The 115343-nt window shown below is 70.8% G+C and carries 102 protein-coding genes, 3 tRNA genes and 2 pseudogenes (2 of these 107 running past the window's edge); 50 read left to right on the top strand and 57 right to left on the bottom strand.

Annotation, left to right across the window (positions count from 1 at the left end; genetic code table 11):
- A protein-coding gene (gene pdhA, locus ACODT5_RS38250; RefSeq protein ID WP_422523602.1) for a pyruvate dehydrogenase (acetyl-transferring) E1 component subunit alpha crosses the window boundary here: on the bottom strand, positions 1-323 show its beginning. It extends 883 nt beyond the left edge of the window; the window shows 323 of its 1206 coding nt (coding positions 1-323); its start codon is at positions 321-323; its stop codon lies beyond the left edge, outside the window.
- A 325-nt stretch (positions 324-648) separates the two neighbouring features.
- Between pdhA (ACODT5_RS38250) and ACODT5_RS38245 the strand changes: the two genes are divergently transcribed.
- Both ACODT5_RS38245 and ACODT5_RS38240 read left to right on the top strand, forming a co-directional pair.
- Positions 649-1311, top strand: coding sequence for a response regulator (locus tag ACODT5_RS38245; protein ID WP_422523601.1), 663 nt, complete (start codon positions 649-651; stop codon positions 1309-1311).
- A gap of 153 nt (positions 1312-1464) precedes the next feature.
- Positions 1465-1881 (top strand): pyridoxamine 5'-phosphate oxidase family protein, encoded by a 417-nt coding sequence (locus tag ACODT5_RS38240; RefSeq protein WP_327253906.1) that lies wholly within the window; start codon positions 1465-1467, stop codon positions 1879-1881.
- A gap of 104 nt (positions 1882-1985) precedes the next feature.
- Here ACODT5_RS38240 and ACODT5_RS38235 read toward each other — a convergent pair whose 3' ends face one another.
- The gene (locus ACODT5_RS38235; protein WP_422523600.1) at positions 1986-3548 is read right to left on the bottom strand and encodes a protein kinase domain-containing protein; all 1563 of its coding nucleotides are present in this window, start codon (positions 3546-3548) and stop codon (positions 1986-1988) included.
- 295 nt (positions 3549-3843) lie between these two features.
- Here ACODT5_RS38235 and ACODT5_RS38230 point away from each other — a divergent pair, with 295 nt between their 5' ends.
- The 10 genes from ACODT5_RS38230 to ACODT5_RS38185 all read left to right on the top strand — a co-directional run bounded on the left by ACODT5_RS38230 (position 3844) and on the right by ACODT5_RS38185 (position 16271).
- On the top strand, positions 3844-5529 hold the full coding sequence (locus ACODT5_RS38230) for a Stk1 family PASTA domain-containing Ser/Thr kinase (RefSeq protein WP_422523599.1): 1686 nt from the start codon (positions 3844-3846) through the stop codon (positions 5527-5529).
- A 327-nt stretch (positions 5530-5856) separates the two neighbouring features.
- Entirely contained in the window at positions 5857-6396 is a 540-nt protein-coding gene (locus tag ACODT5_RS38225) for a hypothetical protein (protein WP_422523598.1), read from the top strand.
- A 119-nt stretch (positions 6397-6515) separates the two neighbouring features.
- Positions 6516-7199 (top strand): PadR family transcriptional regulator, encoded by a 684-nt coding sequence (locus ACODT5_RS38220; RefSeq protein WP_422523597.1) that lies wholly within the window; start codon positions 6516-6518, stop codon positions 7197-7199.
- A gap of 33 nt (positions 7200-7232) precedes the next feature.
- Positions 7233-7964: an ABC transporter ATP-binding protein gene (locus ACODT5_RS38215; RefSeq protein ID WP_422523596.1), complete on the top strand. Its 732-nt coding sequence runs from the start codon at positions 7233-7235 to the stop codon at positions 7962-7964.
- Positions 7961-10810, top strand: a complete 2850-nt coding sequence (locus ACODT5_RS38210) for an FtsX-like permease family protein (RefSeq protein ID WP_422523595.1) — start codon at positions 7961-7963, stop codon at positions 10808-10810. Before ACODT5_RS38215 ends, ACODT5_RS38210 begins: the two co-directional genes overlap by 4 nt.
- 107 nt (positions 10811-10917) lie before the next feature.
- Positions 10918-11457 (top strand): bacterial proteasome activator family protein, encoded by a 540-nt coding sequence (locus ACODT5_RS38205; RefSeq protein WP_356506752.1) that lies wholly within the window; start codon positions 10918-10920, stop codon positions 11455-11457.
- Positions 11458-11939: 482 nt separating this feature from the next.
- A complete protein-coding gene (locus tag ACODT5_RS38200) occupies positions 11940-12839 on the top strand; it encodes an NTP transferase domain-containing protein (RefSeq protein ID WP_422523594.1) in 900 nt (299 codons plus the stop codon).
- Entirely contained in the window at positions 12836-14167 is a 1332-nt protein-coding gene (locus ACODT5_RS38195) for a molybdopterin molybdotransferase MoeA (protein ID WP_422523593.1), read from the top strand. The genes ACODT5_RS38200 and ACODT5_RS38195 overlap by 4 nt, the downstream gene beginning before the upstream one ends.
- Positions 14155-15255, top strand: coding sequence for a potassium channel family protein (locus ACODT5_RS38190; RefSeq protein WP_422523592.1), 1101 nt, complete (start codon positions 14155-14157; stop codon positions 15253-15255). Before ACODT5_RS38195 ends, ACODT5_RS38190 begins: the two co-directional genes overlap by 13 nt.
- A 38-nt stretch (positions 15256-15293) precedes the next feature.
- Positions 15294-16271 (top strand): NAD(P)H-quinone oxidoreductase, encoded by a 978-nt coding sequence (locus tag ACODT5_RS38185; RefSeq protein WP_422523591.1) that lies wholly within the window; start codon positions 15294-15296, stop codon positions 16269-16271.
- Positions 16272-16524: 253 nt separating this feature from the next.
- On the opposite strand, the gene ACODT5_RS38180 is transcribed toward ACODT5_RS38185, so the two are convergent.
- From ACODT5_RS38180 to pdhA (ACODT5_RS38170), 3 genes are read right to left on the bottom strand one after another with little or no spacing between them, the layout of a single operon-like run.
- Complete coding sequence (locus ACODT5_RS38180; protein WP_422523590.1) at positions 16525-17901, bottom strand: dihydrolipoamide acetyltransferase family protein; 1377 nt, start codon at positions 17899-17901, stop codon at positions 16525-16527.
- Positions 17901-18899, bottom strand: a complete 999-nt coding sequence (locus ACODT5_RS38175) for an alpha-ketoacid dehydrogenase subunit beta (protein WP_422523589.1) — start codon at positions 18897-18899, stop codon at positions 17901-17903. Before ACODT5_RS38175 ends, ACODT5_RS38180 begins: the two co-directional genes overlap by 1 nt.
- Positions 18896-20047: a pyruvate dehydrogenase (acetyl-transferring) E1 component subunit alpha gene (gene pdhA / locus ACODT5_RS38170; RefSeq protein WP_422523588.1), complete on the bottom strand. Its 1152-nt coding sequence runs from the start codon at positions 20045-20047 to the stop codon at positions 18896-18898. The genes ACODT5_RS38175 and pdhA (ACODT5_RS38170) overlap by 4 nt, the downstream gene beginning before the upstream one ends.
- A 178-nt stretch (positions 20048-20225) precedes the next feature.
- Here pdhA (ACODT5_RS38170) and ACODT5_RS38165 point away from each other — a divergent pair, with 178 nt between their 5' ends.
- Together ACODT5_RS38165 and ACODT5_RS38160 are read left to right on the top strand one after the other, a co-directional pair.
- Positions 20226-20798 (top strand): Lrp/AsnC family transcriptional regulator, encoded by a 573-nt coding sequence (locus ACODT5_RS38165; protein WP_422523587.1) that lies wholly within the window; start codon positions 20226-20228, stop codon positions 20796-20798.
- 93 nt (positions 20799-20891) lie between these two features.
- On the top strand, positions 20892-21332 hold the full coding sequence (locus ACODT5_RS38160) for a hypothetical protein (protein WP_422523586.1): 441 nt from the start codon (positions 20892-20894) through the stop codon (positions 21330-21332).
- A 4-nt stretch (positions 21333-21336) separates the two neighbouring features.
- On the opposite strand, the gene ACODT5_RS38155 is transcribed toward ACODT5_RS38160, so the two are convergent.
- Positions 21337-21924: a TetR/AcrR family transcriptional regulator gene (locus tag ACODT5_RS38155; protein ID WP_422523585.1), complete on the bottom strand. Its 588-nt coding sequence runs from the start codon at positions 21922-21924 to the stop codon at positions 21337-21339.
- The gene (locus tag ACODT5_RS38150; RefSeq protein WP_422523584.1) at positions 21921-23483 is read right to left on the bottom strand and encodes a 3-hydroxyacyl-CoA dehydrogenase; all 1563 of its coding nucleotides are present in this window, start codon (positions 23481-23483) and stop codon (positions 21921-21923) included. Before ACODT5_RS38150 ends, ACODT5_RS38155 begins: the two co-directional genes overlap by 4 nt.
- A gap of 156 nt (positions 23484-23639) precedes the next feature.
- Here ACODT5_RS38150 and paaN point away from each other — a divergent pair, with 156 nt between their 5' ends.
- Positions 23640-25322, top strand: a complete 1683-nt coding sequence (gene paaN / locus ACODT5_RS38145; RefSeq protein WP_422523583.1) for a phenylacetic acid degradation protein PaaN — start codon at positions 23640-23642, stop codon at positions 25320-25322.
- Between the two features lie 3 nt (positions 25323-25325).
- Here paaN and ACODT5_RS38140 read toward each other — a convergent pair whose 3' ends face one another.
- From ACODT5_RS38140 to ACODT5_RS38130, 3 genes are all read right to left on the bottom strand, one after another.
- Positions 25326-26099, bottom strand: a complete 774-nt coding sequence (locus tag ACODT5_RS38140) for a TrmH family RNA methyltransferase (protein ID WP_422523582.1) — start codon at positions 26097-26099, stop codon at positions 25326-25328.
- 195 nt (positions 26100-26294) lie between these two features.
- Positions 26295-27509: an HTTM domain-containing protein gene (locus ACODT5_RS38135; protein WP_422523581.1), complete on the bottom strand. Its 1215-nt coding sequence runs from the start codon at positions 27507-27509 to the stop codon at positions 26295-26297.
- A 26-nt stretch (positions 27510-27535) separates the two neighbouring features.
- A complete protein-coding gene (locus ACODT5_RS38130; protein WP_422523580.1) occupies positions 27536-28201 on the bottom strand; it encodes a DUF5819 family protein in 666 nt (221 codons plus the stop codon).
- A gap of 145 nt (positions 28202-28346) precedes the next feature.
- On the opposite strand from ACODT5_RS38130, the gene paaA reads away from it, so the two are divergent.
- The 6 genes from paaA (at position 28347) to ACODT5_RS38100 (ending at position 33349) form a co-directional block, all read left to right on the top strand.
- Complete coding sequence (gene paaA / locus ACODT5_RS38125; RefSeq protein ID WP_422523579.1) at positions 28347-29396, top strand: 1,2-phenylacetyl-CoA epoxidase subunit PaaA; 1050 nt, start codon at positions 28347-28349, stop codon at positions 29394-29396.
- A complete protein-coding gene (paaB, locus tag ACODT5_RS38120) occupies positions 29393-29677 on the top strand; it encodes a 1,2-phenylacetyl-CoA epoxidase subunit PaaB (protein ID WP_243331024.1) in 285 nt (94 codons plus the stop codon). The genes paaA and paaB overlap by 4 nt, the downstream gene beginning before the upstream one ends.
- A complete protein-coding gene (gene paaC, locus ACODT5_RS38115) occupies positions 29677-30420 on the top strand; it encodes a 1,2-phenylacetyl-CoA epoxidase subunit PaaC (RefSeq protein WP_422523578.1) in 744 nt (247 codons plus the stop codon). Before paaB ends, paaC begins: the two co-directional genes overlap by 1 nt.
- Positions 30417-30947, top strand: coding sequence for a 1,2-phenylacetyl-CoA epoxidase subunit PaaD (gene paaD, locus ACODT5_RS38110; protein ID WP_422523577.1), 531 nt, complete (start codon positions 30417-30419; stop codon positions 30945-30947). Before paaC ends, paaD begins: the two co-directional genes overlap by 4 nt.
- The gene (locus tag ACODT5_RS38105; RefSeq protein ID WP_422523576.1) at positions 30948-32108 is read left to right on the top strand and encodes a 2Fe-2S iron-sulfur cluster-binding protein; all 1161 of its coding nucleotides are present in this window, start codon (positions 30948-30950) and stop codon (positions 32106-32108) included.
- A gap of 98 nt (positions 32109-32206) precedes the next feature.
- Positions 32207-33349, top strand: coding sequence for an acyl-CoA dehydrogenase family protein (locus ACODT5_RS38100; protein ID WP_422523575.1), 1143 nt, complete (start codon positions 32207-32209; stop codon positions 33347-33349).
- Between the two features lie 161 nt (positions 33350-33510).
- Here the strand turns inward: ACODT5_RS38100 and ACODT5_RS38095 are convergent, their stop codons facing one another.
- The 7 genes from ACODT5_RS38095 to ACODT5_RS38065 all read right to left on the bottom strand — a co-directional run bounded on the left by ACODT5_RS38095 (position 33511) and on the right by ACODT5_RS38065 (position 40152).
- Positions 33511-34494, bottom strand: coding sequence for an IS481 family transposase (locus tag ACODT5_RS38095; RefSeq protein WP_422523574.1), 984 nt, complete (start codon positions 34492-34494; stop codon positions 33511-33513).
- Between the two features lie 129 nt (positions 34495-34623).
- Positions 34624-34968, bottom strand: a complete 345-nt coding sequence (locus ACODT5_RS38090) for a rhodanese-like domain-containing protein (protein WP_112446690.1) — start codon at positions 34966-34968, stop codon at positions 34624-34626.
- A gap of 76 nt (positions 34969-35044) precedes the next feature.
- Positions 35045-35890, bottom strand: coding sequence for a J domain-containing protein (locus ACODT5_RS38085; protein ID WP_422523573.1), 846 nt, complete (start codon positions 35888-35890; stop codon positions 35045-35047).
- A gap of 104 nt (positions 35891-35994) precedes the next feature.
- Entirely contained in the window at positions 35995-37443 is a 1449-nt protein-coding gene (locus tag ACODT5_RS38080; protein ID WP_422523572.1) for a DUF2252 domain-containing protein, read from the bottom strand.
- A 44-nt stretch (positions 37444-37487) separates the two neighbouring features.
- Positions 37488-38147, bottom strand: a complete 660-nt coding sequence (locus ACODT5_RS38075; protein WP_422523571.1) for a response regulator — start codon at positions 38145-38147, stop codon at positions 37488-37490.
- Positions 38148-38155: 8 nt separating this feature from the next.
- A complete protein-coding gene (locus tag ACODT5_RS38070) occupies positions 38156-39880 on the bottom strand; it encodes a sensor histidine kinase (protein ID WP_422523570.1) in 1725 nt (574 codons plus the stop codon).
- 189 nt (positions 39881-40069) lie between these two features.
- Positions 40070-40152: transfer RNA gene (locus ACODT5_RS38065), tRNA-Leu, on the bottom strand.
- 292 nt (positions 40153-40444) lie between these two features.
- Here ACODT5_RS38065 and ACODT5_RS38060 point away from each other — a divergent pair.
- The 6 genes from ACODT5_RS38060 (at position 40445) to pknB (ending at position 48596) form a co-directional block, all read left to right on the top strand.
- Entirely contained in the window at positions 40445-41299 is an 855-nt protein-coding gene (locus tag ACODT5_RS38060; RefSeq protein ID WP_422523569.1) for an FhaA domain-containing protein, read from the top strand.
- 9 nt (positions 41300-41308) lie between these two features.
- On the top strand, positions 41309-41812 hold the full coding sequence (locus ACODT5_RS38055; RefSeq protein WP_243331039.1) for an FHA domain-containing protein FhaB/FipA: 504 nt from the start codon (positions 41309-41311) through the stop codon (positions 41810-41812).
- A 141-nt stretch (positions 41813-41953) separates the two neighbouring features.
- Positions 41954-43429, top strand: a complete 1476-nt coding sequence (locus ACODT5_RS38050; protein WP_422523568.1) for a PP2C family protein-serine/threonine phosphatase — start codon at positions 41954-41956, stop codon at positions 43427-43429.
- Positions 43430-43460: 31 nt separating this feature from the next.
- A complete protein-coding gene (locus ACODT5_RS38045) occupies positions 43461-44897 on the top strand; it encodes an FtsW/RodA/SpoVE family cell cycle protein (RefSeq protein WP_422523567.1) in 1437 nt (478 codons plus the stop codon).
- Positions 44894-46360: a peptidoglycan D,D-transpeptidase FtsI family protein gene (locus ACODT5_RS38040; protein ID WP_422523566.1), complete on the top strand. Its 1467-nt coding sequence runs from the start codon at positions 44894-44896 to the stop codon at positions 46358-46360. The genes ACODT5_RS38045 and ACODT5_RS38040 overlap by 4 nt, the downstream gene beginning before the upstream one ends.
- A gap of 214 nt (positions 46361-46574) precedes the next feature.
- Positions 46575-48596, top strand: coding sequence for a Stk1 family PASTA domain-containing Ser/Thr kinase (gene pknB, locus ACODT5_RS38035; protein ID WP_422523565.1), 2022 nt, complete (start codon positions 46575-46577; stop codon positions 48594-48596).
- 218 nt (positions 48597-48814) lie between these two features.
- Here the strand turns inward: pknB and ACODT5_RS38030 are convergent, their stop codons facing one another.
- The 6 genes and pseudogenes from ACODT5_RS38030 to ACODT5_RS38005 form a co-directional block, all read right to left on the bottom strand.
- Positions 48815-49531: a class E sortase gene (locus ACODT5_RS38030; RefSeq protein ID WP_422523564.1), complete on the bottom strand. Its 717-nt coding sequence runs from the start codon at positions 49529-49531 to the stop codon at positions 48815-48817.
- A 10-nt stretch (positions 49532-49541) separates the two neighbouring features.
- Positions 49542-50372 (bottom strand): annotated as a pseudogene (locus ACODT5_RS38025) (class E sortase); the annotation flags it as partial.
- A complete protein-coding gene (locus tag ACODT5_RS38020) occupies positions 50354-50992 on the bottom strand; it encodes an aminodeoxychorismate/anthranilate synthase component II (protein ID WP_422523563.1) in 639 nt (212 codons plus the stop codon). The gene ACODT5_RS38020 and the pseudogene ACODT5_RS38025, both read right to left, overlap by 19 nt.
- A complete protein-coding gene (locus ACODT5_RS38015) occupies positions 50989-51189 on the bottom strand; it encodes a hypothetical protein (protein WP_266960486.1) in 201 nt (66 codons plus the stop codon). The genes ACODT5_RS38020 and ACODT5_RS38015 overlap by 4 nt, the downstream gene beginning before the upstream one ends.
- Positions 51190-51254: 65 nt before the next feature.
- Entirely contained in the window at positions 51255-51992 is a 738-nt protein-coding gene (locus ACODT5_RS38010) for a class E sortase (protein WP_422523562.1), read from the bottom strand.
- Positions 51961-52737 carry a DUF881 domain-containing protein gene (locus ACODT5_RS38005; RefSeq protein WP_422523561.1) on the bottom strand — a complete coding sequence of 259 codons (777 nt, stop codon included), beginning with the start codon at positions 52735-52737 and terminating at the stop codon, positions 51961-51963. The genes ACODT5_RS38010 and ACODT5_RS38005 overlap by 32 nt, the downstream gene beginning before the upstream one ends.
- A gap of 91 nt (positions 52738-52828) precedes the next feature.
- Here ACODT5_RS38005 and crgA point away from each other — a divergent pair, with 91 nt between their 5' ends.
- Positions 52829-53083, top strand: a complete 255-nt coding sequence (gene crgA, locus ACODT5_RS38000) for a cell division protein CrgA (RefSeq protein WP_250738676.1) — start codon at positions 52829-52831, stop codon at positions 53081-53083.
- A gap of 106 nt (positions 53084-53189) precedes the next feature.
- Here the strand turns inward: crgA and ACODT5_RS37995 are convergent, their stop codons facing one another.
- Entirely contained in the window at positions 53190-54059 is an 870-nt protein-coding gene (locus tag ACODT5_RS37995) for a rhomboid family intramembrane serine protease (RefSeq protein ID WP_422523560.1), read from the bottom strand.
- Between the two features lie 95 nt (positions 54060-54154).
- Positions 54155-54682: a peptidylprolyl isomerase gene (locus ACODT5_RS37990; RefSeq protein WP_422523559.1), complete on the bottom strand. Its 528-nt coding sequence runs from the start codon at positions 54680-54682 to the stop codon at positions 54155-54157.
- Between the two features lie 176 nt (positions 54683-54858).
- Between ACODT5_RS37990 and ACODT5_RS37985 the strand changes: the two genes are divergently transcribed.
- On the top strand, positions 54859-55617 hold the full coding sequence (locus ACODT5_RS37985) for a DUF5324 family protein (protein ID WP_422523558.1): 759 nt from the start codon (positions 54859-54861) through the stop codon (positions 55615-55617).
- A gap of 85 nt (positions 55618-55702) precedes the next feature.
- On the opposite strand, the gene ACODT5_RS37980 is transcribed toward ACODT5_RS37985, so the two are convergent.
- Both ACODT5_RS37980 and ACODT5_RS37975 read right to left on the bottom strand, forming a co-directional pair.
- A complete protein-coding gene (locus tag ACODT5_RS37980) occupies positions 55703-56209 on the bottom strand; it encodes a LysM peptidoglycan-binding domain-containing protein (RefSeq protein ID WP_422523557.1) in 507 nt (168 codons plus the stop codon).
- Between the two features lie 113 nt (positions 56210-56322).
- Positions 56323-56802: a MarR family winged helix-turn-helix transcriptional regulator gene (locus ACODT5_RS37975; protein WP_422523556.1), complete on the bottom strand. Its 480-nt coding sequence runs from the start codon at positions 56800-56802 to the stop codon at positions 56323-56325.
- Positions 56803-56903: 101 nt separating this feature from the next.
- Here ACODT5_RS37975 and ACODT5_RS37970 point away from each other — a divergent pair, with 101 nt between their 5' ends.
- Positions 56904-58403, top strand: coding sequence for an MFS transporter (locus tag ACODT5_RS37970; RefSeq protein ID WP_422523555.1), 1500 nt, complete (start codon positions 56904-56906; stop codon positions 58401-58403).
- Between the two features lie 120 nt (positions 58404-58523).
- Here ACODT5_RS37970 and ACODT5_RS37965 read toward each other — a convergent pair whose 3' ends face one another.
- The 3 genes from ACODT5_RS37965 to ACODT5_RS37955 form a co-directional block, all read right to left on the bottom strand.
- Positions 58524-59342: an isocitrate lyase/PEP mutase family protein gene (locus ACODT5_RS37965; RefSeq protein WP_422523554.1), complete on the bottom strand. Its 819-nt coding sequence runs from the start codon at positions 59340-59342 to the stop codon at positions 58524-58526.
- Positions 59343-59476: 134 nt separating this feature from the next.
- Positions 59477-62479 (bottom strand): glycine--tRNA ligase, encoded by a 3003-nt coding sequence (locus ACODT5_RS37960; protein ID WP_422523553.1) that lies wholly within the window; start codon positions 62477-62479, stop codon positions 59477-59479.
- Between the two features lie 112 nt (positions 62480-62591).
- A tRNA-Ala gene (locus ACODT5_RS37955) sits at positions 62592-62664 on the bottom strand.
- Between the two features lie 159 nt (positions 62665-62823).
- Here ACODT5_RS37955 and ACODT5_RS37950 point away from each other — a divergent pair.
- Positions 62824-63375, top strand: coding sequence for a helix-turn-helix domain-containing protein (locus tag ACODT5_RS37950; protein ID WP_422523552.1), 552 nt, complete (start codon positions 62824-62826; stop codon positions 63373-63375).
- 50 nt (positions 63376-63425) lie between these two features.
- On the top strand, positions 63426-64673 hold the full coding sequence (locus tag ACODT5_RS37945; RefSeq protein ID WP_422523551.1) for a serine/threonine-protein kinase: 1248 nt from the start codon (positions 63426-63428) through the stop codon (positions 64671-64673).
- A gap of 13 nt (positions 64674-64686) precedes the next feature.
- Here ACODT5_RS37945 and ACODT5_RS37940 read toward each other — a convergent pair whose 3' ends face one another.
- The 12 genes and pseudogenes from ACODT5_RS37940 to dnaA (ACODT5_RS37885) all read right to left on the bottom strand — a co-directional run.
- Positions 64687-65994, bottom strand: coding sequence for a hypothetical protein (locus tag ACODT5_RS37940; RefSeq protein ID WP_422523550.1), 1308 nt, complete (start codon positions 65992-65994; stop codon positions 64687-64689).
- Positions 65995-66118: 124 nt separating this feature from the next.
- Positions 66119-66253 carry a DLW-39 family protein gene (locus tag ACODT5_RS37935; RefSeq protein ID WP_208809277.1) on the bottom strand — a complete coding sequence of 45 codons (135 nt, stop codon included), beginning with the start codon at positions 66251-66253 and terminating at the stop codon, positions 66119-66121.
- A gap of 145 nt (positions 66254-66398) precedes the next feature.
- A tRNA-Ile gene (locus ACODT5_RS37930) sits at positions 66399-66472 on the bottom strand.
- A 106-nt stretch (positions 66473-66578) separates the two neighbouring features.
- The gene (locus tag ACODT5_RS37925; RefSeq protein WP_422523549.1) at positions 66579-67214 is read right to left on the bottom strand and encodes a DUF3566 domain-containing protein; all 636 of its coding nucleotides are present in this window, start codon (positions 67212-67214) and stop codon (positions 66579-66581) included.
- Positions 67215-67216: 2 nt separating this feature from the next.
- Complete coding sequence (gyrA, locus tag ACODT5_RS37920; protein WP_422523548.1) at positions 67217-69832, bottom strand: DNA gyrase subunit A; 2616 nt, start codon at positions 69830-69832, stop codon at positions 67217-67219.
- A 40-nt stretch (positions 69833-69872) separates the two neighbouring features.
- Entirely contained in the window at positions 69873-71930 is a 2058-nt protein-coding gene (gene gyrB / locus ACODT5_RS37915; protein ID WP_422523547.1) for a DNA topoisomerase (ATP-hydrolyzing) subunit B, read from the bottom strand.
- A gap of 533 nt (positions 71931-72463) precedes the next feature.
- The gene (locus ACODT5_RS37910; RefSeq protein WP_422523546.1) at positions 72464-73006 is read right to left on the bottom strand and encodes a DciA family protein; all 543 of its coding nucleotides are present in this window, start codon (positions 73004-73006) and stop codon (positions 72464-72466) included.
- Positions 73003-74139, bottom strand: coding sequence for a DNA replication/repair protein RecF (gene recF, locus ACODT5_RS37905; RefSeq protein WP_422523545.1), 1137 nt, complete (start codon positions 74137-74139; stop codon positions 73003-73005). Before recF ends, ACODT5_RS37910 begins: the two co-directional genes overlap by 4 nt.
- A 140-nt stretch (positions 74140-74279) precedes the next feature.
- Positions 74280-75155: a phosphogluconate dehydrogenase (NAD(+)-dependent, decarboxylating) gene (gene gnd, locus ACODT5_RS37900; RefSeq protein WP_243331108.1), complete on the bottom strand. Its 876-nt coding sequence runs from the start codon at positions 75153-75155 to the stop codon at positions 74280-74282.
- A 305-nt stretch (positions 75156-75460) separates the two neighbouring features.
- Entirely contained in the window at positions 75461-76591 is a 1131-nt protein-coding gene (dnaN, locus tag ACODT5_RS37895; RefSeq protein ID WP_422523544.1) for a DNA polymerase III subunit beta, read from the bottom strand.
- 879 nt (positions 76592-77470) lie between these two features.
- Positions 77471-78706 carry a chromosomal replication initiator protein DnaA gene (gene dnaA / locus ACODT5_RS37890; RefSeq protein WP_422525157.1) on the bottom strand — a complete coding sequence of 412 codons (1236 nt, stop codon included), beginning with the start codon at positions 78704-78706 and terminating at the stop codon, positions 77471-77473.
- Between the two features lie 11 nt (positions 78707-78717).
- Positions 78718-79261, bottom strand: a pseudogene (gene dnaA, locus ACODT5_RS37885) (chromosomal replication initiator protein DnaA); the annotation flags it as partial.
- 360 nt (positions 79262-79621) lie between these two features.
- Here dnaA (ACODT5_RS37885) and rpmH point away from each other — a divergent pair.
- The 9 genes from rpmH to ACODT5_RS37840 all read left to right on the top strand — a co-directional run bounded on the left by rpmH (position 79622) and on the right by ACODT5_RS37840 (position 86102).
- Positions 79622-79759 (top strand): 50S ribosomal protein L34, encoded by a 138-nt coding sequence (gene rpmH, locus ACODT5_RS37880; protein ID WP_100597229.1) that lies wholly within the window; start codon positions 79622-79624, stop codon positions 79757-79759.
- Positions 79760-79781: 22 nt separating this feature from the next.
- On the top strand, positions 79782-80156 hold the full coding sequence (gene rnpA, locus ACODT5_RS37875) for a ribonuclease P protein component (protein ID WP_267754555.1): 375 nt from the start codon (positions 79782-79784) through the stop codon (positions 80154-80156).
- Positions 80153-80434, top strand: a complete 282-nt coding sequence (gene yidD, locus ACODT5_RS37870) for a membrane protein insertion efficiency factor YidD (protein WP_076043740.1) — start codon at positions 80153-80155, stop codon at positions 80432-80434. Before rnpA ends, yidD begins: the two co-directional genes overlap by 4 nt.
- 3 nt (positions 80435-80437) lie before the next feature.
- Positions 80438-81547, top strand: a complete 1110-nt coding sequence (yidC, locus tag ACODT5_RS37865) for a membrane protein insertase YidC (protein ID WP_422523543.1) — start codon at positions 80438-80440, stop codon at positions 81545-81547.
- Between the two features lie 15 nt (positions 81548-81562).
- Positions 81563-82072 (top strand): Jag family protein, encoded by a 510-nt coding sequence (locus tag ACODT5_RS37860; protein ID WP_385368553.1) that lies wholly within the window; start codon positions 81563-81565, stop codon positions 82070-82072.
- A gap of 152 nt (positions 82073-82224) precedes the next feature.
- Complete coding sequence (rsmG, locus tag ACODT5_RS37855) at positions 82225-82935, top strand: 16S rRNA (guanine(527)-N(7))-methyltransferase RsmG (protein WP_327257575.1); 711 nt, start codon at positions 82225-82227, stop codon at positions 82933-82935.
- 264 nt (positions 82936-83199) lie between these two features.
- A complete protein-coding gene (locus ACODT5_RS37850) occupies positions 83200-84291 on the top strand; it encodes a ParA family protein (protein ID WP_385368557.1) in 1092 nt (363 codons plus the stop codon).
- A complete protein-coding gene (locus ACODT5_RS37845) occupies positions 84288-85382 on the top strand; it encodes a ParB/RepB/Spo0J family partition protein (protein WP_422523542.1) in 1095 nt (364 codons plus the stop codon). Before ACODT5_RS37850 ends, ACODT5_RS37845 begins: the two co-directional genes overlap by 4 nt.
- 102 nt (positions 85383-85484) lie before the next feature.
- Complete coding sequence (locus tag ACODT5_RS37840; RefSeq protein ID WP_422523541.1) at positions 85485-86102, top strand: GNAT family N-acetyltransferase; 618 nt, start codon at positions 85485-85487, stop codon at positions 86100-86102.
- A 111-nt stretch (positions 86103-86213) separates the two neighbouring features.
- Here ACODT5_RS37840 and trxA read toward each other — a convergent pair whose 3' ends face one another.
- The 7 genes from trxA to ACODT5_RS37805 all read right to left on the bottom strand — a co-directional run bounded on the left by trxA (position 86214) and on the right by ACODT5_RS37805 (position 95708).
- Positions 86214-86552 carry a thioredoxin gene (trxA, locus tag ACODT5_RS37835; RefSeq protein ID WP_266906852.1) on the bottom strand — a complete coding sequence of 113 codons (339 nt, stop codon included), beginning with the start codon at positions 86550-86552 and terminating at the stop codon, positions 86214-86216.
- A gap of 60 nt (positions 86553-86612) precedes the next feature.
- A complete protein-coding gene (gene trxB / locus ACODT5_RS37830) occupies positions 86613-87572 on the bottom strand; it encodes a thioredoxin-disulfide reductase (RefSeq protein WP_422523540.1) in 960 nt (319 codons plus the stop codon).
- A 125-nt stretch (positions 87573-87697) separates the two neighbouring features.
- Positions 87698-88651, bottom strand: coding sequence for an anti-sigma factor family protein (locus tag ACODT5_RS37825; RefSeq protein WP_422523539.1), 954 nt, complete (start codon positions 88649-88651; stop codon positions 87698-87700).
- Entirely contained in the window at positions 88648-89349 is a 702-nt protein-coding gene (gene sigM, locus ACODT5_RS37820; RefSeq protein ID WP_422523538.1) for an RNA polymerase sigma factor SigM, read from the bottom strand. Before sigM ends, ACODT5_RS37825 begins: the two co-directional genes overlap by 4 nt.
- 25 nt (positions 89350-89374) lie before the next feature.
- Positions 89375-91096, bottom strand: coding sequence for a protein kinase family protein (locus ACODT5_RS37815; RefSeq protein ID WP_422523537.1), 1722 nt, complete (start codon positions 91094-91096; stop codon positions 89375-89377).
- A gap of 117 nt (positions 91097-91213) precedes the next feature.
- Positions 91214-93391, bottom strand: a complete 2178-nt coding sequence (gene murJ / locus ACODT5_RS37810) for a murein biosynthesis integral membrane protein MurJ (protein WP_422523536.1) — start codon at positions 93389-93391, stop codon at positions 91214-91216.
- Positions 93392-93437: 46 nt separating this feature from the next.
- Positions 93438-95708: a DUF6049 family protein gene (locus tag ACODT5_RS37805; protein ID WP_422523535.1), complete on the bottom strand. Its 2271-nt coding sequence runs from the start codon at positions 95706-95708 to the stop codon at positions 93438-93440.
- Positions 95709-95895: 187 nt separating this feature from the next.
- Here ACODT5_RS37805 and ACODT5_RS37800 point away from each other — a divergent pair, with 187 nt between their 5' ends.
- The gene (locus ACODT5_RS37800; protein WP_422523534.1) at positions 95896-97362 is read left to right on the top strand and encodes a CCA tRNA nucleotidyltransferase; all 1467 of its coding nucleotides are present in this window, start codon (positions 95896-95898) and stop codon (positions 97360-97362) included.
- Positions 97363-97413: 51 nt separating this feature from the next.
- Here the strand turns inward: ACODT5_RS37800 and ACODT5_RS37795 are convergent, their stop codons facing one another.
- The 3 genes from ACODT5_RS37795 to ACODT5_RS37785 form a co-directional block, all read right to left on the bottom strand.
- Positions 97414-98694 (bottom strand): MFS transporter, encoded by a 1281-nt coding sequence (locus ACODT5_RS37795; protein WP_422523533.1) that lies wholly within the window; start codon positions 98692-98694, stop codon positions 97414-97416.
- A 106-nt stretch (positions 98695-98800) separates the two neighbouring features.
- Positions 98801-99883, bottom strand: coding sequence for an inositol-3-phosphate synthase (locus ACODT5_RS37790; protein WP_422523532.1), 1083 nt, complete (start codon positions 99881-99883; stop codon positions 98801-98803).
- Between the two features lie 49 nt (positions 99884-99932).
- Positions 99933-100535, bottom strand: a complete 603-nt coding sequence (locus ACODT5_RS37785; RefSeq protein WP_250738617.1) for a PadR family transcriptional regulator — start codon at positions 100533-100535, stop codon at positions 99933-99935.
- 274 nt (positions 100536-100809) lie between these two features.
- On the opposite strand from ACODT5_RS37785, the gene ACODT5_RS37780 reads away from it, so the two are divergent.
- Both ACODT5_RS37780 and ACODT5_RS37775 read left to right on the top strand, forming a co-directional pair.
- Positions 100810-103338: a transglycosylase domain-containing protein gene (locus ACODT5_RS37780; protein WP_422523531.1), complete on the top strand. Its 2529-nt coding sequence runs from the start codon at positions 100810-100812 to the stop codon at positions 103336-103338.
- 101 nt (positions 103339-103439) lie between these two features.
- Positions 103440-104900, top strand: a complete 1461-nt coding sequence (locus tag ACODT5_RS37775; RefSeq protein WP_422523530.1) for a glycosyltransferase family 87 protein — start codon at positions 103440-103442, stop codon at positions 104898-104900.
- Between the two features lies 1 nt (position 104901).
- Here the strand turns inward: ACODT5_RS37775 and ACODT5_RS37770 are convergent, their stop codons facing one another.
- From ACODT5_RS37770 to ACODT5_RS37760, 3 genes are all read right to left on the bottom strand, one after another.
- Complete coding sequence (locus ACODT5_RS37770; protein ID WP_385368583.1) at positions 104902-105933, bottom strand: alanine racemase; 1032 nt, start codon at positions 105931-105933, stop codon at positions 104902-104904.
- Positions 105934-106010: 77 nt separating this feature from the next.
- Positions 106011-107129 carry a lipid II:glycine glycyltransferase FemX gene (locus tag ACODT5_RS37765; protein ID WP_243331146.1) on the bottom strand — a complete coding sequence of 373 codons (1119 nt, stop codon included), beginning with the start codon at positions 107127-107129 and terminating at the stop codon, positions 106011-106013.
- 129 nt (positions 107130-107258) lie between these two features.
- Positions 107259-107573: a hypothetical protein gene (locus tag ACODT5_RS37760; RefSeq protein WP_422523529.1), complete on the bottom strand. Its 315-nt coding sequence runs from the start codon at positions 107571-107573 to the stop codon at positions 107259-107261.
- Between the two features lie 250 nt (positions 107574-107823).
- Here ACODT5_RS37760 and rpsF point away from each other — a divergent pair, with 250 nt between their 5' ends.
- The 4 genes from rpsF to rplI all read left to right on the top strand — a co-directional run bounded on the left by rpsF (position 107824) and on the right by rplI (position 109540).
- The gene (gene rpsF, locus ACODT5_RS37755) at positions 107824-108114 is read left to right on the top strand and encodes a 30S ribosomal protein S6 (protein WP_015034882.1); all 291 of its coding nucleotides are present in this window, start codon (positions 107824-107826) and stop codon (positions 108112-108114) included.
- Between the two features lie 72 nt (positions 108115-108186).
- Positions 108187-108795 (top strand): single-stranded DNA-binding protein, encoded by a 609-nt coding sequence (locus ACODT5_RS37750; protein ID WP_422523528.1) that lies wholly within the window; start codon positions 108187-108189, stop codon positions 108793-108795.
- A gap of 43 nt (positions 108796-108838) precedes the next feature.
- On the top strand, positions 108839-109075 hold the full coding sequence (gene rpsR / locus ACODT5_RS37745; protein ID WP_005315025.1) for a 30S ribosomal protein S18: 237 nt from the start codon (positions 108839-108841) through the stop codon (positions 109073-109075).
- A gap of 18 nt (positions 109076-109093) precedes the next feature.
- Positions 109094-109540, top strand: coding sequence for a 50S ribosomal protein L9 (gene rplI / locus ACODT5_RS37740; RefSeq protein ID WP_243331152.1), 447 nt, complete (start codon positions 109094-109096; stop codon positions 109538-109540).
- 152 nt (positions 109541-109692) lie between these two features.
- Here rplI and ACODT5_RS37735 read toward each other — a convergent pair whose 3' ends face one another.
- Positions 109693-111030, bottom strand: a complete 1338-nt coding sequence (locus ACODT5_RS37735) for an MATE family efflux transporter (protein WP_422523527.1) — start codon at positions 111028-111030, stop codon at positions 109693-109695.
- 452 nt (positions 111031-111482) lie between these two features.
- Here ACODT5_RS37735 and dnaB point away from each other — a divergent pair, with 452 nt between their 5' ends.
- The gene (gene dnaB / locus ACODT5_RS37730; RefSeq protein ID WP_422525156.1) at positions 111483-112946 is read left to right on the top strand and encodes a replicative DNA helicase; all 1464 of its coding nucleotides are present in this window, start codon (positions 111483-111485) and stop codon (positions 112944-112946) included.
- A gap of 10 nt (positions 112947-112956) precedes the next feature.
- The gene (locus ACODT5_RS37725; protein WP_422523526.1) at positions 112957-114342 is read left to right on the top strand and encodes a serine hydrolase domain-containing protein; all 1386 of its coding nucleotides are present in this window, start codon (positions 112957-112959) and stop codon (positions 114340-114342) included.
- A 10-nt stretch (positions 114343-114352) separates the two neighbouring features.
- On the opposite strand, the gene ACODT5_RS37720 is transcribed toward ACODT5_RS37725, so the two are convergent.
- Positions 114353-115343, bottom strand: partial view of a winged helix DNA-binding domain-containing protein gene (locus ACODT5_RS37720; RefSeq protein ID WP_422523525.1) — the 3' portion only. The gene runs 185 nt beyond the window's last position; only the last 991 of its 1176 coding nucleotides appear in the window; its start codon lies off the right edge, out of view; it ends in the stop codon at positions 114353-114355.

Genomic DNA, 115343 nt, shown 5'->3' with positions numbered 1-115343 from the left:
AGCGAGGCCCACAGGCCCAGCTCGCCCTGGCGCTGGAGGGCGGTCGCCTCGCCGTCGAAGCGGCGGGTCATGACCATGTCGCGGTACAGACCGCGCAGGTCATCGGTGGTGATGTCGGCGACGAAGGGCGCGAATTCCGCGACGTCGGGATTTTCCGAGACGTCGACGCGCACCCCCTCGGGCGTCAGCAGCTGTACGAGCTGGGGCTCGGCGTCATGCGTCTTCGCGGTGGCAGCGGCGGGCTTGGCGGCGCTTGCCGCGCCGGCCGGCCGCTTGGTGCCGCTGCGGCGCGGCTTGCGCGCGGCAGTGCTCTCCACGGTCACGATTGCTCCTCCGTCGGTCCGGCACCCGGGTTCTCCGGGGACCAGTGCGGCTCACCTGGATCTCTGCCCGCGCACGGGGTGGGTGCGCTTCGGGTCTGGGATTCAGGCGTGACAGGTGCCCCGGCGAGTGCCCTGCGCAATGCACGTTACCCAGTGCGTCGCATAACTGCGAAACCCCGTTTGACCTGCGATTTTGCTTGGATTTCCAAGTAAATCGGCGGAACCGGGAACAACCACTGGTCACAGCCTTGCAGGGGGCCGGAACAACGGCACGTTATCCCGCTCGTCTCCGGCAGGGAAGGGGTGAGTGTGTGAAACTGAGTTCGTGCGCGAAAACGGAAAAATCAAGGTATTCCTCCTGGACGACCACGAAGTGGTGCGTAGGGGTGTTCACGAGCTGTTGTCGATGGAATCGGACATCGAGGTCGTGGGTGAGGCCGGTACGGCCGCCGACGCGCTGGTCCGGATCCCCGCCACCCGCCCCGACGTGGCCGTTCTCGACGTCCGGCTGCCCGACGGCAGCGGCGTGGAGGTGTGCCGCGAGGTGCGCTCCCAGAACGAGGACATCAAGTGCCTGATGCTCACCTCGTTCGCCGACGACGAAGCGCTGTTCGACGCGATCATGGCGGGCGCCTCGGGCTACGTGCTCAAGGCCATCCGCGGGAACGAGCTGCTCAACGCGGTGCGTGACGTGGCGGCCGGCAAGTCCCTGCTGGACCCCGTCGCCACGGCCCGGGTGCTGGAGCGGCTGCGCGAGGGCAAGAACGGCAAGGGCGACGACCGCCTGTCGAACCTCACCGAGCAGGAACGCAAGATCCTCGACCTGATCGGCGAGGGCCTGACGAACCGCGTGATCGGCGAGCGGCTGCACCTGGCCGAGAAGACGATCAAGAACTACGTCTCCAGCCTGCTGTCCAAGCTCGGCATGGAGCGCCGGTCCCAGGCCGCGGCGTACGTCGCCCGCCTGCAGGCCGAGAAGGGCCGCTAGCCCCGGCCGGCATCCCCGCATTCGCTACACAGCGTTACGCCCCGTGGTCGCACGATTCCACGGGGCGCGCTGTTTAATTCGGGACCAACGTCCCCGATGTGCGGGGCGGGCTCCTCTTTTCCGGCAGGGTGTCGGTACCCGACAGTGGATGACATGTCCCCAGAGGAACTCCACGCCATCGAACTGCTGCGCCGCGTGCCGTACGGCCGAGCCGCCACCAGCATGCGCGCGCTGCCCTTCCTCGCCGTCGCGCGCCACATCGTGGTGAACGGCAAGGTCGTCCTGAGAATGCACGCCGGTTTCGGATATCACCACGCCTGCAACGGCAGTGTGGTCTCGTACGGAGCCGACAACTTCAATTCCGGCGAGTCCCAGCTGTGGTCGGTGCAGTTCACCGGCACCGCGAACCTCGTCGAACCCACCACCGCCGAACTGGAGCTGTTCGGCCCCGGTCCGCACTTCGTGGACGGCGCGGTCTTCGACCCCGTCTACATGCGGATCGAGCCGCACCTCGTCACCGTCCACACCCTCGCGGGCAACCTGGACCGGCAGTACCAGCACGCGCTCTGAGCACGCTCTGAGCACCACCGCGCGGGACTTTGGTCCCGACGCGGGAACGGCCCGGCGGCCATGTCATCGACATGGCCGCCGGGCCGTTCTCATGCCTCGTGCAACTACTCTCCGTCGACCGGGTTCGCGTCGCCGTCGGGGGTCTTCGACGGGGACGGCGTCGGCTCCGTCGGCTTCGACGGGCTCGGCGTGGGCGTCGGGGTCGGAGTGGGCGTCGGGGTCGGCGTCGGCGTGGGCGTCGACGACGGGGAGTACGACGGCGAGTACGAGTAGCTCGGCGTGGAGGACTTGCTGCGGCTCGGGCCCGGCGTGTACGAGCTCTCCGGCGCCGACTTCGACGTCGAGGTCTCCGGCGCCGGGGTGTCCTGCGTCGTGCCCGCCGGGGAGGACACGGAACTCGACGACGGGGTCCCGCCCGTGCCGGGGTCCTTCTTGCCGCCGAAGTTGTCGACCGCGTACGCCACGCCGCCCGCGACCGCGAGGACGGCGAGGACCGCGAACAGCCACATCTTCCACTTGCCGCCGCCGGAGCGGTCGTCGTACCCGCCGGAGCCGTTGTACCCGCCGTTCCCGCCGTGACCGTTGCCGCCCCCGCCGGGGTAGGCGGAGCCGTCGTCCGGGTTCAGCGGCGGCACCATCGGCTGCTGGAACTGCGAGGTGTTGGAGTGCGAGCCGTACGGGGGCTGGCCCTGGCCGGGCGCCGCCATCGCCGTGGTCTGCGCCGGGCCGCGCCCGTGCGGCAGCGCCATGGTGACCGGGCCGGTGTTCCAGGTACCGGTGTTGGGCCCCTGGTCGTGCAGCATCTGCAGGGCGTACTGGACCAGCCCGCGCATCTCCTCGGCGCTCTGGAACCGGTCGTCCGGGTCCTTGGCGAGGGAGCGCATGACGAGCCCGTCGAGCTCCTGCGGGATGTTGCCGCCCTCCGGCAGCTGCGAAGGCGGGATCGGCGCGTCCTGCACGTGCTGGTAGACCACCGACAGCGGGGTCTCCCCGGTGAACGGGGGCCGCAGCGAGAGGAGTTCGTAGAGCAGGCAGCCCGTCGCGTACAGGTCGGAGCGGTGGTCCACGGCCTTGCCGAGGGCCTGTTCGGGCGAGAGGTACTGCGGGGTGCCCATGACCATGCCGGTCTGGGTCATCGTCGACTGCGCGCCGTGCAGGGCGCGCGCGATGCCGAAGTCCATCACCTTGACCGCGCCGGTGTCCGTGATGATCACGTTGGCGGGCTTGATGTCCCGGTGCACGATGCCGTGCTGGTGCGAGTACGCGAGCGCTTCGAGCACGCCGGAGGTGATGATCAGCGCCTGGTCGGGGCCCGGGGCCTCGGCGCTGATCAGCAGGTCGCGGATGGTGCGGCCCTCGACCAGTTCCATGACGATGTAGGGGACGACGTTCGGGCCGACCCGGTCCTCGCCCGAGTCGTACACGGCGACCACGGCATGGTGGTTGAGGCCGGCGACCGACTGGGCCTCGCGCGTGAAGCGGGCCTTGGACACCGGGTCCTCGGCCAGGTCGGGGCGCAGCAGTTTGACGGCGACGGTCCGGCCCAGCCGGACGTCCTCGGCCGCGAAGACCTCGGCCATGCCGCCGCGGCCCAGACGGTGGGTCAGCCGGTAACGGCCGTCTCCCACCAGGCCGCCCGCGCCCCAGTGCTCAGGACCCTCTGCCATCCCGGCGCCGCTTCCCTCGGGTTCGGGTGCCATCAGTCCTCACCGTCGTCTGTCTCGGCCGCCGCTCGTGCGGTAGGTCCTCATCGTGTGCTCCGACGAACGCTACAGCCTCAGAACCGGTCGTTGTTCGGGTGAGGACGCCCTCGGCCGACGACACCGGCCGCCTGTGGACCCCCTGTGGCCTTGTGGTCACGGAACGGGAACCTGGCTTGACGTGTGCTTGCCCTCCGGCAGACTGAGGCCGACATGCGCTCAGCCAGAGGCGTAGGGACACACCCGAGGGGAAGCAACAGTCATGAGCCAGGACGGCACTCAGGGCCAGTACGCGGGCGGCTCTCTGGCCGGTGGCCGTTACCAGCTAAGGGACTTGCTCGGCGAGGGAGGCATGGCCTCCGTTTATCTCGCCTACGACTCGGCGCTCGACCGCCAGGTCGCCATCAAGACCCTGCACAGCGAGCTCGGGCGCGAGCAGTCCTTCCGCGAACGCTTCCGCCGCGAGGCCCAGGCTGTAGCGAAACTGTCGCACACCAACATCGTCTCGGTATTCGACACCGGTGAGGGCGTCGTCTCCTTCGCGAACCCCGCGGTGGCCGACGGCGCGGTCATGCCGTACATCGTCATGGAGTACGTCGAGGGGCAGCCGCTCGGCTCCGTCCTGGACGGCGACATCAGGCAGTACGGGGCCATGCCGGCCGACAAGGCGCTGAAGGTGACGGCCGACGTGCTGGCCGCTCTGGAGAGCAGCCACGAGATGGGGCTGGTCCACCGCGACATCAAGCCGGGCAACGTCATGATGACGCGGCGCGGAGTGGTCAAGGTCATGGACTTCGGCATCGCGCGGGCCATGCAGTCGGGGGTCACCTCGATGACGCAGACCGGCATGGTCGTCGGCACCCCGCAGTACCTCTCCCCCGAGCAGGCGCTCGGGCGGGCCGTGGACGCCCGCTCCGACCTGTACTCGGTGGGCATCATGCTCTTCGAGCTGCTGACCGGGCGGGTCCCCTTCGTCGCCGACTCGGCCCTGGGCATGGCGTACGCGCACGTCCAGGAGGAGCCGGTCGCGCCCTCCTCCATCAACCGCTCGGTCACCCCGGCGATGGACGCGCTGGTGGCGCGGGCCCTGAAGAAGAACCCGAACGAGCGTTTCCCCACCGCCGCCGCCATGCTCGACGAGGTCGCGCGGGTGGCGGGCGCCGGGCACACCGGGGCCCCGGTCATCGTCCCGGGCGCGCACCCGACGAACAGCGGCGCCGGGCTCGGCTCGGCCGTGTTCCCGCCGGTGGACTCCGCCCTGCAGGCGCCGCCGCACTCGGTGCAGCAGCCGTACCAGGCGCCGCACACCCCGGTGCCGTCCGCGTACGCGCCGACGCCGCAGCCCGGTCCGCAGTCCGGGGCGTACGGATACCCGCAGCAGCAGCCACTGCACCAGCAGGCGCCGACCCCCGCGCCGTACGGGGCGCCGACCCCGCCGCCGTACACGATGTCGCCGCAGGGCGGGCAGAGCGGGCAGGGTCCGGCCGCGATCTCCGGCAAGAAGAAGAACACCCCCGTCCTGGTGGGGGCCGTCGTGGTGGCGCTGGTGGCCATCGGCGGGCTGATCGCCGCGCTGGACCTGGGCGGCGACGACAAGGACAAGGCCGGGCCGACGGACCCGGGCTCCTCCTCTTCGGCGTCCGCCCCGGCGAAGGCCGGGCACAAGGGGCCGGACCTCTCGCGGACGATCGACGAGTCCAAGTGCAAGGAGCCCGAGAGGGACAACACCAAGGTCGGCAAGGTGGTCGCGCCGGACTTCCGGTACATGAACGAGATCTCGGTGAAGGCCTGCATCCGGGCCGGCGGCTGGAAGTACGACCCGAAGCCCAAGGACGAGGCGGTCTACGGCGAGGGAACCATCGTGGAGCAGACGCCCGCCGGCGGCGATGCGATCGACCCGAACGACACCACCTTCACCCTGTGGATCTCGACGGGCGACCCGGAGTGATCCGACGCTGAGGTGCGCCACTCAGGAGTGAATCGGGGTTCGCCCGCCGGGCACCGGCTCTGATACATACGCGCAGGTCACACCCGCCGCACCTCCGGGAGTCCTGATGCACCGCGCCGCCCCGGCAAGAGCCAGACCTGGGAGACCACCCTCCAGGACGAGCGCGGGATCAACCGGGTCGGCGTAGAGGCGGCGGCGTTCAACGACTCCGGCTACCGGAGCCTGTGCGGGTCCGCATCCGTGAAGAATCCGATCTTCTGAGCGAGCCTGCATCCCGTACGGCCCGTCCGGGATGCCGCTTTTGTCCCTTTATGTAAATCTGAGTCCGTGACCTACGCCCGCGCGCTGCGCTGGACCGCCGGGGCAGCGTTGGCGACCGCCACGCTGCTGATCACGACGCCCGCGCACGCCGCGGCGTCCGCGCCGGCCCCGGTCTTCGGCCGGGCCTTCTCACCCGCCCTCCCGTTCGCCTCGGCTCACGCCTTCGCCCCCGGTTCCGGTCCCGCTTCCGCCGCCGGTTCGGTCGCCGCCCCCGCGCCCGTGGCCGACACCGCGGACCGGGCCTTCGAGGACCTCGCCGGGAGCTCCGCCGGTGCCGGGCGGGAGCGGCCCGGGCGGCCGGTGGGCGAGCCCGCCAATCCCGAGACCGTGCTCGCCGCGCGCCCCGTCCCGGCGCACCCGCGCACCGAGCAGCTCCCGGCGGTTCCCGCGGCCCCCTCGGAACCCCCGCTGGTCGGCGCGCTCGGCACCGAGCCGAACGAGCGGGCCGCCGACCTGGCCGCGCACATACTGCCGCTCGGAACGGGATTCACCCTGATGGGACTGGGCCTCGGATTCATGGGAATGCGGCTGCGCCGGGGCATGTAGCCCCCCTGCCCCACCCGGGTCCGCCCCGGTCCCACGCCCGGCCCGACCCCCGGGTCCCCCTCAGGACGTAGGCCCCAGGATGGTTGCGGCGAGGTGCATACTCGGTATACATACTGAGTATGTCGATCCGCCACGGCCTTCTCGCCCTGCTGGAACGGGGCCCCCGGTACGGCTCCCAGCTGCGCACCGAATTCGAGTCCCGCACCGGTTCCACCTGGCCGCTCAACGTCGGGCAGGTCTACACCACGCTCGCCCGGCTGGAGCGCGACGGCCTCGTCGCCCCCGGCGGCGAGGACACCGCCGGGCACACCTTGTACGCCATCACCGAGACCGGCCGCCACGAACTGCGCGAGTGGTACGAGCGTCCCGTCGACCGGGCCAACCCGCCCCGGGACGAGCTCGCCATCAAACTCGCCATGGCCGTCGGCGCACCCGGCGTGGACATCCGCGCCGTCATCCAGGCCCAGCGGCACGCCACCGTCCAGGCCATGCAGGACTACACCCGGCTCAAGGCCCAGGCACTCGCCGCCATCGAGAACGGGCGCGGCAGCGAGCGCGACGACATCGCCTGGCTGCTGGTCCTGGAACAGCTGATCTTCCAGACCGAGGCCGAGGCCCGCTGGCTCGACCACTGCGAGTCCCGGCTCGTACGGCTGTCCGCGCGCGGGGAGCGCGCGCCGGCCGAGGCCGAACCGCCCGAGGGCCACGGGGCCCCCACGGCCGCCGAGGCCACCACCGTCCCGACCACACCCACGACCACCGACCGGTCTCTTTCCCGTACCGCCCGTACGCGGCGGGTCTGAACCACCGCTCCACGTCCCAGGGGGGAACCCTTCATGCCCGACCAGCCCGTATTGCAGCTGGACCAGCTCGTCCGCATCCACGGCAGCGGCGCCACCGAGGTGCACGCCCTGCGCGGGATCGACCTCTCCGTGTACCCCGGCGAACTCGTCGCCGTCATGGGCCCCTCCGGGTCCGGCAAGTCCACGCTGCTGACGCTCGCCGGCGGACTCGACACCCCGAGCAGCGGCAAGGTGATCGTCGAGGGCACCGACATCACCACCGCGAGCCGAAAGCAGCTGGCCGCCCTGCGCCGCCGCAGCATCGGGTACGTCTTCCAGGACTACAACCTGATCCCGGCGCTCACCGCCGCGGAGAACGTCGCCCTGCCCCTCGAACTCGACGGGGTCTCCGCCCGCAAGGCCCGCGTCTCCGCGCTGACGGCCCTGGAGGAGATGAACCTCGGGCAGCTCGCCGACCGCTTCCCCGACGAGATGTCCGGTGGCCAGCAGCAGCGCGTGGCCATCGCCCGCGCCCTGGTCGGCGACCGCCGCCTCGTCCTCGCCGACGAGCCGACCGGCGCCCTGGACTCCGAGACCGGGGAATCCGTACTCGCCCTGCTGCGCTCGCGCTGCGACGCCGGCGCGGCCGGGATCCTGGTCACCCACGAGCCGCGCTTCGCCGCGTGGGCCGACCGCGTGGTGTTCCTGCGCGACGGCAGCGTCGTCGACGAGACCCTGCGCAGCAAGGCCGACTCCCTGCTCTCCGGGCAGGCGGCCGCTCAGTGATCTCCTCGTACCACTCCTGGATCGCGGCGATCCGGATAGCCCGCCGCGACGCCTGGCGCTCCAAGGGCCGCAGTGCCCTCGTCCTGGCCATGATCGCCCTGCCGATCGTCGGCGTGAGCGCCGTCGACGTCACCGTGCGCAGCTCGGAGCTCTCCGCCGAGCAGCGCGTCGGGCGGGTGCTCGGCACGGCCGACGCCAAGGTGACCTCGCCCCACATGGACGCGGCCCTCTACCAGAGCCCCGACGCGCAGAACTACGCGCCGGTCGGCGGCTTCGACAAGTACCAACCGAGCACGGACCGCCCGGACAAGGCCGCCACCGCGCCGCAGTTCCCGGCCGGAGCGCAGTCCGTCAAGGACAGCAAGTCCCATGCCAAGGTCCGTACCCGGCACGGGATCATGCACGCCGAGCTCCGCGAGATCGACCCGGCGAGCCCGCTGGTCAAGGGCCTGTGGACGCTGGAGCGCGGCCGGCTGCCGAAGGCTCCCGGCGAGGTCCTCGCCACCGGCGCCTTCCTCGAGGAGTCCGGTTACTTCCTCGGCTCCAGCGTGACCCCGCGCGAGTCGAAGAGCTCGTACAAGATCGTCGGCGTCTACGAGCTGCCCGACAGCCTGCACAACTCACAGCTCCTGGCCCTGCCCGGCACCCTGCTGGCCCCGCTCGACCGGGACCGCAAGGCCGCCGGCGGCACGGGGCTGGACCCCCAGGACGAGTACCTGGTGAAGGTCGGCGGCGAAGGTTTCACGTGGAACATGGTCAAGGAGGCCAACGCCAAGCAGCACCTCCTCGTCGAATCGCGCGTCGTGCTGCTCGACCCGCCGGCCGACTCCGAAGTACCGCTCTACGCCCAGCAGCCCAAGGACCAGTGGCAGCCCGGCGCCACCATCGGAGCCACCGAACTCGCCATCGTCTCCACCGTCGTCGGCCTCGCCATGCTGGAGATCTGCCTGCTGGCCGGACCCGCCTTCGCGGTGGGGGCCCGGCGCTCGCGCCGCCAGCTCGGCCTCGTCGGCGCCAACGGCGGTGACCGGCGGCACATCCGGGCCATCGTGCTCTCCGGCGGCCTCGTCATCGGCGCCGCGGCGGCCGTCGTCGGCACCGCCCTCGGCATCGCCCTCACGGTCGGGCTCCGCCCGGTGCTGGAGGAAACGATCGGCCAGCGGTTCGGCAGCTTCGACGTCCGCCCGCTGGAGCTCCTCGGCATCGGCCTGCTCGCCGTCCTGACCGGGCTCCTCGCGGCCATCGTCCCCGCCGTCAACGCCTCCCGGCAGACCGTGCTGGCCTCCCTCACCGGCCGCCGCGGCGTGCGCCGGGCCAACCGGGTGCTGCCCGTCATCGGCCTGATCGCCATCGCGGGCGGCGCCGCCATCGCCCTGTTCGGCTCCGTCTCCGAGATGGGCTCCACCGTCGTCGCCGGCGGCAGCGCCATCGCCGAGCTCGGCATCGTCGCCCTCACCCCCACCCTGGTCGGCCTGTTCGGCCGGGCCGGCCGGTGGCTGCCGCTGTCGCCCCGCCTCGCGCTGCGCGACGCCGTCCGCAACCGGGGGCGTACGGCGCCCGCCGTGGCCGCCGTACTGGCCGCCGTCGCCGGCACCGTCGCCGTGGCCACGTACCAGCACAGCAGGGAGATCCAGGCGCGGCACGAGTACGTCGCCCAGCTCCCGTACGACGCCGGTCTGATCGAGACCAACGACTACTCCGCGTTCCGGGACGTGCCCGCGATGCGCGAGACCCTGACGAAGGAACTCCCGTTGGCCGTACGGGCCGACGTGGACCGCCTCGCCGTCGGCAAGCCGGGCTGCGCCCCGTACGGGGACGACCCGGAGTGCGGGCAGGCCGAGATCGTCATCCCGAAGGAGCAGCGCTGCCCCCTCTACTCGGCCGTGGACGGACCGGAATCCTTCTCCCTGGCCGAACGCAAGGAGCTGCAGAGCGACTGGCGGTGCCAGTACGACCGCTTCGGCGTCCAGTACTCCCTGGTCGTCGCCGACGAGAAGCTGATGTCCGTCCTGGGCGTCGAGGACCCGGGCGCCGCGGCCGCGCTGAAGGCGGGCAAGGCCGTCTCCTTCAAGAAGCAGAACGTGCGCGAGGACAAGGTCACCGTCCGGCTGATCAAGGGCCGGGCCGAGCCCGCCCCCGGCTCCGCGCCCGATGAGCTGCCGGTCGGCCAGGACAAGGTCTTCGCCGCGTACCAGGTACCCGAGTCGGTGAAGGGCTACGGCCTGGCCCTGGTCCTGCCGCCCAAGGCCGCGAAGAGCGCCGGCATCGCCAGCGTCCCCTTCGGCTCGTACTTCACCCTCGACGGGGACGCGAGCTCCGAGCAGCGCCAGCGCCTGGACGGGTCCCTGGACAAGCTGGGCCTGGACACGAGCGTACGGATCGAGAAGGGCTACGAGGGCGACGACAGCCTGGCCATGCTCGTCCTGACCATCTTCGCGGGCCTGGTCACCATCGGCGCCGCCGGCATCGCCACCGGCCTGGCCCAGGCGGACGCCGAGGGCGACCTGAAGACCCTGGCGGCGGTCGGCGCACCGCCGCGGGTGCGGCGCACGCTCAGCGGCTTCCAGTGCGGGGTGGTCGCCCTGATGGGCGTGCTCCTGGGCTCGGTGGCCGGGCTCCTGCCCGCGGTCGGGCTCAGGCTCACCGAACGGCGGGCCGCGGCCGACATGGTCCGCAACGGCATCGAGAGCGGCTACGAGGCGGCCACCTCGGCCGTCCCGTACATCCCGATCGCGGTGCCGTGGACCACGCTGGGCGGGCTGCTGATCGTCGTCCCGGTGGGCGCGGCACTGCTCGCGGCCCTGGTCACCCGTTCGAGCGGAGCCCTGGCCCGCCGCGAGGTCTGACGCCTCCGGCGCCTGCTGCCGTCCCAGTTGGTGCCCCCGCACAGGGTGGATCACGCCCGTGCGGGGGCACACCGTGTGAATACGAAGGTGTGCGAGAGAATGACGGCATGGAGATGCCGAGGAGTGAACGGTCGCAGGACAGCCCCCCGCCCGGCCTGATCGTGGGGCAGGACGGGTTGCCGGTCGGCGGCGCCGATGACGAGTCGCGCGAGGTCCCGGTGACGGAGATGGTCGAACAGCCCGCCAAGGTCATGCGGATCGGCAGCATGATCAAGCAACTCCTGGAAGAGGTACGCGCCGCACCTCTGGACGAGGCCAGCCGGGTCCGTCTGAAGGACATCCACGCGGCGTCCGTGAAGGAGCTGGAAGACGGCCTGGCTCCCGAGCTGGTCGAGGAACTGGAGCGCCTGTCCCTCCCCTTCACGGAGGAAGCGATCCCCTCCGAAGCGGAACTGCGCATCGCCCAGGCCCAGTTGGTGGGCTGGCTGGAAGGCCTGTTCCACGGCATCCAGACGGCCCTGTTCGCGCAGCAGATGGCGGCGCGGGCCCAGCTGGAACAGATGCGCCGCGCCCTCCCGCCGGGCTCCTCCCACGAGGACGACGAGGACGGCCCCCACGGCGCCATCCGCTCGGGCCCGTACCTCTAACCCCACCCCGCCCAACCCCTCCGGGGCCGCCCCAGGGCGGCCCCGCAGCCATGCCCGGACCACACCCGACCCGGCGGACGTCCAAGGCCCGGGGTCCGGCCACATCCAGCCCCGCCGACATCCGAGGCCCGGGCAAATCCAGCCCCGCCGGCGTTTGAGGCGCGGGCAAATCCAGCCCCGCCGGCGTTTGAGGCGCGGGTCAGGGCAGAGCCCTGGGAACGGTGGAAGGGCGGGTAGGGGACTTCCCTCCGCGCAGCGGCGAGGGGCTGCGCGGACTCCGCCCCGCGCAGCGGCGAGGGGTTGCTGCGGGGACTTGCCCCGCGCAGCGGCACGGGTCGCTGCGCGGGACCTCACCCCGCGCCCCGTCAAGCATCGCTGCGCGGACTGCACCGCACCGGCAGCCACACCCGCCCCGGGCGACCGGTTAAGAACCCGGTAAACGCCACAGCCCATCCGGCCCCGCCCGCCCCCATACTCGGGGGATGACCTACGACGCCATCGTCCTGGCGGGCGGCACCGCAAGCCGCCTGGGCGGAGCCGACAAACCCGGCCTGCTCGTCGGCGGCCGCCCCCTCCTGGACCGCGTCCTGGACGCCTGCGCAGACGCCCGCACCACCGTCGTCGTGGCCGGCCGCAGGCCGACGTCCCGGCCCGTGCACTGGGCCAGGGAGGACCCCCCGGGCGGCGGCCCCCTCGCCGCGCTGGACGCCGGGCTGCGCCACACCACCGCCCCGCTGGTCCTCGTACTCTCCGCCGATCTGCCCTTCCTGGACCGGGACACGGTCCACTCCCTGCTCCGAGCCCTCGACGCGCCCGGGCACCACACCCGGGAGGGAGCCCTGCTCCGGGACCCGGACGGCCGCGACCAGCCCCTGGTCGCCGCGTACCGCGCGGAGCCCCTGCGCAGGGAAATCGCCCTGCTGGCCACCGAACACGGCTCGGTGAACGGCCTCCCCCTGCGCGCCCTCACCGCCGAACTCGATCTCGCCCCGGTCACCGCGGCTGCGCCACTCGCCTCCTTCGACTGCGACACCTGGGACGATCTCGCCGCCGCCCGCGCCCGAATCAGAGAGCATGGAACCGTGCTGGAGCAATGGATCACCGCCGTCAAGAACGAGCTGGGCATCGACGTGGCCGTCGACACCAAGACCCTGCTCGACCTCGCCCGTGACGCCGCGCACGGCGTCGCCCGGCCCGCCGCCCCGCTGACGACCTTCCTCGTCGGCTACGCGGCCGCCCAAGCCGAAGCCGCCGGCGCCGACCCCGCGCAGGCCGTGGCCGAGGCCTCCCGCAAGGCCGCCGAACTGGCCCTGCGCTGGGCCGCGGAAGGCGAGGCCGCCGGCCCCGAGGCCACCGGCCCCGAAGCGACCGGCTCCGGATGACCGCCGACCCCGGCACCGACGCCGACCGCGCCCTCGACCAGGCCCTCGCACTGGTCAGCCGCGCCCCCCGTTCCGACGCCGCCGGCGGTGGCAGTGGCGCCGCGGGTGGTGGCGGCGGCCACCGCGCCGCGACCTGGCTCCGGGCCCGGGAGACCGCCACCCGCGCCGGCTCGGCCGTCCGCGGCCGCACCCACCGGGTCCCGCTGGCGGCCGCCCTCGGCGAGGTGCTGGCCGCGCCCCTCGACGCCCTGGGCGACCTGCCGTCCTTCGACACCTCCGCGATGGACGGCTGGGCCGTCGCCGGGCCCGGCCCCTGGACCATCCGCCCCGGCGCAGCCGCACTGGCCGGGAGCGAGCGCCCCGCACCCCTCGCGGACGGCGAGGCCGTACGGATCGCCACCGGCGCCCGGATCCCCGCGGACACCACCGCCGTGATCCGCAGCGAGCACTCCCGCGAGGCCGGCACCCTGCTGTACGCGCAGCGGCCCGTCGCCACCGGTCAGGACATCCGCCCGCGCGGCCAGGAGTGCCGCTCCGGCGACCTGTTGCTGCCGGCGGGCTCCCTGGTGACCCCGGCCGTCCTCGGCCTCGCCGCGGCCGCCGGGTACGACGAGCTCACCACCCGCCCCCGGCCGCGCGTGGAGATCCTGGTCCTCGGCGACGAGCTGCTCACCGAGGGCCCCCCGCACGACGGCCTCATCCGCGACGCCCTGAGCCCGATGCTGGGCCCCTGGCTGACCCGGCTCGGCGCCGAGGTCATCGCCGTCCGGCGGCTCGGCGACGACCCGGCGGGCGCCGAAGCACTGCTGGCGGCCGTCACCGGCTCCGCCGCCGACGTGGTCATCACCACCGGCGGCACCGCCTCCGGGCCCGTCGACCACGTCCACCCCGTGCTCGCCAAGGCCGGCGCCGAACTGCTCGTCGACGGGGTCGCCGTACGGCCCGGACACCCCATGCTGCTGGCCCGCCTCGGCGACGGCCCCGACAGCCGCCACCTGGTGGGCCTGCCCGGCAACCCGCTGGCCGCCGTATCCGGGCTGCTCACCCTCGCCGAACCGCTGCTGCGCGCCCTTGCCGGACGGCGTCCGCGCCCCCGGTACGTGGTGCCGGTGGAGGGCGACGTACCGGGCCACCCGCACGACACCCGTCTCGTACCGGTGCTGCTGACCGAGGACCACGCCGTACCGTTGCGCTACAACGGGCCGGCGATGCTGCGCGGCGTGGCAGCCGCGGACGCGCTGGCCGTCGTACCCCCGAACGGGGCGCGGTCCGGACAGGAGCTGGAGATCCTCGATCTCCCGTGGGCCTCAGGGGGATGTTTCACGTGAAACTTCACGGATCCGACGCGATGGCACGCGGCGCCGACGAGAAACTCGTCTCGCGCCGCATCAAACTGCCCAAGCGCATCGTCGAAAAGCCGCTCCGGCAGGTCTCCCGGCGCCTGCTGATGGCGCTGTTCGTGATGTTCCTGACGGTCCTGATCGTGTGGATCGACCGCGGCGGCTACCACGACAACGCCAACGACAAGGTCGACTTCCTCGACTGCGTCTACTACGCGACCGTCACCCTGTCGACGACCGGCTACGGCGACATCGTCCCGTACAGCGACAGCGCGCGGCTGGTCAACATCCTGCTGATCACCCCGCTGCGCGTGCTGTTCCTGATCATCCTGGTCGGCACCACCCTGGAAGTCCTCACCGAACGGACCAGGGAAGAGTGGCGGCTCAGCCGCTGGAGGAAGAACTTGCGCGAGCACACGGTCGTCGTCGGCTTCGGTACGAAGGGCCGCTCCGCCCTCCAGACCCTGCTGGCCACCGGCCTCAGCAAGGAGCAGGTCGTCATCGTCGACCCCAGCGCCAAGGTGATCGACATCGCCAACGCGGAGGGGTTCACCGGGGTCGTCGGCGATGCCACGCGCTCCGAAGTCCTGCTGCGGGCCGAGATCCAGAAGGCCCGTCAGATCGTCATCGCCACCCAGCGCGACGACACGGCGGTCCTGGTCACCCTGACCGCCCGCCAGCTCAACCGCGGCGCGAAGATCGTGGCGGCCGTCCGGGAAGAGGAGAACGCCCCGCTGCTGCGCCAGTCCGGCGCGGACGCGGTCATCACGAGCGCGAGCGCGGCGGGCCGGCTGCTCGGGCTCTCGGTGCTCAGCCCGAGCGCGGGCACGGTGATGGAAGACCTCATCCAGCAGGGCAGCGGGCTCGATCTGATCGAGCGTCCGGTCAACCGCGCGGAGGTCGGCAAATCGGTCCGGGACACCGACGACCTGGTCGTCAGCGTCCTGCGGGGCCACCGCCTGCTCCCGTACGACGATCCGCACGCGAGCCCCCTCCAGCTGACGGACCGTGTGATCACCATCGTCCGCGCGACCCCGCCGAGTTCACCGCCGGTGATACTGGGGTCGGCCGAGTAGCCCTCCGCCCGGCGGGCCCTACCGGTAGCCTCCGGGCCATGTATGCGATCACCATCGAAGAGCCCGGCGGCCCCGAAGCCCTGGTGTGGGCCGAGGCACCCGACCCGGTGGCCGGCGACGGCGAGGTCGTCGTCGAGGTGGCGGCGAGCGCCGTGAACCGCGCCGACGTCCTGCAGCGGCAGGGTTTCTACAACCCTCCGCCCGGCACCTCGCCCCATCCCGGCCTGGAGTGCTCCGGGCGGATCTCCGCGATCGGGCCCGGGGTGTCCGGCTGGTCGGTCGGCGACGAGGTGTGCGCGCTGCTCTCCGGCGGCGGCTACGCGCAGCGGGTGGCCGTCCCGGCGGGCCAGCTCCTGCCGGTACCGGCGGGAGTGGACCTGGTGACGGCGGCGGCCCTCCCGGAGGTCGTCTCCACGGTCTGGTCGAACGTGTTCATGGTGGCCGGCCTGCGCCCGGGCGAAACCCTCCTCGTGCACGGCGGATCGAGCGGCATCGGGACGATGGCGATCCAGCTCGCGAAGGCCGTGGGCGCGCGGGTCGCGGTCACCGCGGGCGGCAAGGAGAAGCTGGCGCGCTGCGCCGAGCTGGGCGCCGACATCCTGATCGACTACCGCGAGCAGGACTTCGTGGAGGAGATCCGGGCGGCCACGGACGGCGCGGGGGCCGATGTGATCCTGGACATCATGGGCGCGAAGTACCTGACCCGGAACGTGGACGCGCTGGCCGTCAACGGCCGCCTCGCGATCATCGGACTCCAGGGCGGGGTCAAGGCGGAGCTGAACCTGGCCGCCCTGCTGGCGAAGCGCGCGGCCATCACCGCCACCACCCTCCGGGCACGGCCCCTGGAGGAGAAGGCGGCGATCGTCGCGGCCGTACGGGAACACGTGTGGCCCCTGATCGCAGCGGGCCGCATCCACCCGGTGGTCCACGCGACGTACCCCATGCGGGACGCAGCCGAGGCCCACCGCGTCCTGGAATCCAGCGCCCACGTGGGCAAACTGCTCCTGACCACATGACCTGACCGAGGTGCCGGGCGCCGCTGCGCGGGCGAAGTCCCCGCAGCACCCCTCGCCGCTGCGCGGGGCGAAGTCCCCTCCCCGCCCTTCGCCCGTTCCCCGGGCTGCGCCCGGACCCCCTGGGGCTCCGTGATCTTTCAGCCCGTCCGGCGTTTGAGGACCGGGTCCGGGCAGCGCCCGGGGAACGGTGGAAGGGCGGGTAGGGGACTCCGCCCCGCAGGGCAGACCACCCGCACCCGCCCCACCAGCGGAGCTACAGGCTGCGCAGCAGCACCGAGGGCGACTCGACGCAGTCGGCGACGTACCGCAGGAAGCCGCCCGCCGTGCCACCGTCACACACCCGGTGATCGAACGTCAGCGACAGCTGAACGACCTGCCGGACCGCCAGCTCCCCCTGATGCACCCACGGCTTCGGAATGATCCGGCCCACACCGAGCATCGCCGCCTCGGGGTGGTTGATGATCGGCGTGGAGCCGTCGACCCCGAACACCCCGTAGTTGTTCAGGGTGAAGGTGCCGCCGGTCAGATCGGCCGGGGCCAGCTTCCCGGCCCGGGCCAGCTCCGTGAGCCGGGCGAACTCGGCCGACAGCGACTCCGCGCTGCGCGTCTGCGCGTCCCGGACCACCGGGACCATCAGCCCCCGCTCCGTCTGCGCGGCGAAGCCCAGGTGCACGGCCGGCAGCCGGACGATCTCGTTCGCCGCCAGGTCCACCGTGGAGTTGAGCTCCGGGTGGCGGGCCAGCGCCGCCGTGCAGATGCGGGCGAGCAGTGCCAGCACCGAGATCTTGGGGCCGCCCGCGGCATTCATCGCCGCCCGGGTCGCCATCAGCTCGGTGGCGTCCGCGTCGACCCAGCAGGTGGCGTCCGGGATCTCGCGCCGGCTGCGCGACAGCTTGTCCGCGACCGCCCCGCGCACCCCCTTGAGAGGGATCCGCGTGGCGCCCTCCGGCGCCGTGGAGGCGGCGACGGGGGCCGCGACGGCCGGTACCTGCTCCGGTGCGCGCAGCGCCTTCTCGACGTCCGCGCGCAGGATCAGGCCGTCGGGGCCCGAGCCGCGCAGAGCGCGCAGGTCCACCCCGTGGTCCCGGGCCAGCTTGCGCACCAGCGGCGAGATCACGGGCACGGGTCCGGCGACGACGGCCGGTGCGATGGCCGCCGGTGCCGTGACGGCAGGTCCCGTGACCGCCGGCGCCGCGGCAGCCGTGACCCCGGCCGGAACCGGAACCGGACCCGCGGGAGCCGCCCCCGGCGCGGCGGAGCCGGGTCGCACCCGCCTCCGACGCGCCGGACGTGAATGGTCCGAGCCGTACCCGATCAAGGGCCGGGGCGCGTTCACGGAGTCCGAAGCCCCTCCGGGGGCGACGGCATCGGCCGGCACGCACGCCGCACCCACGGCCACCATGATCAGCGGGGCGCCGACGGGCAGTTCGGTCCCCTCCTCGCCGAAGCGGGCGGTGACCACGCCCCCGTACGGGCAGGGCACCTCCACCATCGCCTTGGCCGTCTCGACCTCGACGACGGGCTGGTCGATGGCGACGACGTCACCGACGGCCACCAGCCAGCGGACGATCTCCGCCTCGGTGAGCCCTTCTCCCAGGTCCGGCAGCTTGAACTCCATGACCTGCGGCATCAGTTCTCCCACTGCAGACGACCCACGGTGTCCAGGATCCGGTCCACGCCGGGCAGGTGGTGCTTCTCCAGCATCGGCGGCGGATAGGGGATGTCGAAGCCGGTGACGCGCAGCACGGGCGCTTCCAGGTGGTGGAAGCAGCGCTCCGTGACCCGGGCGGCGATCTCCGCGCCCGGTCCGCCGAAGCCGCCGGACTCGTGGACCACCACCGCGCGCCCGGTCCGGCGTACGGAGGCCACGACGGTCTCCTCGTCGAAGGGGACCAGCGAGCGCAGGTCCACGACCTCCAGGTCCCAGCCCTCCTCGCGGGCCGCCTCGGCCGCCTCCAGGCACACCGGCAGGGAGGGTCCGTAGGTGATCAGCGTCGCGCTGGTGCCGGTGCGCCGGACGAGCGCCTTGCCGATCCCGGGGACCGCCGCGGGCGCGTCGGGCACCCAGTCGGACTTGGACCAGTACAGCCGCTTCGGCTCCAGGAAGATCACCGGGTCGTCGCTGGCTATCGAGGCGCGCAGCAGTCCGTACGCGTCCTCGACCGTCGCCGGGGTCACGACGGTGAGGCCGGGGGTGGCCACGTAGTACGCCTCGGAGGAGTCGCAGTGGTGCTCCACCCCGCCGATCCCGCCGCCGTACGGCACGCGGATGGTGATCGGCAGCGACATCGCGCCCCGCGTGCGGTTGCGCATCTTCGCCACGTGCGAGAACAGCTGCTCGAAGGCCGGGTACGCGAACGCGTCGAACTGCATCTCCACGACCGGCCGCAGCCCGTACATGGCCATGCCGACGGCCGCGCCGAGGATCCCGGCCTCGGCGAGCGGGGTGTCCATGCAGCGGTCCTCGCCGAACTCCTTCGCGAGGCCGTCCGTGATGCGGAAGACCCCGCCGAGCGCCCCGACGTCCTCGCCCATGATGTGGACGGTCGGGTCCTCGGCCATGGCGTCGCGCATGGCCCGGTTCAGGGCCTGCGCCATCGTCGCCGGCTTCACCGCCACCGTGGTCACGATCCGTCCCCCTCTTCCTGCTCGGCCGCGTCCAGCTCGGCACGGAGCATGGCCGCCTGTTCGCGCAGCCGGTCGGTCTGGCCCGCGTAGACGTATGCGAAGAGGTCCATCGGGTCGACCACGGGCTCCGCGTTCATCCCGTCGCGGAGCGCCGCCGCCATCTCCTCGGCCGCGTCCTTGGCGGCCTTGATGCCCGCCTCGTCCAGCAGCCCGCGCGCGGTCAGCTCGCGCTCCAGCAGCTCGATCGGGTCGTGCGCCTTCCAGGCCTCGACCTCGGCGTCGCTGCGGTAGCGGGTGGCGTCGTCTGCATTGGTGTGCGCCTCTATGCGGTACGTGACGGCTTCGATCATGGTCGGTCCGCCGCCGGACCGGGCCCGCCGGACCGCCTCGGACAGCACCTCGTGCATGGCGGCGATGTCGTTGCCGTCGACGAGGCGGCCGGGCATCCCGTACCCCACGGCCTTGTGGGCCAGGGTCGGGGCGGCGGTCTGCTTGGCGAGCGGTACGGATATCGCGAAGCCGTTGTTCTGCACGAGGAAGACGACCGGCGCCTGCCAGACGGCGGCGAAGTTCATGGCCTCGTGGAAATCGCCCTCGCTGGTGCCGCCGTCGCCGACCATGGCGAGGGCGACCACGTCGTCACCGCGCAGCCGGGCGGCGTGCGCCAGGCCGACCGCGTGCGGCAGCTGGGTGGCCAGCGGCGTCGAGAGGGGCGCTATCCGGTGCTCGCGCGGGTCGTACCCGGTGTGCCAGTCGCCGCGCAGCAGCGTCAGCGCCTGTACGGGATCCAGTCCGCGCGCCACGGCCGCGAGGGTGTCGCGGTAGCTCGGGAAGAGCCAGTCCTGCTCCTCCAGGACCATCGCGGCGGCGATCTCGCACGCCTCCTGGCCGACGGTGGAGGGGTATACGGCCAGACGGCCCTGCCGGGTGAGGGCGGTGGCCTGCGCGTTGTAGCGGCGGCCGCGCACCAGCTCGGCGTAGCACCGGCGCATCAGCTCGGGGTCGAGCCGGTCGGCGGCCGGGGTGCCCAGCACGCGGTACGGCTCGGGGTCCGGGAGCAGCGGGGCGGCATCCGTACGGGGCCTCCAGGCGGGCGGCGGGGTGGAGCGGTGGGACGCACCAGCACCGGGCAGCTCTTGGACCGTCATGGCGGCGTACACCTCCTCGTGGGAAGCGGGCAGAAAGGGCCCCGGGTGTGAGGCGCCTCACCTACCGATTGTTCGGTTGTCCGGGCAATTTGGCTACAGGCGGCGCCAGGCTGTGGACAAAGTGGCGCCGACGCCCTGGTATGGGTGCAGGACGTCCAGGAGAGGCAGGCATCGGGCGATGACGGATGAACAAATGGCCGGAGCCGGTTCCGGAGCGGGGGGCGCACTCGGGGGCGCACCCGTACCGCCGGTATCCCCCGCGCCGGCGGCACCGCCCCGCCCGCTCGATCCGATCGACCGGTCGATCGTGCGGCTGCTCCAGGCGGACGGCCGCGCCTCGATACGCTCCGTCGCCGAGCAGGTGCACGTGTCCCGGGCCAACGCCTACGCCCGGATCAACCGCCTCATCGACGACGGGGTGATCCGGGGGTTCACCGCCCGCGTCAACCACGAACGGGCAGGTCAGGGCGCTTCCGCCTACATCACCCTGAAAATCGTCCAGAACTCCTGGCGGACGGTCCGCGAACAGCTCCGCGAGCTCCCCGGCGCCGCCCACATCGCCCTGGTCAGCGGCGATTTCGACGTCCTGCTCCTGGTCCACACCCCGGACAACCGCACCCTGCGCGAGCTGGTCCTGACCCGCCTCCAGTCCATCCCGGAGGTCCTGTCCACGCGCACGCTGCTGGTCTTCGAGGAAACGGATCTGCTGGCCCGCGACCAGAGCGCCGGCCCCACCATCACCGAGGACTGAGGTCCGCTCCCGAAGGGCCGTCTAGCCCTTCCGGCCGGGTCCCTCCTCCTCGCGCATGACAACCGGAGGTCCCGGGGGCCCGTCTGCCCGGACATGAACACCAGCGCCGCCCCCGACACCGGCCCCGCCCCCTCCCCCACGCCCCCACAGCGCCTGCCCGAGCCGCTGCGCTCCCTGTGCTGGGCCGCGGCCATGACCGCCCTCGTGGTGGCCCTGGGCTACGCGGCCCACCGCTGGGCGGGCCCCGGTACCGGCACGCCCCTGGAACCCCTGCCGGGCTCGCCGTGGCCGTACCTCACCGCGTGGGCCGTCCTCGGCTTCTGGGCGTTCCTGCTCGTGCGCCGGGTGGCGCACCACCTGGAGTGGGACGCCCTGCCCGCCGCGGCGCCCGTCTTCCTGGGCATCCGCACGGGCCTCGCCCACCGCCCCGACCTCGCGCTGCTCTACGGGTACGGCGCGGCAACCCTGGCCGCGGCGGCCGCCGCCGTCCTGGCGTGGCGCCTGCGCGTCCGAGCCGCGCACACCGGGGGCTGAGGGGTCAGCGGGCCGTGCGCAGGCCGTCCAGGGCCATGCTGACGACCGCGTCCGCGAGCTGGTCGGGGGTGGTGCCCGGGTGCGGGCGGTACCACTCGACCAGGGAGTTGACCATGCCGAAGAGCAGCCGGGTGGCGAGCCGGATGTCCACGTCCGCGCGCAGGTCGCCCTCGGCGGCGGCGGCCTTCAGCAGCTCCGCGACCTGGTGGTCGAACTCGCGGCGGCGCTCCAGGGCCCAGCGCTCGGTGCGGGTGTTGCCCCGGACCCGCAGCAGCAGGGTCACGTAGGGGAGCTCCGCGACGAGGACCTCGACCGTGCGGCGCGTGACGTACTCGACGCGTTCGACCGCGCGGCCCCGTATCGCCCCCGGCTCCGCCAGGACCGCGAAGAGCTCGTCCAGGGCCCGGCTGACGGCGCGGTGGAGCAGCTCCTCCTTGCCGGCGACGTGGTGGTAGATCGAGGACTTCGAGATGCCTGCGGCCTTGGAGAGGTGCTCCATCGAGGTGCCGTCGTAGCCGCGCTCGTTGAAGATCTGGACGGCGACGGAGAGGAGCGTCTCGGGCGTGTACGTGTCCCGCTTGACCGTGGTCATTCCGTGTCCCCCGCCTCTTCGTCCGGGCCCCCGTCGTCGACGCCCTCGTCGTCCGCACCCTCGTCGTCGCCCGCCGCGTAGCCCAGCTTGTACAGCGCCAGCGAGGGCGCGTACCGGCCGCCGGGGCAGCGCTCGTCGAGGTGGTGCAGCAGGTCGTACGCCCAGTCGCGGCCGAGCTTGTCGTGCCATTCGGCGGGGCCCGCCGGGTAGTTGACCCCGAGCCGCATCGCCGTGTCGATGTCCTCGGCGCCCGCCACCCCGCGCGCGACGGCGTCGGCGGTCAGGTCGATCAGCATCGCGACCGTCCGGGCGACGATCATGCCCGGGACGTCGCCGATGACGGAGACCTTCTTGCCGAGCTTCTGGAACAGCCCGACGGCCTCGGCGAGCGTCCGCTCGCTGGTGTCCTCGCTGATGGAGAGCGCGATCCGGGTGGCGCCGCGGTAGTCGAAGGCGAGGTCGAAGTAGACGACGTCGGCGAACTCGATCGCCGTCTTGCCGTCGGCGAGCACGAGCTGCCCCTCGCCGGGGAGCTGGATGTACGGGCCCCCGTGCTCGACGGCGGTGACCGCGATCCCGGCCTCCTCCAGCAGGTCGAGGAGGTCCGAGGCCGGTCCGAGGTCACCGACGACGGTCACCTTCGCGGGCGCCTCCTCCGGGCCCGCGGTGTGCGGGGCGGGCGCCTTCGCGTCGGGGCCGTAGGGGTACCAGCCGTGGCCCGACTTGCGGCCGAGGCGGCCCGACTGGACCAGCCGGCGCTGCGCGAGGGAGGGGGTGAACTTGGGGCTGCGGAAGAAGGACTCCCACACCGAGCGGGTGACGGCCTCGTTGACGTCCTGGCCGATGAGGTCGGTCAGCGCGAAGGGGCCCATCTTGAAGCCGCCGCTCTCGCGGAGCACGGCGTCGATGGTGGCCGGGTCGGCGCCCTGCTCCTCGTACACCGCGAAGGCCTCGGCGTAGAAGGGCCGGGCGATCCGGTTGACGATGAAGCCCGGGGTGTCGGCGCAGCGCACCGGCGTCTTCCCCCAGCCCAGGACGGTGGCGTACGCGCGGGTCGCGGCGGCGGGGTCCGTCGCGAACCCGGAGACCACCTCGACCAGCGGGAGCAGCGGGGCCGGGTTGAAGAAGTGCAGGCCCAGGAAGCGGCCGGGGTGCGCGAGTCCGGCGGCGAGCTCGGTGACCGAGAGGGAGGAGGTGTTGGTGGCCAGCAGTGCCTCCGGTGAAACCACCTCTTCGAGCGCCGCGAACAGCGCCCGCTTGACGGTGGCGTCCTCGACGACCGCCTCCACCACGAGGGCCGCGCCGGCCAGCTCCGTCAGCGCGGCCGCCGACGCGATCCGGCCGATCGCGTCCTCGGCCTCGACACGGTCCAGCCGGCCCTTGGCGGCCATCCGCTCGACGCGGTCCTGGACGAAGCCGACCGCGTCGGCGGCCATCGGGGCGTTGATGTCGTAGATCAGCACGCGGTGACCTGCGAGGAGGGCGACTTGGGCGATGCCCTGCCCCATGGTGCCGGCGCCGACGACCGCCACTGTGCGGGACCGCTCGATTGCTGTCATGCCCAGATCCTCCCGCACCGACTTGTCCACAGGTCTGCCGGGCCCTCTTGTCCCGACCGATCGTTCGGTTACTCTAACTCCAGTCTGCTCTTTCTCATCCCTTCTTGCCGCCCCGATCGCCTGATCCCGCCCGGCTCAAAGAGGAGTTGGTCCCTGATGGCCGCCGAGCTCACCGTCCCCCAGCTGTCCGCCAAGCACCGGCCCACGCTGGACCAGGCGCTGGCCACGATCCGCAGCCGCGCGTACTGGTCCCCGCACCCCGAGCACCCCAAGGCGTACGGGGAGGCCGCGCCGGCCGACGGCCTCGCCGCCTTCGAGGCGCTGCGCGGCACCCGGCTCGACCTCGGGCAGCCCGGCACCGACGGCTGGACGGGCGCGGAGACCTCCCCCTACGGCGTGGAGCTCGGCGTCGAGTACCCGCACGTGGACCCGGAGGTGCTGCTGCCCGCGATGCGGGCCGGCATGGGTGCCTGGCGCGATGCCGGGCCCGAGGCGCGCGCCCTGGTCTGCATCGAGATCCTGGCCCGCATCTCGGCGCGGACGCACGAGTTCGCGCACGCGGTCATGCACACCAGCGGCCAGGCCTTCATGATGGCGTTCCAGGCGGGCGGCCCGCACGCACAGGACCGCGGTCTGGAAGCGGTGGCCTACGCCTACGAGGAGCAGACCCGCGTCCCCGGGCAGGCCGACTGGTCGAAGCCGCAGGGCAAGAAGGACCCCCTCGAACTGGGCAAGACCTTCACCGCCGTCCCGCGCGGCATCTCCCTGATGATCGGCTGCAACACCTTCCCCACCTGGAACGGCTACCCGGGCATCTTCGCCTCCCTGGCCACGGGCAACCCGGTGCTGGTCAAGCCGCACCCGCGCGCCGTGCTCCCGCTCGCGCTGACCGTCCAGGTGGCCCGCGAGGTCCTCGCCGACGCCGGCTTCGACCCGAACCTGGTCGCGCTGGCCGTGGAGCGTCCGGGCGAGGGCATCGCCAAGGAGCTCGCCGTCCGCCCCGAGATCAAGGTCATCGACTACACCGGGTCCACGGAGTTCGGCGACTGGCTGGAGACCAACGCCCGCCAGGCGCAGGTCTACACGGAGAAGGCCGGCGTCAACACCGTCGTCCTGGACTCCACCGACAACTACAAGGGGATGCTGTCCAACCTGGCCTTCTCCCTCTCCCTCTACAGCGGCCAGATGTGCACCACCCCGCAGAACCTGCTGATCCCGCGCGACGGCATCGAGACGGACGCCGGGCACAAGTCCTACGACGAGGTCGTCTCCGACCTCGCGGGCGCGGTCGGCGGCCTGCTCGGCGACGACGCGCGGGCCAACGCCCTGCTCGGCGCACTGGTCAACCCGGACGTGAAGGCCCGCCTGGAGGCCGCGGCCGGGCTCGGCGAGGTCGCGCTGGCCTCGCGCGAGGTGACGAACCCCGAGTTCCCGGGCGCGGTCGTGCGCACCCCGGTGATGGTGAAGCTGGACTCGGCCAAGCCCGACGACTCCGCCCCCTACCTCTCGGAGTGCTTCGGCCCGGTCTCCTTCGCGGTGGCGGTCGACTCCACGGCGGACGCCCTCGAACTGCTGCGGCGCACCGTCCGCGACAAGGGCGCCATGACGGTCGGGGCGTACACCACGTCCGCGGACACCGAGCGGGCCATCGAGGAGGTCTGTCTGGAGGAGTCGGCGCAGCTCTCGCTGAACCTGACGGGCGGGGTCTATGTGAACCAGACCGCGGCCTTCTCCGACTTCCACGGCTCCGGCGGCAACCCGGCGGCGAACGCCGCGCTGTGCGACGGGGCGTTCGTGTCGAACCGCTTCCGCGTGGTGGAGGTCCGCCGCCAGGGCTGATGCCTAGGAGGTCTCCTTCGGCCCGCCCCAGTGGAAGAGGGCCATGGCCACGCTGGTGGCCAGGTTGTAGCTGGAGACCTGCGGCCGCATCGGCAGGGACACCAGGTGATCGGCGCGGGCGCGCAGCTCGGGCGAGATGCCGTGGCGTTCGGAGCCGAAGGCGAGCAGGGCCTCGTCCGGGAGGGTGAGGGCGCGGATGTCCTCGCCCTCCGGGTCGAGTGCGTACAGCGGGCCGGGCGGCAGCGTGTCGAGCTCCACCCGGTCCACGGTGGTGGCGTAGTGCAGCCCCGCGCCGGCCCGGACCACGTTGGGGTGCCAGGGGTCCAGGTCCCCCCGGGTGACCACGCCGGTGGCGCCGAAGCCGGCGGCGAGCCGGACGACGGCGCCGACGTTGCCCAGGTTGCGGGGGTTGTCGAGGAGCACGATCGGGGCCGTCCTGGGCCGTGCGTCGAGCCTGGCCCGCCCCTCGGCCCGGTCGGGCCGGACCGCGAGGGCCGCCACCCCGGTGGGGTGCACCCGCGCCAGCAGCCCCTTGAGCGGGGCCCGCCGCACCAGCCGCGCGACGTCCGCCTCCACGTCCCCGGCCAGCTCGCGCGCAAGGCCCCGTACGGCGTCCGGGTCCTCGGCGACGACCATCCGGACGTCCGCCCCGAACCGCAGCGCGTGCTTCAGCGCGTGGAACCCGTCGAGAAGCACCAGATCCTCCCGGGCAGCGGCCTCCCGCCACTCCCGCTCGGCGTCCTCGATGCTGTCGGGGGTCCCGTGCTGCTCACTCATACCGCCGACCCTACGGCCCGCCGGCCAAGCCCAACCCCGCCGCCCCGATCCATCCCCTCCGGCCCGATCCAGCCCGATCCAGCCCCTCCGGCGTTTGAGGAGCGGGGTCTGGGGCGGAAGCCCCAGAGGGGTCCGGGCAGCGCCCGGGGAACGGTGGAAGGGCGGGTAGGGGACTTCGCCCCGAAGGGCCGCCCCTCAGCGCGGGACGGGACTGGGAAGCGCAGGCTCCGATTCCGCGTACGGCTCCGGAGCCGGGGAGGGACCACCCCGCCCCCCACCACCCACCCGCCGCGCAGCGACCCACGCACCGAGCCAGACCAGAAACCCCGTAGGCAGGAACACCGCGTCAGCGGCGATCATCGCCAACGAGAAGAACGGCAGGCCCAACAGCACCGCGATCCCCGCATGCTCCAGCATCATCAGCGCCAGCAGCACGTTCTTGATCCGCCGGTTGAACAGGGTGAACGGAAAGGCCACCTGGACCGCGACCGTCCCGTAGGACAGCAGCATGACCAGCGTGCCGCTGCTCGCGAGGAAGGCCGAGACCCCGGGCCACGGGGTGAAGTAGTCCAGGTTCAGCGGGTAGTACAGCGCCGTGCCGTCCTGCCACCGCGAACCCTGGATCTTGTACCAGCCGGCCGTCGCGTAGATCAGGCACACCTCGACCATGACCATCAGCATTCCGGCGTTGTGCAGCAGGTTGGCCAGGACGTCGAGGACCGCCCGCCCCTCCCCCTCCGGCTCGTAGCGGTCGACCATCCACCACAGCGCGGCGATCACCCACAGGGCCGCGAAGATCACCAGCCAGTTGGTGCTGAACCCCCCGGTCACGGCCCCGTACGCGAACACCGCCCCGAGCACGCCCCACAGCACCGGCCCCGCCCGCCCGGCCGAGGCCGCGCCGAGGCGCCGCGCGCGGCGGGCGTCCAGCGACCACACCTGTGCGCACCGGGTCAGCACGAGGTAGATCGCCATCAGGTGGATGACGTTGTCCCCGCCGTCGCCCATGAAGACGCTGCGGTTCTGCAGGGACAGCACGCCGACCATGAACACCACGGAGGTCGCCCGGGTGCGCCAGCCCAGCATCAGCAGGGCGGACGCCAGCACGGCCACGGCGTAGACGATCTCGAACCAGAGCGCCGAGTCCGACCACATCAGCACCGTGAAGGCGCGGTTCGTGTCGATCAGCCGCTGCGCCAGTTCCCAGCTCCACGGCCCGTCCGGCCCGTAGAGCTCGTGGCGGTGCGGGAACTCGCGCAGCAGGAAGAACAGCCAGGTGCCGGCGAAGCCGATGCGGACCACGGCGCTCTGGTACGGCCCCAGCGCCTGCCCGCTGACCCGGGCGAGCGCCCGGCCGCCGGAGGCCTTGAGCCCCTTCACCCCGGGCCCCGCCACACCGACCCCGGTCACACCGGGAGCCTTGGTACCGGGCCCCCTCACACCGTCCACCACGGCAGCTCCCGGTAGTACGTCTGGGTGTCGGCCTTCTCGTCGGACCACTCGGGCGCGGGGACCTCCGTCGTCGCCCCGCGCAGCTGGATCCGTACGATCCGGCCCTCCGCGACCCGACCGGTCCGCAGCCGGTCCAGGGCGATCCGGCGCAGGTACTGCTCGGAGAGTTCGCCGCGCTCGCCGGTGGACTTGTTGTCCTCGTCGTGGGAGGTGGTGAAGAAGTCCCAGGCCCGGCGGAGCTCGTTCTGCTCGGTGTGGCTCGGCAGCAGGCTGTGGCGGATGGCGGCGCCGTCCTCGGCGGAGAGCCCGCGCCAGTTGCCCGTCACCAGTACGCCCTCGCCCGTCCGCACTTGCGCGCGCACCTCCACGGCGATGTTCTGCTGGAGCGGGTTGGGGGCGAAGAGCTTCCAGTTCTGTTCGAACTCGGGGTAGATCCAGCCGTCGATCATGCGCGCGTGCTGCTTGCTGACCGTGTTGGACGGGGCCACGTGCAGGAAGACGAGGGCCAGGTGCCAGCAGGCGGCCACCGCCACCGCGCCGAGCGCGAGGGCCGTGACGACCCGGTACGGCGTGGACAGGCCGGCGATTCCGGGCGCCCTGGACGGGGGTGGAGCCGCTCCTTCGAGGGGCTCGCGCTCGTTCGAATCCATCCCGCCCCGATCATCCGGTGCCCACAGGGTTGACCACAGAGGTTGACACCCTACGGGCCCTCGTCCCACCATTGAAGAGTGTGAACCGAACGATCGGTCGGTCGGGCGGGACGAGGCGGGAAAAGACCTCTGACAGGGGGCCGTGATGGTGGCAGTGACCCCGGAAGCGACATCGGGGGCGGCGGGGCGGGACGCAGGGCAGGACGCGGGGATCGGCGTGAGCTCCGACCTCGGCGCACAGCTCGCGGCGGCCTTCGACGCGGCCGTGGCGGCCGACGAGCGAGTGGAGCCGCGGGACTGGATGCCCGACGAGTACCGCGCCACCCTGGTCCGCCAGATGGCCCAGCACGCCCACTCCGAGATCATCGGCATGCAGCCCGAGGCGAACTGGATCACGCGCGCGCCCTCCCTGCGCCGCAAGGCGATCCTGATGGCGAAGGTCCAGGACGAGGCCGGCCACGGCCTGTACCTGTACAGCGCCGCCGAGACGCTCGGCACCAGCCGCGACGAGCTCCTCGACAAGCTCCACGCCGGGAAGCAGAAGTACTCCTCGATCTTCAACTACCCCACGCTGACCTGGGCCGACGTCGGCGCGATCGGCTGGCTCGTGGACGGCGCGGCGATCACCAACCAGGTCCCGATCTGCCGCTGCTCCTACGGGCCGTACGCGCGGGCGATGGTCCGGATCTGCAAGGAGGAGTCCTTCCACCAGCGCCAGGGGTACGAGCTGCTCCTGGCCCTCTCCCGGGGTACCGAGGCCCAGCACGCGATGGCGCAGGACGCCGTCGACCGCTGGTGGTGGCCCTCCCTGATGATGTTCGGCCCGCCCGACGCCGAGTCGGGGCACTCGGCGCAGTCGATGGCCTGGCGGATCAAGCGCCACTCCAACGACGAGCTGCGCCAGCGCTTCGTGGACATCGCCGTGCCGCAGGCCGAGTCGCTGGGGCTGACCCTGCCCGACCCGGACCTGAAGTGGAACGAGGAGCGCGGGCACCACGACTTCGGAGCCATCGACTGGACGGAGTTCTGGGACGTGCTCAAGGGCAACGGCCCGTGCAACGAGGAGCGGATCGGACAGCGCCGCGCGGCGCACGAGGAAGGCGCCTGGGTGCGCGACGCGGCCGCGGCGTACGCGGAGAAGCAGGCGGCGGCCACGGCCGCCGCGGCGACCATCGGAAGCGAGGCTCGGGTATGACGCAGAACTGGCCCCTGTGGGAGGTGTTCGTCCGCTCGCGGCGCGGCCTCTCGCACACGCATGCGGGCAGCCTGCACGCCCCGGACGCGGAGATGGCCCTGCGCAACGCCCGCGATCTCTACACCCGGCGCGGCGAGGGCATCTCCATCTGGGTGGTGCCCTCCACGGAGATCACCGCCTCCTCCCCGGACGAGCGGGACCCGTTCTTCGCCCCGTCCGCCGACAAGCCCTACCGCCACCCCACCTTCTACGAGATCCCCGAGGGGGTGCAGCACCTGTGATGAGCACCGAGACGAGCACCGAATCGGGGACGGCCGCAGTGACGGCGGCCCTGGCCCTCGGTGACGACGCGCTGATCCTCTCGCACCGCCTCGGCGAGTGGGCGGGCCACGCGCCCGTCCTGGAGGAGGAGGTCGCGCTCGCCAACATCGCCCTCGACCTGCTCGGCCAGGCCCGCATCCTGCTGTCGACGGCCGGCGACGAGGACGAGCTGGCCTACCTCCGCGAGGAGCGGTCCTTCCGCAACCTCCAGCTGGTCGAGCAGCCGAACGGCGACTTCGCCCACACCATCGCGCGCCAGCTCTACTTCTCGCTCTACCAGCACGAGCTCTACGGGGAACTCGCGGTCGGCGAAGGCCCGTTCGCGCCGCTCGCCGCCAAGGCGGTCAAGGAGACCGCCTACCACCGCGACCACGCCGAGCAGTGGACACTGCGGCTCGGCGACGGGACCGAGGAGAGCCGGCGCCGGATGCGGGCCGGCCTGGACGGGTTGTGGAAGTACACCGGGGAGATGTTCCAGCCGGTGGACGGGCTCGAAGAGATCGACTGGGCCGCCCTGGAAGGCCGTTGGCTGGCCGCGCTGGGCGGCGTACTGGAGCGGGCCGGACTGGAACTGCCCCAGGGGCCGCGGCACGGCGCCTGGGCCGCGGGAGCCGGCCGGCAGGGACTGCACACCGAGTCGTTCGGCCGCCTGCTCGCGGAGATGCAGCACCTGCACCGCAGCCACCCGGGGGCATCGTGGTGACCGGCACCCGCGGCGACACCAGTGCCGCCGCGGGCACCGAGCAGACCCGGCTGGAGGCGGAGCTGGCCGCACTGGCCGGCTCCGTCCCCGACCCCGAACTGCCCGTGCTCACCCTCGCCGAGCTCGGCGTGATGCGCGGGGTGCGGATGCACGAGGACGGCCACGTGGAGGTCACGCTGACCCCCACCTACACCGGCTGCCCGGCCATCGAGGCCATGTCCGCCGACATCGAGCGGGTCCTGAACGACCACGGCATACCGCAGGTCCGGGTGCGGACCGTACTGGCCCCCGCCTGGTCCACCGACGACATCAGCGCCGAAGGCCGCCGCAAACTGGCCGAGTTCGGCATCGCCCCGCCGCGGCCGCACGCCGCCGGCGGACCGGTTCCGCTCACCCTGTCCGTCCGCTGCCCGAACTGCGGATCGACCGACACCGAGCTGCTCAGCCGGTTCTCCTCCACCGCATGCAAGGCGCTGCGCCGCTGCACCGCCTGCCGCGAACCGTTCGACCACTTCAAGGAGCTGTAGATGGCCGTGTCACCGCCGTCGCCCACGCCGGTGGCGCCCGCAGACCCGGCAGCCGCCGCGTCGGCGCGCCCCGCGCGCCACGGAGCGTTCCACACCTTGACGGTGACGGCGGTCGACCGGCTCACCGAGGACTCCGTCGCCCTGACCCTGGCCGTCCCGCCGGAGCTGCGCGCCGAGTACCGGCACGCCCCCGGCCAGCACCTCACCCTGCGCCGCGGCGGAGCCGGCGACGCGGAGGTGCGGCGCACCTACTCGATCTGCTCCCCCGCCCCGGCCGCGGACGGGCCCGGCCCCACCGCGCTGCGGGTCGGGGTGCGGCTGGTGGAGGGCGGGGAGTTCTCCTCCTACGCCCACAAGGAGATCGCCGCCGGTGACGTCCTCGACGTGATGGTCCCGGCCGGCCGGTTCGTCCTGGACCCGGTGGCGGCGCCGCCCGCCGCGCACTACGCCGCGATCGTCGGCGGCAGCGGCATCACCCCGGTGCTCTCGATCGCCGCCACGCTCCTCGCCGCCCGCGCCGACGCCCGGTTCTGCCTGGTGCGCAGCGACCGCAGCGCGGCCTCGACGATGTTCCTCGAGGAGGTCGCCGACCTCAAGGACCGCTATCCCGACCGGTTCCAGCTCGTCACCGTGCTGTCCCGGGAGGAGCAGGAGGCCGGGCTGCCCTCGGGCCGGCTCGGCGAGGAGCGGCTGACAGAGCTGCTGCCCGCGCTTCTGCCGGTCGCGGAGGTGACGGGCTGGTTCCTGTGCGGGCCGTACGGTCTGGTGACGGGAGCGGAGAAGGCGCTGGGCTCGCTCGGCGTGCTCCGCACCCGGGTCCACGAGGAGGTCTTCCACGTCGAGGACACCGCCCCGCCCGCCCGCACCCCTTCGGCCGACACCACCCGCGGCCGGGTCACGGCCCGGCTCGACGGCCGCTCGGGCACCTGGCCGGTGCGCGACGGCGAATCCCTGCTCGACGCGGTGCTCAGGGCCCGCGCGGACGCCCCGTACGCCTGCAAGGGCGGGGTGTGCGGCACCTGCCGGGCGTTCGTCGTCTCGGGCGAGGTGCGGATGGACCGCAACTTCGCGCTGGAGGAGCAGGAGACGGAGGCCGGGTTCGTGCTGGCCTGCCAGTCACACCCGGTGTCGGAGGACGTGGAGATCGACTTCGACCGCTGACGGGCCACGCCGCCACCCCCCTGTCCAATTTCAGGAACGTGTTCTATCTTGACGCACCGTCAGGCAGAGCGCGATCCGGGTACGCGGGAGGACAGGCAGTGGACTTCACCTTCACCGAGGAGCAGCAGGCCGCCGTCGAGGCGGCCAAGGCCGTGTTCGCGGACGTGGCCCCCGACAGCGTGCCCAGCCCCGCGCTCACGCCGAGGGCGGTGGCCGAGGAGTTCGACCGCGAGCTGTGGGCCAAGCTCGCCGACTCCGATCTGCTGAGCCTGGTCCTCGCCGAGGAACACGGCGGATCCGGACTCGACGCCATCGCCCTGTGCCTGGTCCTGCGCGAGGCCGCGAAGGTACTGGCCCGGGTGCCGCTGCTGGAGCACTGCGCCACCGCCATGGCCGTCCAGGCCCACGGCAGCCCCGAGCTGACGGGCGCCCTGCTGCCCGGCGCCGGGAGCGGCAGCCTCGTCCTCACCGTCGCCGCGCACGGCCGCAGCGGCCACGACCCGGCCGAACTGGCCGTCACCGCACGGCAGGACGGGGACACCTGGGTCCTGGAGGGCCTCCAGACGGCCGTCACCTGGGGGCACAGCGCCGACTGGATCGCCGTACCGGCCCACACCGGGGAGGGCGAGGCGGTCCTCGCGTTCGTCCCCCGGGTCGCCGAGGGCCTGTCCCTCGCCGAGCAGTTCTCCACCAGCGGGGAGCGGCTCGCCGAGCTCACCCTCGACGGCGTACGGGTCCCGGCCGCGCACCTGATCGAGGCGCCCGGCGCCTGGGACCACCTGCGCCAGCTCCTGGCCACCGGGACCTGCGCGCTCGCGCTCGGCCTCGGCGAGAACGTGCTCACCATGACCAGCCAGTACACGAGCAAGCGCGAGCAGTTCGGCTTCCCGGTCGCCAGCTTCCAGGCCGTCGCCGTCCAGGCCGCCGACCGCTACATCGACCTGCGCGCTATGGAGGTCACCCTCTGGCAGGCCGCCTGGCGGCTCGACGCCTCCACGGGCGGAGCGGGCGGACCGCTGCCGAGTGCCGGCGACGTGGCCGTGGCCAAGATCTGGGCCTCCGAGGGCGTACGCCGCGTCGTACAGACCGCACAGCACCTGCACGGCGGCTTCGGCGCCGACACCGACTACCCGCTGCACCGCTACCACGCCTGGGCCAAGCAGCTGGAGCTCCAGCTCGGCCCGGCCGCGGCCCACGAGGAGGCGCTGGGCGACCTGCTGGCCGCCCACCCCCTCGCCTAGGCCGTCTCTTTCGGATCTTGTCGGTCAGGTCCGCGTCGTCCGGTGCCGTGCCTCGGCGCGCTGCCGGGGCTCCCGCGTACTGGACGTACTCGGGTGCCCCGGCAGCGCGGCGAGGTGCGGTGCCGGGCGGCGCGGACCCGGCAAGATCCGAAAGAGACGGCCTAGGTGTATTGACCCGCAGCGTTGTTCACGCGGCTGATCGGGGGCTTGCCGGCGAGTGCGGTGTGGCAGCGGTGGTGGTTGTAGGTGTGGAGGAAGTCTGTCAGGGCTGCTGTCCGCTCGTCGTTGGAGGTGTAGGGCCGCAGGTAGGCCCATTCCTCGAGGAGGGTGCGGTTGAAGCGTTCGGCTTTGCCGTTGGTCTGTGGCCGGTAGGGCCGGGTGCGTTTGTGGGTGATGCCGGCCGCGGTGAGGGTCTGGGTGAAGAGCTTGGACTTGTAGCAGGCGCCGTTGTCGGTCAGGACGCGTTCGACGGTGATGCCGTGGGCGGTGAAGAAGGCGTTGGCCCGCTGCCAGAACCCGGCCGCGGTTTCCTGCCGTTCGTTGGCGAGGACTTCGCTGTAGGCGAGGCGGGTGTGGTCGTCGACGGCGGAGTGGATGTAGCTGTAGCCGATCACCGGTGTGCTGCTCTTGCGCTGGTCGGTGGTGGCCTGCCGGTTGTGGTCGCCTGCGGTTCGGCCCACGGCCCGCCAGCCGCCGCCGTCGGGGATGTTGCCGAGCTTCTTGATGTCGACGTGGACGAGTTCGCCGGGCCGGTCGCGTTCGTAGCGGCGGATCGGCTGGCCGGTGGGCCGGTCCAGCCAGGCCAGGCGGCCCAGGCCGTGACGGGTCAGGATCCGCTGCACGGTCGAGGCGGGCAGGCCCAGGATCGGGCCGATCCGGGCAGGGCCGAGCTTGCGGGTTCTGCGCAGGTCACAGACCCGGGCTTCGACCGCGGCGGGTGTCCGGTGGGGAGTCGTGCGCGGGCGGCTGGAGCGGTCGTAGAGCCCGGCGTGGCCTTCGGTCCGCCAGCGGCGAACCCATTTGTGGGCGGTGGCCCTGGATATGCCCATCTCGGCCGCGACGTGCGCGACGGGGCGGCCCGAGCGGACGCGTTCAACCAGCAGTTGCCTACCGAAGACGGTCAGCCGGGCATTACGGTGGGACACGAAGACCTCCGTTGTGCAATGGGTTCCTAGACAGCTCCCACCACACCGGAGGTCTTCGCCATGTTCAAGACCTACCGAGTGTCAACAACGCTCGTGATCAATACACCTAGGCCGTCACTGGCCCGCGTCTCAGACGACGAAGCCCGGGGCGCCCGCGTCGGTGACGACCGGGCGGCCCGCGGCCTCCCAGTCCTGCATGCCGCCGGCCACGTTCACGGCGTCGATGTCCTGGCCCCGCAGGTACTGGGCGACCTGGGCGGAGCGTCCGCCGACCCGGCACATCACGTAGACCGGGCGCTCGTCCTCGATCTTCTCGGTCAGCTCACCGATGCGCGCCACGAACTCGCTCATCGGGATGTGCAGCGCACCCTCGGCATGGCCGGCCGCCCATTCGTCGTTCTCGCGAACGTCGAGGACGAAGGCTTCGGAGGGCAGTGCGGAGGCGGCCACCGAGGGAAGCGGTCCGGAGTTCATGTCTGTCGCCTTCTCTCGTCACGGATAGCTGAGCCAACCTATCCGACCGGGCCTGCCGGCCCGGCCGCCCCCGGGGTCACCCGGCGGCGAGGGCCGCCAGCTCCGCCTCACGCTTCTCGACATCGCCGAGCAGCTGCTCGGCGATCTCCTCCAGCAGCCGGTCCGGGTCCTCCGGGGCCATGCGCAGCATCGACCCGATCGCGCTCTCCTCGAGCTCCCGGGCCACCACCGACAGCAGTTCCTTGCGCCGCGAGAGCCACTCCAGCCGCTCGTACAGCTCTTCGCTCTCGCTCAGCCGCGGCTCGGCCGGCGCCGGGCCCTCCGCCCACTCCTGGGCCAGCTCGCGCAGCACCTGCTCCTCGCCGCGTCCGTAGGCCGCGTTGACCCGCGCGATGAACGCATCGCGCCGCTCGCGCTCGGCCTCGTCCTGGGCCAGGTCGGGATGCGCCTTGCGGACCAGCTCGCGGTAGAGGCGGCGTACCTCCTCCGAGGGGCGCACCCGCTCCGGAGGCCGCACCGCACGGTCCGTGAGCATCGCGGAGGCGTCGTCGGACATCCCGTCCGCGTCCAGCCAGTCGTGGAACAGCTCGTCCACCCCGGGCATCGGCATCACCAGCGAGCGGGCATCGCGCGCACGGCGCAGGTCCTCCGGGTCCCCGGTCCTGGCCGCCTTCGCCTCGGCGATCAGGGCGTCCAGCTCGTCGAGCCGCGAGTACATCGGTCCGAGCTTCTGGTGGTGCAGGCGGGAGAAGTTCTCCACCTCCACCCGGAAGGTCTCCACCGCGATCTCGAACTCGATCAGCGCCTGCTCGGCGGCCCGCACGGCGCGCTCCAGGCGTGCCTCGGGCCGCTCGTCGGCAGTGGGGCCGGGGCCTTCGCCGGAGCCGGGCTCGGACGCTTCGGGAACTGTCTGCTCGCTCACCCGGCCAGCCTAAGGCCCTGAGGCCCGGGTGTTTCACGTGAAACATCCACCGGTTTCACGTGAAACATCCCGGCTGCGGGCCCGGGTCCCGGGCCCTAAGCCGCTCAGACCCCGGACTCCGCCGCGATCCGCCCCGACCGCACCGCCGCCACCAGCACCGCGTGGTCGGCCTCGCTCCGGTCGGCGTAGGCCACGGCGAAGCCGGCGACGGCCTCGTCCAGCTCGTCGCTCTTGCCGCAGTACCCGGACAGCAGCCGCGGATCCGCGCTGTGCGCGTGCGCCCGCGCCAGCAGGGCTCCGGTCATCCGCCCGTAGTCGTCGAACTGGTCGGCTGCCAGTGCCGCCGGGTCCACGCTGCCCTTGCGGTTGCGGAACTGGCGGACCTGGAAGGGCCGCCCCTCGACCGTCGTCCAGCCCAGCAGGATGTCGGAGACCACCTGCATCCGCTTCTGCCCGGCCACCACCCGGCGGCCCTCGTGCTCCTCCGGCGGGGAGACGAAGCCGAGCCCGGGCAGGTGCGGCAGCAGCACGGAGGGCCGGGCCTCCTTCACCTGGAGGACCAGCGCCTCACCCCGGTGGTCGAGCAGCAGCACCACGTACGAGCGGGTGCCGACGCTGCCCGTGCCCACCACCCGGAAGGCCACGTCGTGGATCGCGTACCGGGCCAGCAGCGGCAGCCGGTCGCCCTGCAGGGTCTCCAGGTACGGGCCCAGCGCGGCCGCCACGGCCGCCGCTTCCCCGTCCCCGACCCGGCGCAGCACGGGCAGCGCGTCCACGAAGGCCCGGCCCCCGTCGGGCGTGGGCTCGGTGGACTTGGCGGCGAACCGGGCGGAGGTGTTGTTGCGGGCCTTCTCCGAGACCCGCTCCAGGGTGCCCAGCAGGTCGCGGGCGTCGGTGTGCGAGACCAGCTCCTCGTCCGCGATCGCGTTCCACGCGTCGAGGGCCGGCAGTTTGGCCAGCAGGCGCATCGTGCGCCGGTAGGCGCCCACCGCGTCGTGCGCGGCCGCCCGGCAGGTGGCCTCGTCCGCACCGGCCACCCGGCCCGCCAGGACCAGCGAGGTGGCCAGCCGCTTGAGGTCCCACTCCCACGGGCCGAAGACCGTCTCGTCGAAGTCGTTGAGGTCGATGACCAGCCGGCCGCGCGCGTCCCCGTACAGGCCGAAGTTGGCCGCGTGGGCGTCGCCGCAGATCTGCGCACCGATCCCGGTGACGGGACCGCCGGAGAGGTCGTGGGCCATCAGCCCGGCCGCCCCGCGCAGGAAGGCGAAGGGGCTGGCTGCCATCCGGCCGACCCGTATCGGCGTGAGCTCGGCGACCCGCCCGACGTTGGACTCCTCCACCGCCCGCACCGCGTCCGGCCGGTCGGCAGGGGCCTCGAACCGCGCGTGCGCCGCCCGGGGCACCCGCGTCCGCAGCGCCTTGCCCGCCTCGCGGGGTGAAGCTGCGGGCGACCCCGCCGACGCACCCGCGTTCCGCGGAGCGAACCCCTCGACCACCGGGATCCGTACCTTCGACTCCGGTCCCACGCCACGCTCCTGCGCTACCGCCGCCATGCGCCCCGCCCCCTGATCGCCATCGGATTTCGGCCCGACGGTACCTAGAGCCCGGCGTCCCTGGCCAGCAGGGCCGCCTGTACCCGGTTCTCGCATTCCAGTTTCGCCAGGATCCGGCTCACGTACGTCTTCACCGTGGCCTCGCTCATGTGCAGCCGCCGCCCCGCGTCCGCGTTCGACAGCCCCTCCCCCAGCAGGGCCAGCACCCCGCGCTCGCGCTCGCTCAGTTCGGCGACCCGGCGGCGCGCCGCCTCGTCGCGGCCGGCCGTCCGGCCGGACGCGATCTGGTCCACCACGTGCCGGGTCGCCGCCGGGGACAGGTACGCGTCGCCCGACGCGGCCGCCCGTACGGCGCCGATGAGTTCGCCGGGCGCCGAGTCCTTCAGCAAGAACCCCGCGCCTCCGCCGCTCAGTGCCCGCAGCACGTTCTCCTTCTCCCCGAAGGTGGTCAGGATCAGCGCCCGCACCTCGGGCACCGCCCGCCCGAGCTCGGCCAGCGCCGTCAGCCCGTCCATCACCGGCATCTGGATGTCCAGCAGCACCACGTCCGGGCCGTGCGCCCGGGCCAGTTCCACCGCTTCCCGGCCGTTCGCCGCCTCGGCGACGACCTCGATGTCCGCCGCCGAGGTCAGGATCATCCTGATCCCGGCCCGGATCAGCGGTTCGTCGTCAGCGATCACCACGCGGATCACCTTGGTTGCCACCCCTGCTCCTACTGCTTGGCCTGGTACGCCTGCTTGTCGACGAGCTTGCCGTCCTTGAAGCAGAACCGGAAAACGCTGTCGCTGCCCAAGTCGCTGTCGTCGTCGGCGAGCAGGGCCAGGCACGTGGCGCCCTGCGGGCGCGGCGGCCCCTTCCGGTCGAGCCCCTCGGTCAGGATGCTGTCCCCGCTGGGCAGCCGCGACCGTACCGCGTCCTCCGGTTCGCCCACCTGGATGCCGTCGTACTCGTCCCGGCCGAGCGTCGCGTCGCTCACCGAGCCGACCAGCAGGGCCACCGCCGCCCCGATCACGATCAGCAGCACCACCAGGGCCGCGACCGCGATCCCGCAGCCCAGCGTCACTCCCCCGGACCGGCCGTTCCCGCTGAGCAGTTTCCGGTCGATCGCGGCCCAGTCCACCGGCTCCTGGGCGCCCCCCGCCATCCGGGCCCGCAGCTGCTGCCCGAAGTCGTCGGCGACGGCGCCCGCCCCGGTCCCCCCGGTCCCGTCGAACGCGGCCCCGTCGAACGCCGCCCCGGCCGGCAAGGTCCCGTACGGAAGCACCCCGGCCACCCGGAACCCGCCGTCCTCCGCGGCCCCCGCGTAGACCATGCCGCCGACCAGCCGGGCCCGTTCGCGCAGCCCGGTCAGCCCCTGCCCGCCGGACACCACCTCACCGGCGCCCGGCCCGGCGGCCGGGCCGTTGGCGATCTCCACCACCAAGGAGTCGTCCTCGTAGCGCAGTTCCACCGTGATGGGTGCGCCCGGCGCGTGCTTGTAGGCGTTGGTCAGCGCCTCCTGCGCGATCCGGTACGCCGCGTGGTCGCACGCCGCGACGAGCGGCCTGGGCTGTCCCGCGGTGGTGAGCCGTACGTCCGTCCCCGCGCTCCGCGCCGACTCCACGATCCCGGCGATGCCCGCCACCCCGCGCGCGGCGGGCTGCGCCTCCTCGACCGGCAGCGGCGCCTCCACCCCGTCCCGCAGGATGCCCACGACCTCGCGCAGCTCGTGCATGGCCGCGACCGAGGCCTGGCGCAGGACGCCCACGGCCTCCCGCTGCCGGTCGGTGAGCACCGGATCGACCTCCAGCGCACCGGTGTGCACCGAGATCAGCGCGAGCTGGTGTCCGAGGCTGTCGTGCATGTCCTGGGCAATGCGCTGGCGTTCGCGCAGCCGGGCCTGGCCCGCGACCATCGCCCGCTCCCGCAGCAGTTGGGCGTTGCGCTCCTGGAGGGCGCTCAGCAGCGTGTTGCGCTGGGACCAGTAGCGGCTGGCCAGACCGGGCATGACCACCGTGGCCAGGAACATCAGCGTGCTGAAGACGATCATCAGCACCGGCCGGCCCAGCGACCACTCCTTGACCAGGCCGAGGACGACCACCGCGACGAAGGCGGCGATGAAGGCACCGAGCGCCCTGCCGACGCCGACGATGCGCCGCCCCGCCGACCAGCCGAGGGGGATCGCCACGAGGAAGGCCCCGGGCAGGTACACCCCCACCACCGAGCCGGCCACGAGCGTGACCGCGGGCAGCCGCCGCCGCAGCAGGGTCAGCACCACCACGGACACGGCACTGGCCACCATCCGGACCGCGGAGCCCTTGTCGAGCTCCTCGACCCCCAGCCCGAGCAGCACCAGCACCCCGGCCAGCACGAGGTCCCCCACCAGCATCCGCCGGGTCCAGGGCTCGGGCCCCTTCACCCAGTCCCATCCCGCACGCACCCTCGCCGTCGCATCCACCCGGCCGACCCTAGACACCACCCCGCCCCCGGTCTGCCCACTTTGGTCGCGCCCCCCGCAACGAAAGTCTCCCGGCGCAGCGCGAACACCCCGCCGACCGACGACCCGAGACCCTCGTCACGCCCGCGTCCCGGGCACGACGAAGAGCCCCCGCTCCGGATCTCTCCGGAGCGGGGGCTCTCTCAACTGTGCGCGAGGGGGGATTTGAACCCCCACGTCCCGAAGGACACTGGCACCTGAAGCCAGCGCGTCTGCCGTTCCGCCACTCGCGCAAGTGGCTACCAGTGGTTCTTCCCTTGCGGGCCGTTCCCCTGGCGACATCGGAACATTAGCACGTCGGATGGGGTGGATTCACATCGCTTTTCGTGCTCTCCCGGGTCCCGCCGACGACCGCCCCTCCCGTACTCGGCCGCCGGTGCGGGACACTGTCCTCGGGGCGCCCCTACGATCGCTTGTGAGGACCAACACTCATGCGCACGTGACCGATGGGGAACCACCCGAATCCGCCATGCGTGGATACGATCAGTAAGCAGTACAGGGCGACAACGACGGAGGAGGTGCCCCATGGGAGTCCTGAAGCGGTTCGAGCAGCGACTCGAAGGTCTGGTGAACGGCACCTTCGCCAAGGTGTTCAAGTCCGAGGTCCAGCCGGTGGAGATCGCGGGCGCCCTCCAGCGCGAGTGCGACAACAACGCCACCATCTGGAACCGCGAGCGGACCGTCGTCCCCAACGACTTCATCGTGGAGCTGAGCACGGGCGACTACGAGCGCCTGAGCCCCTACTCGGGCCAGCTCGGCGACGAGCTCGCGGGCCTCGTCCGCGACTACGCCAAGCAGCAGCGCTACAGCTTCATGGGGCCCATCAAGGTCCAGCTGGAGAAGGCCGACGACCTGGACACCGGGCTCTACCGGGTCCGCAGCCGCACGCTCGCCTCCAGCACCTCCCAGTCCCCCGGCCAGCACGGTCAGGGCCAGGGGCAGGCCCAGCAGGCCCCCCCGGCCCAGCCCGGCGGCTACGGATACCCTCCGACCGCCGCGCCGCCCATGCCCCCCGGACCGCCCCCGGGCGGTCCCGGTGCGCGCCGGCCGGCCCCCGGCGGACCGGGTGGACCGGCCCCCGTGCCCACCGGCGGCGCCGTCCGGCGCCACTGGATCGAGATCAACGGCACCCGCCACCAGATCTCGCGCCCTACGCTCGTACTCGGCCGAAGCACCGAAGCCGACGTGCGGATCGACGACCCCGGCGTATCGCGCCGGCACTGTGAGATCCGGACCGGAACGCCCTCGACGATCCAGGATCTCGGGTCCACCAACGGCATCGTGGTGGACGGGCAGCACACCACCCGCGCTACGCTCCGCGACGGTTCGCGGATCGTCGTGGGATCCACCACCATCATTTACCGGCAAGCCGAAGGGTAAGCGGGGGCAATGTCAGAGCTGACCCTGACGGTCATGCGGTTGGGTTTCCTGGCCGTTCTGTGGCTGTTCGTCATCGTGGCCGTCCAGGTCATCCGCAGCGATCTCTTCGGTACGAGAGTCACGCAGCGCGGTTCCCGACGCGGCGGGGGCGCTTCCGGCGCCCCGACGCAGCAGGGCCGCCAGCCGGCGGCCCCACCGCAGCAGCGCCAGCGCCGCGGTGCGCCCACCAAACTCGTCGTCTCCGAGGGCACCCTCACGGGCACCACGGTGGCCCTCGCCGGCCAGACGATCACGCTGGGCCGCGCCCACGACTCCACGATCGTGCTGGACGACGACTACGCCTCCAGCAGGCATGCCAGGATCTACCCCGACCGTGACGGCCAGTGGATCGTCGAGGATCTCGGGTCCACCAACGGCACGTATCTCGACCGGACCCGGCTGACCACCCCGACGCCCATTCCGCCGGGCGCCCCGATCCGCATCGGCAAGACCGTCATCGAGCTGCGGAAGTAGTACGAGAATGAGCGAGCGGAGCGAGCGAGCCGCAGCGGCCGGTCCCACCGGGGACACGGACCCGAGCGCGCTCCAGGCCGGAGGGTGGGCAGTGTGGCTCGAGACCGGTTGTACCCCGAGGCGTCGACAGGGCAGGTGCGCATGAGTCTGTCCCTGCGGTTCGCCGCCGGATCGCACAAGGGCATGATCCGCGAGGGCAACGAGGACTCCGGCTACGCCGGTCCCCGTCTCCTCGCGATCGCCGACGGCATGGGCGGCCAGGCCGCCGGTGAAGTCGCCAGCTCCGAGGTGATCTCCGCCCTCGTGCAGCTCGACGACGACGTCCCGGGCTCCGACATGCTCACCGCGCTCAGCACCGCCGTGCAGCGCGCCAACGACCAGTTGCGCGTCATGGTCGAGGAGGACCCCCAGCTGGAGGGCATGGGCACCACGCTCACCGCCCTGCTCTGGACGGGACAGCGCCTCGGCCTGGTCCACGTCGGCGACTCCCGCGCCTACCTGCTCCGCGACGGCGTCCTCACGCAGATCACCCAGGACCACACCTGGGTGCAGCGCCTCGTCGACGAGGGCCGGATCACCGAAGAGGAAGCCACCACCCACCCGCAGCGCTCCCTGCTGATGAGAGCCCTGGGCAGCGGCGACATCGTCGAGCCCGACCTCTCCATCCGCGAGGTCCGGGTCGGTGACCGCTACCTGATCTGTTCCGACGGGCTCTCCGGCGTGGTCTCCCACCAGACCCTGGAAGAGACCCTCGCCGACTACCACGGCCCCCGCGAGACCGTGGCCTCGCTCATCCAGCTCGCGCTGCGCGGCGGCGGCCCCGACAACATCACCTGCATCGTGGCCGACGTCCTCGACACCGACAGCGGCGACACCCTTGCCGCGCAGGTCAACGACACCCCGGTCGTCGTGGGCGCGGTCGCCGAGAACCAGCACCACCAGCTCTTCGACGGCGGCAACGCCATGCAGACGCCGGCCGGCCGCGCCTCCGGGCTCGGCCGTCAGAGCCCCCCGCCCGCCGGCGCCTTCGGGCCCCCCGGCAGCGGCGAGGCCCCGGGTTACGGCGGTTACGGTGCCCAGGGACAGGGCGGCGGAGCCGACGCGTACGGAAGCTTCGGCGACCCCGACCCGTACGACGCGGACTCGGAGTACGAGGACACGTACGACCACCCGCGCAGGCACCGCGGCAAAGGGCGCAAGTGGACCACGCGCACGCTGACGCTGCTCGTGGTCCTCGGTGTCATCGGCGGTGGCCTGTACGCGGGCTACCGCTGGACCCAGACGCAGTTCTACGTCGGGGTCAAGGACGAGCACGTCGCACTCTTCCGCGGGATCAGCCAGAAGCTGGGGCCGCTGGAGCTCTCCAAGGTGGAGACCGACCGCCCCGACATCGAACTGAAGTACCTGCCGAGTTTCAAGCGCAAGCAGGTCGTGGACACGATCAGCGAAGGCAGCCTCGACACCGCCCGTACGAAGATCGACGAGCTGGGCACCCAGACCTCCGCGTGCAAGAAGGACGAGGAGCGGCGTGCCGCCGAGGCCCAGGGCAACCAGACGCCCGGCCCCGTCCTGACTGCCGCCGAGCAGCAGGTCGTCAACCTGTGCGAGAAGCAGTAGACATACGCGGGCACAGGGGGCCCGCCACACCATGAGCGTTGTCACCAACACGACCACCATCGGCGCCATCGAGCTGCCGAGCCGGCGGAACACCGAGCTCCTGCTGCTCGCCTTCGCCGTGGTCATCACGATGTTCGCCTACGCCAACGCGGGACTGTCGATCCACGGGAAGCTGCCCCCGGGCATGTTCGCCTACGGACTCGGCCTCGCCGTCCTGGCGGGCATCGCCCACTTCGTCGTACGGCGCTACGCCAAGTACGCCGACCCGCTGCTGCTGCCGATCGCCACGCTCCTCAACGGGCTGGGCCTCGTCCTGATCTGGCGACTGGACCAGTCCGAGCGCCTGCAGAACCTGGCGAAGCGGTCCTTCGGCGCCTTCTCCGAGTCGTCCCCCCGCCAGATGATGTACACGGCGCTCGGCATCGCCCTGTTCACCTGCGTGCTGCTGTTCCTCAAGGACCACCGCATCCTGCAGCGGTTCACCTACATCTCGATGGTCGCGGCCCTGGTGCTGCTCCTCCTGCCGCTCGTCCCCGGCCTCGGCACGAACGTCTTCGGCGCCCAGATCTGGATCCGCGTCGCCGGATTCTCCATCCAGCCCGGCGAGTTCGCGAAGATCGTCCTCGCGGTGTTCTTCGCCGGCTATCTGATGGTCAAGCGCGACGCCCTGGCCCTGGCCTCCCGCCGGTTCATGGGGCTCTACCTGCCTCGCGGCCGCGACCTCGGCCCGATCCTGGCGATCTGGGCGGTGAGCCTGCTCATCCTGATCTTCGAGAACGACCTCGGCTCCTCGCTGCTGTTCTTCGGCATGTTCGTGATCATGCTGTACGTGGCCACCGAGCGGACCAGCTGGATCATCATCGGCCTGCTGATGTCGGTCGGCGGCGCCGTCGTGGTCGCCGGCTTCTCCAGCCACGTCGGAGCCCGGGTCAGCGCCTGGCTGGACCCCTTCGGCTGCTGGCAGAAGATGGGCGCCGACGCCGGAGCCTGTGAGCAGATCGCCCAGTCGATCATGAGCTTCGGTTCCGGCGGGGTCCTCGGCACCGGCTGGGGACAGGGCCACTCCGACCTCATCCTGTTCGCCGCCAACTCCGACTTCATCTTCTCCACCGTCGGCGAGGAACTCGGGCTCGCCGGGGTCATGGCCTTCCTGCTGCTCTACGGCCTGATCATCGAGCGCGGCGTGCGCACCTCCCTCGCAGCCCGCGACCCCTTCGGCAAGCTCTTCGCGATCGGCCTCTCCGGCGCCTTCGCACTCCAGGTCTTCGTGGTCGCCGGCGGAGTCATGGGCCTCATCCCCCTGACCGGCATGACCATGCCCTTCCTCGCGGCCGGCGGCTCGTCCGTGCTCGCGAACTGGATCCTCATCGCCGTCCTCATCCGGATCAGCGACACCGCACGCCGCCCTGCCCCGGCCCCGGCACCGTCCCCCGACTCCGAGATGACCCAGGTGGTCCGCCCGTCATGAACAAGCCCCTGCGCCGCATCGCGATCTTCTGCGGGCTGCTCGTCCTGGCACTGCTCGTGCGGACCAACTGGCTCCAGTACGTCAAGGCCGAGGAGCTGAGCACCCGCAAGGAGAACCGGCGGGTCCAGATCGCCCAGTACGCCACCGAGCGCGGCAACATCATCGTCGACGGCAAGCCGATCACCGGCTCCGCCGTCACCGACGGCAGCGACTACAAGTTCAAGCGGACCTACATCGACGGTCCGCTCTGGGCCCCCGTGACCGGCTACGCCTCGCAGGCCTTCGGCTCCACGCAGCTCGAGTCCCTCGAGGACGGCATCCTCACCGGCAACGACGACCGGCTCTTCTTCGACCGCACCATCGGCATGTTCACCGGCGAGAAGAAGCAGGGCGGCAACGTCGTCACGACGCTCAACGCCGCCGCCCAGCAGGCCGCCTTCAAGCAGCTCGGCACCAAGAAGGGCGCCGTAGCCGCGATCGACCCGCGCACCGGCGCGATCCTCGCCCTGGTCAGCACCCCCTCGTACGACCCCTCGGCCTTCGCGGGCAACTCGAAGGCCGACGAGAAGGCCTGGGTCGAGCTCAAGGACAGCGAAGACAAGAAGCTGGTCAACCGCGCCCTGCGCGAGACCTACCCGCCCGGCTCCACCTTCAAGGTGGTCACCGCCGCCGCGGCCCTGGAGCACGGTGTCGTCACCGACATCAACGCACCGACCGACACCGAGGACCCGTACATCCTCCCGGGCACCAAGACCGAGCTGATCAACCACGCCCCCGGTTGCGGCAAGGCGAGTCTCAACGAAGCCATGCGCGTCTCCTGCAACTCCGTCTTCGCCAACATGGGCGACAAGGTGACGCGGGACAACATGGTCAAGACCGCCGAGAAGTTCGGCTTCAACAACGACAAGATCGACACCCCGGTCCGCGCCTTCGCCAGCGTCTACGACAAGACCATGGGCCGGGACGGCAACGCCCAGAGCTCCATCGGCCAGTTCAACACCGCGGCCACCCCGCTGCAGATGGCCATGGTCACCGCCGCCATCGCCAACAACGGCAAGCTGATGAAGCCGTACATGGTCAACCAGCTGGAGTCGCCCGGTCTCGACATCGTCGAGAAGCACGAGCCGGAGGAAATGAGCCGTCCCCTCTCCGTCGAGAACGCGAAGAAGGTCCGGGACATGATGGTCAACGTCGTCGAGACCGGCACCGGCGGCAAGGCCAGGATCAAGGGCACCGTCGTCGGCGGCAAGACCGGCACCGCCCAGCACGGCGAGGGCAACAAGAAGCGCCCGTACGCCTGGTTCATCTCCTACGCCGAGAACCCCGACGGCAGCTCGCCGGTCGCCGTGGCCGTCGTCATCGAGGACAGCGAGGCGGACCGCGAGGACATCAGCGGCGGCGGCCTCGCCGCCCCGGTCGCCAAGGCCGTCATGGAAGCCGTGCTCAAGAGCAACAAGGGGTAACGGGCGGGGCCCGGGGCCACGCGAGAGCCTCCAGGGGCACAAAATTGTGATCCGGGTCACCATTCCCGCCCGGATCCGCGCGTACGGTACCGGTCCGGTATCAGCCGGTGGTCACGAACCGATCACCGACGATCGGCCGGTAGCCTTTGCGCGAACAGAGCACACCGCCGGACCACACCGGAGCGGTCGGGACTGACGGAGAGGGCTGCACGTTATGGAAGAGCCGCGTCGCCTCGGCGGCCGGTACGAGCTGAGCCACGTGCTCGGCCGTGGTGGCATGGCCGAGGTCTACCTCGCCCACGACACCCGGCTCGGCCGTACCGTCGCCGTCAAGACCCTGCGCGCAGACCTCGCCCGCGACCCGTCCTTCCAGGCGAGGTTCCGCCGCGAGGCCCAGTCGGCCGCATCGCTCAACCACCCGGCGATCGTCGCCGTGTACGACACCGGCGAGGACTACGTCGACAACATCTCCATCCCGTACATCGTGATGGAGTACGTCGACGGCTCGACCCTGCGCGAGCTCCTGCACTCCGGCCGCAAACTGCTGCCCGAGCGCACCCTGGAGATGTGCATCGGCATCCTCCAGGCGCTGGAGTACTCGCACCGCGCCGGCATCGTGCACCGTGACATCAAGCCCGCCAACGTCATGCTCACCCGCACCGGCCAGGTCAAGGTCATGGACTTCGGCATCGCCCGCGCCATGGGCGACTCCGGCATGACCATGACGCAGACCGCCGCCGTCATCGGCACCGCCCAGTACCTCTCCCCGGAGCAGGCCAGGGGCGAGCAGGTCGACGCGCGCTCCGACCTCTACTCGGCCGGCTGCCTGCTGTACGAGCTCCTCGCCGTCCGGCCGCCGTTCATCGGCGACTCCCCGGTCGCGGTCGCCTACCAGCACGTACGGGAAGAGCCCCAGCCCCCGTCGAACTTCGACTCCGAGATCACGCCCGAGATGGACGCGATCGTGTTGAAGGCGCTGGTCAAGGACGCCGACTACCGCTACCAGTCCGCCGACGAGATGCGCGCCGACATCGAGGCCTGCCTCGACGGCCAGCCCGTCGCGGCCACCGCCTCCATGGGCGCCGCCGGCTACGGCTACCCCGACCAGGGCCACGGCTACGGACACCAGGGCTACGACCAGCCCACCACCGCCCTGCGCACCACCGACCCGAACCAGACCTCCATGCTCCCGCCGATGCCCCCGGGCGACGGCGGCTACGGATACGGGGACCAGGGCGGCTACGACCAGGGCGGCCGCGGCCGCCGCCCGCAGAAGAAGAGCAAGGCCTCCACGATCCTGCTGGTCACCGCCGGCATCCTCGTGCTGGTCGGCGCGATCCTGATCGGGCGCACCCTCACCGAGCCCAGCGCCGACAACCGGCCCGCGGTCCCCAAGCTCATCGGCGAAACCCTGGAAACGGCCAAGGCCAACGCGATCAACGTCGGTCTCGTCGTCCAGCAGGACGGGGAGATGCCCTGCGAGACGGCGCCCAAGGGCAGCGTCTGCGAGCAGAGCCCGGCCGAGGGCACCAAGGTCGAGAAGAACTCCCCGATCAAGGTGAAGGTCTCCACCGGCGCACCCAAGGTCGTCGTACCGGACGTCCTCTTCATCCCCTTCGAGACCGCGGAGAAGACCCTCAAGGACAAGGGCTTCCAGGTCACGAAGAAGACGGACGAGTCCGAGCGGTCGCCCGGCACCGTCCTGGAGCAGGACCCGAAGGGCGGCGGTGAGGTCGAGCGGGGCACCAGCATCACGCTGACGGTGGCCAAGGAGATCTCCAAGGTGACCGTCCCGGACCTGACCGGCAAGAGCCAGGCCGACGCCTCGAAGGCCCTGCAGGCCCTCAAGCTGAAGCTCGGCAGCATCACGGAGGTGGACGCGCCCCCGGGCACGGCCCCCCAGTCGGTCGTCAGCCAGGACCCCCTCCCGAGCAGCTCGGCCGAAGTCGGCTCGACGGTCAACATCTCGGTCGCCAAGGCGGTCCAGCAGATCCAGGTCCCGAACCTGGTCGGCAAGACCATCAACCAGGCCAGGGCCGAGCTCGCCGCGAACGGCCTGGCCTTCGGATCCGTCCTGTCGGGCTCCTCCGACGGCAAGGCGAGGATCCTGAGCACGGACCCGCCGATCGGCAGCACGGTGGCCCCGAACACGCCGATCAACGTGAACACGGTGCCCGACAACCAGCAGAACGGCGGCAACGACGGCGGCGGCTTCTTCGGAGGCCTCGGCAACTAGCCGGCGGAACGCGCAACGCAGCGGGTCCGGCCCCTCTCTTGAAGAGGGACCGGACCCGTTCCGTTTGAAAGCTCCGGGGCGCGGCCCGTCACCCACGGCACATCGAGCCCCTGTGGCCCTGTACGCGGCCGCCTGCGCCTCATCCCCGAGTCCCTGGCCCATCGCCACCCAGGGGGCGTCACGGCCGTCCACAGGGGGCTTCTGGCGGCCCGGAGCTCTCAGCGCAGCTCCGCCGGGAGGTTCCGCTTCGCGTCGACCTTCTCCGTGCGGACCAGCTCGCCCCACACGATGTAGCGGTACTTCGAGGTGTACACGGGCGTGCAGGTCGTCAGGGTGATGTAGCGGCCCGGCGCCGTGCGGCCCGACTCCTTGGGGACCGGGCTGATCGAGTCCACGTTGTACTTCGAGGTCTGGCTCAGTTCGGCGAAGACCTTGTAGACGTACCAGGTGTCGCGGGTCTCGAAGACGAGCGCGTCGCCGTTCTTCAGCTTGTCGATGTTGTGGAACTTGGCCCCGTGCCCGTCGCGGTGGGCCGCCAGCGCGAAGTTGCCCGCCGGGTCCCACGGCAGCGCCGACTTGACCGGCTCCGTGTAGTAGCCGGCGACGCCGTCGTTGAGGACCTCCGAGCTGGTGCCCCGCTTGACCAGCACCTCGCCGTTCTTCATCGCCGGCACGTGCAAGAAGCCGATCCCGCCCTGGGTGTCCAGCGCCCCTGGCGCCGCGGCCGTCGCCGGGGAGGGCGCCGCCCGGTCCCACTGCTCGCGCACCGCGTCCCCGCGCGCGGAAGCGTCCCGGTCCGCCAGGACGTTCGTCCACCACAGCGAGTACGCCACGAACAGCCCGAGCACCAGTCCCACGGTGATCAGGACCTCGCCCAGCAGGCTCAGGAACCCCGCGACGGCACTGCGGTGCGGGGGCGGTGCGGCACGTGACACTGCGGATCCTCTACGGGCTGGTCAGCTCGGGCGGAGCACCCTGGCTGCGGGGGCGTTCAGCGGTCATCCTGCCCCATACGATCAGCCGGTAGGTGCTGGTGAATTCCGGGGTGCAGGTGGTCAGCGTGATGTACCGGCCCGGGGCGGTGAATCCCGATCCGGCCGGCACCGGCTTGATCACGGACACGTTCGACGGCGGGGTCTGCGCGAGCTGCGCGCTCGTCTCGTACGTGTAGTACGCGTCCCGCGTCTCCACCACGATCTTGTCCCCCGGCACCAGCCGGTTGATGTAGCGGAACGGTTCTCCGTGCGTGTTCCGGTGGCCCGCCAGCGCGAAGTTGCCCTGTGCGTCGGCCGGCATCCCGGTCGCGAGCGGCGCCTCGGAGTAGTGGCCGACCATGCCCTTGTCGAGCACCTTCGGCTTGCTCGTCCCCTCCGCGACCGGCACCTTCACGTCCAGCTTCGGGATGTACAGGATGGCGAAGCCCTGGCCCGGCTCGAAGGCCGCGGCCACCGGCGGAGCGGCCGCGCCGGCCGGCTCGCGGTCCCAGTGCTGGAGCAGGGAGCCGGCCGCGTCATCGGCCGTCCGGCTCGCCAGGAAGTTGGTGTACCAGAGCTGGTAGCCGACGAAGAGCAGCATCACCAGGCCCAGCGTGATGAACAGCTCCCCCGCGAGCCTGCTGACGACCACCACCGGCCCGCCCGAGGCCGGCCGCCTGCGCCGCCGGCCCCGGCCGCGCGTGCGCGCACGCTTCTCGGCCGCCTGTGCCGCCCTGCGTCGCGCTGCCCGGCCCTCGGTGGGCGCGGACGGCGCGAGCGCCGTCACGCGACGGCCTTGCCCACCACCGGGGCGAGCCCCACCGAGCGCTGCACCGCGCCCGCGTCACCGCAGCGCACCAGCCAGTTCGCGAGCATCCGGTGACCCCACTCGGTCAGCACGGATTCGGGGTGGAACTGCACGCCCTCGACGTCGTGCTCGCGGTGGCGCAGGCCCATGATGATCCCGTCCTCGGTGCGCGCCGTGACCTCCAGCGTGTCCGGGAGGGTCTGCGGCTCGGCCGCGAGGGAGTGGTACCGGGTCGCGGTGAAGGGCGAGGGAAGTCCCTCGAAGACGCCGAGGCCCTCGTGGAGCACCGGCGAGGTCTTGCCGTGCAGGAGTTCCGGAGCCCGGCCGACGACGCCTCCGTAGGCGACGGCCATCGACTGCATGCCGAGGCAGACGCCGAAGACCGGTACGCCCGTGTCGGCGCAGTGGCGGACCATGTCCACGCAGACGCCGGCCTCTTCGGGCGTCCCCGGGCCCGGGGACAGCAGGACGCCGTCGAAGCCGTCCTGGGCGTGGGCGAGCTCGACCTCGTCGTTGCGCAGCACCTCGCACTCGGCGCCGAGCTGATAGAGGTACTGGACCAGGTTGAAGACAAAGCTGTCGTAATTGTCGACAACCAGAATGCGCGCGCTCACGGAGTCGCTCCCGATCCCTCGTCCACCGTCACATCGTTGAACGGAAGCAGCGGCTCGGCCCACGGGAAGACGTACTGGAACAGCACGAACACCACCGCGAGCACCAGCACGAGGGAGATCGCGACGCGTACCCACGCGTTGCCCGGCAAATGCCGCCAGATCCAGCCGTACATGCCGCCTGTGTCCTTTTCGTCCACGATCGTTCAACGCACCGCAGGGGCGGTACGTCCACAGCCTAAAGCCACCCGCCCGGCGCGGAGGGTCACCTTGCCAAACCCTCCGGTACACCCTGTGCGAGGCTCCGCGTACCGGTCAGTTCGGCCCAGACCACGAGCCGGTGGCTGTGGCCCCATTCCGGGTCGCAGGTGGTCAGCGTCAGGTACTTGCCCGGCCCGGTGAAGGGCGAGCGGCTCGGCACCGGATCCACCACGCCGACCTCCGTGGGGAGCGTGCGCAGCGCCTCGGCGCGGACGGTGTACGTGTACCAGCCGGCGGCGTCCTTGAGGATCACCAGGTCGCCGGGGCGCAGCTTGGGGATGTCCTTGAAGGGGTCCCCGTACGTGCGCCGGTGCCCGGCCACCGCGAAGTTCCCGGTGCCGCCGAGCCGGGCCGTGCCGGCGTAGTGGCCCAGGCCCTTCTTCAGCAGCTCCGTGCCCGTGCCCTCCAGGACCGGCTTGTTCCAGCGCGGGCCGAAGCGCGGTACGTACATCTCGGCGAAGGCCCGGCCCGGCGGGTACGCGGCGGTCTCGGGCGCGGCCGGGGCGGCCGACGGCACGGGCTGCGGGGCGGCCGCGGGCGCCGCGGACCAGGCGTCCCTCATGCGGGCCATCTCCCCGTCCATGGCCTGGTCGGCCTTGACCCCGGTCCACAGCAGTACGTAGACCACGAAGAGCACGATGAGCGAGCCCGCGGTCAGGCACACCTCGCTGAACGTCCGTACCAGCAGGCGCGGCACGTCGACGTTGCGGTCACGGCGTGGCGGACTCCAGCGGCTTCGCATAGTGGAGGTCCACTGTGCCGGAGTAGCCCGGCAGTGTCAGCGCCTTGTGCTCGTCCACTTTCCAGCCGAGCCCGTACGCGTTCACGTACAGCTGGTAGTTCTGCAGCGCCGGGGAGGCCGCGAGGGCCTTCTTCAGCGCGCCGGGGTCGCCGACCGCCGACACCTTGTACGGGGGCGAGTACACCCGGCCCTGGAGGATCAGGGTGTTGCCCACGCAGCGCACGGCGCTGGTGGAGATCAGCCGCTGGTCCATGACCTGGATGCCCTGGGCGCCGCCCTGCCACAGCGCGTTCACCACGGCCTGGAGGTCCTGCTGGTGGATCACCAGGTCGTTGGGCTGCGGCTCGGGCACGTTGGGGATGCGGGCCGTGGCGTTCGGGGGCGCGTCGTTCAGGGTGACCGTGACGGCCTTGCCGGTGACCGCTTCGGTACCGGAGGCGGCGCGCAGGGCGGCCAGCTTGGCGTCCTCGGCCTTGGTGCTCCCGTGCTCGCGGTCGGCGAGGGCGTCGACCTGGCCGCGGGCGGTGGCGGTGCTCTTCTCCAGCTCCAGATTGCTCTGGCTGCGCTCCTGGATCAGGTCGGACAGCTTGAGGAGCGAGGCGTCCGTCCGGATGTTCGTACCCTTGGAGGTGTTGAAGCTGGTGACGAAGATCAAGCCGGCCAGGGCGAAAACGGCGGCCGTGAGCAGCCGGACCGGTCTGGCACGGCGACGGGGACCCGCGGAGGAGTCGTCGGAATTGCTCAACGTACCCTTCTCCTTCAACGCCACAGGTCCACTACGCTAACGGACGCCCGGGGCAGGCAAGGTCCCCAGCCCATCGACAGGAGAGCCCCTCGTGCCGAAGTCACGTATCCGCAAGAAGGACGACTACACGCCGCCCCCCACGCGGACGCCGCAGTCGATCAAGCTGACGAACCGCAACTGGGTCGCCCCGGTCATGCTGGCGTTCTTCTTGGTCGGCCTGGCATGGATCGTCGTTTTCTATCTGTCCGAGACCCAGCTTCCGATCGAAGCCCTCGGAAATTGGAACATTGTGGTCGGATTCGGCTTCATTGCGGCAGGATTCGGCGTCTCCACGCAGTGGAAGTAGCCCGGCTCCGCAAGCTCTCCCCATGAGTTATCCACAGCGTCATCCACACCTGAGGAAAAGACAGAAGATCTGTGGATAACTCTGTGGAGAGTTGACGCCGGTGTGATCAGGTGAGTGCGGAAAGTTCGACCGTCCGCATCGCGATCAGGGCTGTGGCCAGCAGGAACACCGCCACACAGGTGCCCCACTGGACGAATTTGCGATTCCGCGCGCCCATGTCCTTAGTGGGCCACAGGAAGCCCGAAGCGACCAGTACACCGGTGATCAGGCCACCGATATGGGCCTGCCAGGACACGTTCAGCCCAGGCATGAAGGTCAGCACCAGCATGAGCACCGCCATGGTGATCAGAGGGCGCATTTCGTACCGCATCCGGCGGAACAGCACCGCCGTGGCACCGAGCAGGCCGAAGACGGCGCCGGAGGCACCGAGGGTCGCGACGAGCGGTGCCGTCAGCAGATAGACCGCGACGCTGCCGCCCAGGGCCGACAGCAGGTACACGGTGAGGTAGCGGGCCCGGCCCAGCGCCTGCTCCAGCGGCCCGCCGATGAACCACAGGCCGAGCATGTTGCTGACGATGTGCCACCACTCGACGTGCAGGAACGGCGAGGTCAGCAGCCGGTAGTACTCGCCGCTGGAGACGCCGGCCTGGTCGCCGTACCAGCCCAGCATCACCAGCTCGAAGTTCAGCCTGGGTACGGCCTTCACCAGGAGGAACACCGCCACGTTGATCCCGATCAGGATCTTGGTGACCAGGAACGGATCGGCCGCCACCACCCCGCCCGCGATCGTCCGCGGAGCGTTGGCCGCGGGCCCGTGGCCCGTTCCCGAGCCCCCGCGGACGCACTCGGGGCACTGGAAGCCGACCGAGGCGTCGATCATGCACTCGGGGCAGATAGGCCGCTCACAGCGCGTACAGCTGATCCCGGTCTCGCGGTCCGGGTGCCGGTAGCAGCCCGGAAGACGGTCGGTGTCCATCGGTCCCCTCGGTCGGCGGCGAGGCAGCGGGTCCGCCCGCGCCCGTCCGGTACGTATCGAGGACGGACGGGCGGGGCGGAAAGGTTCCCCTGCGGTCAGCGCTTCTCGATGACGACGGACTGGATGATCACGTCGTCGAGGGGGCGCTCCGTGCGCGGGTTGGTGGGACCTGCGGCGATGGCGTCGACGATCTTCTGGCTGGCCTTGTCGCCGATCTCGCCGAAAATCGTGTGCTTGCGCGTCAGCCAGGCGGTGGGGGCGACGGTGATGAAGAACTGCGAGCCGTTGGTGCCCGGGCCGGCGTTCGCCATCGCGAGCAGGTAGGGCTTGGTGAAGGCCAGGTCGGGGTGGAACTCGTCGGCGAACTGGTAGCCGGGGCCGCCGGTGCCGTTGCCCAGCGGGTCGCCGCCCTGGATCATGAACCCGCTGATGACGCGGTGGAAGACGGTGCCGTCGTAGAGCGGGTCCGTGGTCTTCTGGCCGTCCGTGGGACGCGTCCACTCGCGCTCACCGGTGGCGAGTTCGACGAAGTTCCGCACGGTCTTCGGAGCGAAGTTCGGCAGAAGCTCGATCTCGATGTCGCCGTGGTTGGTCTTCAGGGTGGCGTAGAGCTTCTCGACCACGGATCTGCCTTCCTCTCGTCATCACTGTCGGTTTCAGATCCTCCCACGGAGAGCTGCACCGGACGGAAATCGTCCACTCGTATGCCCTGTCGCGCATGCCGGTCGGCGGTATGGGAGGCATGATCCGACAAAGGGTGGAAAGGTGAACTGTGTCCGCCACCGAGGAGGAGGATCCCGTGACAGGCAAGGAAAGCGTGCGCCTGGCAGCTTCAAGTGCCAGGGATACGGCGCGGCACGCAGCGGAAGTGGTGGCGCCGTACGCGGAATCCGCCAAGCACGCTGCGGTGCATTACGCCCACGAAGCAAATGAACGGCTCGCACCGAAGGTGTCCTACGCGGCCGGCGAGGCTGCCAAGCAGGCCCGCTCGACGTACTGCTGCCACGTCCAGCCCCGGATCAAATCGGTCCGCGCCCATGTGCCGCCGAATGTGGACCGGGCGGCGACCAATGCCGTGAAGCAGACCCGCCTGGCGGCCCGGTCCGCGGTGGACTACACGCAGCCAAAGCTGGAGAGCGCCCTCGCGGCGGCCCAGCCGGTCGCCGAGGAGGCCGCATCCCGGTCGACGGCGGCGCTGGCGGCGCTGCGCGGCCAGGTATCGGCCAAGGAGGTCCAGAAGCTCGTACGGCGCCACGAGCGGCGTGAGCGCTGCGGCCGCCTCTTCAAGGGCGTGGCGGTGGTCGGCGTCCTGGCCGGCGGAGCCTACGCCGCGTGGCGCTGGTGGGACCAGCAGTCCAACCCGGACTGGCTCGTCGAGCCACCGGCCGCCACCGAGCTGTCGGCGCGGGAGGAAGAGGCCCCGGCCTCCTTCGACGACGAACTGGCCGCGAAGGAGCACGACGCCGGAACGTCGGATTTCGTGTCCGGTCTGGAAGCGGAGGCCGAGGCCGCACAGGAGCGGATCGACGCGGAGGACGCGAAGCGCAAGCACCGCTGACGAACGCTCGATGACAGATGACAGTGGGGCCCGGATCCCTTTTCAGGATCCGGGCCCCACTGTCATTGCGCCGTTCTCGTTCCCGCTAGCCGGGGAGGTTGAGCTTCATCCCCGGGTGGATCATGTCGGGGTTCGAGCCGATCACGCCCTTGTTCATCGCGTAGAGCTCGCGCCAGCGGCCCTCGTTGCCGAGCTCGCGGCGGGCGATCGCGGAGAGCGAGTCGCCCGGGCGGACGGTGTACGTGCGCTGCGCCTTGGGCGCGGGCTTGGGCATCGGCGCCGCGGGAACCGCCTTGTGCGCGGCGGACGCCGGCGTGGGCGTGTGCGGGGCCGGCCGTGCGACGGGAGGCGCCGGTGCGGCCTTGGGCGGCATCGGCGCGGCCTTGGGCGGCGCCGATGCCGCCATGCGCTCGGCGGCCGCCTTGGTCGCCGCTGCCGAGTCGGTGTACTTGGTCCCGGCGTCGGCGGGCATCGCGGCCGGGGGCGCCGGAGCGGCCGAGGCCTGCTGTTGTACCTGCTCAGCCGCCTTTTCGGCGGCCTTCTCGGCTTGTTCCTTCTTCTTGTCGGACCTCATGAAGTCGAACAGTCCCATGTGCGTACGCCTCCGGCATGGTGGTGCCCCCCTGGGCGGATTGCCTTCTTCCACTCTCTGCCAGAAGGTGCGGGACGGCCCTGTGACTGGGCCGTCCGGGGGATGCCGGGCGGCTACTGGCGGGCCCTGCGGGCGGGCCTCGGGCTCTCCGACGGGGTTCCCAGATCGCCCTTGACCAGCAGGTTCAGCACGCGCAGCACGGCCTCGCGGTCGGCGTCCGAGAGGGCGGCGAGCGCGTCGGCGTGGACCTGGTCGACGAGGCGGCTGCTCTCCTGCGCCAGGGCCGCGCCCTGCTCGGTGACGACGATGACGCGGGCCCGGCGGTCCGTGCTGGACTGCCGCCGCTCGGCCAGGCCGGCCTTCTCCAGGGCGTCGACGGTGACGACCATCGTCGTCTTGTCCATGCCCCCGATCTCGGCGAGCTGGATCTGGGTCCGCTCCTCCCCCAGGGCGTGCACGAGCACGCAGTGCATCCGTGCCGTGAGCCCGATCCGGTCGAGTGCCGCCGCCATCCGGGTGCGCAGGACGTGGCTGGTGTGGTCCAGGAGGAAGGAGAGGTCCGGCTCGTTCTGCGCGGGCGCCATGGCTGTCATGTTCACCAGTCTAGCAATTCAGTCCCCAACAGATCGTCTGCAACGGAACTATCTGATACGGTCTTACCAAGTCAGCCCGCCGCTCACGACTGGGGACCCAGATGCCTGCCACGTCCGCTCCCACCCCTCCTCCTCCGACGACGCCGCCGCCCGCCACTCCTGCCGGGTCCACTTCCGCCCCGGCCACCACCCCGGCCGCCCCGCGCGGGCTGCGCTCCCGGTGGACCGCCCTCGGGGTGCTGTCCACCGGCGTCCTGATGACCGTCCTCGACGGCAGCATCGTCACCGTCGCGATGCCGGCCATCCAGAAGGACCTCGGATTCACCCCCGCCGGACTCAGCTGGGTCGTCAACGCCTACCTGATCGCCTTCGGCAGCCTGCTGCTCCTCGCCGGCCGGCTCGGCGACCTCATCGGCCGCAAGCGGATGTTCCTGGCCGGGACCGGCGTCTTCACCGGAGCCTCCCTGCTCGCCGGATTCGCCGGCTCGCCCGAGGTACTGATCGCCGCCCGCTTCCTCCAGGGCCTCGGCAGCGCCATGGCCGCGGCCGTCAGCCTGGGCATCCTGATCACGCTGTTCACCGAGCCCCGCGAGCGGGCCAAGGCCATCGCCGTCTTCTCCTTCACCGGCGCGGCCGGAGCCTCCCTGGGACAGGTGCTGGGCGGTGTCCTGACCGACGCCCTCGACTGGCACTGGATCTTCTTCATCAACCTGCCCATAGGGATCGCCGCCCTCGCGCTGGCCCTGCCCGCACTCCCCGCCGATCGAGGACTGGGCCTGCGCGCCGGAGCCGACGTCATCGGCGCCCTCCTGGTCACCGCGGGCCTGATGCTCGGCATCTTCACCGTCGTCGAGGTGGAGCGCTACGGCTGGATCTCCCTGCACACCCTCGGCCTCGGCACGCTCTCGGTCGCCCTGCTCGCGGGATTCACCGCACGCCAGGCCACGACCCGCACCCCGCTGGTACCGCTGCGGATCTTCCGCTCGCGGACCGTGGTCGGCGCGAACCTGGTCCAGATGCTGATGGTGGCCGCACTGTTCTCCTTCCAGGTCCTGGTCGCCCTGTACCTCCAGAACGTGCTCGCCTACGGAGCCGCCGAGACCGGCCTGGCCATGCTCCCGGCGGCCGTGGTCATCGGCGGAGTCTCCCTCTTCGCCTCGGCCCCGCTGAACGCCCGCTTCGGTGAACGGGGCGTGCTCCTGGCCGGACTGGCCCTGCTCGTCGCCGCCCTCGGCCTGCTGACCCGGCTCCCGGTCCGCGCCGACTACGTCACCGACCTGCTCCCCGTCATGCTGCTGGCGGCCGGCTTCGGCCTGGCCCTGCCCGCCCTCACCGCGCTCGGCATGTCCGGCGCCGGCGAGCAGGACGCGGGCCTCGCCTCGGGCCTGTTCAACACCACCCAGCAGATCGGCATGGCCCTCGGGGTCGCCGTCCTCTCCACCCTGGCGGCCGCCCGCACCGACTCCCTGCTCTCCACCGGCCTCGACCGGGCCGCGGCACTGACCTCCGGCTACCACCTGGCCTTCGGTATCGGCGCGGGACTGATGCTCACGGCCCTCGTGGTGGCCGCGACCCTGCTGCGGACCGGCCGGCGCCGGTGACTCCCGCCCGATGTTTCACGTGAAACATCGGGGCAGGACGCGGTCGGGCTGACGAGAAGGACCGCGGACAGGACTGTGGGCCGCTCCGGATACCGGAGCGGCCCACAGTCGTTTCAGCCCCTACTTCACGAAGAGGCCGTTGAGCGTGCCGTAGTCGACCGCACCCTCGAGCGCCCCGTACGTCCCCTGCTCCAGCACCTCCACCGCCGCGGCGCGGGCCGCCGTGTACGCCGCCTGCGCCACCCCGGTCCCGACACTGACCCGGCGCACCCCGGCCTTCGCCAGCTCGGCGACGGACGGACCGCCCGGCCCGGCCATGGCGTTGACCGGCAGCGGACCCCGCGCGATCTCGCTCAGGGCGTCCAGGTCCAGCAGGCCCGGAACGAAGATCCCGTCGGCCCCGGCGGCGGCGTACGCCTCCACCCGCGCCAGTACGTCCGCGAGGCGGCCGGACTCCTCGCCGATCCCGAACAGGAAGACGTCGGTACGGGCGTTGATCACCAGCTCCGGAAGCCCGGCCTCCGTGGCCGCCGCGCGGGCGGCGCGGATCCGCTCGGCCTGCTCCGAGGCGGTGTGGAGCGTGCCGTCGGCGGCCTTCGAGTCCTCCAGGTTGATCCCGACGGCGCCGACCGCCACCACCTCGCGGACGGTGGCCGCGACGTCCTCGTAGCCGCCCTCGATGTCCACGGTGACCGGGACGTCCACGGCCGCCACGATCCGCGCGGCCGCCGCCAGCATCTCCGCCCTCGTCGCGTGCTGCCCGTCCCCGCGCCCGATCGACCAGGCCACACCACCGCTGGTGGTGGCGATGGCCGGCGCCCCGGCCGACTCGATCACCGCCGCACTGCCCGCGTCCCAGGCATTGGGGAGAACGATCAGCGACGCACCCAACTCCCTCAACCGCAGGGCCTTCTCGGTGGTCTTCGCTTCCACGGTCATCCGAACTCTCCTCAACATCGACCTTGGTGAATGATCGTCATACCGCCCAACGGGGCCGAGACTAACGCGATGAGGCCCCCCACCCGGCGTTCCCGCCGGCCAGAGGGCCTCATCTCATGACTGTTCGGAGCCGGTTACAGCGCGCGCCAGTCGAGGATCGTGCGGGCCAGTCGCGCCACGTCGTCCAGCAGGGCCAGCCGGGCCGCGCGGACCGCCGGGTCGGGGTCCATCACCAGGACGTCGTCGAAGAAGGCGTTGATCGCGACGACCAGCGGGGCGGAGACCTCGATCAGCGCGGCGAGGTCGTCCTCGCGGCCGGTCAGGGACTTGGCGACGACCTGCGCGCTCTCGGCGAGGCGCAGCTCGGCGGGAGCGGTGAGCGGAGAACGGTCCACCGCGCCGGCTTCCGCGGCGTCCGCGGGGAGGATGCGCACCACGCGCTGGAGTGCGGCGGTGAGCCCGTCGAAGGCCTCGGTGCCGACGTTGGCCTCCAGCGTGGCCAGGGTGCGGTCGCCGTGGGCGGGGCGATCGGCCCACACCAGGACGGCCTGGACCAGGCGGTGCTCGTGTCCGGCGTCGGTGAGCTGCTGCTCGTAGCGACGGGTGATCAGCTCGGCGGCCTCCGTGAGCCGCTCGGCGGGCACCTCCACGCCCTGGGCGGCGAAGCGGTCGGCCGCCGCGCGCAGCGCCTCGTTCACGCGGATCCCGGCCAGCGCGGGAGTGCTCCGCAGCACGTTGAGCAGACCGATGGCGGCCCTGCGCACACCGAACGGGTCGGAGCTTCCGGTCGGCGCGGCGCCGATCACGAACATGCCCGTCACCAGGTCGAACCGGTCGGCGAGCGACAGTACGGCGCCCGCGTGACCGGCCGGCAGCGCGCCGCCGGCGGAACGCGGAAGCTCCATCTCGGCGAGGGCCCGCGCGACCTCCGCGGACTCGCCCGCTCGGCGTGCGTACTCCTCGGCCATCACCCCGGCCAGGCCGGAGAACTCGACGACCATCTGGGAGGCCAGGTCGAACTTCGCCAGCGCACCGGCGCGGCGCACCGTGGCGAGCGCGTCCTCGCCGAGCCCCGCGTTCGCGGCCAGCCCGAGGGCCAGGGCGGCGATGCGGTCGGCGCGGTCGGCGACCGTGCCGAGCCGGTCCTCGAAGGTCAGCTTGTCCAGCCGGCCGCGGAGCTCCTCGGGGGAGACCTTCAGGTCGGCGCGGAAGAAGAAGGCGGCGTCCTCGTAACGGGCCCGCAGCACCGCCTCGTTGCCCGAACGCACCACGTCGTCGTCGCACGTGCCGTTGGCGAAGGTGATGAAGTGGGGCATGAGGCGCCCGCCCGCGTCCCGCACCGGCAGGTAGCGCTGGTGCCCCCGCATGACGGTGGTCAGGACGCTCGCGGGAAGGTCGAGGTAGCTCTCGTCGAAGGATCCCCGGACCGGGTGCGGGAACTCCACGATGTCGGTGATCTCGTCGATCAGTCCGGCCTCACCGGCCGCATCGATGGATCCGCCGGCCTCGGCCGCCGACTCGTGGGCTCCGCGCAGCACCGCGTCGCGCCGGGCCTCGCGGTCCAGCAGGATGCCGTGCATCTTGAGGAAGTGGGCGTAGCCCTCGGCGGACGCCACCTGGACGACCGGGTCCGGGGCCGTGCGGTGGACCCGGGTGGTGGTGCCCGAGGCCAGCGCGGAGACGGCGACCGGCAGCGGGGTGTTGCCGAGCAGGGCCAGCAGCCAGCGGACCGGGCGGGAGAAGGACAGCGTCGGGTCGTTCCACCGCATGTTGCGGCCGGCGCGCAGCCCGGACACGACCTCGGCCAGCAGGTCGCTGAGCACCTCGACCGCCGGGCGGCCCGGCTCCTCGCGGGTGAGCACGACGTACTCGACACCGCTGACGTCGAGGACCTTCAGGTCCGCCGGGTCGACGCCCTGGCTGCGGGCGAAGCCCAGCAGGGCGGGAGTGGGCACGCCGTCCTTGTAGGCGGCGGCGGCCTTGGGGCCGCGCACGGTCCTGGCGGTGTCCGGCTCGTACGGCTCCACGCCGTCGACCGTGATCACGATGCGGCGCGGTGTGGCCATCGCCGTGATCGGGCCGTGCCCCAGCCGGGTGGCGGCCAGCTTGGCCGTGACCGCCTCGCGCACCGCGTCGGTGGTGGCGCGGACGTCGGCGTACGGCAGTTCCTCCATGCCGATCTCGAACAGCAGCGTCTCGGTGCTGGAGACCGTGGGCAGCGCGGCCCGCACGGCGGCGGCCGGCGCGGCCGCCGCTCCGAGCGGGTACTCCAGTACGGCACGGCGCCGGCCCCACAGCTTGGCCGACTCGTGCGTGAGGCCGCGCATCAGGGAGAAGGCCTTGGCGCGCTCCGTGGTGCTGAGCGCACCGCGCGCGTCGAGCACGTTGAAGGTGTGGCTGCACTTGAGCACGTACGTATAGGCCGGGATGGGCAGCTCGAGGTCGATCATGCGCCGGGCCTCGGACGCGTACGCCTCGAAGAGCTTGTGGTGGGTGTCGACGTCGGCGTCGTCGAGGTGGTGGCGGCTCATCTCGTACTCGTTCTGGCCGAACACCTCGCCGTAGGTGATGCCCGGCGCGTAGACGATGTCCTTGAAGTGCGAGACGCCCTGAAGGTTCATCAGGATGCGCTCGAGGCCGTAGGTGATCTCCACCGACACCGGGGACAGGGTGACCCCGCCGACCTGCTGGAAGTAGGTGAACTGGGTGATCTCCATGCCGTCCAGCCAGACCTCCCACCCCAGCCCCCAGGCACCGAGCGCGGGCGAGGCCCAGTTGTCCTCCACGAACCGCACGTCGTGCGCGCTCAGGTCGACGCCGAGCGCCTGCAGACTGCCCAGGTAGAGCTCCTGCGGATTGCCCGGGTCGGGCTTGAGGATCACCTGGAACTGGGTGTGCATCTGGAGCCGGTTCGGGTTCTCGCCGTAGCGCGAGTCGTCCGGCCGCACGCTGGGCTCGACGTAGGCGACGCTCCAGGGCTCGGGGCCGATGACCCGCAGCGCCGTGGAAGGGTTGGCCGTTCCGGCCCCCACCTCCGTGTTCAACGGCTGCGTGATCATGCAGCCGTTGTCGCTCCAGTACTTCTGCAGGGCGAGTATCGCGTCCTGCATCGTCAGCGCGGTGTGGCCGTTCTTCATGGTGATCGAATCGCCTGTTTCCCGAGTCGGTGCGGCACGTTGGTTCCAGCGAACGGTACGAGAAAAGCCCCCTTGACCCGCGTTTCCGCAGGTCAAGGGGGCTTTCTGATTGTGGAGCCTAGGAGATTCGAACTCCTGACATCTGCCTTGCAAAGGCAGCGCTCTACCAACTGAGCTAAGGCCCCGGATGTGGACGTGCCGGTCCCCCGCGGGCGAGTGACCGTTCCGTAGGACAGAGTACCGGGTGTACCCCCTCATCCCGCAAAATGATAGGGACTCCCGCCCCGCGACCACTCTCCGTAAGATGCTCGCGAGGTTCGCACCAGCGAAGGGGAGTAGTAAGAGTGGACGCAGTACAGCAAGAGGCGACCGCCAGAGCCAGGGAACTCCAGCGGAGTTGGTACGGGGAGCCGTTGGGCGCGCTCTTCCGCCGGCTCATAGATGACCTCGGTTTGAACCAGGCCCGCCTCGCTGCCGTCCTCGGGCTGTCGGCGCCGATGCTGTCCCAGCTGATGAGCGGCCAGCGGGCAAAGATCGGCAACCCCGCCGTGGTCCAGCGGGTTCAGGCTCTCCAGGATCTCGCCGGCCAGGTGGCCGACGGGAGCGTCAGCGCGGGAGAGGCCACCGACCGGATGGACGAGATCAAGAAGACCCAGGGAGGTTCCGTCCTCAGCAACAGCACCGGCCAGACCGCCACCGGCTCCGGCGCACCCACCGTCAAGCGCGTCGTACGCGAGATCCAGTCGCTGCTGCGCTCGGTCTCCGCGGCCGGCGACATCATCGACGCGGCGGACACCCTCGCCCCGACCCACCCGGAACTGGCAGAGTTCCTCCGGGTGTACGGAGCGGGCCGCACCTCCGACGCCGTCGCGCACTACGAGGCGCACCAGAACTGACACGCAACGCACGCGGCAGACACAGCTGACGACGGGGGACGGGCGCAGCAATGGGTGAGATCTTCGCCGGCCGGTACGAACTGATCGACCCGATCGGACGTGGCGGCGCAGGCGCCGTATGGCGTGCCTGGGACCACCGGCGCCGCCGATACGTCGCAGCGAAGGTCCTCCTGCAGAGCGATGCCCACACCCTGCTGCGGTTCGTCCGCGAGCAGGCGCTGCGGATCGATCACCCGCACGTACTGGCCCCGGCCAGTTGGGCGGCGGACGACGACAAGGTCCTCTTCACCATGGACCTCGTCGCCGGCGGCTCCCTCGCCCATGTGATCGGGGACTACGGGGCCCTGCCACCCCGGTTCGTGTGCACGCTCCTCGACCAGCTCCTGTCGGGGCTGGCGGCGGTGCATGCGGAGGGCGTCGTCCACCGCGACATCAAACCGGCCAACATCCTGATGGAGGCCACTGGAACCGGGCGGCCGCACCTGCGGCTGTCCGACTTCGGCATCGCCATGCGCAAGGGCGAGCCCCGGCTGACCGAGACCGCCTACGTGGTCGGCACGCCGGGCTATCTCGCGCCCGAACAACTCCTCGGCTCCGAGCCCGACTTCACCGCCGACCTGTTCGCCGTCGGACTGGTCGGCCTCTACCTCCTCAAGGGCGCCAAGCCCGACTCCCAGGCCCTCGTGGAGCAGTTCTTCACCCACGGCACCCCCGATGCCCCCGAGGGCGTTCCCGCGCCGCTGTGGGACGTCCTGGCCGCGCTGCTCCAGCCGGACCCCCGGAGCAGGTTCCAGACGGCCACCGGGGCGCGCAGGGCCCTCGCCGAGGCCGTGGAACTGCTGCCGCCGCCCGGCCCGGACGGGGATCCGGTCGGGGTGGTCGAAGTATTCGACCAACTGGGCCCGGTGCCGACCGGTTTCACGCCCCGGGCACTCCAGGAACCCGCCTACGCGACCCCGCCGACGGCCCCGCCCGGCGCACCCACCGTGCCCCCGCAGCCCGCGCGGCCCGCCGATGCCCCCACGCCCGTCACCGCTCCCCTCGGCGTGTTCGGCCCCTCGGAGACGGGCAGCTTCCACCTCCCGCCGCCCCAGCTCGCCACCGCCCCGACGCCGCACGCTCCGCAAACGGTGCCGACGGCCCCGCACCCCTACGCGCAACCGCAGACGCAGCCGATTCCCCCCGCCGTACGCCGTACGACCGCCCTCGCGCCCCCGCCCGCGAAGGTCACCGCCGGGATCCTGCTCGCCGCGGTGCTGTGCTTCGCCGTCGGGATCTGGGCCCTGACCCAGCCCTAGGGCGCAACGCCCCCTAGTGGGTGCGCCGCCGGGCCAGCAGGATCCAGCCGCCCAGCACGAGCAGCAGCAGCGTCCCCGTACCGAAGCCGGCGCCCGCGACCACCCGCATCACCGACCGGTTCGCGGCGGCGGCATCGGCCTCCACGGCCGTGCTGCCCTCCTTGGCCGCCGTACGGTCCCCGGCGGCCACCCCGAACCCGCCGGCCGCGAGGTCCTCCGCGTAGGCCGGGGCCTTGCCCGGGGCCCCGATGATCTGCGTGCGCAGGGTCAGCGGGACGGGCACCGCGTCCTGGGTGAACTCCCCGACCTTCCCCGCCATGGTCACCGCGACGTAGTACCAGCCGGCCACCCGGACGGAGCCGACCTTCTGGTCGGAGGCGAAGCGGTTCTCGTAGGCCACCGGCGGCGTCCGCGGCAGGGTGAGCCCCGTCTGCTTCCCGTCGTACGAGGCGTCCTCGCCGTCGATCAACGAGCGGTAGGGGCTGTACAGCGAGACGGAGAGCCCGGGCGAGGCGTACCCGGAGTCCTTCGTCATCGTGGCCGCGGAGAGTTCCGCCGCGAGGCCCAGCTGTTGTCCCCAGTCGAGGGGCACCCGGTAGAAGAGGGTCTGCCCGGGCCGCAGCTCGTCGCTCCACACGCCGCTGTCCAGGGCCCGCGCGTCGTTGAAGCCGGTCCCGCCGGAGCGCGCGGCCGCGTCGTTTCCGGGCAGGGTCGGGGAGGCCGAGGGCCAGACGCTGGGGGCGGCGGTGGGTGCGTTGCTGCCGCCGAGCTTCGGCTCGCGCTGGACCCGCAGCTCCAGGGGCCAGGCAGCCGGGTCCCCGCCCTTGGCCGTCTCGCGCGTGACCTTGACGTAGTAGGTGCCGGCCTCCTGGCACTCGCCGTCCTCCCGCACGATCCGGCCGCCCACGGCGCTGATGGGGACGGGGTCGTAGCCGAAGGACGCCCGCCCCGGACCGCTCTGGCAGGAGCGGTTCTCGATGCTGAGGACGTCCACCTCCAGGCCGTCGCTGTAGCTCACCTTGGCGCCGCGCGGAGGCTGGAGCACCGCGGAGACGTACACGCTCGAACTGCCGTCGAGGTAGAGCTGGTAGTACCGCTCCCCCGGCGCGATCGAGTCCTTGTAGAGCGACCCGGCCTTCAGCTGCGGCGCACCGGCCGTGGAGGGCTTGCCCGCCACCGCCACCGCACCGTCCGCGCCCCGGTAGGGCGGCACCGGCTGCGGGGTCCCCGCCGCGACCGCGGCCCCCGGCAGCGCCGCGACCAGCCCGAGGACGGCCAGCGCCGCCACCGCGGCCGTCCGTACCCGACGTACCCCACCCATCACACGCACCCACCCCGAGTTTGCCAACGCAAGCAACTTCTTTGCATACCGCAATATTTCGTCACAGAGCAGCACAAAGCCCCGACCGCAGCGGCAGTCGGGGCTCTGGGATCAACCTCGGGTCTCACACACCGGAACCAGAAGGCACGGAGTCGGTTGCCTCCGTCCACAGGTCCTGCTCCGCACGGTCCGCCTGGATCTGGCGGTACACGAGGAGCCCGCCGATGGCGGCCAGTGCGACCAGGAGCAGCTTCTTCACCGCGCGACCTCGTCTTTCGTTGACGTAGGGGACTTCTGGCGCCCAACAATACACACCGACCGATACCGATCGGTGACCTACCGGTGCACCAACTGGCCCAACGACAAAGACCCCCAGGCCATGGGCCTGAGGGTCTTCGACACTGTGGGGCTAACAGGATTTGAACCTGTGGCCTCATCCTTATCAGGGATGCGCTCTAACCAACTGAGCTATAGCCCCATCCGCGCTGCGCGCTGACTTCTGAAGGTTAGCGCACAGACCCGGTGACTCCAAAATCGATAGCGGCGGCCCGTCTGCGCAGGTCATCCGCCCCGTCTTCGGAGGCCTACTCGTCCTCGGCGAGCGTCAGCTCCACACCGCCGACGAAGCCCGCCGACAGGTTGTAGATGAACGCGCCCAGGGTCGCCAGCGCCGTCATGAGCACCACGTCGATGACCGCGATCACCGACGTGAAGATCAGAACGCGCGGCAGCGACAGGAAGCTCTGGAGGTCGAAGCCGTTGCTCTCGTTCGAGCCGGTCGCCTCGCTGATCGTGCCGCCGACGCTGGAGAAGATGCCCATGGCGTCCATGACCATCCACAGCACCACCGACGCCACGATCGTGCAGACGCCCAGTGCGATCGACAGCAGGAAGCTGACCTTCATCACCGACCAGGGGTCGGCCTTGGCCACCCGCAGCCGCGCCTTGCGCGTCCTGGGCGCCATACGGGCCCCCGTGCGCGGCTTGCGCTGCGCCCCGGTGTCACCCGCCCCCCGCGGCGCCCCGGGGCCCTGGGGCACCGAGTACGCCTGCGGCGGCTGGTACGGCTGCTGAGGGCCGGCCGCGGCCTGAGTCTGAGGCGACTGAGGCGACTGCGGTCCTCGGGTGTCCGTCACGGTTCCCCCCTGGGAGTCCGCGGCGGGGCCACGGGCACCGTTCGCTCCAGTGTTGGCCGGTCCGGCGCCCGTGGCTCCGCTCACGCTTACTCCTCGTGCTCCCCAGCCGAGGGCTCCGTGCCCTCGGCGGCCTCCGCGGCCTGTCCTTCGACAGCCGCGTCGGTCCCGATCTCGTTCTCGCTGTCGTCGGCCTCGTCAGTTTCCTGACCGGCCTCCGCGTTGCGGGCGATGCCGACGACGGCATCGCGCTTACCCAGGTTGATCAGCTGGACGCCCATGGTGTCACGGCCGGTCTCCCGTACTTCGTTGACGCGCGTACGAATCACACCACCGCTGAGCGTGATGGCGAGGATTTCGTCCGTTTCATCCACCACGAGCGCCCCGACGAGCGAGCCGCGGTCCTCCACGATCTTCGCCGCCTTGATGCCCAGGCCACCACGGCCCTGGACGCGGTACTCGTCCACCGGCGTCCGCTTGGCGTAGCCGCCGTCGGTCGCGGTGAAGACGAAGGTACCCGGCCGGACCACGCTCATGGAGAGGAGTTCGTCCCCTCCTCGGAAACTCATGCCCTTCACGCCCGAAGTGGCGCGGCCCATCGGGCGCAGCGCGTCGTCGGTCGCCGTGAAGCGGATCGACTGCGCCTTCTTGCTGATGAGCAGCAGGTCGTCCTCGGCGGACACCAGCTCGGCGCCGATCAGCTCGTCGTCGCTGCCGTCCTCGGTCTCCCGGAGGTTGATCGCGATGACGCCACCCGAACGGGGCGAGTCGTAGTCCTTGAGCGCCGTCTTCTTCACCAGGCCGCCCTTGGTGGCCAGGATCAGGTACGGGGCGATCTCGTAGTCGCGGATCGCGAGGATCTGGGCGATCTTCTCGTCCGGCTGGAAGGCCAGCAGGTTCGCCACGTGCTGCCCGCGGGCGTCACGGCCGGCGTCCGGGAGCTCGTACGCCTTCGAGCGGTAGACCCGGCCCTTGTTCGTGAAGAACAGCAGCCAGTGGTGCGTGGTGGACACGAAGAAGTGGTCGACGAGGTCGTCCTGCTTCAGCTTCGTGCCGCGCACGCCCTTGCCGCCGCGCTTCTGCGAGCGGTAGTCCTCGGTCTTGGTGCGCTTGACGTACCCGCCGTGGGTGATCGTGACGACGATGTCCTCTTCGGCGATCAGGTCCTCCATGGACATGTCGCCGTCGAAGGGCACCAGCTTGGAACGCCGGTCGTCGCCGAACTTCTCGACGATGGCCGCCAGTTCCTCGCTGACGATCTGACGCTGGCGCTCCTCGGAGGCCAGGATCGCGTTGTACTCGTTGATCTTGGCCTGGAGCTCGTCGTGCTCGGCGACGATCTTCTGCCGCTCCAGGGCCGCGAGGCGGCGGAGCTGCATCTCCAGGATCGCGTTCGCCTGGATCTCGTCGATCGACAGCAGGCCCATCAGGCCCTCGCGGGCGATCTCGACCGTGTTGCTGCGCCGGATCAGCGCGATGACCTCGTCGATCGCGTCCAGCGCCTTGAGCAGACCGCGCAGGATGTGGGCGCGCTCCTCCGCCTTGCGCAGGCGGAACTTCGTGCGCCGGACGATGACCTCGATCTGGTGCGTCACCCAGTGGCGGATGAAGGCGTCGATCGACAGCGTGCGCGGCACGCCGTCCACCAGCGCCAGCATGTTCGCGCCGAAGTTCGTCTGCAGGTCGGTGTGCTTGTAGAGGTTGTTCAGCACGACCTTGGCGACGGCGTCGCGCTTGAGGACGATCACCAGGCGCTGGCCGGTCCGGGACGAGGTCTCGTCGCGGACGTCGGCGATGCCGCCGACCTTGCCGTCCTTGACCAGGTCGGCGATCTTCTGCGCCAGGTTGTCGGGGTTGGTCTGGTACGGAAGCTCCGTGACCACCAGGCACTGGCGGTTCTGGATCTCCTCGACCTCGACCACCGCGCGCATCGTGATGGAGCCGCGACCGGTCCGGTACGCCTCCTCGATGCCCTTGCGGCCCACGACCAGGGCGCCCGACGGGAAGTCCGGGCCCTTGATCCGCTCGAGGAGCGCGTCCTGGAGCTCCTCGTGCGAGGCCTCCGGGTGCTCCAGCGCCCACTGGGCGCCGGCCGCGACCTCGCGCAGGTTGTGCGGCGGGATGTTGGTGGCCATGCCGACCGCGATGCCCGCGGAGCCGTTGATCAGCAGGTTCGGGAACCGCGCCGGCAGGACGGTGGGCTCCTGGTTGCGGCCGTCGTAGTTGTCCGTGAAGTCGACGGTCTCCTCGTCGATGTCCCGGAGCATCTCCATGGCCAGCGGCATGAGCTTGCACTCGGTGTAGCGCATCGCGGCCGCCGGGTCGTTGCCCGGGGAGCCGAAGTTGCCGTTGGAGTCCACGAGCGGCATGCGCAGCGACCACGGCTGGGCCAGGCGGACCAGGGCGTCGTAGATCGAGGAGTCACCGTGCGGGTGGTACGTGCCCATGACGTCGCCGACGACGCGGGCGCACTTGTAGAAGCCCTTCTCGGGCCGGTAGCCGCCGTCGTACATCGCGTACAGCACACGGCGGTGGACCGGCTTGAGGCCGTCCCGTACGTCGGGCAGCGCGCGGGAGACGATGACGGACATCGCGTAGTCGAGGTAGGAGCGCTGCATCTCGGTCTCGAGCCCGACGGGCTCGATGCGCATGACGGGCTGCTCCTCCGCGGATTCCGCGGCGGTGGGGGTGGTTTCGTCGGCCATTGCTGGTCAGAGGTCCTTTCAGGCGGTCAGCTGAGCCGACTCAGATGTCGAGGAAGCGAACGTCCTTGGCGTTGCGCTGGATGAAGGAGCGCCGGGCTTCGACGTCCTCACCCATCAGCACCGAGAACAGGTCGTCGGCCTGCGCGGCGTCGTCCAGGGTGACCTGGCCGAGCACGCGGTGGTCCACGTCCATCGTGGTGATGCGCAGTTCCTCGGCGTTCATCTCGCCCAGACCCTTGAAGCGCTGGATCGAGTCTTCCTTGATCCGCTTGCCGTTCTGCTTGCCGAGCGCCACCAGCGCGTCGCGCTCGCGGTCCGAGTACGCGTACTCGAAGTCGTCGCGGCCCCACTTGATCTTGTAGAGCGGCGGACGCGACAGGTACACGTGACCGGCCTCGACCAGCGGCCGCATGAAGCGGAACAGGAAGGTCAGCAGCAGGGTGTTGATGTGCTGGCCGTCGACGTCGGCGTCCGCCATCAGGATGATCTTGTGATACCGGAGCTTCTCGATGTTGAAGTCCTCGTGCACACCGGTACCGAAAGCACTGATCAGCGCCTGGACCTCGGTGTTCTGGAGGATCTTGTCGATCCGCGCCTTCTCGACGTTCAGGATCTTGCCGCGGATCGGCAGGATGGCCTGGTACATCGGGTTGCGGCCGGACTTCGCCGAACCGCCGGCCGAGTCGCCCTCGACGATGAAGATCTCGCACTTCGTCGGGTCGTTCGACTGGCAGTCCGACAGCTTGCCCGGCAGCGAGGCGCTCTCCAGCAGACCCTTGCGGCGGGTGAGGTCGCGGGCCTTGCGGGCCGCGACGCGCGCCGTGGCCGCGTTGATCGACTTGCGGATGATGTCCGCGGCTTCGACCGGGTTGCGGTCGAACCAGTCGTTGAGGTGCTCGTGGACGACCTTCTGCACGAAGGTCTTGGCCTCCGTGTTGCCCAGCTTGGTCTTCGTCTGGCCCTCGAACTGCGGCTCGCCCAGCTTGATCGAGATGATCGCCGTCAGACCCTCGCGGATGTCCTCGCCGGCGAGGTTGTCGTCCTTCTCGCGGAGGAACTTCTTCTCGCGCGCGTAGCGGTTGACCAGGCCGGTCATCGCCGCGCGGAAGCCCTCTTCGTGCGTGCCGCCCTCGTGCGTGTGGATCGTGTTCGCGAAGGAGTAGACGCCCTCGGTGTACTGCGAGTTCCACTGCATCGCGATCTCGACCGAGAGCATGCGCTCCTTGTCCTCGGCCTCGACATCGATGACGGTCGGGTGGATCATCTCGCCCTTGCGCGAGTTGAGGTACTTCACGAAGTCGACGATGCCGCCCTCGTAGTAGTACTTGACCGTGCGCGCCTGCTGGTCGTCGGTCTCCTCGGCGGTGTCCGCGCCCATCGTGGCCTTCGCCGACTCGCGCTCGTCCGTCAGCGAGAGGGTCAGGCCCTTGTTGAGGAAGGCCATCTCCTGGAAGCGGCGCGAAAGCGTCTCGAAGGAGTACTCGGTGGTCTCGAAGATGTCGCCGTCGGCCCAGAAGGTGACCGAGGTGCCCGTCTCGGACGTCTCCTCGTTCTTCAGCAGTGCCGCCGTCGGGACACCGAGCTTGTAGTCCTGGGTCCAGCGGTAACCGTCGGTCTTGACCTCGACCGCGACCCTGGTCGACAGGGCGTTCACGACGGAGACGCCGACGCCGTGCAGACCGCCGGAGACGGCGTAGCCGCCGCCGCCGAACTTGCCGCCCGCGTGCAGGACCGTCAGCACGACCTCGACGGCCGGCTTCCCCTCGGACGGCACGATGCCGACCGGGATGCCGCGGCCGTTGTCGATCACGCGCACGCCGCCGTCGGCGAGGATCGTGACGTCGATGGTGTCCGCGTGCCCGGCCAGGGCCTCGTCGACCGAGTTGTCGACCACTTCGTAGACGAGGTGGTGGAGCCCGCGCTCACCGGTCGAGCCGATGTACATGCCGGGCCGCTTGCGGACCGCGTCCAGGCCCTCGAGGACCTGGATGGCACTGGCGTCGTACGAGGACGTGACCTCGCCGTTCTGGCCGACTGTGGACTGGTTGTCGTTGGGGTTGCCGGAATCGGCCACGAAGCGCCCTTTCTGGCACAGCACAGGCCGTACTCCGGGCCGGCATGCATGCAAGCGGGAGCGGCTGCGTCGATCTGCGTTGTCAGCGGTGGTCAGCTTTACTCGACTGAATCCCGCGCGTGCGCGGGATTCTCGTTCAGTCTACCGGTATCACCCCCATGAATGGGCGTTTGCCGGTACCTGAGTCCGCATGTGCCGCCCGGAAACTCCTCTCTCCGACTCCCCATATCCGGGGAGGGGCTCAAAGAGGCTCACACGGGCATTGAGCGCTTCGGGCTGTCAACCTCTCGCTACCGTGAGGGACACCACCCGAACAGCCGTACGTACGGTCGTCCACCGGATCCCTACTCACCCGTACGGGTGCACGCGGACGGCGGCCGTACGGGCGTACGCGCATCGGGGCGCGGATACGGGCACGGGCCGGGGCACGACAGGGACACGCACGGTCGAGCGAGCCGGTTCGACCGGCCGCGCTCGGGCGCGGGGGGCCTCGCGGAGTCAGACCCCGCAGAGGCGGATCCCGCGGAGTCGGGCCCCCCGGCACAGGGCCCGCGGGCTCACCCGTAGGTGTCGCCGGGACCCGTGCTCCCCGGGGCCCGCCAGGGGCCGTACCGCTTCGGCCCGCCGCCGGGGCCGTGCACCTTGATCAGCCGGACGGTGCCCTGCCCCAGGTCCGCGTTGAGCCGGGCCACCAGCTGCGGGGCCAGCAGTTTCAGCTGCGCCGCCCACGCCGAGGAATCGCAGCGGACCACCAGCTCGCGGTCCTCGTACCGGTCGGGCACGCAGTGCGTGGCGATGTCGTGGCCGACGATCTCCGGCCAGCGCTCCATCACGCCCGCCACCGCCATCGGCATCTCCCAGCCGCGCTCCGTGCGCAGCCGGTCCAGCGCCGCCATCAGCGGCATCGGGTCCCGGCCGTCCGCGCGGGCGCCCGAGCGCAGGCCCGGCTGGTACCGGCCCTTCTTGTTCTGCGCCGCGTTGCCCCGGGCCCGCGCCTGCTCGCGCGCCGCCGCCAGGGCCTGGCGCGCCAGGTCCACACCCGACGGCTCGGCCGCCTTGCGCTGCGGCTCCTGCGGTGGGTTCTGCTCCTTGCCGCTCACAGCCGGGTCACCTCCCCGCCGGCCACCGCGAACCGGGTCCCGACCAGCACCCCGGGCACGTCGTCGTCGACCGCCGCCGTCACCAGCACCTGCTCGCCGGGCGCCACCAGCTCCGCCAGCCGCTCCCGGCGCCGCGCGTCCAGCTCCGCGAACACGTCGTCGAGGATCAGCACCGGCTCACTGCCTTCCGCGCGCAGCAGCTCGTAGGAGGCCAGCCGCAAGGCCAGCGCGTACGACCAGGACTCGCCGTGGCTCGCGTACCCCTTGGCCGGCAGCTCCCCGAGGCGCAGCACCATGTCGTCGCGGTGCGGGCCGACCAGGGTCACCCCGCGCTCGATCTCTCCCTTGCGCACCTCCGCCAGCGCGCCGAGGAGGACCTCGTACAGCGCCTCGCGGGTGCGGGCCTCGCCGCTGTCCACCTGCTCGCCCGCGGAGGACTTGTAGGCCACGCCGAGCGGTCCGCCGCCGGGCGCGAGCTGCTCGTAGGCCTTGTCGGCCAGCGGCAGCAGGGTCGCGAGCAGGTCGAGCCGGTGGGCCATGAGCTCCGCGCCCGTGCGCGCCAGGTGCTGGTCCCACACGTCGAGGGTGGACAGGTCCATGGAGCGCCCGCCGTGCCGGCGGGCCATCGCCGCCGACTTCAGCAGGGTGTTGCGCTGCTTGAGCACCCGCTCGTAGTCCGAGCGGACGGCCGCCATGCGCGGCGAGCGGGCCGTGACGAGCTCGTCGAGGAAGCGGCGCCGCTCCCCCGGGTCACCCTTGACCAGGGCCAGGTCCTCGGGGGCGAACAGGACCGTGCGCACGATGCCCAGCACGTCCCGCGGCCTGACCTGCGAGGACCTGTTGATCCGGGCCCGGTTGGCGCGGCCCGGATTCAGCTCCAGCTCCACGAGCTGCTGGCGCTCGCCCTGGGTGACGGCGGCCCGGATGACGGCGCGCTCGGCGCCCATCCGCACGAGCGGGGCGTCCGCGGAGACGCGGTGGCTGCCGAGGGTCGCGAGGTAGCCGATCGCCTCGACGAGATTGGTCTTGCCCTGCCCGTTGGGGCCGACGAAAGCGGTGACGCCCGGGTCGAGGGGAACCTCGGCCCGGGCGTACGAGCGGAAGTCGGCCAACGAGAGATGCGAAACGTGCATGTGGCGCCGACCTCCCCCGGCTTCCTGCTGCTCTGCCGTGCTCCGCTCCACAGGCTGTGGATCTACAGGCTGTGGATCTACAGGCTGTGGATCTACAGGCTGTGCACAGGTGCACGGTGGACCTGTGGAGCGGTTGTGGATTACTTCTTCTCGACCGCGTGGCCGCCGAACTGGTTGCGCAGCGCGGCGATCATCTTCATCTGCGGGGAGTCGTCCTGGCGGGACGCGAAGCGTGCGAAGAGCGAGGCCGTGATCGCGGGCAGCGGCACGGCGTTGTCGATCGCGGCCTCGACCGTCCAGCGGCCCTCTCCGGAGTCCTGCGCGAAGCCGCGCAGCTGCTGCAGGTGCTCGTCCTCGTCCAGCGCGTTCACGGCCAGGTCCAGCAGCCAGGAACGGATGACCGTGCCCTCCTGCCAGGACCGGAACACCTCGCGGACGTCCGTGACCGAGTCGACCTTCTCCAGGAGCTCCCAGCCCTCGGCGTAGGCCTGCATCATGGCGTACTCGATGCCGTTGTGGACCATCTTCGCGAAGTGGCCGGCGCCGATCTTGCCGGCGTGCACGGCGCCGAACTCACCCTCGGGCTTGAGGGCGTCGAAGACCGGCTGGACGGCCGCGACGTGCTCCTTGTCGCCGCCGTACATCAGCGCGTAGCCGTTCTCCAGGCCCCAGACGCCGCCCGAGACTCCGCAGTCCACGAAGCCGATGCCCTTGGCGGCCAGCTCGGCGCCGTGCTTCTCGTCGTCGGTCCAGCGGGAGTTGCCGCCGTCCACGACGATGTCGCCGGGCGAGAGCAGGCCCGCGAGCTCGTCCACGGTGGACTGGGTCGCCGCGCCGGCCGGGACCATGACCCACACCACGCGGGGGGCCTGCAGGCTGTCCACAAGTTCCGACAGGCTGTGGACATCGGCGAGGTCCGGGTTGCGGTCGTATCCGATGACGGTGTGGCCGGCGCGGCGGATGCGCTCGCGCATGTTGCCGCCCATCTTGCCGAGACCGACGAGACCAAGCTCCATCAGGTGGTTCCTTAAGCGTTGTGGCCGTCTGTGCCGGGGTGCTCCCCTGCCCGGGGACATCCCCCCGTGCCGAGCCTACGCCGGGCCGCGGCGCCCGGCGCCACGGGCACTCGGGGTGTCGGCGCCGAGGCGCGCGACGGGCCGCGCACGAGGCTCCGTACGGGATCCGGGGAAGGCCCTGTGGGCCCCCACGAGGCCGCTGCAGGGACGCTACGGGGCTTCGCGGGCGGGAGGGCGGAACGCCCTCGGGCCCGGTCCGCGGGAAGCGGGGCCGGGCCCGAGGGGCTGCCGCGTCGTTTCCGGGGTCAGCCGGAGAGGCGGACCGGCATGATCAGGTACTTGTACGCCTCGTCGGCCTCGGCGTCGACCGCCGGGCGGCCGCTGAGCAGCGCCGGCTTGGTGGACGTGGTGAAGCTGAGCTGCGCGGCCGGCGAGTCGATCGCGCTCAGGCCGTCCAGCAGGAAGGTCGGGTTGAAGGCGATCGAGATGTCGTCGCCCTCCAGCTTCGCGTCGACGCGCTCCACAGCCTGTGCGTCGTCGGAGGAACCGGCCTCCAGGATCAGCACGCCCTGCTCGAAGCTGAGACGGACCGGGGTGTTGCGCTCGGCGACGAGGGCCACGCGCTTGACGGCCTCGACGAACGGGGCGGTCTCGATCACGGCGACGGAGTTGAACTCCGTCGGGAAGAGCGTGCGGTACTTCGGCAGGTCGCCCTCGAGGAGGCGGGTGGTGGTGCGCCGGCCGGCGCCCTCGAAGCCGATGAGGCCCTCGCCCTGGCCGGAGCCCGACAGCGCGATGGTGACCGTGTCGCCGCTGGTGAGCGACTTGGCGGTGTCCAGGAGGGTCTTGGCGGGCACCAGGGCCACGGCCGAGGCCTCGGGGTCCTCGGGCTTCCACAGGAACTCGCGGACCGCGAAGCGGTAGCGGTCGGTGGAGGCCAGGGTGACCTTGTCGCCCTCGATCTCGATGCGGACACCGGTCAGCACGGGCAGCGTGTCGTCGCGGCCCGCGGCGATGGCGACCTGGGCGGCGGCGGAGGCGAAGACCTCGCCGGGCACGGTGCCGGTCGCGGTGGGCATCGTCGGCAGCGCCGGGTACTCCTCCACAGGCAGCGTGTGGAGTGTGAATCGCGAGGAGCCGCAGACCACGGTCGCCCGTACACCCTCTGTGGAAATCTCCACCGGGCGGTTGGGGAGGGCGCGGCAGATGTCGGCGAGCAGCCGGCCGGAGACCAGGACGGTGCCGTCCTCCTCGACGTCCGCCTCGACGGAGACACGGGCCGAGACCTCGTAGTCGAAGCCGGAGAGGGACAGCTTGCCCTCCTCGGCCTTCAGCAGCATTCCCGCGAGAACGGGCACCGGCGGCCGGGCCGGGAGGCTACGGGCAGCCCAGGCCACCGCCTCCGCGAGTACGTCGCGCTCCACCCGGATCTTCACCGGAAACCGCCTCCTGCTGTTGCTCGCTCGTCTGCCGGCCTTCGTCGTCGGCTCGTCGATGCCTCGACCGATGCCGGGGACCAGTCTGACGTACGGCGCCGACAGTCGTCGCTGCCGGCGGTCAAGTCGGGAGCGAGGTGTCGGGGAGGGCGATCCACCGAGTTGTGCACAGGACCTGCTTGAAAACCGAAACCGGGCTAACTCTCTATGGGGGTAGTAGTAGGGCCTGTGGAAACGGTGGATAACAGTGTTTTTGCAGGTCAGCCCGCGTTTTTTATCCCCACACCCTGTGGGCGACACCGGTGGACAACCACGTGTCTCTGTGGAGAACGAAAACTTCTGCACAGGCCATCCACAGATGACCCCGACTACTCCACAGGTGCGTCCCCAGGTTTTCCCGAGTACTCCACAACCCAAACGTCGACTTCGGTGTGACCGCTTTCACTCGGGGCGGTGATGGAGGGTTCCTGGTTGCCGAACAGTGGACAACGGTGTGGGGAAGTCGTCTGATCCTGTGCACAGGACCCGGGAAGCTGTGGACCGGCGGTGGACAACGCCGTGGACAGACCTGTGGATGAATATTTCGTCCACAGCCTGTGGATAGTCGTTGTGCACAATTCCACAGGGGTCTGACCAGCCCTGATGGTGCCTCACACCTGGGCCCTGTGGACAGCCTTGTGGGTTGTGCGGTCCGTCCCCAGGGTGTGGACGGAAGAAAGTCGCCCAATCTGTGGATGAGTTGCCCCCAAGGGGGCGTATTCGAACAGGCCAGGGGCGCACGCATGAAGAAGGGCGCCCCCGAAGTAACCCGGGAGCGCCCTCTCGAAGCGTTTGAAGGGGCCTCGACGGCGCCCGTACGGCACGTACACAGAGCCGGTGTCAGCCGTTCTTGATGCGGTTGGTGAGCTCGGTCACCTGGTTGTAGATGGAGCGGCGTTCCGCCATCAGGGCGCGGATCTTGCGGTCCGCGTGCATGACGGTGGTGTGGTCGCGGCCGCCGAACTGCGCCCCGATCTTGGGCAGCGAGAGGTCCGTGAGCTCCCTGCACAGGTACATGGAGATCTGCCGGGCGGTGACCAGGACCCGGCTGCGCGAGGAGCCGCACAGGTCGTCCACGGTCAGCCCGAAGTAGTCGGCGGTGGCCGCCATGATGTCGGTGGCGGTGATCTCGGGCGAGCTGTCCTCGCCGCCCGGGATCAGGTTCTTCAGGACGTCCTCGGTCAGTCCCAGGTCGACCGGCTGCCGGTTCAGGCTCGCGAAGGCCGTGACCCGGATCAGCGCCCCCTCCAGCTCGCGGATGTTGCGCGAGATGCGGGAGGCGATGAACTCCAGCACCTCCGGCGGGGCGTTGAGCTGCTCCTGGACGGCCTTCTTGCGCAGGATCGCGATACGGGTCTCCAGCTCGGGCGGCTGGACGTCGGTGATCAGGCCCCACTCGAACCGGTTGCGGAGCCGGTCCTCCAGGGTGGCGAGCTGCTTGGGCGGCCGGTCGGAGGAGAGCACGATCTGCTTGTTGGCGTTGTGGAGCGTGTTGAAGGTGTGGAAGAACTCCTCCTGCGTCGACTCCTTGCTCGCGAGGAACTGGATGTCGTCGACGAGCAGGATGTCCATCTCGCGGTAGCGCTTGCGGAACGCGTCGCCCTTGCCGTCGCGGATCGAGTTGATGAACTCGTTGGTGAATTCCTCGGAGCTCACGTACCGCACCCGGGTGCCGGGGTAGAGGCTCCGCGCGTAGTGCCCGATGGCGTGCAGCAGGTGCGTCTTGCCGAGCCCCGACTCCCCGTAGATGAAGAGCGGGTTGTACGCCTTCGCCGGCGCCTCGGCGACGGCCACCGCGGCGGCGTGCGCGAAGCGGTTGGAGGCGCCGATGACGAAGGTGTCGAAGAGGTACTTGGGGTTCAGCCGGGCGGTCGGCTCCAGCGGGCCCGAGGTGGATCCGCCGGACGGGGCCGAGGGTGCGGGCCGGCTGGGGGCCTGCCGCGCGGGCGGCTGGTCGTACTGCTGCTGCTCGTACTGGCGGGAGGAGCGCTGCTGCTGACCCTCGTAACCCTGCTGCTCGTACTTCTGCTGTTCGTAGGAGCCCTGGTCGTAGGAGGAGGGCTCGGACTGCTGCATGTAGCCCGGCTGCGGGGAGGCGTACGGGTCGCGCTCGGGGAAACCGCCGAGGCGGGGCTGCTGCCAGCCGTAGTCGTCCTGCTGGCCGCCGCGGGGCCAGGCGCCGGGCTCGGAGCGCGGCTGCTGGTAGTCCGGGTAGGCGGGGCGGGCGCTCGGGAGTTGGTCGTCGGCGGGGCCGGTGTGGCCCATGGGACCGGTGTGCCCGCCGGGGCGCTGGCCGCCGTACGGTTCGTAGCCGTCGTGGGAGGAAGGCGAGGACGGGGCCGGGGGCGAGGGCTCGCCGGCGGAGTCGTCGACCGTGATCGCGATCCGGATGGGGCGGCCGCACTCACGGCTGAGGGCGTCGCTGATGAGCGGGGCGAGCCGGCCCTCGAGCACGCGCTTGCCGTACTCGTTGGGGACGGCAAGCAGCGCGGTGTCCGCCACCAGGGCCAGGGGCTGGCAGCGCTCGACCCACTGCTTGTCCTTGGGCTCGATGCTGTTCTGTCCCTCCCCGAGGAGCTTTTCGAGCACCCTTGGCCACACTGCGGCAAGATCGGCAGGTACGTCAGCCACAGAGCACGCTCTCTCAACAGGGGGTCCCACGAATGTGTGGTTCTTTGGGACGGTCGGGACAAAAAAACCGGGGTCAGGCAACGGTAGTCAGGCCAGCGGGTACGGTTCAAGTCGTTGTCCACAGCCTGTGCACAGTGTGGGGCACCGTCGGCTCGGTTTGACCGGATGGCGTAGCCGCGCGTACCGTAACGAGGTCGAGTTGTCGATGGCTGCTGCCGCCTGCCTACCGATGGGCGAAGATCACTGGTTGTGATCGTTTTGCGGTGCCACTCGGGCGAACACGCGAGTTTTCTCCTCGTGGGCGCACGGTGACAGCCAGGCGATGTCCCGCCTAAACGATTTATTCTCTGGAGCCCCCGAGTGAGCAAGCGCACCTTCCAGCCGAACAACCGCCGTCGTGCCAAGACCCACGGCTTCCGTCTCCGGATGCGTACCCGTGCCGGCCGCGCCATCCTCGCGAACCGTCGTGGCAAGGGCCGCGCCGAACTCTCCGCGTAACTGACGGGCGGATCGTGACGTCGTGCTGTCTCCCGAAAATCGGCTGAGGCGGCGCGAGGACTTCGCGAGCGCGGTACGTCGAGGTCGCCGGGCCGGTCGCCCGCTCCTCGTCGTCCACCTACGTACAAGCGGTGCAACGGACCCGCACGCGCCGGGGGAGATCGATCCCTCGACGCGTGCGGGTTTCGTCGTCAGCAAGGCTGTCGGCATCGCCGTCGTACGCAACCGGGTCAAGCGCCGTTTGCGCCATCTCGTCCGCGAGCGGCTGTCTCAGCTGCCCGAAGGTAGCCTGATGGTGGTACGGGCTCTGCCCGGAGCGGGTGATGCCGGTCTCGACGAGCTGGCCCGGGACCTCGATGCCGCATTGCTGCGGCTCCTGGGAGGCGTGGCTCGATGAAGTACCCGCTGCTCGCATTGATCAAGCTGTACCAGTGGACGATCAGTCCGCTGCTCGGGCCGGTGTGCCGCTACTACCCCTCGTGCTCGCACTACGGGTACACGGCCATCGACCGGCATGGTGCGGTGAAGGGGACGGCTCTGACCGCCTGGCGGATCCTGCGGTGCAATCCGTGGTCCCCGGGTGGCGTGGACCACGTCCCACCCCGGAAACGCCCGCGTTGGCACGAGCAGCTGCGCAGTGCGTTGCGTAGATCTCGCAATGCTCAAGGAGCCTGATTAGTGGACACGATTGCCAGTCTGTTCAGCTTTATTACCACGCCCGTCTCGTGGATCATCGTTCAGTTCCACAAGGTGTACGGCGCCATGTTCGGCGCGGACAGTGGTTGGGCCTGGGGCCTGTCCATCGTCTCCCTGGTGATCTTGATCCGCATCTGCCTGATCCCGCTCTTCGTGAAGCAGATCAAGGCGACGCGCGGCATGCAGGCGATCCAGCCGAAGATGAAGGCGATCCAGGAGCGCTACAAGAACGACAAGCAGCGCCAGTCCGAAGAGATGATGAAGCTGTACAAGGAGACGGGTACCAACCCGCTCTCCTCGTGCCTTCCCATCCTGGCGCAGTCCCCGTTCTTCTTCGCGCTCTACCACGTGCTTGCCTCCATCGCCAACGGCACGCCGATCGGCAAGATCGACGGCCCGCTGCTGGAGAGCGCGCGTAACGCGCACATCTTCGGAGCCCCGCTCGCGTCCAAGTTCACGGACAGCGCGGACAAGGTCGCCGCTCTGGGCGCCGACATCACCGACGTGCGGATCGTCACGGCGGTCATGATCGTGATGATGTCGCTGTCGCAGTTCTACACGCAGCGCCAGCTGATGCAGAAGAACGTCGACCTCTCGGTCAAGACGCCGTTCATGCAGCAGCAGAAGATGCTGATGTACGTCTTCCCCCTGATCTTCGCGGTCATGGGCATCAACTTCCCCGTCGGCGTCCTCGTCTACTGGCTGACCACGAACCTGTGGACCATGGGCCAGCAGATGTTCGTGATCAGCCGGAACCCCACCCCGGGCAGCATGGCCCAGGACCAGTACCTGACGCGCCTGCTGAAGCAGGTGGCTGCGCACGGTGAGCTCAAGGGCCGGGGCAAGAAGAAGATCGTCGCGGCGATCGTGGCCAAGGGCGCGGACCGCAACGACAACGAGCGCAAGTTCATCTCCGGTCTCTCCAAGCAGGGCATGGCCGCGCAGGCGGACGGCTCCGTGACGAAGAGCGTCGAGGCGACGGTCGATGCCGACGCGGCCGGCAGTGGTGGTGCCCAGAAGCGCCAGCAGCCCAAGCGGCAGTCGAAGTCTCAGCGCCAGACGCCCCCCAGCAAGCCCTCTCCCAAGAAGTAAGAAGGAGTCCCTCCCGTGACGGAAGGCACCACCACCGCCGCCGCTGAGAGTGGCGACACCCTGACCCGCCTCGAGCAGGAGGGTGAGATCGCGGCCGACTACCTTGAGGGTCTGCTGGACATCGCCGACCTGGACGGCGACATCGACATGGACGTCGAGGCGGACCGCGCCTCTGTCTCCATCGTCAGCGAATCCGCGCGCGACCTGCAGAAGCTCGTGGGCCGTGACGGCGAGGTGCTGGAGGCTCTGCAGGAGCTGACCCGTCTCGCCGTGCACCGCGAGACCGGGGACCGCAGCCGGCTGATGCTGGACATCGGCGGCTTCCGGGCGAAGAAGCGCGAGGAGCTGACGGCTCTCGGCGCCAAGGCGGCGGAGGACGTGAAGTCGTCCGGCGAGCCCCTGAAGCTTGACCCGATGACCCCCTTCGAGCGGAAGGTCGTCCACGACGCCGTGGCGGCCGCCGGTCTGCGGAGCGAGTCCGAGGGCGAGGAGCCGCAGCGCTTCGTCGTCGTGCTTCCGGCCTGACCGGAAGCTTGAGTGTCCGGCCCCGTCTGTCTCGCAGGCGGGGCCGATGTTTGTCAGCCTGGCAGTGACGACGTGGCCCGCGGCACGGCACGGCCACAACCATGCGGTACGGAAGGACGGTCCCCGTGACGGAGGCAGCTGAGCTTCCCCCGATGCCCGAAGAAGCACCCCAGGCGCCTGAAGAGGCGCGTGCGGTGTTCGGTGAGCATTTCCCGGAAGCTGTGCGGTACGCGGAGCTGCTGGCGGACGCGGGTGTCAAGCGGGGCCTGATCGGGCCGCGCGAGGTGCCGCGGCTCTGGGAGAGGCACCTGTTGAACTGCGCCGTGCTCTCGGAAGTGGTGCCCGAGGGCGTCACCGTGTGCGACGTGGGTTCGGGCGCCGGTCTCCCCGGCATTCCGCTGGCCCTGGTGCGCAGGGACCTGAAGATCACGCTGCTGGAGCCGCTGCTGCGCCGCACGAACTTCCTCCAGGAAGTCGTGGAGCTCCTGGGGCTCGACCACGTGACGGTCGTGCGCGGGCGGGCCGAGGAAGTCCTCGGCAAGCTCCAGCCGGTGCACGTGGTGACGGCGCGCGCGGTGGCACCGCTGGACCGGCTCGCTGGATGGGGTGTGCCCCTGCTGCGCCCGTACGGCGAGATGCTGGCGCTGAAGGGCGACACCGCCGAGGAGGAGCTGGTGGCGGCGAAGGCCGCGCTGACCAAGCTCGGTGTGGTGAAGACCTCGGTGCTCCACGTCGGCGAGGGGATCGTGGACCCGCTCTCCACCGTGGTGCGGGTCGAGGTCGGGGAAAGCCCCGGCGGGGTGCGGTTCGCGGCGAAGCGGGCCAAGGCCGCCCGGGTGAGCCGTACGCGCCGGCGCCGCTGAGCCCCTGCCGGGCAGTGTTCGCAGCCGTATCGCAGGGGTGTTGAGCCCTATAGGTATGGATTTCGGAGTGTCGTAGCGGCCGGATGACTCCGTCCGGGCATCGTGTTTCACGTGAAACGTCGCTCTCTGCTGCACGGAATCATCAGCCGCGGTCGTGCGGCTACGTCCCCCCGTCTCCGCAAGGGTGAAGGGGGGACGGAGTTGTCCACATCGGTGGATTCATCCACAGGAGTACGGGCCCCGCTGGTTCGCAACCCCGGTGACATGGCAGGCTCTGTTCATCGCGAGCCTGATGCCGAGGAGAGTGACACCGTGCGGTCAGACGCCAACCTTGCGGGGCCGATGGCCGATCCGGTCCCCGGTCCCCGCTCTGAATTCCCGGGCGACGATGTTTCACGTGAAACATCGGCCCCGCCCCTGGTGGACAACGAAGACACGCCCATCGGCCGTGCCGCCCAGATCGCGGTGGAGGCCCTCGGACGTGCGGGCGAGGGCCTGCCGAGGCCCCCGAAGACCCGGATCATGGTGGTGGCCAACCAGAAGGGCGGCGTGGGCAAGACCACGTCGACCGTGAACCTGGCCGCATCCCTGGCCCTGCACGGCGCCCGCGTCCTGGTGGTCGACCTCGACCCGCAGGGCAACGCCTCGACGGCGCTGGGCATCGACCACCACGCGGACGTGCCGTCCATCTACGACGTGCTCGTGGACAGCCGTCCGCTGATGGAGGTCGTCCAGCCGGTGGCCGACGTGGAGGGGCTCTTCTGCGCGCCGGCCACGATCGACCTGGCGGGTGCGGAGATCGAGCTGGTGTCCCTCGTGGCACGGGAGAGCCGTCTCCAGCGAGCCATCCAGGCGTACGAGCAGCCGCTCGACTACATCCTGATCGACTGCCCGCCCTCGCTGGGCCTGCTGACGGTGAACGCCCTGGTCGCGGGCGCGGAAGTGCTGATCCCGATCCAGTGCGAGTACTACGCGCTGGAGGGCCTCGGCCAGCTGCTGCGCAACGTGGACCTGGTGCGGGCGCACCTGAACCCGACGCTGCACGTGTCGACGATCCTGCTGACGATGTACGACGGCAGGACCCGGCTGGCCTCGCAGGTGGCGGAGGAGGTGCGCACCCACTTCGGCAAGGAGGTGCTGCGCACGAGCATTCCGCGGTCGGTGCGCATCTCCGAGGCTCCGAGCTACGGGCAGACGGTGCTGACGTACGACCCGGGTTCCAGCGGTTCCCTCTCCTACCTGGAGGCGGCGCGGGAGATCGCGCTGCGCGGGGCCGGATTCCAGTACGACCCCCAGCACCCCCATCAGGGTGCGGGCATGAACAACACGCACAGCATGGCGGAGGGGATCCAGTGAGTGAGCGACGTAGGGGTCTGGGGCGGGGGCTCGGCGCGCTGATTCCCGCCGCTCCCCAGGAGAAGGTGCCGCCGGTGATCGGCGCCGGGTCGATGTCCCCGTCGGCGGTGCCGGTGCTGCCTTCGGAGCGGGGTGTCGCGGCGGCGAAGCTGGCTTCGCTGGCGCAGGCCGATGTTTCACGTGAAACATCATCGGTGGCCTCGTCCGTGAGCGAGCCGGAGCCGGTCGCCGCTCCGGTGGCCGGTGAGGTGGCGGGGGCGACGTTCGCAGAGCTCCTGATGGACTCGATCACGCCGAATCCGCGGCAGCCGCGCGAGGTGTTCGACGAGGACGCGCTGGCCGAGCTGGTCACCTCCATTCAGGAGGTGGGTCTGCTCCAGCCGGTGGTGGTGCGCCAGTCCGGCCCGGACCGCTATGAGCTGATCATGGGTGAGCGGCGCTGGCGGGCGTGCCGGGAGGCCGGCCTGGACCGGATTCCGGCGATCATCCGGGCCACGGACGACGAGAAGCTGCTGCTGGACGCGCTCCTGGAGAACCTGCACCGGGCGCAGCTGAACCCCCTGGAGGAGGCGGCCGCGTACGACCAGCTGCTCCAGGACTTCAACTGCACGCACGACCAGCTGGCGGACCGGATCGGGCGTTCCCGTCCGCAGGTCTCGAACACGCTGCGCCTGCTGAAGCTCTCCCCGCCCGTGCAGCGGCGGGTGGCGGCGGGTGTGCTGTCCGCGGGGCACGCGCGGGCACTGCTGTCGGTGGACAACTCCGAGGAGCAGGACCGGCTGGCGCACCGGATCGTGGCCGAGGGCCTCTCGGTGCGTGCGGTCGAGGAGATCGTGGCGCTGATGGGGTCGGAGTCGCCGAGTGCGGTGAAGCCGAAGGGTCCGCGGGCGGGTGCCCGGGTCGCTCCGGCGCTCAACGAGCTGGCGACGCGGTTGTCGGACCGGTTCGAGACGCGGGTGAAGGTGGATCTCGGCCAGAAGAAGGGCAAGATCACCGTCGAGTTCGCGTCGATGGAGGACCTGGAGCGGATTCTGGGGACTCTGGCGCCGGGCGAGGGCCGGGTGCTGGACCAGGGCGCCGGCGGGGAGTAACCCACAGCCTGGGGGCGGGTCGTGCCGGTGTGAGCCGGTGCGGCCCGCCCCCTTTGCCTTGTCGCGGTTTCGGGTGATTCGCGCTGTGGATACCATGCGGTCATGGGTCGTCGGCTGGTACCGCTCACGCTGGACAACCTCCAAGACCTGCCCCGGCGTTGTCGGTCCTGTGTCTTCTGGGAGCTGGACCCCGTCAGTGGCGAGGCCGCCGTGAAGGCGGGGAACGCCGCTGAGGAGAAGGAGGCGTGGATCTCCGCCGTCCTCCTGGAGTGGGGCTCGTGCGGCCGGGTGGTCTACGTGGACGAGGTACCCGTGGGATTCGTCCTGTACGCGCCGCCGGCGTACGTGCCGCGCGCGACGGCGTTCCCGACCAGCCCGGTGTCCCCGGACGCGGTACAGCTCATCACCTCGTGGATCATGCCGGGGTACCAGGGCCAGGGGCTGGGGCGGGTGATGGTCCAGACGGTGGCGAAGGACTTGCTGCGCAGGGGGTTCCGGGCGATCGAGGCGTTCGGCGATGCCCGTTGGGACGGCCCGGCCTGTCTGCTGCCGGCGGACCACCTGCTGGCGGTGGGCTTCAAGACGGTACGTCCGCATCCGACGCGTCCCCGGCTGCGGCTGGAGCTGCGCTCCACGCTGTCGTGGAAGGAAGACGTGGAGCTGGCTCTGGACCGGCTGCTGGGCGCGGCCCGGAAGGAACCGGCGCTGCGTCCGCTGTGAGACGGGGGCAGCCGGCCTGGGTCCCGTCCGTCCTGGCATGCGAACGGGGCCGCCCCTGGCAGGGGGCGGCCCCGTGTCACGCGATCGCGTCCGGCCCGGGACGCGGGTGCGTCAGGCCTTGATGGTGACGAAGCCGTCGAGGTCGCGCAGGATGGCGGCCTTCGGCTTGGCGCCGACGATCGTCTTGACGACCTCGCCGCCCTGGTAGACGTTCAGCGTCGGGATGGACATGACGCCGTACTTGGCCGCCGTTTCCGGGTTCTCGTCGATGTTGAGCTTGACGATCTCGATCTCGTCGCCGTACTCGGAGGCGATGGCCTCGAGGGACGGAGCGATCTGGCGGCACGGACCGCACCAGGCGGCCCAGAAGTCCACCAGGACGGGCTTGTCGCTCTTGAGGACGTCGTCATCGAAGCTTGCGTCGGTGACGGTCTTGAGGGTGCCGGCCACAGCGGCCTCCTTCTTTTCCTGCGGGGAGTGGGGTGTGGGGTGTGGTGCTGTCTGAGGGTGTCAGACCGCCGCGTGCGCCTTCTCGGCGTCCGCGAGGGCGGCGAGGAAGCGCTCGGCGTCGAGGGCCGCGGAGCAACCCGTGCCCGCGGCGGTGATGGCCTGACGGTAGGTGTGGTCGACCACGTCGCCCGCGCCGAACACGCCGGTGAGGCTGGTGCGGGTGGAGGGGGCGTCGACCTTGAGGTAGCCGTCCGCGTCGAGCTCGAGCTGGTCCTTGAACAGCTCGGTGCGCGGGTCGTGGCCGACGGCGATGAAGAGGCCGGTCACGGGCAGTTCGGAGGTCTCGCCGGTCTTGGTGTTGCGCAGGGTGAGGCCGGTGAGCTTCTGTTCGCCGTGGATCTCCGCGACCTCGCTGTCCCAGGCGAACTTGATCTTCGGGTCGGCGAAGGCCCGGTCCTGCATGGCCTTGGAGGCGCGCAGGGAGTCGCGGCGGTGGACGATCGTGACGGACTTGGCGAACCGGGAGAGGAAGGTGGCTTCCTCGATCGCGGTGTCACCGCCGCCGATCACAGCGATGTCGTGCTCCTTGAAGAAGAACCCGTCGCAGGTCGCGCACCAGGAGACGCCGCGACCGGAGAGGGCGTCCTCGTTGGGCAGACCGAGCTTGCGGTGCTGGGAACCGGTGGTCACGATCACGGCCTTGGCGCGGTGCACGGTGCCGGCGGTGTCGGTGACGGTCTTGATCTCACCGGTGAGGTCCACGGCGACGACGTCGTCCGGAATCAGCTCGGCGCCGAAGCGCTCGGCCTGGCCACGCATGTTGTCCATGAGGTCCGGCCCCATGATGCCGTCCTGGAAGCCGGGGAAGTTCTCGACCTCGGTGGTGTTCATCAGCGCGCCACCGGCGGTGACGGCACCTTCGAAGACCAGGGGCTTGAGCGAAGCGCGTGCGGTGTACAGGGCGGCGGTGTAACCGGCCGGCCCGGAGCCGATGATGATCACGTTTCGTACGTCGCTCACGGGTTGATTCCTCGTCTCTGCGGACTGCCTGCTGCCTACCGGGGGGCCGGTGTGGACTCTCACCCCACCCAACGGATCCTACGGCGCCTGCATTCCCGAGATTTCCCCCCTTGGCCTCCGGCTGCTCAGCCCCTCGGGTAGGTACGGGTGAGCAAGGGCTTTCCAGGGGAGGCCGAGGGGTCCGTGACGCAGGCGGAGCCGACGAGATAGGCGTCCACGACGGCGGGGTCGCCGGGGTGGGGCAGGACGATGAGGAAGACGTCCTTGCCCTCGTAGGTGCCTGACTCGAAGCCCAGGGGGGCCTCGGTGCGGCCGGTGGCTTCCTGTACGCAGGCGGGTGCCCGGGGCACCCGGCCATCGGCCGGGGCGAGGCTGGGTTCGGCCGGAGGGCTGTTCTCCACTCCCAAGGTCTTGTTCCCGTCCCCCGCAGTCTTGTCCCCCGGGCTGCCGGAGGCGAGGAGGTCGCGCACCGTGCCGGGGAGCCCCTGGGCGGTGTACTCGGGAGCGCCGGAGCTGGACTGGGCGGCGGATGCGTCGCTCCGCGTGGACAGGCCGGACATGGCACGGTCGCCGGACATCAGGCCGAACACCATCACGCCGGCGGCGCACGCCGCGAGGAGGCCGCCCGCGAGAGCGATCCGGCGGCGTGCGCGACGCCGGCCGGGGCCGGTTGGGCCGGTCGGGTGACCGGAGGGCCGCAGGGCGCCGGGACCACCGAGCGGTCCGGTGGATGTTTCACGTGAAACATCGGGACCGGGGACCTCCGGGGCCGCCTGGTCCGGGTGGCCGGTCCAGGGCTCCTCGTGCCGGGTGGTGGCGTCGAGGAGGGCTTCGGCGGCGAGGGCCGCGTCGATCCGGCCGGAGATGTCGACGGGCATCCGGGCCGGCCCGGGCAGGGTGCCGAGCAGGGCCCGGATCTCCTCCAGGGAGGCGCGGACGTCGGCGCACAGGGGGCAGTCGCCGAGATGGCTGCGGACCTCCGCGGTGCGGGACGGGGAGAGGAGGCCTTCCGCCAGCTCGGAGATCTCCGAGACGTCGGGGTGCCCGATCGTGCCGGTCGCGCCGGGTGTGGAGTTCACGCTCGTCCACCTCCGCCCTTCACTGCGTTGGGATCCGGGGCCGGGTCCCCGCGGTCTGCCGTCGGTGGGACGGTTGTCCCCGGTGTCCGGTTCCTTCCCCGCTCCGTGTCGGTGTTATCCCCGGTATGCGTGCGCAGATGAGTGAGGAGTGGGACGAGTTTCGCCCTGCCGCGCGCGCAGCGGCTCTTCACGGTGCCGACGGGGACGTCGAGGATGTGGGCGGCCTCGGCGACGGGGTAGCCCTGCATGTCGACGAGGACCAGAGCGGCCCGCTGATCGGCCGGGAGGGTGCCCAGGGCCGCCAGTAGCTGCCGGTGGAGGTCCTGGCGCTCCGCGGGCGCCTCGGCGGACTCGTGGGGCTCCAGAAGGCGCTCCAGGCGGTCCGTGTCGTCGAGCGGGGACGTCCTGCGGGAGGCGGCCTTGCGGGCCCGGTCCAGACAGGCGTTCACGGTGATGCGGTGGAGCCAGGTCGTGACGGCGGACTCGCCGCGGAAGGTGTGCGCGGCCCGGTAAGCGGATACGAGGGCGTCCTGCACCGCGTCGGCGGCTTCCTCCCGGTCGCCGAGCGTGCGCAGAGCCACGGCCCACAGCCGGTCGCGGTGCCGGCGTACGAGCTCGCCGAAGGCGTCCGGATCTCCGGCGGCGTGCAGCGCCAGAAGTTCCTGGTCGCTGCGGCCGCCGGGTGTGGCTTCGTTCAACGCCGGCCCCCTCCCCTGCTGTCCTTCAGCCCGTGAACTTCACATCCGTGATGGCTTGCTTGTACCCCGCTCCGCTGTACGTGTCGGTGCCCGCCTGCGGCATCGCCGTGATCCAGACGACGACGTAGCGCGTGGTGACCGGTGCGTCCGTGGTCGCCTTGAGCGTGCTGTCCGACGTGCTGCCGGTCGCGATCTTCTTCATGGAGCCGACCGGGGTCGACGAGGACGTGGAGTTGGCCGCGTAGAGCGTGACGGTCGTGTGGTTGCCGGCGTACCTCAACGCTATCGAAGCGCCGTTGACCGCCTGCTCGGAGCCGAGGTCGTAGACGATGCCGACGCCGGCCTTGAAGCCCGGATCCATCTCGGGGCCGTCGCGGTAGCTCTTGGTGCGCCAGTAGGTTCTGGCGTCGCCGTCGAAGGTGTTCCCCACGTTGGCGGCGTCCTGGGCCACGCCGTCGGGGTAGTACTCGTGGGCGCCCTTGATGGAGAGGACCGTGGGCTCTTTCTTCTCCGGGGTGCCGTCGGCCTTCTCGTGCGTGGTCTGGCTGCCGCTGGTGCCCTGGTTGTTCCGGTTGAGCAGGGTGTCGGCGAGCTGCCAGCTGCCCAGTCCGAGGGCGGCGATCAGCAGGGCCGCGACGCCCCACTTGAGGACGCGGCCGGTACGGCTCTGCAGGGGTGGCGGCGGAGGCACGACGGTGACCTGCGCGGTGGGCATGCCGGGGCCCTGGGGCCTGCCGTAGCTGCCCTGTTGGTACGTGGTGTGCTGGTACTCCGGAGGGGCCGTGAAGGTGGGCTCCGGCGGCCGGATGCGGGGCATCGCGGCCACGGCCTTGGAGAGCTCCTCCGGGGTGGTGCAGGCGGGTTCCTGCCGCGAGGCGGTGGCCCCGTCGTTGGCGAGGGCGCGCATGGCCAGCTCGCCCAGACCCCGGTGCACACCCGCGCGGACCTGGTCGGGGGCGATCAGGCCGACGCCCTTGGGCAGACCGGTCAGGCCGTAGGCGTCGTTCTCGTACGGCCAGCGCTGGGTCAGCGAGGCGTACAGGAGCGCGCCGATGGCCTCGGTGTCCGAGCGCTGCGGGGTCTCGCTGGTGATGCCGCGCAGGGCGGCGTTCACGGCGAGGCCGCGGATGCGGTACTGGCCCGTGGAGGTGCGCAGTATCGCGCTGGGGGTCAGCCGCAGGTGTGCCAGGCCCTCGCGGTGCGCGGCGGCCATGGCCTGGGAGACCTGGCTGACGAGCTGGTAGGCCTCGTGGGGCTCCATGGGGCCCGCTGCGAGGACCGCGGTGAGCTCCGTGGCGTCAGGGAGCCACTCGTGGACGACGTAGACGAGGTCGTTCTCCTCCACGGCGTCGAGGACCTGGACGAACCGGGGGTCGCCGAGCAGGGCCGAGGAGCGGGCGGCGGCCAGGACGGCGCGGGCCCGAGCGTGGTCGGCGGGCAGCAGGTGGACGCCCACGGCCCGGCGCAGCTTCTCGTCCATCGCACGCCAGCTGCTGAATCCGTCCAGACGGGTGACGCACTCTTCGAGCCGGTAGCGTCTGGCCAGCTTGTGGCCGCTGTGCAGCTCGGGAGCGGCAGCGGGTGCCGGGTTCCTGCGATCGCCGTCCTTCTCGGGCATGGTTCCGTCCGCGGCTTGTCCGTTCTCGGTGTCCACCCCGTCGGCCGTGGCCTGGGCCGTCTCCGCGGCCAGCGGCTCGTCGCCGCCGTTGTCGGCCACGTCGACGGCAGCCGTGCTACGTTCCGCCACCGTCGTCCCCGCCTCCCCATCCGTTGCGCGCTGTCGGCCAGTCTGCGAAGCCAAGCCAATTGTGCCCACAGTCCACCGATCTGCACGACACGCCAGGGAGCAGGATGGTTGTACGCATCAGCGTCCCAGGCGTCCGCGGACCATCCCGACCATGGCGTTGAGTTCTTCGATGCGCATCCGCTTGGCCGCGACGAGGAACACCGCCGCCAGGGCGATGCCGCCGGCCACCAGGGCGGTGAAGGAACCGAGTGCCCCGCTGCCGATGAAGTGCAGGACGGCGTAGGCGACTGCGCCGGCCACGACCGCGGCCGGGACGCAGGCGCCGATGAGCCGGGTGTAAGTGCGCATCACGTGCGCCCCGTCGAGGTCGCCGCCCAGGCGGGTGCGCAGTCGGCGCCAGGCGACACCGACGCCCACGGCGTAGCCGAGGCCGTAGGCGGCGGCCATGCCGACGACGGCCCAGCGGGCGGGGAGTACGAAGAAGGCGACGGCTGACATGCCCGCGTTGACGGCGGCCACGATGACCGTGTTGTAGAAGGGCGTCCGGGTGTCCTCGTAGGCGTAGAAGCCGCGCAGGACCACGTACTGGACGGAGTACGGGATCAGTCCGAGGCCGAAGGCCATCAGGATGAAACCGATGTTCTGGGCGCTCTCCGCGCCGGAACCGGCGTAGAGCAGGCCGGCCATCGGGACGCCCAGGGCGAGGAACGCGAAGGCGCAGGGCACGATCGCGACGGCGGAGGTGCGCAGTCCGTAGGAGATGTCGTCACGGACGGCGGCTGCGTCGCCGTCGTGGGCGGACCGGGAGATGCGCGGCAGGACGGCGGTCATGACGGACACGGTGATGATGGCCTGCGGCATCTGCCAGAGCAGCAGGGCGTAGTTGTAGCCGGTGATGCCGGTACCGCCGTGGCCCTGCTTGTCGGCCAGCTCGCCCGCCCAGGTGGCGAACTGGGTGACGACGATGAGGCCGAGCTGGTTGGCGAGGACGAAGAAGAACGTCCACTTGGCCAGGCCGGCGGCCTTGCCGAGGCCGTGGCCCTTCCAGTCGAACCGCAGGCGCGGCTTGAAGCCGGCGTCGCGCAGGTAGGGAAGCATCGCCAGGGACTGGACGACGAGGCCGAGCAGGGTGCCCAGGCCCAGCAGTCGGACGCCCTCGGGGGTGATGCCGGCCTCGGTGACGCCCGTGGTGGTGAAGCCGCCGAAGGCCCAGATGAAAGCGCCGAAGGTGGCGATGACGACGATGTTGTTGAGGACCGGGGTCCACATCATCGCGCCGAACCGGCCGCGGGCGTTGAGGATCTGACCGAGGACCACGTGCACACCCATGAAGAACATGGTGGGCAGGCAGTAGTGGGCGAAGGCGACGGCGACGTCCAGCCGCTGCGGGTCGTCGGCGATCGTCTGCGACATCATGCCGATGAACAGCGGGGCCGCGAGCACGCAGACCACGGTGACGGCGCCCAGCAGGACCATGACGAGGGTCAGCAGCCGGTTGGCGTAGGCCTCTCCCCCGTCCTCGTCGTTCTTCATCGCGCGCACCAACTGCGGGATGAAGACGGCGTTGAGGGCGCCGCCGCCGACCAGGACGTAGATCATCGTCGGCAGGGTGTTGGCGACCTGGTAGCTGTCGTTGAGGGTGGCGACGCCGATCGCTCCGGCGATCACCAGGGTCCGCATGAAACCGGTGATGCGGGAGACGATGGTGCCGGCGGCCATCAGGGCACTGGACTTGAGCAGACTCGAGGCGCGTCCGGCGGGCTTGCTCGGTGCCGGGGCGGCCACGGGCGCGTCCTCGGCGGGGGTGCGGGGCGCCGCGTCCTGGTCCCGGTAGAGGTGGGCGAAGGCATCGGGACGGGGGTCCTGGTCGGCGGCCTTGGTCACGAGGGAGTCCACGCCCACGAACTGCGTGGTCGTGGCGTGATCGCCGTAGGGCAAGTGCCGTGACGGGCCGTCCGGCTCGGGCGGCGGGGTCTGGGCCCATACCCGGGGGTCCGGGGCGTACGCGGGAGCCTGCGGGGCCGCGTAGAGCGGACCGGGCTCCTGGAAGGTGCCGGGCGGTGGCGGCGGGTGTGAGGCCCGGTCGTACAGGACCTCTGCCACCGGGTCTTGGGCGGACAGGTCCTGCGCCCGGTAGGGGTCGTAGGCGTAGGCGTCCTGGACATAGGGGTCGTGGTCCGGCGCTGGTGCGGGCGCGGGAACCTGTCCCGGCACCGGGGCGCCGGGGGCAGTGCCCTGGGAGGGCGCGGGCCCGCCAGTGCCGTGCGCACGGTCACCTTCGTACGGCGCGTTCATCGAAACCCCACCTCATCGTCCCCAGGCCGACCGGCCACGGCATCGCTCAACGGTCCACTGTCTCACCCGTGCCGGACGGGTCCGCGCTTTGCGGTCCGGTGTCCGGGGACTCGTCACTCTGCTGCGTGCTCTCCTCGGCGGCGGCACGTGCCGCGACACGCTTGCGGCTGGCGTACATCTTGATGCCGGCCAGCACGAGGAGAAGGACACCACCCGCGATGACGAGCATGACGGTCGGGGTCACCTCGGTGGCTTCCACGGTGAACGTGCGGGCCTTCCCGTAGGGCACGCCGTCGATGGTGAACAGCTGGGCCGTCACCTCGACCGGGCCGCTCGCGGTGGCGTTGGCGGGGAACTTCACGGTCTGGCTGTGCCCGCCCTGGACGGCGACCTGCTGCTGGGACTCCCCGCTGTCGCCGAACATCAGCCGGGTCGGGTTGGCGGACCGCACCCGGAGGACCAGGTTGTGGGTGTCCTGGACGAGGCTGTTCTGGACGCTTACGGGGATGGTCGCGCTGTGTCCGGAGAGCGTCGCATCGGACTTGGGAATGATCTTGACCTTCTCGGTCAGCCCGATCAGGTACCGCTGCACCTGGTCCCGGTAGTCCCACGCCGCGTCGGGGCGGCCGCGCCAGGAGGCGGACATCTCCCGGTTGGTGGTGTTGCCGAAGGGGATCTCGACGCGGTCGGGCGCGGTCAGGATCACCTTGAAGTGGTCGAGGGTGGTCTCGGTCGTGCGGATCTTCTCGAAGGCGGAGACCGGCAGTTCCTGCTTGCTCAGCGCTTCGGGGTACTGGCCGGCTCCCGGTACCTGCGTCGCGGCCCGGGGGTCGGGAGTCGCGGCGGCAGCCGCCTCGAGGTCCACGGCCTGGCTCCAGCGGCCCGCCTGCAGACCCCGTATGGCGGCGGCCATCGTCTGTACCTGGCTGGAGCTGGGCATCCGCTGCGGGGCCACGACGAAGCTGCGCTGGCTGTCGGTCTCCTGCAGGTTCAGGGCGAGGGTCTGGGCGAGGAACTGCTGCACCGCGAGGGTGGAGTTCCCGGCGCGGAGCATGTCGCCCTGGAAGGCGGTGGAGAGGTCGGCGTCGGCGACGACCGCCGTGGTGCCCGCGCCGATGGGCCGGGCTGCCGACGGGGTGTAGCCGAGGGCGCCGGTCTCCTGGAGGCTGTCACTGCGGGTGAGGACGTTGTGGGCACCGGCCGATGTCGCGACGTTGACGATCGAGGGGTCGATCGCCCCGTCCACGGGCCAGGAGAAGTCGGTGCTCGCGGGAACGTGCAGGACCGTCTCGACGGCATCCCGCGCCTTGTCGGTGGCCGGCCGCAGCTGCCCCAGGGTGCCGGAGACGTCCTTGCCACGATGGGCGAGCGAGGCGATGTCCGGGTCCGCGAAGGGCAGCGCGACGACCTTCTTGCCCTGGACGGCGCTTTCCAGCGAGCTCAGCCACTGCTCGGCGACGGCCTTGTTCTTGCCCTGCACCGTCCGGCCGTCGGGGGTACGGACCCGGTAGCCCTTGGTCATGGCGTCGACGGTGTAGAGCAGATCCGGGTCGATGACCCAGGTGATGGGAAGGTCCTTGCCGAGGGTGACCATCTGTTCCAGACGGCCGCCCGGCCTCAGCTCGTCGGCGAGGCTGTCGTCGAGGAAGACGGGGGTCTGCAGCTCGTCCGAGCCGGTCTCCGAGGTCAAGTGCGTCGTGGAGATCAGCGGCCACACGTACGCGAGCTGGGACCGCTTGGCGGCGGCATCCGGCTGCCAGGGCAGGAAGGTCCGCTTGATGCCGAGGACCTGCTCGTACTGGCGGCTCTCGGTCTCCCCGGACAGGGAGACGCCGAGCTGGTAGACGCCGTCCTCGTCCAGGTCCAGCTTGTTCACCGGAACCTTCAGGGTGAACGGCTGGCTGACCTTCGAGGGCAGCGAATCGATCTTCACGGCGAACTCGGGGCCGACCTCGGCCGGGTCAGTGCCCGCCCGGAACCCGCCGCGCTCCGCGACGTCCTCGATGGAGCTGCGGTCCCCCAGCGCCGGCCCGACCCGCAGACCCACGTGCGCGTCGGTGATCTTCTCGGAGCCGTTGTTGATCACGGTGCCCGAGATGGTGAGGGTGTCGCCCTTGACCGGGGCGCTCGGTGCCAGGGTGTCGAGCTGGACGTCGACGGCGGCGGCCGACGTGTCGGCGGCCTGGGCTTCGGGGGCGTGCGAGTAGACCAGGCCGGCGAGTACCGGCGTCCCGGCGAGCAGGACGACCGCGCGCCGCAGCCAGCGTCGCCGGGCAGGAGCGAGGGGTGCCCCCTGGATGTCTGCCGCCTCGGCCAACGCGCTCGCCCGTCCCTCGGAGTGTCAGTGGTCGTCGTTTGTGCGTCCACGCATGGTAACGAGGCCCGCTGTGCGCGAGTGCCGCGCCTTGCTCCACATGATCGGGTCCGACCCGGAGGGGCCGGGGGCCGGGGTGGCCGCAAAACACGGGAGCTCCCGGCGGGCCGGGCACGTACCCTTTTCTGTTGTGCCGAACGCCAACGAAGACAACCCCAGTGTCCTGAATCACGGGCAGGCCCGCGCGGTGAGCGAACTGCTGCGGATCGCCCCTGTCGCCGACGAGCTCGGCCGCCGTTTCCAGGAGGCGGGTTTCCGGCTCGCCCTGGTCGGCGGGTCCGTCCGCGACGCGCTGCTCGGGCGCCTCGGCAACGATCTCGACTTCACCACCGACGCCCGTCCCGAGGACGTCCTCAAGATCGTCAGGCCGTGGGCCGACTCGGTCTGGGACGTCGGAATCGCCTTCGGCACGGTGGGTGCGCAGAAGAGTGCCCGCGTCGGAGACGTTGATCGAACCTGGCAGATCGAGGTGACCACGTACCGCTCGGAGTCCTACGACCGGACCTCGCGCAAGCCCGAGGTCTCCTACGGCGACTCCATCGAGGAAGACCTCGTCCGCCGCGACTTCACGGTGAACGCGATGGCCGTCGCGCTGCCCGAGAAGGTGTTCGTGGACCCGCACGGTGGCCTGGAGGACCTCCGGGCGGGCGTGCTGCGCACCCCGGGCACGGCCGAGGACTCCTTCTCCGACGACCCGCTGCGGATGCTGCGGGCCGCGCGGTTCGCCGCCCAGCTCGACTTCGAAGTCGCCCCGGACGTGGTGGCGGCGATGACGGAGATGTCCGGCCGCATCGAGATCGTCTCGGCGGAGCGGGTCCAGGGCGAGCTGAACAAGCTCTTGCTGTCCGCGCACCCGCGCAAGGGCCTGGGCCTCCTCGTGGACACGGGGCTGGCCGAGCACGTGCTGCCGGAGCTGCCGGCGCTGCGTCTGGAGAGCGACGAGCACCACCGGCACAAGGACGTCTACGACCACTCGTTGATCGTGCTGGAGCAGGCGATCGCCCTGGAAGAGGACGGCCCGGACCTGGTGCTGCGGCTCGCGGCGCTGCTGCACGACATCGGCAAGCCCCGGACCCGCCGGTTCGAGAGCGACGGACGGGTCTCCTTCCACCACCACGAGATGGTGGGCGCGAAGATGACCAAGAAGCGCATGACCGCGCTCAAGTACTCCAACGACATGGTCAAGGACGTGTCCCGGCTGGTGGAGCTGCACCTGCGCTTCCACGGCTACGGGGACGGGGAGTGGACCGACTCTGCCGTGCGGCGCTACGTCCGCGACGCCGGTCCGCTGCTGGACCGCCTGCACAAGCTGACCCGCTCCGACTGCACCACGCGCAACAAGCGCAAGGCGAACGCGCTCTCCCGCACCTACGACGGGCTTGAGGAGCGCATCGCCCAGCTGCAGGAGAGGGAGGAGCTGGACGCGATCCGGCCCGACCTCGACGGCAACGAGATCATGCGGGTCCTCGACATCGGTCCCGGCCCGGCGATCGGCAAGGCCTACGCGTTCCTGCTGGAGCTGCGGCTGGAGAACGGCCCCATGGAGCACGACGCCGCGGTCGCCGCGCTCAAGGAGTGGTGGGCCGCGCAGGCCTGAGGAGCTGAGTGAGTCCGATGTTTCACGTGAAACATCGGTGCGGATCGGCGGTCAGGGCGATGTTTCACGTGAAACATCGCCCTGACGCACGAGGAGCGCCGCGGTAGCTGCGTAGAGCATCGCCACCCCGAGGATCAAGGGGACGGAGTGCCCGTCGAGGGGGAGCACGAGAGCGGCCACCCCTGCGGCGCCGACGAAGGCGGCGTTGAAGAGCACGTCGTAGACGGAGAAGACGCGGCCGCGGAAGGCATCGTCCACCTGGGACTGCACGACGGTGTCGGTGGAGATCTTGGCCCCCTGGGTGGCCAGGCCCAGCACGAAGGCGGCCGCCAGCATCGGTCCGGGCGTGAAGAACAGGCCGAGCGCCGGCACCAGGACCGCGGCGCTCGCGGCGCAGAGGGTGATGGCGCCGAGGGCACCCAGCCGGCCCACCAGCCAGGGAGTGACGACGGCGGCCGCGAAGAACCCGGCCCCGGAAACGCCGACGGTGATCCCCAGCAGAGCCAGCCCGTCCGCCTCGGTGTCCGACCAGGCATAGCGGCAGAGCATGAGCAGAGTGACGAACAGGGCCCCGTAGCAGAACCGCATGACGGTCATGGCGGTGAGCGCCCGGGCCGCCTCGCGCCGGGAGGCCAGGTGCCGCAGGCCCTCGGCCAGCCCCCGCACGGTGAGGGCGACCCCCTGGCGGACCGTCGGGTTGATCCGGCCGGGAGGGTGGTCGGGTCCGAGGAGGTCCAGGGCCAGGCGCAGGGAGACCAGGGCCGCGCACAGGTAGAGGCCGGCTCCGAGGAGGACGACCAGGGCATCGGAGTCGTCGGCCAGTACGCGGACGAGGAAGGCCAGACCCCCGCCGGCGACGGCGGCGAGCGTTCCCGCGGTGGGTGACAGGGCGTTCGCGGTGACCAGCTGACCGGGCCCGACGACCCGCGGCAGGGAAGCCGCGAGCCCGGCCAGCACGAAGCGGTTGACCGCGGTCACGGACAGGGCCGATGCGTAGAAGAGCCAGTCGGGGACGTGCGCGACGATCAGCATGCCGGTGACGCAGGCGAGGAATGCCCGCAGCAGGTTGCCGTAGAGGAACACCTGGCGGCGGCGCCACCGGTCCAGCAGGACTCCCGCGAAGGGTCCGATCACCGAGTAGGGCAGCAGGAGCACCGCCATGGCCGAGGCGATGGCCGCGGGAGAGGCCTGCTTCTCCGGGGAGAAGACGACGTAGGCGGCCAGTGCGACCTGGTAGACCCCGTCGGCGGCCTGGGAGAGCAGCCGTACGGCGAGCAGGTTGCGGAAGTCCCGCAGACGCAGGAGTACGCGCAGATCACGTACGACGGCCATGAGGAAAAGGGTCACACACGCGGAGGGTCCCCGGGCACATTGCCCGGGGACCCTCCGTGGAAGAACTGCCGAAGTCCAGGTGTCCTTGCGGACGCCGGGGGTTCGACTAGCGCTCGACCTCGCCCTTGATGAACTTCTCGACGTTCGCGTAGGCCTCGTCGTCGAAGTACTGCACCGGCGGGGACTTCATGAAGTAGCTCGAAGCCGACAGGATCGGGCCACCGATACCGCGGTCCTTGGCGATCTTCGCGGCGCGCAGGGCGTCGATGATGACACCGGCGGAGTTCGGGGAGTCCCACACCTCGAGCTTGTACTCGAGGTTCAGCGGGACGTCGCCGAAGGCACGGCCTTCGAGGCGGACGTAGGCCCACTTGCGGTCGTCGAGCCACGCCACGTAGTCGGACGGGCCGATGTGGACGTTCTTCTCGCCGAGGTCGCGGTCGGGGATCTGCGAGGTGACGGCCTGAGTCTTGGAGATCTTCTTCGACTCGAGGCGGTCGCGCTCCAGCATGTTCTTGAAGTCCATGTTGCCGCCGACGTTGAGCTGCATGGTGCGCTCAAGACGGACACCGCGGTCCTCGAACAGCTTCGCCATCACGCGGTGCGTGATGGTCGCGCCGACCTGCGACTTGATGTCGTCGCCGACGATCGGGACACCGGCCTCGGTGAACTTGTCGGCCCACTCCTTGGTGCCGGCGATGAAGACCGGGAGGGCGTTGACGAAGGCGACCTTGGCGTCGATGGCGCACTGGGCGTAGAACTTCGCCGCAGCCTCGGAACCGACCGGCAGGTAGCAGATCAGGACGTCGACCTGGCGGTCCAGAAGGGTCTGGACGATGTCGACCGGGGTCTCGGCCGATTCCTCGATGGTCTCGCGGTAGTACTTGCCCAGGCCGTCCAGGGTGTGGCCGCGCTGAACGGTCACGCCCGCACTCGGGACGTCACAGATCTTGATGGTGTTGTTCTCACTGGCGCCGATGGCGTCCGAAAGGTCGAGGCCGACCTTCTTCGCGTCGACGTCGAACGCGGCGACGAACTCGATGTCGCTCACGTGGTAGTCGCCGAACTGGACGTGCATCAGACCGGGGACCTTGGCCGCCGGGTCGGCGTCCTTGTAGTACTCGACGCCCTGCACCAGCGAGGCGGCGCAGTTGCCTACGCCGACGATGGCTACGCGAACCGAACCCATTCCGGTTGCTCCCTGTTTGTTCTCGGACGAGGCCTGCGAGATGCAGACCTCACTTTGCAGTTTCGTCGGACGGACCGGGTCGTCTCTGATCCCGTCCCGCCCGCTCACTCTCGATGAGCTCGTTCAGCCAGCGCACTTCGCGCTCCACGGATTCCATGCCGTGGCGTTGCAGCTCGAGCGTGTAGTCGTCGAGCCGCTCGCGTGTGCGAGCCAGCGAGGCGCTCATCTTCTCCAGGCGCTCCTCAAGGCGGCTGCGACGGCCCTCCAGTACCCGCATGCGTACGTCTCGTTCGGTCTGGCCGAAAAAGGCGAAGCGGGCGGCGAAGGACTCGTCCTCCCAGGCATCGGGGCCCGTGTGGGAGAGGAGCTCCTCGAAGTGCTCCTTACCTGCTGCCGTCAACCGGTAGACGATCTTGGCGCGGCGCCCTGCGAGTGAAGCGGCGAGAGCGTCCTCCGGGGCATTGCCCGGCTCTTCGATCAACCAGCCGTTGGTGACGAGCGTCTTGAGGCAGGGGTAGAGCGTCCCGTAGCTGAACGCTCTGAACACCCCCAGCGAGGTGTTGAGCCGCTTGCGCAGCTCGTAACCGTGCATGGGGGATTCGCGAAGCAGGCCGAGAACAGCGAACTCGAGGATGCCTGAGCGCCTGCTCATCCGCTTGCCCTTCCCCCGCCTCGGAGTCTTTATGTCGAGCTGATGTATCGGCTCGATACATCCAGACGATAGAACGGGTAGCCCTCAGCTACAAGTGGTGACACGGTGACCGGCGTCACATCACTGATTTGCACGAGGCAAGTTGCCTGATTTGGGGTGAACTTCGGCACTGATTGGCTTTTGGGCGTGCGTAGTCTGTGCGCCATGACACCGGGGGGACCGGAACTCACCTGCCGCTTCCAGGCCACTCGCCTGCCCGAGGAGTAGTCGTTCGATGAGCGAGCACCGCCGCAAACCGCAACAGCCCCAGAGCGGTGGCCGCGCCGCCGCCCGCAGGGCTGCCCAGCAGCGCCCGTCCAGGGGCGCCGGTTCCGGGCGTGACGTCCCCACCGCGTCACCCAGCGGGCCGTACTCCCCGCAGCCGGGCCACGGCAGCCGTGCGGACGCCCGGAGAGCCGCCGGCCGCGGCTCGGCGGGACGAGGCCGGGGCGCTGCGGGCCCCGGCCGCCCCAAGCGGTTCATCAACTACCCGCGCGGGGAAAAGGTCGGCTGGAAGCGCTTCGTCCCCTCCTGGAAGCTCGTCGGCGGCACTGCCCTGGGCTTCTTCGCGATGATCACGGTGGGTGCCGGAATCGGCATCGCCATGGTGAACAAGCCCGACGTGAACAAGACCGCCGTGGCGCAGAACAACGTCTTCTACTGGTCCGACGACACTCAGATGGTCGCGACCGGCGGCGCCGTGAACCGCCAGATCGTCCCCATCGACAAGATCCCCGCCTCGATGCAGAACGCCGTGATCGCCGCGGAGAACGAGTCCTTCGAGTCGGACAAGGGCGTCGACCCGATGGGTATCGCCCGTGCCGTGTGGAACATGGCCAAGGGCGGATCCACCCAGGGCGGCTCCACGATCACCCAGCAGTACGTGAAGAACCAGTACCTCGACTCGGAGCAGACGCTCAAGCGAAAGGTCACCGAGCTCTTCATCTCGATAAAGGTGGGTGCGAGCGAGGAAAAGAACAAGATCCTCGCCGGCTACCTCAACACCGCCTACTACGGCCGTGACGCCTACGGGATCCAGGCGGCCGCGCGCGCCTACTTCGGCAAGGACAGCCACAAGCTGACCCCGTCCGAGGGCGCCTTCCTCGCCTCCGTGCTCAAGGGCCCGAACCTGTACAACCCCGACGGCGGCATCGGCTCGGCGGCCACGCCCGAGGCGAACCGGGAGCGGGCCGAGAGGCGATGGGCCTGGGTGCTGAACCGTGAGGTCGAGGTCGGGCGCATGCAGCAGGCCGAGCGGGACCAGTACAAGGAATTCCCCACACTGATCGAATCCGCCCAGGCCGCCGGCATGTCCGGCCAGGTCGGCTACCTGGTCGAGACGGCCAAGCTGTACATGCTGAGGTCCAACGGCATCAAGGTCGAGGATCTGGCCAAGGGCGGCTACCAGATCCGCACCACCTTCGACAAGAAGAAGGTGGACGCGCTGGTCAAGGCCGTCGAGGGCACCCGGGACGGAATGCTCGACGAGAAGGCCCGGCCCGACACGGACACCTTCGTCCAGTTCGGCGCGGCCTCGGTGGACGTGAAGACCGGCGCCCTGGTGGCCCTGTACGGCGGCCCCGGCATCGACAAGAAGCACTTCAACAACAACGCCAACACCTCGGGTGTCCAGGTCGGCTCGACCTGGAAGCCGTTCGTGCTGGCGGCGGCCATGCAGTACGGCACGCAGAACTCGGACGGCGAGGGGATCTCGGCCGACAGCAAGTACATGGCCAGCGACCTCACGGTGATCAACAACCGTTCGGGCGAGCCGCTGCGCGACGGGGCCGGCAAGCCGTTCCGGCAGAAGAACGAGAGCCCGACCGACTACGGGTACGTGACCTTGAACAAGGCGATGGAGGACTCCATCAACGTGCCCTTCGCCCAGCTGGTCTTCGACGTCGGCCACAGCAAGGTGAGGGACGTCGCCAAGTCCACCGGCATCCTCCCCGAGTCCTTCGACCCCAACGACAACGCCTCCTTCGCGCTGGGCACCTCCACCCCCAGCGCCATCCGGATGGCCGACTCGTACGCCACCTTCGCCGCCTCCGGCGTCCACCACGATCCGTACTCGGTGCGCAGCGTCAAGAAGGACGGCAAGGACGTCCCCGGCTTCGAGCCCCCCAAGGGGGAGCGGGCCATGGACGACTCCGTCGCGGACAACATCACCAAGGTCCTGCGCAACGTCGTCGAGGAGGGCACCGGTAAGAAGGCCAAGAAGCTGGGCCGGCCCGCCGCGGGCAAGACCGGCACCACCGACAAGAACATGTCGGCCTGGTTCGTCGGCTACACCCCCGAGCTGTCCACCTCGGTGGCCCTGTTCCGCTCGGACCCGAGCGCGAAGAAGAAGGAACTGATCTCGATGAGGGGCGTGGCGGGCATTCCCTCCCTCCACGGTGGTGACATCCCGGCCGAGATCTGGACCAAGTACATGAAGGAGGCGCTGAAGGGGGTGCCGGAGTCGGACTTCCCGGACCCCGAGGAGATCGGTGTCGTCGCGGACGCCTCGGGCGCTCCCTCGCCCACCCCCTCGCCGTCCCCTTCCCCCTCCCCCTCGCCGTCCCCGTCGAACTCCCCGTCCCCGTCCCCCAGCCCGAGCCCTTCGCGCAGCGGCGGCAAGCCGACCTGCAAGCCGTGGGCCATCTGCGAGCCGAGCCCCAGCGCCAGTTCGTCCCGGTCGCCCTCGCCCTCGCCGAGCAAGACGCGGGACAGGCCGAGCGGCGGCACCGGAGACTTCCCGATAGGGGGCTCCACGGGGGAGTGACCCGTCGCCCCACGACATGGCAGGAGGGCCGTCGCACCCGGTGCGGCGGCCCTCTTTCCTGTGTCATGGGCGTGGGCGGCGCCGTACGGCAGGATGTGCGCATGACGAAGGTGCACGAGGACAGCCCCGTACTGCCCACCCAGCAGGACGAGGTGGCCGCTGCGGGGAGCGAGCTCATCGGCGGCCCGTTGGGCCGTTACGCCCGGCTGGGCGGCCACTGGCTGACCCCGGTGCGGGTCGTCGTGCTCGTCGCCCTGGGGATGTTCGCGCTCGGCATGGTGCAGAAGCTGCCCTGCTACGACTGGGCGTGGTTCCGCGGGGCCGGCTCCCAGTACACCCACGCCTGCTACTCGGACATCCCGCACCTCTACGTCGTACGCGGCTTCGCCGACGGCCTCACCCCGTACTTCGACCGGATCCCCGGCGACATGCAGTTCCTGGAGTACCCGGTGCTCACCGGACTCTTCATGGAGATCGCCTCCTGGATGACCCCCGGCAGCGGCTCCATGCAGCACCGGGAGCAGATGTACTGGATGGTCAACGCGGGCATGCTGATGGTCTGCGCCGCCGTCATTGCGGTCTGCGTGGCCCGTACCCACCGCCGCCGGCCGTGGGACGCGCTGCTCTTCGCCCTCGCCCCCGCCTTCGCGCTCACCGCGACCATCAACTGGGACCTGCTGGCCATCGCCCTGACCGCCGCCGCGATGCTCATGTGGTCGCGGGGCGGGGCGCGGTCCTTCGGTGTCCTGATCGGCCTGGCCACCGCGGCCAAGCTCTATCCCGTCCTGCTGCTCGGAGCCGTCTTCGTGCTCTGCTGGCGGGCCGGGAAGTGGCGTGCGTTCGGCGAGGCCGTCGGCGGCGCCCTGGTCGCCTGGCTCGTGGTGAACCTGCCCGTGATGCTCTTCGCCTGGGAGGGCTGGCAGAAGTTCTACACCTTCAGCCAGGAGCGGCCCATCGACTTCGGATCCGTGTGGCTGCTGATCTCCCAGCGCTCCGGGAACCCCCTCGAAGGCGCCAACACCTACGCGACGGGCCTGACGCTGCTGCTGTGCGCGGGCATCGGTCTGCTCACGCTGACCGCGCCCCGCCGCCCCCGCTTCGCCCAGCTGGCCTTCCTGCTGGTGGCGGCCTTCATCCTGGTCAACAAGGTCTACTCGCCGCAGTACGTGCTCTGGCTCATCCCGCTCGCCGCGCTGGCCCGGCCGCGCTGGCGGGACTTCCTGATCTGGCAGGCCGGCGAGGTCGTCTACTTCCTGGGGATCTGGTTCTACCTCGCCTACACGACCAGCGGGGACAAGCACCAGGGCCTGCCCCTGGAGGGCTACCAGGTGGCCATCGCGGCCCACCTGCTCTGCACGCTCTACCTCTGCGCGGTGGTCGTACGCGACATCCTGCTGCCCGAGCGGGACGTGGTGCGGCGCGACGGCTCGGACGACCCCTCAGGGGGCGTCCTGGACGGTGCCGAGGACGTCTTCACGCTCCCGCGCACGCCGAAGGCGCCGCAGGACGCGGCGCCTTCGGAGGGTCAGCGGGTGGAGTGGGGCGCGCGCCCCGGGGAGTGACTCAGGCGTCGAGCACCCGGTCGAACTGCGTGGTGGTGTGGCGCAGGTGCGCCACCAGCTCGTCGCCGACCTTCGGCTCGGGAGAGTCCGACGGCACGAACAGGATGGACACCTGCATGTGCGGCGGCTCGGCGAACCAGCGCTGCTTGCCCGCCCACACGAACGGCGACAGGTTCCGGTTGACGGTGGCGAGGCCGGCGCGGGCGACGCCCTTGGCGCGCGGCATCACCCCGTGCAGGGCCTTGGGGGCCTCCAGGCCGACTCCGTGGGAGGTGCCGCCGGCGACGACGACCAGCCAGCCGTCGGAGGCGGCCTTCTGCTGCCGGTAGCCGAACCGGTCGCCCTTGGCGACGCGGGTGACGTCCAGCACCGCGCCGCGGTACTCGGTCGCCTCGTGGTCGCCCAGCCAGAGCCGGGTACCGATGCGGGCCCGGAAGCGCGTCTGCGGGAACTGCTGCTGCAGCCGCGTCAGGTCGGAGGCCTTCAGGTGGCTGACGAACATCGTGTGCAGCGGCAGCCGGGCCGCGCGGAGCCGGTCCATCCAGCCGATGACCTCCTCGACGGCGTCGGAGCCGTCGGGGCGGTCCAGCGGCAGGTGCAGGGCGAAGCCCTCCAGCCGGACGTCCTCGATCGCCGTGTGCAGCTGGCCGAGGTCCTGCTCGGAGATCCCGTGCCGGCGCATCGAGCTCATGCACTCGATGACCACACGGGCGCCGACCAGGCCGCGCACCCCGTCCAGCGAGGACACCGAGCGGATGACCCGGTCCGGCAGCGGCACCGGCTCCTCGCCGCGCCGGAACGGGGTGAGGACGAGCAGGTCACCGCCGAACCAGTCCTTGATGCTGGCGGCCTCGTAGGTCGTCCCGACGGCGAGGACGTCGGCGCCCATCCGGGTCGCCTCCTCGCAGAGCCGCTCGTGACCGAAGCCGTAGCCGTTGCCCTTGCAGACGGGGATCATCCCCGGGAACTGGTCCTGGATCTGCTTCTGGTGCGCACGCCAGCGCGCGGTGTCGACGTAGAGCGTGAGCGCCATGCCCGTCCGGAGCCTCTCTCGATGAGCTGCGTGGTGCAGCGGTGCGATGTGTGTGGGGCGGTGTGTGTGGGGCGGGGTCAGCGACGCGACATGTAGATGTCGAGCGCCTTGTGCAGCAGCTTGTTGAGCGGGAAGTCCCACTCGCCGACGTACTCGACGGCCTCGCCGCCGGTGCCGACCTTGAACTGGATCAGCCCGAACAGGTGGTCGTTCTCGTCCAGGGTGTCACTGATGCCGCGCAGGTCGTAGACGCTTGCGCCGAGCGCGTAGGAGTCGCGCAGCATGCGCCACTGCATCGCGTTCGAGGGACGGACCTCGCGCTTGTGGTTGGCCGAGGCGCCGTACGAGTACCAGACGTGCTGGCCGACGGTGAGCATCGTGGCGGCGGCCAGCGGCTCCCCCTCGTGGGTGGCGATGTACAGCCGCATCCGGTTGGGGTCCTCGGAGTTGAGGGCCGTCCACTGGCGCTGGAAGTAGCTGAGCGGGCGCGGGCGGAACTTGTCGCGCTCGGCCGTCACCTCGTACAGCTTCTGCCAGGTCGGCAGGTCCTCGTAGCCGCCCTGGACGACCTCGACACCGGCCTTCTCGGCCTTCTTGATGTTGCGGCGCCACAGCTGGTTGAAGCCCTTGAGGACGTCGTCCAGCGAGCGGTTGGCCAGCGGTACCTGGAAGACGTACCGGGGCTGGACGTCGCCGAAGCCGGCGCCGCCGTCCTCGGCCTGCTGCCAGCCCATCCGGCGCAGCTTGTCGGAGACTTCGAAGGCGCGGGGCTCGATGACGGAGGCCTCCACGTCGCGCAGGCGCTTGACCTCCGGGTCCTGGATACCGGCCTTGATGGCGGTCGAGTTCCAGCGGCGGATGACGACGGGCGGGCCCATCTTCACGGTGAAGGCGCCCTGCTGCTTGAGGTGCGCCAGCATCGGCTGGAGCCACTCTTCGAGGTTGGGGGCGTACCAGTTGATGACCGGGCCCTCGGGGAGGTACGCGAGGTACCGCTTCACCTTGGGCAGCTGTCGGTACAACACGAGTGCGGCGCCGACGAGTTCGCCGGACTGGTCGAACCATCCGAGGTTCTCGGAACGCCACTCGTTCTTCACGTCGGCCCACGCCGGGACCTGGCAGTGGCTAGCCGAGGGCAGGCTCTGGAGGTAGCCCAGGTGCTGCTCTCGGCTGATGGTCCTCAGGGACAGGCTCATGCGGGGCGTCTCCTCGGCGGCTTCGCTGGCTATGGCGCGAAGCCTACTGCGACGTGGGCGCCACCCATCTGGGGGACAGGCCGGGCCTGGGCCGGTGGGAGGCCGGCGCCCCGTCGCGGAGGCACCCGGTCAGCCCAGCCAACCGCCGAAGAGACCGCCGTGAGCCATGCCGAGGAAGAAGCCGATGGCCGAGGCTCCGAGGCCGATGATCAGCGCTGTGCGCTCGCGTGTCGTGGCGGAGATGAACTGGCCGTAGAGCCCGGTGACGATCCCGATCAGCCCGGTCCACGAGCTGAGCAGGTGCAGATGGTGGAAGAAGCCCGTGACGAACGCCACGGCGCCGAGGATCAGGGTGACGGCCACCAGGGTGTCCTGGAGCGGATGGGGCTTGCCGTCGGTCGCGAAGAGCGAGATGGAGGACTGGCGTCGCATTGCCTGTGCCATCGGAAGGCACCTCCTGGCTGCAGCAGAGCGGTGCTGCGGGCTTCCTCCGGCAGGGGCCGGGGGCATAGCACCGAGCACACCCGATGAATACAGATTGTGGCCTCCTGGTGCCGGATTTCAACCGGAAGGAGTCGAGGAGGTAGTCTGTACAGCTGCGCGGTGTCTGCTCTGCAGATGCCGTGCGCACGCATCACGACCCTCCTGCCACGGAACGACCGTGGCCGCTGAGTCCAAAGGAGGTGGGTTCCACATGCGTCACTACGAAGTGATGGTCATCCTCGACCCCGATCTCGAGGAGCGCGCTGTCTCCCCGCTGATCGAGAACTTCCTTTCTGTCGTCCGTGAGGGCAACGGAAAGGTCGAGAAGGTCGACACCTGGGGCCGTCGTCGTCTCGCTTACGAGATCAAGAAGAAGCCCGAGGGCATCTACTCGGTCATCGACCTTCAGGCCGAGCCTGCGGTCGTCAAGGAGCTTGACCGACAGCTCAACCTGAACGAGTCGGTTCTCCGGACCAAGGTCCTCCGCCCCGAGACCCACTGAACTTCGGTTCAGCGGTAATCGGGACCGAGTAGCACAGCAGCCCAGCAGCAATCCCCGCCGAGAGGTTCATCCATGGCAGGCGAGACCGTCATCACGGTCGTCGGCAATCTCGTCGACGACCCCGAGCTGCGCTTCACCCCCTCGGGTGCGGCGGTCGCGAAGTTCCGTGTCGCGTCCACTCCCCGCACCTTCGACAAGCAGACCAATGAGTGGAAGGACGGCGAAAGCCTGTTCCTGACCTGCTCGGTCTGGCGCCAGGCGGCTGAGAACGTCGCCGAGTCCCTTACGCGGGGCATGCGCGTCATCGTGCAGGGCCGGCTGAAGCAGCGGTCGTACGAGGACCGTGAGGGTGTCAAGCGCACGGTCTACGAGCTGGACGTCGAGGAAGTCGGCCCCAGCCTGAAGAACGCCACGTCCAAGGTCACCAAGACCACTGGTCGCGGTGGACAGGGTGGATACGGCGGCGGCGGTGGCGGCGGTCAGCAGCAGGGCGGCGGCGGTGGCAACTGGGGCGGAGCCCCCAGTGGCGGCGCTGCTCCCCAGGGCGGCGGAGGTCCCTCCGACGACCCCTGGGCGTCCAGTGCGCCGGCCGGCGGCCAGCAGCAGGGCGGCGGCGGTGGCGGTTGGGGCGGAAGCTCCGGCGGCTCCGGCGGTGGCTACTCGGACGAGCCGCCCTTCTAGGGCAGCTCGCACCCCCACTTCTTGATTTCACAGGAGAGACACAATGGCGAAGCCGCCTGTGCGCAAGCCTAAGAAGAAGGTCTGCGCGTTCTGCAAGGACAAGACCGCGTACGTGGACTACAAGGACACGAACATGCTGCGGAAGTTCATTTCCGACCGTGGCAAGATCCGTGCCCGCCGCGTAACCGGCAACTGCACGCAGCACCAGCGTGACGTCGCCACGGCTGTCAAGAACAGCCGTGAGATGGCACTGCTGCCCTACACGTCCACCGCGCGATAAGGAAAGGGTGACCGAATAATGAAGATCATCCTGACCCACGAGGTCTCTGGCCTCGGCACCGCCGGCGATGTCGTCGACGTCAAGGACGGCTACGCTCGCAACTACCTGGTCCCGCGTGGTTTCGCGATCCGCTGGACCAAGGGTGGCGAGAAGGACGTGGCGCAGATCCGCCGCGCCCGCAAGATCCACGAGATCGCGACGATCGAGCAGGCCAACGAGTTCAAGGCCAAGCTCGAGAACGTCAAGGTCCGTCTGGCCACCCGCGCGGGTGACGCCGGTCGTCTCTTCGGTTCCGTCACGCCCTCCGACATCGCCACGGCGATCGAGGCGTCCGGTGGCCCGAAGGTCGACAAGCGCCGCGTGGAGCTGGGCTCCCCGATCAAGACCCTCGGCTCGTACCAGGTCTCCGTGCGTCTGCACGCTGACGTGGCCGCGACCGTCGGCATCGAGGTCGTCGCCGCCTAAGGGCTGCGCATGAAGGGCCGCACCCCTGTGGGGGTGCGGCCCTTCTTCGTTGTTTCACGTGAAACATGTGCGCGTGCATCGGCCCTGTTTCACGTGAAACATCGCTCCAGGGCTACAGCGGGCTCCCTCGGGCCACCCGGGTCTACCGGGTCTTACCGGGTGGCTCCGGCGACCAGCCAGCGGCCCGAGCGGGCGCGCAGCTGGAGGGTGACCATCCGGACCAGCATCATCAGGGTCATGGCGCACCAGAGGGCCGTCAGCCCGCCGCCCAGGGCCGGTACGAGCAGGGCTGCCGGGGCGAAGACGGCGAGGGTCAGCAGCATGGCCCAGGCCAGGTAGCGGCCGTCGCCCGCGCCCATCAGGACGCCGTCGAGGACGAAGACGATGCCGGAGACGGGCTGCGAGACGGCCACCACGAGCAGGGCCGGCAGCAGGGCGTCTTCGACAACGGGGTCGCTCGTGAAGAGCGGGATGAACACCGGGCGGGCCGCGATGACGAGGAGCCCCAGGACGATGCCGGAGACGATCCCCCACTGGACCATGCGGCGGCAGGCGGCCTTGGCTCCTTCGGTGTCCCCCGCGCCGAGGTAGCGGCCGATGATGGCCTGCCCGGCGATCGCGATCGCGTCGAGGGCGAAGGCGAGCAGGCTCCACAGGGCGAGCAGGATCTGGTGGGCCGCGATGTCGGCGTCCCCGAGGCGTGCGGCCACGGCAGTCGCGATCAGCAGGACCGCCCGCAGGGACAGAGTGCGGACCAGCAGGGGCGCACCGGCCTGGGCGCAGGCCCGGATGCCTTCGGCGTCGGGCTTCAGGGAGGCGCCGTGCCTGCGAGCGCCCCGGACGACCACGAACAGGTAGGCGGCGGCCATGGCGCACTGGGCGATCACCGTGCCCCAGGCGGAGCCGGCGATGCCGAGGCCGGCTCCGTAGACGAGGGCGACGTTCAGGGCTCCGTTGAGGGCGAACCCGCCGATGGCTACGTAGAGCGGGGTCCGGGTGTCCTGGAGGCCGCGGATGACACCGGTGGCGGCGAGCACCACGAGCATCGCGGGGATGCCGAGGGCGGAGATCCGCAGGTAGGTGATCGCGTACGGGGCGACGGTGTCGGAGGCCCCGAAGAAGGAGATCAGGGTGGGCGCCGTGGGCAGGACGACAATGACGACGGCCGCGCCGAGGAGCAGGGCGAGCCAGATGCCGTCCATGCCCTGCCGGATGGCGGCCTGGAGGTCGCCCGCGCCGACGCGGCGGGCCACGGCCGCGGTGGTGGCGTAGGCGAGGAAGACGAAGATGCTCACGGCGGTGGTGAGCAGTGCGGCCGCGATGCCGAGACCGGCGAGCTGGGGTGTGCCGAGGTGGCCCACGATGGCGCTGTCGGCCATCACGAAGAGGGGTTCGGCGACGAGGGCGCCGAAGGCGGGGACGGCGAGTGCGAGGATCTCGCGGTCGTGCCGTCTCGGGGCAGCCTTCGGCGCGGTGGGGGCCTGTCTCATGTGCTCAATCTAATCTTCCACAGGTAATGGACGCAAGGCCTATTGGATCCTTACCGATGCGTCGATTCGAGCGTTCGTCCCACCTCGTTGGAGGCGATCTTGAGACAGTGGCGAAGATTTTTCTCCCCCACGGTCGGTGGAGGGTGAAAGGCCAGGTCAGATGGGGTGAGTGGGTGGGTCGGGTGATTTTGTCCACAGCACTGTCCCCCGGTCCGTGCACAGCTTCCGGGGAGTTACCCACAGCATTGGCGCCGTCATCCACACCTCATCCACACAGCCTGTGGATAACAAGATTGGCTGACGTCGCTCCCGGCCCTACCGTGGGTCGTTGTCCGACTCGCCGAGAGCCGATTCGGGTGCCCCAAATGTCAGAGCCGTGTCGTAGAAAGAGTGACACGGCAAGGTCCGCGTTGCGGACGGGAGGAGGCGGCCCGGTGAGCATGTCCGAGCCCATGGACGACCCCTGGGCCGACAGCGGTCCAGGTGACCGTCTGCCCGCCCGTACGCGCCGCAACGGTGAAGGCCGTGGCCGCGGGGACGAACAGAACGACCGAGGCCGCGAGGGCGGCTCCTGGGACGGCGGTGGCGGCGGCTTCGAGCGGGTCCCGCCCCAGGACCTCGATGCCGAGCAGTCGGTCCTCGGCGGCATGCTGCTGTCCAAGGACGCCATCGCCGACGTGGTCGAGGTGCTCAAGGGGCACGACTTCTACCGCCCGTCACACGAGACGATCTACCAGGCCATCCTCGACCTGTACGCCAAGGGAGAGCCGGCCGACCCGATCACCGTCAGCGCCGAGCTGACGCGGCGCGGTGAGATCAGCAAGGTCGGCGGGGCCCCGTACCTGCACACCCTGGTCCAGTCGGTCCCCACGGCGGCGAACGCCGAGTACTACGCCGAGATCGTCCACGAGCGGGCGGTCCTGCGCCGGCTGGTCGCGGCCGGTACGAAGATCACACAGATGGGCTACGCCGCCGACGGGGACGTCGACGAGATCGTCAACAGCGCCCAGGCCGAGATCTACGCCGTCACCGAGCAGCGGACCTCCGAGGACTACCTGCCGCTCGGCGACATCATGGAAGGCGCCCTCGACGAGATCGAGGCGATCGGTTCGCGCAGCGGCCAGATGTCGGGCGTCCCGACCGGCTTCACGGACCTGGACTCGCTGACCAACGGTCTGCACCCGGGCCAGATGATCGTCATCGCGGCCCGTCCCGCCATGGGTAAGTCCACCCTCGCGCTGGACTTCGCCCGTGCCTGTTCCATCAAGGCCAATCTGCCCAGCGTCATCTTCTCCCTCGAAATGGGGCGCAACGAGATCGCGATGCGCCTGCTCTCGGCGGAGGCCCGGGTGGCCCTGCACCACATGCGCTCCGGCACGATGACGGACGACGACTGGACCCGGCTGGCCCGCCGGATGCCGGACGTCTCCGCCGCACCGCTCTACATCGACGACTCCCCGAACCTGTCGATGATGGAGATCCGCGCGAAGTGCCGCCGCCTCAAGCAGCGCAACGACCTGTCGCTCGTCGTCATCGACTACCTCCAGCTGATGCAGGCGGGCGGCTCGCGCCGGCCCGAGAGCCGCCAGCAGGAAGTCTCCGACATGTCCCGAAACCTCAAGCTCCTGGCGAAGGAGCTGGAGGTCCCGGTGATCGCGCTGTCCCAGCTGAACCGTGGTCCCGAGCAGCGCACCGACAAGAAGCCGATGGTCTCCGACCTGCGTGAGTCCGGCTCGATCGAGCAGGACGCCGACATGGTGATCCTGCTGCACCGCGAGGACGCGTACGAGAAGGAATCCCCCCGAGCGGGCGAGGCGGACCTGATCGTGGCGAAGCACCGTAACGGTCCTACGGCCACCATCACCGTGGCCTTCCAGGGCCATTATTCGCGGTTCGTGGACATGGCCAACACGTAGCATCCGCACCATGGATGCCGCATTGAACGATCTTGTCCTGCTGCCCGCGACCCGGCGTGCGCTGAGCCACCGGATCGCGGTCGCCCAGCGCGAAGGCCGGGCGCCGTCCCTGGTGGCCGCCGTGGTGCGGGGTGGAGAGGTGGTCTGGGAGGGGTCCCGGACCATGGTCGAGGGCCATGGTCCCGATGGGAACGTGCAGTACCGGATCGGGTCCATCACCAAGACGTTCACCGCCGTGCTGGTGATGCGGCTGCGGGACGAGGGCCTGCTGGAACTGGGCGACCCGATCGAGAAGTTCCTTCCGGGTACGGGAGTCGGAGAGGTGACGGTCGGGCAGCTGCTGTCCCACACCTCCGGACTGGCGGCGGAGACGCCCGGCGAGTGGTGGGAGCGCACGGCGGGCACGCTGCGGCCGGAGCTCTCGGACGTCCTGGGCGAGCGCCCCTTCCGCTTCGAGCCCGGTCGGCGTCACCACTACTCCAACCCGGGCTACACACTGCTCGGTTCGCTCGTCGAGGCCGTCCGCGGGCGGTCGTGGGAAGAAGCGCTCCGCGCCGAGGTGCTGGAGCCGCTGGGGCTGGAGCGCACGACGGCGCAGCCGGTGGCCCCGCACGCCGGCGGCTGGGCCGTGCACCCGTGGGCGGACGTGATGATGCCGGAACCCCTGGAGGACCTCGGGCTCATGGCCCCGGCCGGCCAGCTGTGGTCCACCACCGGTGATCTGGCGAAGTTCGCCGCCTTCCTTGTACGGGGCGACGCGCGGGTGCTGAGCGCCGAGTCCGTACGGGAGATGCGGACGTCGGCCACTCCCCCGGAGCCGGGCATCGCCGACCTCGGATACGGGCTCGGGGTACAGCTGACGCAGAGCGGCGGGCGCCGGCTCGCGGGCCACTCCGGCTCGCTGCCCGGCTTCCTCGCGGGCCTGTGGCTGAGCGAGGCGGACGACGTGGCGGCGGTGGCGCTGGCCAACTGCACTTCGGGGCTGGCGGTTTCCACGCTGGCGGCCGACCTGGTGGCCATCGTCGCCGATGCCGAGCCGCGGATCCCCGAGCCGTGGCGGCCGCTGCGGGAGGCCGATCCCGTCGCACTGGAGCTGTGCGGACCCTGGTACTGGGGTACGTCGGCCCAGGCCGCACGGCTGACCTACGACGGTTTCCTGGAGCTGGGCCCGGTGGGCGCGACCGGCCGGGCCGCCCGGTTCCGGCCGGAGCCGGACGGCAGCTGGACCGGACTCGGCGGCTACTACGCGGGTGAGTCGCTGCGGGCCGTACGGCGGCCGGACGGATCGGTGAGCCACCTCGACCTCGCATCGTTCGTGTTCACCCGGGAGCCCTACGACCCGAACTCCCCGGTGCCCGGCGGTGTCGACCCGCAGGGCTGGCGGGGCATCGGCTAGCGGACCGCCTTCACCCCGCCGTGAGTTCACGCTCCAGTGGGGTGCGGAAGCCCGGGGTGACGCGGGCCTCCCCCAGCCAGGCGGCGAGCCGGACGGCCTCGGCGGCGACGGCCTTCCCGGCTTCGCTGCCGGGGTCGCCCAGCAGCCGGTGGACGATCTCGCCGTCGCCGCGCTGGGCCCAGCCGCCGACGATCTCTCCGTTCCACCACACCGTGGGGCCGATGTTGCCGGAGCGGTCGAAGAGGGGCGGCCGGTGGACGGGGTCGAGGTGAAAGCCCCGGTCCGCCCAGCCCATCGCACTCGGGTCCAGGGCGGGCAGCAGCGCGACCCAGGGCTCCGGCTCGGGTTCGGGCCCGGTGTCCCCGGGGCAGACGAGCGCGGAGGCGCCGTCCTCGAGCCGGACCTCGTCGGGGCCGACGGCCGCGAGGGCCTTGCGGACCTCGGTGAGGGTCCAGCCCGTCCACCACTTGAGGTCGGCCTCGGTGGCCGGACCGTAGGCGTGCAGCCACCGGCGGGCGATCTCGGCGCGGGCCCCGGCCGCGGGTCCGGCGGGCCACGGCTCGGTGTGGGCCCAGCGGTACTGGCTGGAGGTCCACGATCCCCGGGGCCGGTCCCGGCGGATCCGGCCGTCGGCGGCCAGCAGGCGGATGACCCGGGTGGCGACCCCGGTCTCGGTCTCGTAGTTCTTGCCCCGGCCGTAGACGAACTTCCGGCGCAGGGCGGGGACGGCCGTGGAGAGCTGGCTGCCGGTGGAGGGGCCGTGCGCGTCGAGCGCGTCGAGCACGGCGCTCTCCACCTGGGCCAGCCAGTCCGCGTCGAGGCCCTGACCGTCTTCGTCGAGGTGCTTGAGGAAGGTACGGCGCTCCTTCGCGGCAATGCCGCGGGCGGTGGAGGCGTCGACGTACGGGGCGAGTTCGGTGGAGACGGCGAAGAGCGTGTTGCGCATGCTGAGCAGCCGTACGAGGGTCACGTCCTCGTACAGGGCCTGCTCGATCGCGGCG

This window comes from Streptomyces tatrensis (genome assembly GCF_049310065.1).
Classification (GTDB): domain Bacteria; phylum Actinomycetota; class Actinomycetes; order Streptomycetales; family Streptomycetaceae; genus Streptomyces.
The sequence above is the reverse complement of the archived record's forward strand: the minus strand, read 5'-3'. Positions and strand labels throughout refer to the sequence as shown.

Coding starts and splice junctions, on each gene's coding strand:
- ACODT5_RS38240 (WP_327253906.1), top strand. CDS start 1,465: ATGTCCCCAGAGGAACTCCACGCCATCGAACTGCTGCGCCGCGTGCCG.
- ACODT5_RS38235 (WP_422523600.1), bottom strand. CDS start 3,548: ATGGCAGAGGGTCCTGAGCACTGGGGCGCGGGCGGCCTGGTGGGAGAC.
- ACODT5_RS38230 (WP_422523599.1), top strand. CDS start 3,844: ATGAGCCAGGACGGCACTCAGGGCCAGTACGCGGGCGGCTCTCTGGCC.
- ACODT5_RS38220 (WP_422523597.1), top strand. CDS start 6,516: ATGTCGATCCGCCACGGCCTTCTCGCCCTGCTGGAACGGGGCCCCCGG.
- ACODT5_RS38215 (WP_422523596.1), top strand. CDS start 7,233: ATGCCCGACCAGCCCGTATTGCAGCTGGACCAGCTCGTCCGCATCCAC.
- ACODT5_RS38205 (WP_356506752.1), top strand. CDS start 10,918: ATGGAGATGCCGAGGAGTGAACGGTCGCAGGACAGCCCCCCGCCCGGC.
- ACODT5_RS38200 (WP_422523594.1), top strand. CDS start 11,940: ATGACCTACGACGCCATCGTCCTGGCGGGCGGCACCGCAAGCCGCCTG.
- ACODT5_RS38195 (WP_422523593.1), top strand. CDS start 12,836: ATGACCGCCGACCCCGGCACCGACGCCGACCGCGCCCTCGACCAGGCC.
- ACODT5_RS38190 (WP_422523592.1), top strand. CDS start 14,155: ATGTTTCACGTGAAACTTCACGGATCCGACGCGATGGCACGCGGCGCC.
- ACODT5_RS38185 (WP_422523591.1), top strand. CDS start 15,294: ATGTATGCGATCACCATCGAAGAGCCCGGCGGCCCCGAAGCCCTGGTG.
- ACODT5_RS38180 (WP_422523590.1), bottom strand. CDS start 17,901: ATGCCGCAGGTCATGGAGTTCAAGCTGCCGGACCTGGGAGAAGGGCTC.
- pdhA (WP_422523588.1), bottom strand. CDS start 20,047: ATGACGGTCCAAGAGCTGCCCGGTGCTGGTGCGTCCCACCGCTCCACC.
- ACODT5_RS38165 (WP_422523587.1), top strand. CDS start 20,226: ATGACGGATGAACAAATGGCCGGAGCCGGTTCCGGAGCGGGGGGCGCA.
- ACODT5_RS38160 (WP_422523586.1), top strand. CDS start 20,892: ATGAACACCAGCGCCGCCCCCGACACCGGCCCCGCCCCCTCCCCCACG.
- ACODT5_RS38155 (WP_422523585.1), bottom strand. CDS start 21,924: ATGACCACGGTCAAGCGGGACACGTACACGCCCGAGACGCTCCTCTCC.
- ACODT5_RS38150 (WP_422523584.1), bottom strand. CDS start 23,483: ATGACAGCAATCGAGCGGTCCCGCACAGTGGCGGTCGTCGGCGCCGGC.
- paaN (WP_422523583.1), top strand. CDS start 23,640: ATGGCCGCCGAGCTCACCGTCCCCCAGCTGTCCGCCAAGCACCGGCCC.
- ACODT5_RS38140 (WP_422523582.1), bottom strand. CDS start 26,099: ATGAGTGAGCAGCACGGGACCCCCGACAGCATCGAGGACGCCGAGCGG.
- ACODT5_RS38130 (WP_422523580.1), bottom strand. CDS start 28,201: ATGGATTCGAACGAGCGCGAGCCCCTCGAAGGAGCGGCTCCACCCCCG.
- paaA (WP_422523579.1), top strand. CDS start 28,347: ATGGTGGCAGTGACCCCGGAAGCGACATCGGGGGCGGCGGGGCGGGAC.
- paaB (WP_243331024.1), top strand. CDS start 29,393: ATGACGCAGAACTGGCCCCTGTGGGAGGTGTTCGTCCGCTCGCGGCGC.
- paaC (WP_422523578.1), top strand. CDS start 29,677: ATGAGCACCGAGACGAGCACCGAATCGGGGACGGCCGCAGTGACGGCG.
- ACODT5_RS38105 (WP_422523576.1), top strand. CDS start 30,948: ATGGCCGTGTCACCGCCGTCGCCCACGCCGGTGGCGCCCGCAGACCCG.
- ACODT5_RS38090 (WP_112446690.1), bottom strand. CDS start 34,968: ATGAACTCCGGACCGCTTCCCTCGGTGGCCGCCTCCGCACTGCCCTCC.
- ACODT5_RS38080 (WP_422523572.1), bottom strand. CDS start 37,443: ATGGCGGCGGTAGCGCAGGAGCGTGGCGTGGGACCGGAGTCGAAGGTA.
- ACODT5_RS38060 (WP_422523569.1), top strand. CDS start 40,445: ATGGGAGTCCTGAAGCGGTTCGAGCAGCGACTCGAAGGTCTGGTGAAC.
- ACODT5_RS38055 (WP_243331039.1), top strand. CDS start 41,309: ATGTCAGAGCTGACCCTGACGGTCATGCGGTTGGGTTTCCTGGCCGTT.
- ACODT5_RS38050 (WP_422523568.1), top strand. CDS start 41,954: ATGAGTCTGTCCCTGCGGTTCGCCGCCGGATCGCACAAGGGCATGATC.
- ACODT5_RS38045 (WP_422523567.1), top strand. CDS start 43,461: ATGAGCGTTGTCACCAACACGACCACCATCGGCGCCATCGAGCTGCCG.
- ACODT5_RS38040 (WP_422523566.1), top strand. CDS start 44,894: ATGAACAAGCCCCTGCGCCGCATCGCGATCTTCTGCGGGCTGCTCGTC.
- pknB (WP_422523565.1), top strand. CDS start 46,575: ATGGAAGAGCCGCGTCGCCTCGGCGGCCGGTACGAGCTGAGCCACGTG.
- ACODT5_RS38010 (WP_422523562.1), bottom strand. CDS start 51,992: ATGCGAAGCCGCTGGAGTCCGCCACGCCGTGACCGCAACGTCGACGTG.
- ACODT5_RS37995 (WP_422523560.1), bottom strand. CDS start 54,059: ATGGACACCGACCGTCTTCCGGGCTGCTACCGGCACCCGGACCGCGAG.
- ACODT5_RS37980 (WP_422523557.1), bottom strand. CDS start 56,209: ATGGGACTGTTCGACTTCATGAGGTCCGACAAGAAGAAGGAACAAGCC.
- ACODT5_RS37975 (WP_422523556.1), bottom strand. CDS start 56,802: ATGACAGCCATGGCGCCCGCGCAGAACGAGCCGGACCTCTCCTTCCTC.
- ACODT5_RS37970 (WP_422523555.1), top strand. CDS start 56,904: ATGCCTGCCACGTCCGCTCCCACCCCTCCTCCTCCGACGACGCCGCCG.
- ACODT5_RS37965 (WP_422523554.1), bottom strand. CDS start 59,342: ATGACCGTGGAAGCGAAGACCACCGAGAAGGCCCTGCGGTTGAGGGAG.
- ACODT5_RS37960 (WP_422523553.1), bottom strand. CDS start 62,479: ATGAAGAACGGCCACACCGCGCTGACGATGCAGGACGCGATACTCGCC.
- ACODT5_RS37945 (WP_422523551.1), top strand. CDS start 63,426: ATGGGTGAGATCTTCGCCGGCCGGTACGAACTGATCGACCCGATCGGA.
- ACODT5_RS37940 (WP_422523550.1), bottom strand. CDS start 65,994: ATGGGTGGGGTACGTCGGGTACGGACGGCCGCGGTGGCGGCGCTGGCC.
- gyrA (WP_422523548.1), bottom strand. CDS start 69,832: ATGGCCGACGAAACCACCCCCACCGCCGCGGAATCCGCGGAGGAGCAG.
- recF (WP_422523545.1), bottom strand. CDS start 74,139: ATGCACGTTTCGCATCTCTCGTTGGCCGACTTCCGCTCGTACGCCCGG.
- gnd (WP_243331108.1), bottom strand. CDS start 75,155: ATGGAGCTTGGTCTCGTCGGTCTCGGCAAGATGGGCGGCAACATGCGC.
- dnaA (WP_422525157.1), bottom strand. CDS start 78,706: ATGCAGCAGTCCGAGCCCTCCTCCTACGACCAGGGCTCCTACGAACAG.
- yidD (WP_076043740.1), top strand. CDS start 80,153: ATGAAGTACCCGCTGCTCGCATTGATCAAGCTGTACCAGTGGACGATC.
- rsmG (WP_327257575.1), top strand. CDS start 82,225: ATGCCCGAAGAAGCACCCCAGGCGCCTGAAGAGGCGCGTGCGGTGTTC.
- ACODT5_RS37850 (WP_385368557.1), top strand. CDS start 83,200: ATGGCAGGCTCTGTTCATCGCGAGCCTGATGCCGAGGAGAGTGACACC.
- ACODT5_RS37840 (WP_422523541.1), top strand. CDS start 85,485: ATGGGTCGTCGGCTGGTACCGCTCACGCTGGACAACCTCCAAGACCTG.
- murJ (WP_422523536.1), bottom strand. CDS start 93,391: ATGAACGCGCCGTACGAAGGTGACCGTGCGCACGGCACTGGCGGGCCC.
- ACODT5_RS37795 (WP_422523533.1), bottom strand. CDS start 98,694: ATGGCCGTCGTACGTGATCTGCGCGTACTCCTGCGTCTGCGGGACTTC.
- ACODT5_RS37790 (WP_422523532.1), bottom strand. CDS start 99,883: ATGGGTTCGGTTCGCGTAGCCATCGTCGGCGTAGGCAACTGCGCCGCC.
- ACODT5_RS37785 (WP_250738617.1), bottom strand. CDS start 100,535: ATGAGCAGGCGCTCAGGCATCCTCGAGTTCGCTGTTCTCGGCCTGCTT.
- ACODT5_RS37780 (WP_422523531.1), top strand. CDS start 100,810: ATGAGCGAGCACCGCCGCAAACCGCAACAGCCCCAGAGCGGTGGCCGC.
- ACODT5_RS37775 (WP_422523530.1), top strand. CDS start 103,440: ATGACGAAGGTGCACGAGGACAGCCCCGTACTGCCCACCCAGCAGGAC.
- ACODT5_RS37770 (WP_385368583.1), bottom strand. CDS start 105,933: ATGGCGCTCACGCTCTACGTCGACACCGCGCGCTGGCGTGCGCACCAG.
- ACODT5_RS37765 (WP_243331146.1), bottom strand. CDS start 107,129: ATGAGCCTGTCCCTGAGGACCATCAGCCGAGAGCAGCACCTGGGCTAC.
- ACODT5_RS37760 (WP_422523529.1), bottom strand. CDS start 107,573: ATGGCACAGGCAATGCGACGCCAGTCCTCCATCTCGCTCTTCGCGACC.
- rpsF (WP_015034882.1), top strand. CDS start 107,824: ATGCGTCACTACGAAGTGATGGTCATCCTCGACCCCGATCTCGAGGAG.
- ACODT5_RS37750 (WP_422523528.1), top strand. CDS start 108,187: ATGGCAGGCGAGACCGTCATCACGGTCGTCGGCAATCTCGTCGACGAC.
- rpsR (WP_005315025.1), top strand. CDS start 108,839: ATGGCGAAGCCGCCTGTGCGCAAGCCTAAGAAGAAGGTCTGCGCGTTC.
- rplI (WP_243331152.1), top strand. CDS start 109,094: ATGAAGATCATCCTGACCCACGAGGTCTCTGGCCTCGGCACCGCCGGC.
- ACODT5_RS37735 (WP_422523527.1), bottom strand. CDS start 111,030: ATGAGACAGGCCCCCACCGCGCCGAAGGCTGCCCCGAGACGGCACGAC.
- dnaB (WP_422525156.1), top strand. CDS start 111,483: ATGGACGACCCCTGGGCCGACAGCGGTCCAGGTGACCGTCTGCCCGCC.
- ACODT5_RS37725 (WP_422523526.1), top strand. CDS start 112,957: ATGGATGCCGCATTGAACGATCTTGTCCTGCTGCCCGCGACCCGGCGT.